This window comes from Streptomyces sp. NPDC043746, assembly GCF_056436485.1.
Genome location: NZ_JBWKCM010000002.1, coordinates 7414 through 105022 on the forward strand (window position 1 = coordinate 7414; position 97609 = coordinate 105022).

Below are 97609 nucleotides of genomic sequence, written 5' to 3' on the forward strand. Positions count from 1 at the left end.
GATATCAAACACGCTGTGGAAGATTTGTTGGGCTGTGGGGGTTCTTTTTTTTAGCCATCCCCCCTCGTGGGGCGCTCCGAGGGGAAAAAGAACGCCCCCCCCCCCCCCCCCCCCCCCCCCCCTCCCGCTGCCCGCTGTTACGGCTTGGGCTTGAGGTTCTCCCCGTCGATGCCCAGGCCGGGGAGGAGGCCGGGGAGGAGCGGGGGCAGGGTGACGTCCGGGGCGGGGCGGGGTGTGGTGCTGGGTCGGCTCTCCGGGGACGGCTGGGTCAGCCCGTCCGTGGGGAGGTTGTCGAGCAGACCGTCCGTACCGCCGCCGACGAGGCCGTCGGCCGGGGCCGAGCCGGAGGGGGCGGAGGGGTCCGCCGGGCCGGAGGGCTTCGGCGCGGTGCTGGAGTCGGCGCTTCCGTCGGACTGGGAGGGGGGCGCGGGGGCGGGGGCGCCGGTCCGGGGGGATCCGGGGGCCGGCGTGGTGGTGTCGGAGCGCTCGGTGCTCTCCTCGCCGCTGCCCGGGGGGCGGGGGAGGAGGGACTGGAGCGGGGCGACGTCGTCCTCTATGGCCTGGAAGACGGAACTCACCTGGTCGCGGATGTCGGTGAGCTGGACCGGGAGCCGGTCGCGGAGGCTGCTCCAGGTGGTGCGGTGCGAGCGGGAGAAGGTGTCCAGGGCCTGGATCGGACCGATGGAGCCGTCGCGCTGGTAGGCGGAGTGGAGGAGGCGGTGGCCTTCGGAGGCGTCGTGGGACATGCCGTTGAGCGCGCGTCTGACGGCGCCGAGGGATTCGTGGTCCAGCTCGCCGGCCCGGCCGCGCTCCATGAGCCTGCGGGCCTCGTTGAGGCGGGTGGAGGCCTGGTCGAGGTAGGCCTCGCCGCGGTCGGCGTCGCCCTTGGTCATGCCGAGGCTGATGTCCTCCATCCCGCGCTTCAGCCCGTACAGCGAGTCACCGGGCAGGGCGTCGGAGCTGGCAGCGGCCACTCCGCCGAAGGCGCCGGCCGCCACACCCACGGTGAGGCCGCCGGCGGTGAGCCCCTTCGCCCAGCGGGAGCGGGGACGCAGTCTGCGCAGTGGGGAGGCCCGGTGGGCCCCCTTGCCCCGTTGCACGGGCACCGTAGGGCCCGTCGATGCGCCGCCCTCGGCGAACATGGCCTCCATGGCGGCGACGAGCTGTGCTCGCTGCACCTCTTTGACTTCGGGGTCCAACTGCGGCTTCGGTAGCTCACCGAGGCCGTTCGCCAGGGCCAACAGCGGTCCGCGGTCGGCCTGGTCGGCCGGCTCCTCGGGCTGTACGGCCGCCGCACCCTGGGGCGTCTGCTCCTCCAGGGCCTGGGCGAAGGCGTTCGCCCGCCGGTGTGCCGAAACGTTTGCGATCACTGGCGGCACCTCCTCTCGTCATGACGGTCGACTCCCCTGGCGGTCCGGAAGTTGCACACCTTGAGCGTTTCCACTCGATGGAGTGAGTGGCTACGGACATGGAGTGACGGCAGGGGGCCTGCAACCGGCACAACGAGTGGCGCGGCACTTGGGTTACGCACGAAAGATGATCGGACCAGTGCGTGAGGGGACGGTCACTCACCGGCGCTGGATGCGCCGGTTCCGGTCAGCGGGCGTCGTCCGGCAGCAGCCGGGCGAGCGTCCGTACGGCGCGGTACTGCAGGGTCTTGATCGCGCCCTCGTTCTTTCCCATCACCCGGGCCGTCTCGGCGACCGAGAGGCCCTGCAGGAAGCGGAGCGTGACGCACTCCTGCTGCTGCGGGTTGAGTCGGCGCACGGCGTCCAGCAGCGCGGCGTTGGAGAGGGACTCCAGGACGGAGTCCTCCGGGGAGCGCGCCACCTCGTTGGCGTCGAGCATTTCGCCGGTGGTCACTTCCAGTCGGAAGCGACTGGATTTGAAGTGGTCCGCGACCAGGTTGCGGGCGATCGTGACCAGCCAGGCGCCGAAGTCGCGGCCCTGCCAGGTGAACGTGGAGATCCGGCGCAGCGCCCGCAGGAAGGTCTCGCTGGTGAGGTCCTCCGCGGTCGCCTTGCTGCCCACGCGGTAGTAGATGTACCGGTACACGGTGTCGCTGTACTGGTCGTAGAGGCGGCCGAAGGCGTCCGCCTCGCCGGCCTGTGCGCGCTCGACGAGGTCCATCATGCGCGCGCTGTCGCTGTCGGCCGTGGGGCGGCGGACGGTCGACGTGGTCGAGGCGGCGCGGGTGCTGCGTCTTCCGACCGCCGCACTGCGCTCGGCCATGGCGTAGCAGGGGCCGACAGGTGCAGGGGTGGCAAAGGCGGGGACGGCGTACGCGGTGGGGACGAAGCCGCGCAAGCGGTCGATGACCGATGCACGCAGCGTAGCCAGGCCCGAGGCGTCAACCCCGACGTGTGGGTACACGGGACTCCCAGAGGCAGAGCTTCCATCACGAGCAGTTCGAAAAACGTCACTCGTCGTAGCGAGCAGCGGTCTCCGTGATGCGTCTGAGGAGAATAACGCTTCGTGCAGGCGGCACTACACCCAGTTGTCTAAATCACCGATTACGTCGTTTCTTGTATCGCCAAGTGACGCATCGAGTAGCACATCGTGATCAGTTATTGATCGGATTGCTTCGTGATCTGGCGCTCTGCCGCCCTTTGCGGCGGTGGTCAGCGGCGGCGGCGGTGCAGGGCGATGGCGGCGGCCGTGCCGCCCGCCAGGGCGCCGACCCCGGCCGCGGCGGGGATGCCGACCTTGGCCGCCTTGCGGCCGGTGCGGTAGTCGCGCAGCCGCCAGTCGCGGGCGCGGGCGTGCCTGCGGAGCTTGGTGTCCGGGTTGATCGCGTAGGGGTGGCCGACCAGCGAGAGCATCGGGATGTCGTTGTGCGAGTCGCTGTAGGCGGCGCACCGCTCCAGGTCGAGGCCCTCGGCCGCCGCCAGGGCGCGTACGGCCTCGGCCTTGGCGGGACCGTGCAGGGGCTCGCCCACCAGGCGGCCGGTGTAGACGCCGTCGACCGATTCCGCGACGGTGCCGAGCGCGCCGGTCAGGCCGAGGCGGCGGGCGATGATGGTGGCCGTCTCGACGGGGGCGGCGGTGACCAGCCAGACGGGCTGGCCGGCGTCCAGGTGGGCCTGGGCCAGGGCGCGGGTGCCGGGCCAGATGCGGTCGGCCATGTACTCGTCGTAGATCTCCTCGCCGATGGACATCAGCTCGGAGACGCGGTGGCCCTTGACGATGGAGAGGGCGCTGTCGCGGGCGTCCTGCATGTGCTCGGGGTCCTCGACGCCGGCCAGCCGGAACCAGGCCTGCTGCCAGGCGAACCGGGTCAGCTCGCGGCGCTCGAAGAACTTCCGCTTGTAGAGGCCGCGGCCGAAGTGGAAGAGCGACGCGCCCTGCATGACGGTGTTGTCGAGGTCGAAGAAGGCGGCGGCGCGGTCGTCCCCGGCGACGGGGAACGCGGGCTCCTCGCGCGCTTCCTCGGGGGCCTCTTCGGGGGTCTTGGCCAGAAGGGCGGACTCGTCCTCGGCCGAGGTCTTGCGTGCGGCCTCGGCCGAGGCCTCGCCTGCCAGGACGCTCCGTGCGGTCGCGGAACGCCTACGGGGGGTGAGCCATCCAAGAGCGGCCATGCGGTGAGCATAGCCAGTCCGCCCGTACTCGCCCGACCTGCCGGGATGCGACGGCGTGAACTCTGCGGGGCGGAACCGTTAATCGGGCGATTCCGGACGGTCCGGTGCGGGGCGGGCGATGTCCGGCCACCGGGCGTCGCGGGCTCGGAAACCCGGCACGGCGGGCGCAGAATGAAGGCATGAGTCCGCTGCTGCGCCGTACGAAGAAGAAGCCCGCCGACCGGGTGGTCACCCTGGTGGGGAAACCCGGCTGCCATCTGTGCGAGGACGCCCGCGCGGTGGTGAGCGCGGTCTGTGCGGAGATCGGCGCTTCGTGGGTGGAGAAGGACATCACCGAGGACGAGGAGCTGCACAAGGAGTACTGGGAGCAGATTCCGGTGGTGCTGATCGATGGCGAACAGCACACGTTCTGGCGGGTGGACCCCGCGAGGCTGCGCAAGGCGCTGGGGGCTTGAGTGAAACTCGGTTAACATCATGGGCGTTTTGAGTGGCCTCGGGGGAGTAGACGTGAGGAGTGTGTACCGCTTTGCCCCCTTCGAGGCTGCAACGGGATGATGCGGTCCCTGGTTCCGGGATCGCGCGGGGAAAGTGCGTGACCCCGGTCACTTTGACCGGACAAAACGGACACCATCTTTGTGCACGCGTTCACAAAGACATAGCCTGCATTCGACGGGGCGGTCTTGGGACATACGGCCGCCTGCAGCCCCGCTCATCCCGCAGGAGCACCGTGGCAACTGGCCGAACACACCGACCGGCGACCCGTAGCCGAGGAATTCCCGAGGCCACCGTCGCCCGGCTTCCGCTGTACCTGCGCGCTCTCACCGCGCTCTCCGAGCGATCCGTACCCACGGTCTCCTCCGAGGAACTGGCCACCGCGGCCGGGGTCAACTCCGCGAAGCTCCGCAAGGACTTCAGCTACCTGGGCTCCTACGGCACCCGCGGCGTCGGCTACGACGTCGAGTACCTCGTCTACCAGATCTCCCGCGAGCTGGGCCTCACCCAGGACTGGCCGGTCGCCATCGTCGGCATCGGCAACCTCGGCGCGGCCCTCGCCAACTACGGCGGTTTCGCCTCCCGCGGCTTCCGGGTCGCGGCGCTGATCGACGCGGACCCCGCCATGGCCGGTACGCCGGTGGCCGGGATCCCCGTCCAGCACACGGACGACCTGGACCGGATCATCAGCGACAACGGTGTGTCCATCGGCGTGATCACCACCCCGCCCGGCGCCGCCCAGCAGGTCTGCGACCGGCTCGTGGCCGCCGGGGTGACCTCCATCCTGAACTTCGCGCCGACCGTTCTCTCGGTGCCCGAGGGCGTCGACGTACGCAAGGTCGACCTCTCCATCGAGCTGCAGATCCTGGCCTTCCACGAGCAGCGCAAGGCCGGCGAGGACACGCCCGTCGAGGGCGAGGACCCCGAGGCCCCGCCCATGCGTGCCACGCCCGCGAGCCGGAAGGGACCCGACGGGGACATGCCCGCCGTGATGCCCGCATGAGCCTCCTCGTCGTCGGGCTGAGCCACCGCAGCGCCCCCGTCTCCGTGCTGGAGAGGGCCTCCCTCGCTGCCGACACCCAGGCCAAGCTGCTCCAGGACACCCTCGCCGCGGAACCCGCGACCGAGGCCGCCGTGCTGGCCACCTGCAACCGCATCGAGCTGTACGCCGACGTGGACAAGTTCCACGCGGGCGTCGCGGAGCTGTCCACCCTGCTCGCCCAGCACAGCGGCGTCGGGCTGGACGAGCTGACTCCGTATCTCTATGTGCACTACGAGGACCGGGCCGTCCACCACCTCTTCTCGGTGGCCTGCGGGCTGGACTCGATGGTCGTCGGCGAGGGCCAGATCCTCGGCCAGATCAAGGACGCGCTCGCCCGCGGCCAGGAGCTGCACACCGCCGGGCGGCTGCTCAACGACCTCTTCCAGCAGGCCCTGCGGGTCGGCAAGCGCGCCCACAGCGAGACCGGCATCGACCGGGCCGGGCAGTCGCTCGTCACCTTCGGCCTCCAGCAGCTCGCCGCCGGGGCCGACCCGGGCCTCTGGGCCCGGGGCAAGCGCGCCCTGGTGATCGGCGCCGGGTCGATGTCCTCGCTGGCCGCCGCCACCCTGGCCCGCACCGGCGTCGCGGAGATCGCCGTCGCCAACCGGACCCGGGCCCGCGCCGACCGGCTGGTGGAGATCCTCCGGCAGGGCGACGACACCACCGTGCGCGCCCGGGCCGTCGAGATGTCAGCGGTCGGTGACGAACTGACACGTGCCGACATCGTGGTCTCCTGCACCGGCTCCACCGGGCTCGTCCTCACCGCCGACGCCCTCGCGGACGCCCTCGGCACCACCCTGGACGCCCCGGCCCAGGCGCCCGCCGTCACCCTCGCCCCGATCCCGGCCCCGGCCGACGTCGACCAGCACGCGGCGTGGGTGGAGAACGGTTCCGCCACCTCCGCCCCGCAGGCCCCGGCGGCCCCGGCCGCCCCGCGCCGCGTCACGCTGCCCGCGCAGTCCACCGGGCCGGTGAAGCTCGCCCTGCTCGACCTCGCCATGCCGCGCGACATCGACGGCGCCGCCCACCGCATCGACGGTGTCCGCCTCGTCGACATCGAGTCGCTCGCGGACGCCTCCGCCGACGCCCCGATGGCCGCCGACGTGGACCAGGTCCGCACGATCGTCGCCGACGAGGTGGCCGCCTTCGGCGCCGCCCAGCGCGCCGCCCATGTCGCCCCGACCGTGGTCGCCCTGCGCACCATGGCCGCCGACGTGGTCGCCGGCGAACTCGCCCGGCTGGACGGCCGCCTCCCCGACCTGGACGAGAAGCAGCGCGCCGAGATCACCCAGACCGTGCGCCGCGTCGTCGACAAACTCCTGCACGCGCCCACCGTGCGGGTCAAGCAGCTGGCCAGCGAGCCCGGCGGTGCCGGGTACGCGGACGCGCTGCGCGAACTCTTCGACCTCGACCCGCAGACGGTGGCCGCCGTCTCCCGGGCCGACCTGAACGACCCGAATAGAGGGCGGTCATGACCGACAACTCAACGCCGGACGCGCGGAGCGCCGCGCCGCTCCGGCTGGGCACCCGGCGCTCCAAGCTGGCCATGGCCCAGTCCGGCCTGGTGGCCGAGGCGGTCCGCGAGGTGACCGGGCGCGCCGTCGAGCTCGTCGAGATCACCACGTACGGGGACGTCTCGCGCGAGCACCTGGCGCAGATCGGCGGCACCGGTGTGTTCGTCGCGGCCCTGCGCGAGGCGCTGGCCCGCGGCGAGGTGGACTTCGCCGTCCACTCGCTCAAGGACCTCCCCACCAGCCAGCCCGACGAGCTGGTGCTGGCGGCCGTGCCGCAGCGCGAGGACCCCCGCGACGCCCTGGTGGCCCGTGACGGGCTGACCTTCGAGCAGCTGCCCGACGGCGCCCGCATCGGCACCGGCTCGCCGCGCCGCATGGCGCAGCTCAACGCGTACGCGCGCTCCCACGGCCTGCGGATCGAGACCGTCCCCATCCGGGGCAACGTCGACACGCGGATCGGGTTCGTGCGTGAGGGGGAGCTCGACGCGGTGGTCCTCGCCGCCGCCGGGCTCAGCCGTCTCGGCCGGACCGGTGAAGTCACCGACTTCCTGCCGGTCGACACCGTCCTGCCCGCTCCCGGCCAGGGAGCACTGGCGATCGAGTGCGCCGCGTCCAGCGCCGACCTCGCCGCCGCGCTCGCGGAGCTCGACGACCCGTACACCCGGGCCGCCGTGACCGCCGAGCGTGCCCTGCTCGCCGCCCTGGAGGCCGGCTGCTCCGCACCTGTGGGTGCGCTGGCCGACCTCCTGGTCGACGGACAGGTTGTCAACGAACTGCGCCTGCGCGGAGTCGTCGGTTCCACCGACGGTTCCTCGCTGGTACAGCTGTCCACCACCGGTCCCGTCCCCACGTCGTACGACGACGCGGCGGCCCTCGGTCGCGAACTCGCGGCCGAGATGCTCGCCAAGGGTGCGGCCGGTCTTATGGGGGAGCGAGCACTTTGAGCCCCACCGGCCCCGCCGCATCCGACTTTCCGCCCCTGTCCCCCCGAGGTCAGGTCACCTTCCTCGGCGCCGGTCCCGGCGACCCGGGACTGCTGACGCTGCGCGCCGTCGAGGCGCTTGCGAGCGCGGACGTCCTTGTCGCCGAGCCCGATGTGCTCGACGTCGTTCGCGGACATGCGCGGGCAGGCGTGAGCACGCCTGAGCTGACGGTCGTTGACGTGGCGTCAACAACCGCCGGAGTACCCGTTCTCAGGGATGCGGCCAATCTTGTCATGGAGGCAGCGAAGGGCGGCAGGCGGGTGGTCCGTGCGGTGGCGGGCGACCCGGGCCTGGACGGGGACGCGGGCGCGGAGATGCTCGCCTGCGCCGCCGCGGGGGTGCCCTTCGAGGTGGTCCCGGGCGTGGCGAACGCCGTCGGCGTGCCCGCGTACGCCGGAGTGCCGCTGCGGGACGCGCAGGGCGCCGACGTCCGCTTCGTCGACGCGCGTACGGCCACCGACCGGTGCTGGAGCGAGGTCGGCGCGAGCGACGCCACCGCCGTCGTCTCCACCACGCTGGACGCGGTCGCGGCCGCCGCCGGTGAGCTGGTCTCGGCCGGGCGCAAGCCCGACACCCCGCTCACGGTGACGATCGCGGGCACCACCACCCGCCAGCGCACCTGGACGGCGACCCTCGGGACGATCGCCCAGGTCTTCAAGCAGGCCAAGGTGCTCCCCTCGCCGGAGGGGCACCGGCCGGCCATAGCCGTGGTCGGTGACCGCAGCGCCGCCGCCCAGCGCGACCAGCTCGCCTGGTTCGAGTCGAAGCCGCTGTTCGGCTGGAAGGTGCTCGTCCCGCGCACCAAGGAGCAGGCCGCCTCGCTCTCCGACCAGCTGCGTTCGTACGGCGCGGTCCCGCACGAGGTCCCGACGATCGCCGTCGAGCCGCCGCGTACGCCCCAGCAGATGGAGCGCGCGGTCAAGGGCCTGGTCACCGGCCGCTACGAGTGGATCGCCTTCACCAGCGTCAACGCCGTCAAGGCGGTCCGGGAGAAGTTCGAGGAGTACGGGCTCGACGCCCGGGCCTTCGCCGGGATCAAGGTCGCCGCCGTCGGTGAGCAGACCGCCGCGGCCCTGGTCGACTTCGGCGTCAAGCCGGACCTGGTGCCCTCCGGTGAGCAGTCCGCCGCCGGGCTGCTGGAGGACTGGCCGCCCTACGACCCGGTCTTCGACCCGATCGACCGGGTGTTCCTGCCGCGCGCCGACATCGCCACCGAGACCCTGGTGGCCGGGCTGATCGAGCTGGGCTGGGAGGTCGACGATGTCACCGCGTACCGCACGGTCCGTGCCTCGCCGCCGCCGGCCGACACCCGCGAGGCGATCAAGGGCGGCGGCTTCGACGCGGTCCTGTTCACCTCGTCCTCGACCGTCCGGAACCTGGTCGGCATCGCGGGCAAGCCGCACAACGTGACCGTCATCGCGTGTATCGGCCCGGCCACCGCGAAGACCGCCGAGGAGCACGGCCTGCGTGTGGACGTGCTGTCCCCCGAGCCGTCCGTGCACAAGCTGGCCGAGGCGCTCGCCGCCTTCGGCGCGCAGCGGCGGGACGCGGCGAAGGAGGCCGGTGACCCCGTGACCCGGCCGAGCGAGCGCCGCCCGGGTGCGCGCAGGCGCCGGACGACGACGTAGAAGAGGTACGGCGGTGGGCGGGCCCGGTCGCTTCGGCGGCCGGGCCCGTTCCGTCGTGCTCCCGGTGGCCGTCTTTTCCGGCACCGGTGTCGGTAAGCGGGTGATGTGGGCGGGTCTATCGTCGAAGGATGACTGCGTACGGAAACTTCCCCGGCTCCCGCCCCCGGCGGCTGCGGACGACCCCGGCGATGCGGCGGATGGTCGCCGAGACCCGTCTCGACCCGGCGAACCTGATCCTCCCCGCGTTCGTACGGGAGGGCATCGACGCCCCGGTCGCCATCTCGGCCATGCCCGGGGTGCACCAGCACACCCTGGACACCCTGCGGAAGGCCGCCGTCGAGGCGGTGGCGGCCGGGGTCTCGGGGATCATGCTCTTCGGGGTGCCGGAGGACGCGAAGAAGGACGCCCGGGGGACGGCGGGCACCGACCCGGACGGCATCCTCCAAGTCGCCCTGCGGGCGGTGCGCGAGGAGGTCGGGGACGACCTGGTCGTCATGTCGGACCTGTGCCTGGACGAGTACACCGACCACGGCCACTGCGGGGTCCTGACGGCGGACGGCCGGGTGGACAACGACGCGACCCTGGAGCGGTACGCGGAGATGGCCCAGGTCCAGGCGGACGCCGGGGCCCATGTGGTCGGCCCCAGCGGGATGATGGACGGTCAGGTCGGCGTCATCCGGGACGCGCTGGACCAGACCGGGTACGAGGACGTGTCGATCCTCGCCTACACCGCGAAGTACTCCTCCGCCTTCTACGGCCCCTTCCGCGAGGCCGTCGGCTCCTCGCTGACCGGCGACCGCAAGACCTACCAGCAGGACCCGGCCAACGCCCGGGAGTCCCTGCGGGAGTTGGCGCTCGACCTGGAGGAGGGCGCCGACATGGTCATGGTCAAGCCCGCCGGGCCGTATCTGGACATCCTCGCCAAGGTGGCGGAGTCGGTGGACGTGCCGGTCGCGGCGTACCAGATCAGCGGCGAGTACGCGATGATCGAGGCCGCCGCCGAGAAGGGCTGGATCGACCGGGACAAGGCGATCCTGGAGAGCCTGACCGGGATCCGGCGGGCCGGGGCGCAGATGATCCTCACCTACTGGGCGACCGAGGTCGCCCGGTGGCTCGGACGTGGCCGGGACTGAGCGTTCTCAGGGCCCACCGGCTCCGGTCACCTGGAGCCGGTGGGCCTCTTCGAGGGAGAAGCGGGCGCTGTCCCGTACCAGGGGGTCCTGGTCCGCGCGGGCGGTGGAGTCCAGGGCCATCGCGACCAGCGGGTCGGAGGTGTAGGGCGCCAGCGACATGGCCGCGTACTGGCGGACGAGGTCCTCCTCCGGTTCGCGCAGGGCGGTGAGCAGGGCGCGCCCGGCGCGGCGGCGGAGGTCGGGGTCGGCCGGGGGCCAGACCCGCAGGACGGTGGCGCTCTCGACGCGGGCGAGGTCGTACTCGCCCGCGTCGGCGACGACCGAGACGAGGAACGGCAGCGCCTGGGCGTTGGCGTCCAGTTCGGTGATGATCTCGCGCTTGCGGTCGCTGCCCGGGGGCAGCGCGCGGTACTCGGCTATGAGACGTTCTGCGGCTTCGGCCGCTTCCGTCGCGGAGGTGGCTTCCGTCGCGGAGGTGGCTTCCGTCGCGGAGGTGGCTTCCGTCGTGGTCGGGAGGTTCGTGTCGTTCATGGGGGTGGACACTTTCTGTCAGGGCCAGTCGACCAGTGCCATGAATGCTACGAAAGTGACCATCGTGGTGGCAGGTGCGGCCAGGGACAGGCCCACGCGCCGGGCCGTGTTGCGGACCCCCCAGGGCATGGCCCAGCTCGCGGCCAGCACCATCAGGGTCAGCAGCAGGCCCACGCAGAGCACGGTCCACGCCGGGGCGAAGCTCGCGTCGAAGCGGTCGGCCTCGGCCCCGCTGCACGCGTCGCACGCCATCGGGGTGAGCCCGCCGATGAAGAGGGCGACGAGCCCCATCGGCAGCGTGACGAGAGTGCAGACCAGCGGGGCGATCCAGGCACGGGGGTCGCGTGTGGTGTCGGGCATGCGTACGAGTGAACCGCGCGGTGCGGGGCCCCGCATGAGTACGGGGACTCAGCCGGGGCTCAGCAGGCCGCCGCCGCTACCCCCTGGCCCGGGCCGGGTCAGGGCGCCCCGTGGCTCCACGGCCCGTGGTCAGTCCCACCAGAACGACCACACCTCCTGGTCGAGCAGCCGCTTCTGCGCGTAGACCTCCAGGTCGTACGGCGGGGACTGGTCGATGTTGTCCGGGCAGAAGGCGTAGTGCTCGGCGGCGAGCGCGCGGGCCTCCTCCGGGGTGCTCGGCGGGCGCCCCACGGAGACGATCATGGTGTCGAAGCCGAGCACCACGACCCGGGCGTCGTACCGGTCCTCCCAGGAGCGGAGCACCGCGCAGAGCCGGGCCACGTCGTTCTCGTGGTTCATCGGGCCCGACCAGCCGATCGCCGCCGGTATGTCCGCGCTGCGGCGGGCCGGGACGAGGGCCATCCGGGCCCCGCCGAACCAGCTGTCCGGGTCGGCCGTGATCACGCCCGCCAGGCCCGCGGCGGCCTCGTCCGGGTCCTCGCCGGACTCCGCCGCCGGGGCTGGGGCGAGACCGGGCCAGGAGCCGCGGCCGTCCTCGTCACCGGAGTCGGCGGTGGACACCCCGGCGCCGGAGCCCGAGCCGGCCTCGGGGCCGGAGCCGTCGGAGCCCGTGCCGGTTTCGGAGCCGGACCCGTCGGAGTCGAGGTCCACCTCCTCGTGCGCGTAGTCCGTCCAGTAGCCCGCCAGCACCTCGTCGGCGTCGTGGTCGCCGGGATACGACGTGCCGCCCGGGTGCAGGTCCCACGCGTCGGGCCACTGGTCGCGCGCGCCGCCGGTGACCAGCACCGGCAGCAGCCCCAGCCGCCGCCCGGCCGTGCGCAGGGCCGTCCAGTCGCGGGGTGCGGCGGGCCCGTCCGCGTACCAGAGCAGCGGTTCGTGCCAGGGGCCGTCCAGCGTCCCGTCCACCAGGGAGCCGGGCGGGAGGGCCAGGCCGGAGGAGGCCAGATCGGGCAGGGGGTTCGGAAGCGTCGCCATGAACCAGACCTTAGGCGGCACCACTGACAGCCAGGAGGAGCGTCAACGCCTTGTGCCGGAGCGCACGGAGACCGCGCCCTGTCCCGGCCCCGGAGCCCGGGGACTACGCCTTGCGCCGCCGAGGTGCGGAGGCCGCCATCGAGCCTAGGCTGGACCCACGTGTGAGCGACGGGAGACCCGATGGCCGGGACAACGGTGGCGGAGGTCATGGCCGAGCTGGCCGGACTCGACGATCCGAGGATGCGCGCGGTCAACGAGCGGCACGGCGACGACCACGGCGTCCACCTCGGCAAGCTGCGCACCCTCGCCAGGCGGCTGAAGACGCAGCCCGACCTCGCCCGCGAACTCTGGGCCACCGGCGACACCGCCGCCCGCCTCCTGGCCGTCCTGGTCTCCCGGCCGAAGGCCTACGGCCGGGACGAGCTGGACACCATGCTCCGCGAGGCCCGCGCCCCCAAGGTGCACGACTGGCTCGTCAACTACGTCGTGAAGAAGAGCCCGTACGCCGAGGAGCTGCGCCTTGCCTGGACCGAGGACCCCGACCCCGTGGTCGCGAGCGCCGGATGGGCGCTGACCGCCGAGCGGGTGGCGAAGAAGCCCGAGGGACTGGATCTCGACGGGCTGCTGGACACCGTCGAGGCGGAGATGAAGGACGCCCCCGACCGCCTCCAGTGGGCGATGAACCACTGCCTGGCCCAGATCGGCATCCACCACCCCGGGCACCGCGCCCGTGCCGTCGCCATCGGGGAGCGGCTGGAGGTGCTCAAGGACTATCCGACCCCGCCGAACTGCACGTCCCCGTACGCACCCGTCTGGATCGCCGAGATGGTCCGGCGGCAGGAAGGAACCCCCTCATGAGCCACTCCACGGACGGTTCCGGGCCCCGCGCCGCCAGGATCATCACGTCCGTCTCGCTCTCCCTCGACGGGTTCTTCGAGGGGCCCGACCACGACATCGACTGGCACACCGTCGACGAGGAGCTGCACCAGCACTTCAACGACTACTTCCGGACCATGGGCGGCTTCGTCGAGGGGCGCGTCACCTACGAGCTGATGGAGGAGTTCTGGCCGACCGCCGATCAGGACCCGGCCAACGAAGGTCCGATGGCCGAATTCGCGGGCATCTGGCGGGACATGCCGAAGTTCGTCTTCTCCCGGACGCTGGAGAGCGTGGGGCCGAACGCGACCCTGTTCCACGAGGTCGACCCCGAGCAGGTGCGCGGTCTGCGGGACGCCGCCCAGGGGGACCTGGCGGTCGGCGGGGCGGATCTGCTGGAGTCGTTCCGGCGGGCCGATCTGATCGACGAGTACCGGGTCTACGTCCACCCCGTCATCCTCGGCCGGGGCCGCCGCTTCTTCCGGGACGGCGAGGAGCGGCAGAGGCTCCGGCTGGTGGAGACCCGGACCTTCGGGAACGGGGTTGCGATGCTCCGTTACGAGACGGTCCGGGGATGAGGCCTACGGTGATGGGCAGGTGCAGGGGCAGGGGTCAGGCGGTGGCCGCGTAGGCGGCGAACGCCGACCAGGCCGAGGGCGCGACGGCGAGGGTCGGGCCCTCGATGTCCTTCGAGTCCCGGACATGGACGGCGGCGGGGTGCGCGGCGATCTCGACGCAGGCCCCGCCTTCGTCGGCGCTGTAGCTCGACTTCCGCCAGTCGTAGGCGACTTCGAGGCACTGGCCGCCCTCGCTGCCGCTGTAGCTCGACTTGAACCAGTTCAGTGCGGTGCTCATGTCTCTCCCAGTGAACGGGCCAGCAGGCGCAGGGTCTGAGAAGGGGTGACGGTCGTCGTCAGGCGGTGGCCGCGTAGGTGGCGAACGCCGACCAGGCCGAGGGCGCGACGGCGAGGGTCGGGCCCTCGATGTCCTTCGAGTCCCGGACATGGACGGCGGCGGGGTGCGCGGCGATCTCGACGCACTGCCCGCCTTCGTCGCTGCTGTGGCTCGACTTCTGCCAGTTGTAGGCGACTTCGAGGCACGCCCCACCTTCGCTGGCGCTGTAGCTCGACTTCCGCCAGTCGTAGGCGACTTCGAGGCACTGGCCGCCTTCGTCGCCGCTGTAGCTCGACTTGAACCAGTTCAGTGCGGTGCTCATGTCTCTCCCAGTGAACGGGCCAGCAGGCGCAGGGTCTTGAAAGGGGTGAGCGCCTGGGCTCGCAGCATCGCATATTTCTGGGCGAGGATGCTGATCTCGTTCCGGTCGGAGATCAGGTGGCTGCCGCGCTGGGTCTCGGTGTAGGCGATGTGCTGGTGGTCCGGGGTCTCCAGGAGGGTGAAGGGGCCGTTGAGGCCCGCGTGGGCCGTGCTGTCGAGCGGGAGCACCTGAAGGCATGCACCCGGGAGTTGGGCCATCTCGTAGAGGTGACGCAACTGTTCCTGGTGGTCCTCGTCCGACGTCAGCTTCATCATCAGCACCGGCTCCCAGATCACCATGCTGATCGTCGGCGGCTTCTTCCGGTCCAGGATCTGCTGGCGTTGCAGCCGCGTCGCCGTGTGCGTCTCGACCTCCTCCGGGCTGTACACCGGGATCCTGTTGCGGAACACCGCGTCCGCGTACGCCTTCGTCTGGAGCAGGCCCGGGATGACCTGGTTGTCGTACCAGGAGAGCGCCAGCGCCTCGTGCTCCATGTTGAGGTAGTGCTCGGCCCACAGCGGGATCAGGTCGAACTCCGGCATGTTGTCGACCGCCGTCGACAACGCCCCCTTGGTGTCCAGCAGATCGTCGACCGTCTCCGCCAGATCCGGCACGAGCGAGCGTCTGCCCTGCTCGATGGAGGCGATCGTGTCCTCCTGTACGCCCGCGGCCTGGGCCAGTTCGGCCTGGGTCATGCCCGCCTCGGTACGGAACCGGGCCAGGAGCTTGCCCACGAGCTTCATCGCCGACGCGTTCTTACGCGGTCGCTTTCTGGGGTGCATACGGTTCCCCCTCCCACTCCGGCACCCACTTCACGCCTGCGCGACCCGTACAACAAATCTGTACGGGTCGCGCAGGGTTACGGCACGTCAGGTGCTGGCCAGCGGTGTTCCAGGGAGCGCGGGACCGCGTCTCCGGTGGGATCAGAACGTGAGGGCCGTCGCCCGGTCCGACTGCCAGTAGGTGACGAATCCGTTCTCGTCCCAGTGCGTCTCGGACGGGAGTTTCAGTGCGGCGGGCTTGTCGTTGGTCGAGCCGTTCCGCTCGGCGAAGTACACCGACAGGGTCTTGCTCTTGTTCAGCGTGCCCTGGCCGGGCTCGCCGCTGAGACTGATGCCCGCGTACGTTTCCTCGCCCGGCGCGAGCGTGACGACGGCCTGCGGCTTGCTGTCCTCCAGGATCGGGAAGACGGACTGGGCTCCGTCGAAGCCGAGATGCGGTGCGTAGTAGGCGTCGCAGAGGCCGGAACCGGTGTTCTTCAGGGTGAGCAGCAGGTGGTTGATCGGGCGGGAGACCTGGGCCACCGTCACCCGGGTGTTCGCCGTCGTGCAGGCGGTACGGGCCGCGGAGGCGGCCGGGGTCGCCTTGCTCGCCTGCGGCGCCTGGGTGGCGGCGCTGTGGGGCGCGGTGTTCTCGCCGGAGGACGCCGGGGCGGCGGGCGACGCGGAGGATTCCGCCGTCTCCGACGCGGCGGGCCCCGGGGCGGCGTCCGTGCCCGTCGCCGCCGGGGTCGAGGCGGCGGGGGCCGGGCCCGCGCTCTTCGTGCCCTCGTTCCCGGCGCAGGCGGTCAGCGAGAGGGCGGCCACGAGTGCGGTGGCGGCGAGCATGGTGGTGCGGAAGCGGTGGGTGCGCATGGCGGTGGTACTCCCCGTGTTCGGTGGTGCGGACGGTGCTGTGGATCGGTCGGTCCGAGCTTGTGGCGTGGCCGGTTCCGGACGCAACGCCCGGCGAACCATTGGGGGTGCCGGAACGTCTACGCATACGGTGACCTGCGGGAATTCCGCGTCCCTGGAACGCCGTTCCGGGACGGACCAGGGAGGGGAACGCCGTCGTGGCGACGCCGGAGGCCGAGCACTTCGCGGCCCTGCTGAAGGAATTGAAGGGCCGTTCGGGGCGTAGCTACGGGGTGCTCGCCGGAAGACTGCACGTCAGCACGTCGACCCTGCACCGCTACTGCAACGGGGACGCGGTGCCCAACGAGTACGCCCCCGTCGAGCGGTTCGCCCGGCTCTGCGGGGCGAGCGGCGACGAGCTGGTGGAGGTGCACCGGCGGTGGATCGTGGCGGACGCGGCCCGGCGGAGGCCTCCGGGGGCGGCGGTGGGCGGGAGGGCCACGGAACCGGTCGCTCCGGCGCCTGCGGCCGAGCCTGCGCCCGTACCGGGGAGCGCGCCCGTAGAGGGGAGTGGGCCCGAGCCCGCGCGCGTACCCGAGACCGCGTCCGAGCCCGCGCTCGTACCGGAGCTCGCGCCCGCGACCACGCCCGTACCGGAGACCGCGCCCGCCTCCGTACCGGAGACCGGACCCGGGTCCGCGCCGACCGCCCTCGTCACCGGTCCGCCGTCGCCCGCCGGTGACCGGAGTGGCCGCCCGGCCCGCTGGTCCCGGCTCTCCCGGCGTACGCGGGTCCTGATCGCCGCCGCCGGGGTCGCCGCCCTCCTCGTGCCGACCGCCGTGGTCGCCGCCGATCTCGCGGGGTCGCGGTCCGGGGACGTGGCCGCCGCTCCCGACCGGGGCGGACCTGAGGGCGACGGGCCCCTCGCGCCCCCGTCCCGCGCCCCGGCCTCCGCCTCGCCGCCCCCGGGCGCCCCGTCCCCGAGAGCTTCCCCGCCGTCGCCGTCCCCGTCCTCCGGTACGCCGTCGGCCGGGCCCGCAGGTTCCGGTTCCGCTTCCGGTTCCGGTGGGGAAGGGGCCGAGGGCGGCGGTACGGGGTTCGGCGCGCCACCCGCCGTCACCATCTCCTCGTACAACTGGGACGAGCCCTGCGGCCAGTTCTATCTGCTGGACCGGGGGCCCGAGGGCGTGTCCCCGCCGCCCCCGCCGCAGGACCGGCGGGCCTGGGCCGAGTCGTACGGCGGGGTCGACGCCGGGAACATGCTGCTCCAGCTGACCGTGCAGGGCACCTCGCGCGAGGCGGTCGTCCTGAAGGGCCTGTACGTGCGGGTGCTCTCCCGCAAGGCGCCGCTGCCCTGGTCGGCGTACCTCATGGGCAACGGCTGCGGCAGCGGCATCGCGCCGCAGACCTTCGCCTCCGACCTCGACACGCGGCACCCGATCATCACCCCCGTACCCGGGACGCAGGGCGACCGCACGATCCCGGCCAGGCCCTTCCCGTTCAAGGTGACCTCCGAGGACGTGGAGGTCTTCAACCTGGACATGAAGGCCGTGGGGTACGACGTGAGCTGGTACCTGGAGCTGAAGTGGAGCAGCGGCGGGCGTGAGGGGATGCTGCGGATCGACGACCACGGGAAGCCGTTCCGGACGAGCGGGATGCGGGGGCGGCCGGCGTACACGTACGGCAACGACGAGGTGAAGTGGGAGCCGTACGAGGGCGGCTGAGCCGGGGGCGGTTCGGGTGCGCGCGGTCCGGTGCCGACGAGCGCGACCGGTTCGTCCCCGGCGACCAGCACGGTGACGCGGTCGTCCGGGTGGTGCGCGGCTCGTCCTCCTTCGGCTGGCAGGACATGCAGACCCTGCTGCGGGTCGTCCTGGAGCCCGCCGAGGAGCGCATCCGCCCTCACCACCGCCTACTTCGCCCCCGACGACTACGGCACCGGTCTGCTCTGCGCCGCCGCCCGGCGCGGGGTGGAGATCTACCAGTACCAGCCCACGATGATGCACACGAGGACGGTGACCGTGGACCGGGTCGCCTCGCTCCCTCGGCGAAGAGCGTCCGTATCGAGCGAGGCCGGTGGAAGCGCCGCGATATCCTCCAGCGGGCCCGGGAAGCGGCCGTCGTACCGATCCGCCGCTTCCTCTGATCCGCCGAGGCCCCGGGCCCTGCCGAGGCGTGGCCGCGCGTTCGGCGGGCAGACGGGGGAGGACGACCGCCGCCCGCCATGTGAGGGGAAGGGCCCATGAGCGCCACCGCCGAGACCCCGTCCGCACCGTCCGCCACGGTGATCACCGAGCCTCTGCCCGACCTCCAGCTCCAGTTGCTCATCCAGCTGCTCGACGAGGACCCCCGCTCCAGCCTGCCTCTCACCCTCACGCACCCCGGTGGCATCCTGCACGGAGACGTCATCGGGCACGAGCAGTGGAAGGCCGAGTGGGCCAGAAGCCTGCGTCAGGTGGAAGGCGAGGGGGCAGACCTGCTCGCCGAGTTCCCCGAGACCGTCGACCAGGGCGTACGGGAGCTGCGTGCGGAGGAGGACGGGCCCGGGGCGGCCCGGCTGCCTCGCTGGATCCATCTGCGCGACGTCACCCTCGTCACCGGGTCCCGGACCCCCGTCTCCCTGACACTGTGGCGCGGGCGCCTCTCCGATGTGTCGGGGTGGGCGCTGGGCCGTCCCCAGTAGCCGGTCGGCAACACCCTAGGGTTGCCGTATGACCACGAACGGCTTAACCACGCAGAACGGCGTGACCACCGACACCGTCGGCCCCACCGATCCCACCGACTCGTCCGTCACCTTCATCAACGTCTTCGAGATAGCCGCCGACGAACTCGACGCGTTCGTCGAGAAGTGGGAACAGCGGGCCCGCCTCATGCGGGACAAGCCCGGCTTCATCGACTCCCGGATGCACCGGGCCCGTTCCTCGGACTCCCGCTTCCAGCTCGTCAACGTCTCCCACTGGGAGAGCCAGGCGGCGTGGGAGGCGGCGACCGCCGACCCCGACTTCGCCTCCCGGACCCGGGCCGCGCGCGAGGAGACGAAACAGCCTGTCACCCCGAACCCGGCGGTCTACGACGTCGTCGTGGAACTCACCGCACCCTGAGGCCTTCCCGTACGCGATCGGCCCCGGCCCTGCGGAACAGGTGCCGGGGCCGACGTACGTACGGCCGCTGGTGTCAGAGGCGGCCGGGGGTCCGGATGCCGAGCAGCTCCATGCCCCGGTGCAGGGTCCGGGCGGTGAGGTCCACCAGGAAGAGCCGGTTCTCGACGACCTCGGGCGCGTTGTCCTCGCTGAGCACCTGGCACTGGTCGTAGAACGTGGTCAGGTGGGACGCCAGCTGGTACAGGTACGCGGCCAGCTTGTGCGGCTCGTAGCCGGACGCGACCTCGGACAGCACCTCGCCGAACTGGTCCAGGTGCAGGCCGAGCGCGCGCTCCGCCGGGGCCAGCGTCAGCTCCGGGTGGGCGGCCGGGACCGCTTCGCCCGCCTTGCGCAGGATCGACTGGATCCGGGCGTACGCGTACTGGAGGTAGACCGACGTGTCGCCGTTGAGCGACACCATCTGGTCCAGGTCGAACTTGTAGTCCCGCACGGCGGAGGTCGACAGGTCGGCGTACTTCACGGCGCCGATGCCGACGTACCGGCCGTTCTCGACGATCTCGTCCTCGCTCAGGCCCACCTTCCCGGCCTTCTCCCGCACGACCGCCGTGGCCCGGGAGACCGCCTCGTCGAGGAGGTCCTCCAGCCGCACGCTCTCGCCCTCACGGGTCTTGAACGGCTTGCCGTCCTTGCCGAGGACGGTGCCGAAGGCGAGCTGTACGGCCTTGACGTCCTCGTTCAGCCAGCCGGCCCGGCGGGCCGTCTCGAAGACCATCTTGAAGTGCAGCGACTGCCGGGCGTCGACCACGTACAGCAGGGTGTCGGCCTTGAGGTCCTGGACCCGGTTGCGGATGGCGGAGAGGTCGGTGGCCGCGTAGCCGTAACCACCGTTGGTCTTCTTCACGATGAGCGGGACCTGGTTGCCGTCCGGGCCCTTCACATCGTCGAAGAACACGCAGAGCGCACCCTCGGAGCGGACGGCGACGCCCGTCTCCTCCAGGATCCGGCAGGTCTCCTCCAGCATGTCGTTGTAGCCGGACTCACCGACGATGTCGGGGTCGCGGACCTCCATGTCGAGCTTGTCGAAGACCGAGTGGAAGTAGATCTTCGACTCGTCGACGAAGCCCTGCCACAGCTCCAGCGTCTGCGGGTCGCCGGCCTGGAGGGCCACCACCCGGTCCCGGGAGCGCGCCTTGAACTCCTCGTCCGAGTCGAACAGCGCGCGCGACGCCTTGTAGACCCGGTTCAGCGTCGACATGGCGGCCTCGCCGTCGCTCGCGCCGCCCTCGTGCTCCAGGGCGCCCGGGTGCTCGATCAGATACTGGATGAGCATGCCGAACTGGGTGCCCCAGTCGCCGATGTGGTGCCGCCTGACGACCTCCTCGCCGGTGAACTCCAGGATCCGGACCATGGCGTCACCGATGACCGCCGACCGCAGGTGGCCGACGTGCATCTCCTTGGCCACGTTGGGCTGGGCGTAGTCGATGACGGTGGTGCCGGCGGCCGGGTCGACCGGAACGCCGAGGCGGCCCTCGGGGTCGGCGGCGCGGGCGGCCAGCGTCTCGACGATCGCCCTGTCCGCGAGGGTGATGTTGAGGAAGCCGGGGCCGGAGACCTCGATGTCCTTGATCAGCTCACCCGCCGGGAGGGCGGCGGTGACCTGGCCGGCCAGCTCGCGGGGGTTGCCCTTGAGCTTCTTGGCGAGCGCGAGGATGCCGTTGGCCTGGAAGTCGGCCCGGTCGCTTCGGCGCAGCAGCGGGTCCGCGGTGCCGGCGTCCGGCAGAGCTGCCGTCAGGGCGTCCGCCAGCTGCTGCTGGAGCGTGGAAGCGAGGGAAGGGACCGAGCCGTGCTCAGGCATGGGACGGGCTGCCGTTTCCGTAGGGGTACAGGGGATTCGGTCCAGTATCCCACGGGGCGTAAAGCCGTTTTCGCGCTACGGGGGGTAGCTGGGAGAATGGTCGGTATCCCACCGGGAACCGACAGACGAGAGAAGGACGTGCCGACCGTGGCCGAGAGTCAGACCAGCACCGAGACCGACTGGGTCTCCCGCTTCGCGGACGATGTCATCGCCGAATCGGAGCGTCGTGCGCCTGGCAAACCGGTCGTCGTCGCCTCCGGCCTCTCCCCGTCCGGCCCGATCCACCTCGGCAACCTCCGCGAGGTCATGACCCCGCACCTGGTCGCGGACGAGATCCGCCGCCGCGGGTACACCGTGCGCCACCTGATCTCCTGGGACGACTACGACCGCTACCGCAAGGTCCCGAACGGGGTCCCGGGCGTGGACGAGTCCTGGGCCGAGCACATCGGCAAGCCGCTGACCTCGGTGCCCGCCCCGGCCGGCTCGGCGTACCCGAACTGGGCCGAGCACTTCAAGGCCGCCATGACGGCGGCCCTGGACGAGCTGGGCGTCGAGTACGACGGGATCAGCCAGACGGAGCAGTACACGACGGGTGCCTACCGCGAGCAGATCCTGCACGCGATGAAGCACCGCGCCGACATCGACGCCGTCCTCGACCGCTACCGGACCAAGAAGGACCCGGCGGCCCAGGCCAAGGGCGGCAGGAAGCCGCAGCAGAAGAAGGTCGACGAGGCCGAGCTGGAGGCCGCCGAGGGCTCCGGCGCCGCCGCCGAGGACGACGGCAGCGGCAACAGCGCGGGCTACTTCCCGTACAAGCCCTACTGCGGCAACTGCGAGAAGGACCTCACCGTCGTCACCTCCTACGACGACGACACCACCGAGCTGAACTACACCTGCTCGGCGTGCGGCTTCGCCGAGACTGTCCGGCTCAGCGAGTTCAACCGCGGCAAGCTGGTCTGGAAGGTCGACTGGCCGATGCGCTGGGCGTACGAGGGCGTGATCTTCGAGCCCAGCGGCGTCGACCACTCCTCGCCCGGCTCCTCCTTCGTCGTCGGCGGCCAGATCGTCCGCGAGGTCTTCGACGGCGTGCAGCCCATCGGGCCGATGTACGCCTTCGTCGGCATCTCCGGCATGGCCAAGATGTCCTCCAGCAAGGGCGGGGTCCCCACCCCGGCCGACGCGCTGAAGATCATGGAAGCGCCGCTGCTGCGCTGGCTCTACGCGCGCCGCAAGCCCAACCAGTCGTTCAAGATCGCATTCGACCAGGAGATCCAGCGGCTGTACGACGAGTGGGACTCGCTGGTCCGCAAGGTCGAGGACGGCACGGTGCTCCCCGCCGACGCCGCCGCGTACTCGCGGGCCGTCCGCACGGCGGCCGGGGACCTTCCGAGCACCCCGCGCCCGCTGCCGTACCGGACGCTCGCCTCGGTCGCGGACATCACGGCCGGTGCCGAGGACCAGACGCTGCGCATCCTGACCGAGCTGGACCCGGAGAACCCGCTGACCTCGCTGGACGAGGCGCGCCCGCGCCTGGACCGCGCGGAGAACTGGATCACCACCCAGGTCCCGGCCGAGGCCCGCACCATCGTCCGCGACGAGCCCGACAAGGAGCTGCTGGGCTCGCTCGACGACCAGGGCCGCGACTCGCTGCGCCTCCTCCTGGAGGGGCTGGACACGCACTGGTCGCTGGACGGGCTCACCACGCTCGTCTACGGCGTGCCGAAGGTGCTGGCGGGGCTGGAGCCGGATGCCAAGCCGACGCCCGAGCTGAAGGCCGCCCAGCGGTCCTTCTTCGTGCTGCTCTACCGCCTCCTCGTCAGCCGCGACACGGGGCCGCGTCTGCCCACGCTGCTGCTCGCGGTGGGGGCGGAGCGGGTACGCAAGCTGCTGGGCGCGTAGGACCGCACACCGCACGGCGAAGGGCCGCCGCCCGGGATTCCCTCCCGGGCGGCGGCCCTTCGCGTCGCGTGCCGCGGTGTCAGCCCGCCGCCGCCTCGTCCTCGTTGACGAAGGTGCGCAGCCAGGAGCGGAACTCCGGTCCGAGGTCCTCGCGCTCGCAGGCGAGGCGGACGATGGCGCGCAGGTAGTCGCCGCGGTCGCCGGTGTCGTAGCGGCGGCCCTTGAAGACGACGCCGTGCACCGGGCCGCCGATCTTCTCGTCCGCGGCGAGCGCCTGGAGGGCGTCGGTGAGCTGGATCTCGCCGCCCCGGCCCGGCTCGGTCTGCCGCAGCACGTCGAAGACGGCGGGGTCCAGGACGTATCGGCCGATGATCGCGTAGTTGGACGGGGCGTCGGCCGGGGCCGGCTTCTCCACCAGGTCGGTGACCTTGACGACGTCACCGTCCTCGGTGTTCTCCACGGCGGCGCAGCCGTAGAGGTGGATCTGGGAGGGCTCGACCTCCATGAGCGCGACGACGCTGCCGCCGTGCCGCTGCTGGACCTCGATCATGCGGGCGAGCAGCGGGTCGCGCGGGTCTATCAGGTCGTCGCCGAGCAGCACGGCGAAGGGCTGGTCGCCCACGTGCGGGGCGGCGCACAGCACGGCGTGGCCGAGGCCCTTGGGGTCGCCCTGGCGGACGTAGTGCGTGGTCGCCAGGGAGCTGGACTCCTGCACCCGCGCGAGCCGGTCGGCGTCGCCCTTCTTCTGTAGCGCCGACTCCAGCTCGTAGTTGCGGTCGAAGTGGTCCTCCAGGGCGCGCTTGTTGCGGCCGGTGATCAGGAGGACGTCACCGAGACCGGCGGAAGCGGCCTCCTCGACCACGTACTGGATCGCCGGCTTGTCGACGACCGGCAGCATCTCCTTCGGGGTCGCTTTCGTGGCGGGCAGGAACCGAGTGCCCAGGCCCGCGGCAGGGATGACGGCCTTGGTGATGCTGGTGTGCATGATGTGGATTCCCCGGGGTGCGGTGGAGATGAGCGTGGGCACCGGCGCCGCCGCCCCGAGCGGCATCCCTGGTGCGTCCGGCGGCCGGATCGCTGCCGTGACCTGATGTCTCATACGAACATATAAATGGTTATGGGCTAATACGAAGATGGACGATACAGGAGAAGCCTGGCCCTCCTGCGCGATTCGACTCCCCCGGGTCAGGCCCGGAACAGCCGTCACCAACAATCGACCCGCGGATCTGCGAGATGGTTGCGCAGAGCTCGCGAACGTGTTGTACGCCACGCCTATTCGAGGTGTCCCCCAGGTGGCACGCGGCCGTACGCCAGGGGTACGTCACGGTGCGCGCCGACCGTAGGCCAGGGGTGCGTCAAGGTGCGCGCCGACCGTACGTCAGGCGCTCTGCTCCGCCGTCGACTGCGCCGGGGTGTACGCCTGCCTGAACTGCGGCATCAGACGCTGGAGAAGCTCGGTCGAGCGGGGGTGCCGTACGTTCCGGGTGTCCGCGAGGTGGATGTCCAGGATCTCCACGCTCGGGTACTGCCCCTCCTGATCGGTGTACGCGGTGAACACCTCGAAGGCCAGCTCGGCGTACTCCGCGTCCTCCTGGGGCCACTCCTCCAGCTGCGGGGCCTCCTCGGGATCGGGCTCGGGGACGCGGGCCGCCTCGGGGGCCTGCGCCCGGACCCGGGGGCGCTCCTCGTGGCGGGGGTGCGGGACCGCGCCGATCGTGCCGACGTCACCGAGCGGGCGGGTGCGGCCCGGCCCCAGGGGCACGGCGGCGGGCGTGGGCTCCAGGCCCTCGGCGTACTCGGGGTCGTACGCGCTGGAGGGCGGGCCCTCCGGAAGCTTCTGGGCGGCGAACCAGGGGCTGTCGTGGGTGGGCGGGACCGGGGAGGGCTCCGGGGTGGCGGGGGCCTGGGGGGCTGCCGAGTTCTCCGGGGCTTCGGGGGCGTGCGAGGCCTGCTCGGACTGGGGCTGCGAGGGGGCCTGGTGCTGCTGGGGGGCCTGCTTCTGGAGTGCCGTGGGCTGCGGCTGCTGCTGGGCTTGGGGCTGTGCCTGTGCCTGCGGCTGTGCCTGGCTCTGCCCCTGCCCCTGCTCCTGCCCCTGCTCCTGCCCCTGCTCCTGCCCCTGCTCCTGCCCCTGCTTCTGCTCCTGTCCCTGTGCCTGCCCGGGCTGCTCTTGCTGGGGGGCGTACGACAGCTCTGGCAGCTCCGCCTTCGGGGCGGGCGGCAGCAGGGCCGGTTCGATGCCGGCGGCGGCGAGCCCGGCCGGGGCGGTCTCGGCGAGGGGGACGCCGTACTTCGCCAGCCGCAGCGGCATCATCGACTCGACCGGCGCCTTGCGGCGCCAGTTGCGGCCGAACCGGGCCTGGAGGCGCGCCTGGTAGATCAGCCGCTCCTGTTCGAGCTTGATGACCTGCTCGTAGCTGCGCAGCTCCCACAGCTTCATGCGCCGCCACAGCTTGAACGTCGGTACGGGGGAGAGCAGCCAGCGGGTGAGGCGCACGCCCTCCATGTGCTTGTCCGCCGTGATGTCCGCGATCCGGCCCACCGCGTGGCGGGCGGCCTCCACGGAGACGACGAACAGGACCGGGATCACCGCGTGCATCGCGGTGCCGAGCGGATCGGGCCAGGAGGCGGCCCCGTTGAACGCGATGGTCGCGGCGGTCAGCAGCCACGCGGTCTGGCGCAGCAGCGGGAAGGGGATCCGCATCCAGGTGAGCAGGAGGTCCAGCGCGAGCAGGACGCAGATGCCCGCGTCGATGCCGATCGTTATATCGCTTGCCTGTTGCGGGTGTTGCTACTCCGTGCTGGCGGCTTCAGCGGAGGTCAGAAGAGGTCTTGCCCTCCGCTGCGATGCAACGATCCTGTTGTGTGCGAAAGTCCTACCCTTGACTCCGCTGTTGCTCAGGTGACTGCTCCAGTTGCAGTTCCCGCTTGCGCTGCTCTTCCTTGATCTTTTCCACGAGGCGCGCGAACCGTCGCAGCCGTTCCTTCTCGCCTTCCTCGGGCGTGAGGGAGGGATCGACGGACTCGTACTCGTCGAGGTGGAACTGGACCGCGGTGTAGTGCTTCTCGAGTTCGTCCGCGGTGGACTGCAAGTTGAAGCCGCGCTCACGGAACTTGAAGTAGCCCGACAGGCCGGCGGACACACCGACCGTGGCGCTAAGGATGGTGGCTGCCAGGCTCAGCGGTGTGACGTCGGTGTTGTCCATGGCGACCAAGGTCGACGCGACGATCGACCCGGCGATGATGAGCGCCTGAAGCGCGTTGTTCACGCGTCGGTTGCGGGTTGCCCTGACCCGGTACGCGTCCATCAGTTCAAGAGTCGACTCCCGATAGATCCGCAGTGCGGCCTCGGAGTCGAGAGGGAGCGCCGCAGCGGCGTTCTGCTTCTCCGCGAGCTTCTTGCGCAGTTCGGATGTGTGGTCGACCTTGGTCTTCCGGTTGTACATCAGCATGACGCCCGCGCCGACCCACAGGGCTGCCACGATGATGAGCCCTGCCCACCGCGTGAAGGTCGGCTTGTCTTCCCAGAGTCCGATGACGACCGTATAGCCGAGGAGGCCGGTCAGTATCATGGAGCCGAAGGCGACCAGGTAGTACATCCGCCGCTGGAAGCGCGTGGCCTTCAAACTTTCCAGGGCGTGGTCGTAGGCCCTGCTCTTCTCCCGGTACGCGCTCTCCAGCGCGGTGATTTCGGCTTCGGTCAGTCGGGCCACAGCGCTTCTCCCCCGTGTACATGCGGACGTAGCCGCCAATCGCGCTGCAGGTGACTTCGGCTTGATCCGTGTCGAGCGTGGCAGTCACCCTAAGTACGTCAGGCAACACCCGCATACCTCGTTGCGAGTACTTGGCCGAAAGTCGCCGAGGTGCGAGGTGATGGCTACTCGGACTCGGTGCAGGGCGCGCGGTGCCTCCCAGTAGCATCGGCTGGTTCGTGCGGCCGGGATGGGTGACCTGTTGGGTCGCTAAAAGCATTTGAAGGGGAGGGCGGATGGGGCTGTTGGGCTAGTTCTCCAGTAAGCAAGAGCCAGAGAGGAGCCGTCGGGGCCTAGCCACGCTGAGAACCTAGGGGTCGCGGTCGGCATCGGAGACGAGTTCACGATCGTCTCGCGGTCCAACCCGAGAACTGAGGCAGGGGTGTCGTGAAGACCAGAAGTGTCCGGTGGCTGCTCGCGCCCGTGACGCAGTGGCGTGTACGTCGCCTGATGGCGGCCCAGGGGCCTTCGATCCCGTACGAAGCGGCTTGGACGCTGGTGCGCCTGGGGCAGAAGCCCGACGAACTGCCGTTCGCCCAGGCGGCGTGGCGGCAGGCGGCTGCGCCGATCGTGGATGGCGTCCCTTGATGTGGTGTAGCTGCTCTTGGCCGGTGTGCGCCCCGGACCGTCGCGCTCAGGTGCGAGGCGTCCTCCGCCGGGAGGGAAGGGGCAGCACGCGTGCTGACTCCGCGTTCTGCTCGGTCAGTGCCTCGTACTCCAGCGCCATCAGGTTGATCACGGTGGCGTACGTCTGGACTTGTTCCTCAAGCTCTGAGCAGTAGCGCTGCAGCTTCGAATGCCGTCGGCGCAGGTCGTCCCGTTCCTCGGCCGTCTTCTGGTGTGTGCCGCGGGAGTCCTCGGCCTGTCGGACGCGGTCCTGGAAGAGGTCGCGCAGGTCGGTGTGCCGGTGGGTCAACTGCCAGCGTCTGACGTCGGCTTCGATGGCGAGTTGGGACACGCTGAGGCGACCGGTGGAGCGCTTGGGGGAGCCGGAGAGCATTCGGTCCATGGCGGCCAGGATGGCTTTGCGGACCGGGTCGGTCTCGGGAGCGGTGGTGGGGGAGTCGTTCATCGGGTCGGTTTCCTGCCCTCGTGATGAGCATCGAGGATTGCTTGAAGGCGGGCGAGTTCGTGCTGGTCGCGCGCGTGACGAATGGGCGGGGCGAGGGGATCGGAGACGGTCTCCTTGAGTTCGACTACCTGCTGTTCGACGTGGGCGATGTCGCGGTCGGTGCGGGTGAGGCAGCGGCAGTTGGGCCGACAGTCGTCGATGTCGGGGGTGATCAGGGGGTCGTCGGCGGTGCCACGCAACTGGCAGGCGGCAGTGGCCGGGTTGAGGACGCAGGTCATGCCGGGGCCGTGGTGGATCTGGAGCAGGGGGTTGCCGAGCAGGTCGCGGGACTGGGCGGTGCTGGTCAGGACGCGTCCGGCGAAGGTGCGATGGGCTCCGCTCACGCGGTGTCGGTAGGTGTCGGCGGCGGGCCCGCTGACGTGCTCACCGGCGGCCAGGGCGCGTTCGTCCTCAGCCAGGGTCTCCATGCGGTACAGCCAGTCCTCGAAGGCGTATTCGTCGGGGAAGCCGGAGTCGTAGGAACCGGCGTAGCCCTGGAGCATCTGGACGTGCACATGGCCGTACTGGATGGCGGCGGCGACCAGGCCGCGTGGGCGGCGCCGGATGAACCAGGCCAGCGTCCTGCGGAAGCGGGAGGGGGAGAGAAGGCCGTGCCGGTCGTCGGGGACCCGGTCGGTGCGCTCGAGGCGGGCGCAGTACGCGTTGATCCATTGGGTGAGGTCGGTGATGTCCTCGGCGGCACTCTGGACGTCGCGTGCCGCGCCCAGGCGGGTGGTGGGGCGGCGGTAGCTCTCGATGTAGGTGGGGAAGAGCAGCTCGCTGGAGTGCAGCTCTTCCAGTACCGCGATGGCCCGGGCGACGGTTGCCACGACGACCCAGGGGTCGGCGCGCTCTGCGCCCTGGGGGATCTTGTTGCCGTCGGCGTCCACGGCGTTCTTGTAGTAGAGCCCGCCCATCAGCAGCATCCCGGTCTCGGGATCCTTGCGCAGGCAGCCGCGGCGCAAGGAGAGGACCTCCCCGGGGCGTGCGCCGGAGAGGTATGCGATGACGATGAAGCAGGCCGTGCTCAGCAGCCGGGCCAGCCGGGGTGCCTCGTGATATCCGATGGCTGAACTGCGCCAAGGGCTCCCTTCAAGCAGCCCGGTTACGGACACGTCCAGGGGGATGTCGGGGTCGATGGGCAGGCCGGACTCGGTGATCAGGCGGCCGGTGCCGTTGCGTCTGATCTCGGCGGAGCAGACGAAGAGGCGCTCGATGTGCCGCCAGTCGATCTGGAGCTTGCCGTCGTTGGAGAGATGCCCAGGCAGGTGGCCCCCGTCGGTGCGCAGCTTGTCGAGGTAGTCGATCACCGCTCGGCGCAGCTGGCCCGGAAGGTAGCCGCCGCGCCTCTGCTGGCCTGCCGGGCGGCGGATGAGTTCGGGGCTCAACGCGTGCAAGCGGGTGTGCTCGGCGTGCGCGGACATGATGTCCGTGGCGAAGTCCTCGACGAACCGCAGCGCCCATACCAGCAGCGTCTGCATCACCCGCTCGTCGATGCGGGGGGTGCGGTTCTCCATTTGCGGGCGGACCTTCTTGAACAGGTCGCGGGGGTCCTCGCCGTTCCACGGAGGGGTGGACGGTAGCCGCATGAACGGCGGCAGGATCTCCCGGTGCGCCCACAGCCGCCGGACCTCGCCCACCCGCCGGTACTTGAGCCCCAGAGAGATCTTCGCGTCCCTGAGGTCGTCGAGGTAGCGGTCCAGATGGGCTGGGGTGACCTGCGCGAACGACGTCGCTTGCTGCTGGTGCAGCCATCGCACGAAGGCCTTGAGCTGCGGGAACACGATGGAGACCGTGAGCGGGGAGATCCGTTCCCCGCGGGAATTGCGCATGCTCCTGGTGCGGGGGAGATTCAGCAGCTGCCACACGTAGTACTTCACCTCCAGCCGCCAAGGCGCCGGAACGGGCCGGAAGTTCAGGCTTACGGCCTTGGTGTGGGCCTCGAAGACGGCCGGGGTCAAAATCCACCGGTCATCGCCGAACCGCGACAGCGCCCGACGGTCCGTACCCCCTCGGCATTCCCGGCGCAGCAAAACCAGCGTGTCCGGCCCGGGCCACTCCGTGCCCTCGGGCAGCCCGTCGGGAGCGTCGTTCCGGAGAAGCGCGATGGCGGATTGGCTCATCATCGAAGATCGAGCTCCCTGCTGAGGAACCGGGTCACCAGGGCCCGGTCGTCATCGGTGGCACCGGCCCGTGCGTCCTCGACCACGGTCTTGGAGTGCTGGCCGAGCAGATCGGCGAGCTGAGCGTGCGGGGCGGCGAACCGCTGCGCCCACTGCAGCGCAGGCATCTGCGCGCGCCGCTCCTCGATCCGGTCGTGCACCAGGACCTGGACGGGGAGATGGCGGGGGAGTGCCCGCGCGCACGGGCAGTCCAGGCACAGCATGAACGACGCCCGGCACGGCTGACCGGCGGGCGCGTACTGGCCGCCGGTGTTGTCCGCGCAGGCATTCATCACGGTGTCGAGCTCACCGTCGATCATCCGTTGCAGCGTGGCCACGTCCACGCCGTACGCGGCGGCGACCTGCTCCGGTTCCTCCTGCGCCTGCCGCAGGTCCTCCTCGGAAAGGGTGGCCATCGCTCCGCGCGCCTTCGCTTTGGCCACCTCCTGCGCGAGCGCGTCTGCCACCACCTTCTGGTACTCGGCGAGATTGCCCCGGTTGCGCGCCAGATAGGTGGTGGCCAGGGTCCGCTCCGATTGCGCCACCGGTCGCTGATGCAGTTCCAGATGGGTCAGCCGGATGATGCCCAAGGTGACCCGAAGCGGCACCGGCCGCTCCTTGGCATCCTTCTTGTCCGCCAGCAACCCGTGGGCGCGGGCCCAGGGTTGGATCATGGTGTCCTCGAAGTTCTCCGACAGGCTCGGCAGATCCGGGCTGGTCAGCGCTTGTCGTACCAACAACCGCCGCGAGCAAAGCAGCTCCCGTGACCTGTCCGTGAGCTCGTGCAGCAGCACGTACAGACCGAACGCGGTGTGCAGCTCGTCCTTCGTCGACAGACTCTGCGGGTCGGACGGAATGCTGATCCAGTCGGGCACCTGCGACAACACCAGACTCATGTGCTGATGACGGTCACGGCGCGACTTGCGGCCCGCCACGATCGCCGTCCCCAGATCACCTGTGTATCCGTCCGCACGATGATGCGCCGCCGGCATCGCCCACAGCACACTCGCGTTCTCGCCCGTGAGCACCCCCATCAGCACCGCGCCCGCCACCGCCTCGCGCCGCGTCAGATGCAGCGACGACACGATCTCCTCCACCGTGCCGAACCGGTGCACCCATGGCAGCGGGGCCTCCCGGCCATGGCACTGGGCCCACGTGCGCGGCACGTCCCCCACCCGGTCCACGCTCTCCAGCAGCTCCATGCGCCGCTGACCGGCAAGATCCCCGTCATCGGGCAGTTCACTGGCCCGCCAGGCCCGCAGCGTCTCCCGGTTACCGCGAATCCGGGCCGCAGCACCCCGCAGGTCCGCCCGCGCCGCCTCGGCGACCCGCTTGAACTCCGCCCGGCTCAGACTCTCCTTCCGCTTCCCTTCCGCCCGGCGCGGTCCCTTCTCACCGAGCTTGGCGCGCAGCGCCTCACTGAGCCCCTCCGCGTGCGCCAGCAGCAGCTTGACGTGCTCCAGGTCCCGCGCCGCCGAGACGAACCCGCTCCGGCTCTCCAACAGGCCGTCCAGATGCTCCGGCAGTAGATGCTCCGGCAGGACAGGACTCCACACCAGGCCGGCCACGTGCTCAGCCAACTGCGTCGCCGCGCGGTACGCCAGATTCATCGCATCCAACGAGGTCAGACCACCGCCGGGCGCCGTCCGCGACGCGAACGCCCTGGCCAGCATCTCGTGCAGTTCCCGCGACACCCCCAGATGCGAGAAGCCGTAATCCTTGGACACACCCGTCGTCTCGTCGAAGCAGCGCACCACCAGAGTGCTGCCGACCCGGTGCAGGCCCCAAGCCCGCTCCGCTCCCGCCTGCGGCAGCGCGGCCTCGCGTCCCCGGCGGCTCACCGCACCGCCAGCGGATCCGTACGCACCCGGGGATGGCCTGTGAAGACATCCGCCATGAACCGCTCCACCGGGAACCCGTCGGCGTGCCGCAGCAGCAGCTCCACCTCCAGGTTCCGAAACGGCTCCAGGTAGACGTTCTTGGTCGTCTCCACCTGCCGGTGCCCCAGCATCGTCTGCACCAGATGCCAGTGATCGCCGAACTGCTCTCTGAAGTCGCGGGTCTCCTCCTGCGACAGATGCCCGAGCTGGCGGGCCTGCACCAGCTTGGCGACCGAGTACCACTTCAGCGCCAGCGAGTGCCGCAACATGTGCGGCGTACAGCTGAAGTCCTTCAGCCCGAGCGCGGCGATCCGCTCGTTCGCGGCCTCGAAGGTGTGATGCCACCCGTGCCCGTCCCGGGGCAGTCCGTCCTCGTTCAGCCAGAGAGCCAGCGGCTCCAGCCCCTGCGGTGTACGCCGAAACAGCATTCTTCGGTCAGCAGGATCCAGCTCGTTCCACGCCGTCGTCTCCCGTTCCCCGCTCTCCGCCTCGAGCGTCACCGCCTGACGCCCCTCGAAACCGACCGCGATCCGCCGCTCAGGCACCCGCTCATAGCGGCCCGCCACCTGCGCCCGCCGCACCGACCGCGCCCGGGCCCCCTCCACGTACGACAACACGTCGGAGAGCACCGCACGCGGCATCCAGTACGTGTGCCCGTAACCGCCCTTCGCGCACGCGTCAGCCAGCGCACACGTGTAGTAGCCCCGCCCTCGCGTCTCCTCCGGGAGCTCCGGCAGCACCACGCTCGCCCACTCCGACAGTCGCAGGCCCGTGCCGTACAAGCCGTCGGCGAATACCGCGTCCCGCTGCTCGTTGCGGCCACCCCACGCGGGGTCCTCGCGGCCGTCCAGATCCAGCCCGCGCAGCCCGAGGTCCCGCCACCGCGCGTAGCCGGCCGGGTCAAGCCACTTCACGTCTTCCTGCTTGCGGCCCCGCGAGGTCTCCAACTCCTCGAAGGGGTTGACCACTTGGAAGCGTCCGCCCATCCACCGGTAGAACGTCTTCAGCCCCGCGGCGTCGCGGTAGAACGAACTGCGCTGCACCCGTCGTGGGTTACGCGGATCGGTCACCCGCCAGAACTGGAACTCCCGCGCATCGTCCTCGGACGCCTCTTACCAGCGCCGCCCCAAGGACTCCACGAAGTTCAACCACAGACACACCGAGTAGGCATAGTCCCGGTTCGTCCGCGCTGCCCGGCCCTTCATCTTCGGCGACCCGAAGAACGAGTTCACCCGCAGGTCGGGACGACCGTCAGGGCCGATCAGGAACCACTGCCCGTGCCTCCCGCCCAGGGCCATGGCCCACGACACGAGATCGGACGCGAACCGGGTGCACGCCTCGGGTAACGGGCCCGGGCTCTGTGTCTTCAGGTTGTACCGGTACGCGCGCCAGCGCCCGCCACCCACATCAACTGTGCTCACTCACGCCATAACGACGAGCCCAGCAACAGGTCACTGGCTACAGAACGACGGGGAAGACCAGGGAGAACTGGCCGAACCCCTTGGCCTCGGCCAGCTCGCGCACGGCCGCGTAGGAGCCCGCGAACCCGATGGCGGCGATGATCACCGCGCCGGCGACGACGATCCCGATGAGTATCCGGTGCGTGCGTGTCAGCGGTATGGCGGCCACCGGCGCTCCCCTCCCCGACTTCTTCTCTCCCGGACCGGCATCCATGTCCGGCGCTGGCACAGCCTGGCACATGTGTGCGAGTTCCGTTGCGCGGGGAGGCGGAAGCCCGGCCCTCGGCGGAGGGCCGGGCTCCGGAAGGACGCCGTACGGCCGGGGAGTTCGGCTTCCCGGCCCCGCTCAGGTCACGACTTGGGCGTGGCCTCCGCGTCGTCCTTCTTCTCGTCCTTCTTGTCGCCCGACTGCTCGCCTGACTTCTCGTCGGACTTGCCGTCGGCCTTCTCCGCCTCGGCGGCCTTGTCGACCGCGGTGACCGCTTCCTTCGCCGCCTTCTGGGCGCCCTTGAGGATGTCCGCGGCGGACGGGGCCTTCGCCCCGGCGAAGCCCGCCCCGTTGTAGGTCAGGGTGACGACGACATTGCCCGTACGGGCGACGACCGTGCTGTTCTCGAACTTCTCGTCCGACTTGTCGAGGCCGTACGTGATCGCCGTCGCCTCGTCGCCGATGCCGGGGGCGTCGGCGGCGGCGACCTTCTGCGCGCCCTCGCTCGCCTTCTCCTTGGCGACCTGCTTCGTGTAGTCCTCGGCGGCACGGTCGGCCCCGCTGCCCAGCGACTGGTCGGAGTCGAAGCGGGTGAAGGAGACGGAGAGCCAGCGGTACTGCGAGCCCTTGACGCCGTTGTCCTTCAGGCCGTTCCACGAGCAGCTGCCGCGCACCGAGAGATCGCTGGAGCGGCCCGCCGTGCCGCCCTTCTTCTTGGCGTCGGGCACCAGGTCCTCGATCGTCCCCTTCCCGATCGAGGAGCACGCGTCGGGCAGGTCGCCGTACTTCGCCGGCTCGACCGCGGGCTTCGTCGGCTCGGTGGAGGCGGCGCCGGACGGCGAGGAGTCCGCACTCTTCTTGGCGTCGGAGCCGGAGCCGGAGTCCGACGAGCAGCCGACGGCTACGAGCATCACCGGAACGGCGGCGCAGGCGAGGATGCGGGACAGGCGCGGAGCTGAACGGTGCATGGTTCCTTCACTCGGATGGCACGGAGGTCTCGGTCGTGGAGGCTCGGTCGGTCGTCTTCGTCGGTACGTCCTCAGGGGAGCCACGTTACGACGGGCGACGGGTTCCCGGCGCCCCGGTCACCGGTGGACCGACGCCCCGGGAAACGGCCCTACCCGCTGATCACCTCGGCCAGCTTCCGAGCCAGCGACCGGGCCTTTTCCTGCAGTTCCCTGCTGTCGGGCACCTTGGTGACCAGGGTCGGCTGCTCGCCGTACCGGACGGTCACGAGCACATTCGATGTGCGGAATACCACGCTCACCGTGCGGTGCTGTGTGGTGGAACCTGCCTGAGTGAGGAGATCATCCAGAAATGCGGCATCTCCGAGCCCGGTGAGCACCCGCGGCCGGAGGTCCTCGTCGCCGTTGCCGGGTGCGGCCGGGGTGCCGGAGGCGGACGTGGAGGCGGACGGGGAGGGCGAGGCGGATACCGAGGGGTCCGCCGGGTCCTGGTCGTCACCGGGCTCCGAGGTCCCCTTGCCCTCTCCTCCCGCGCTCGCCGTCGCGCCCTTGCCCTGGTCCGGGCGGCCGCCGCCCGTCCCCGGCAGCTCGGCCGCGTTCTCCTTCTTCACGTACAGGGCGCGTGCGCGGTCCTCGTCGCTCACGGCGGGGTCGTACGACACCACGCGCTCGAAGTCGATCGTGAGGTTGCGGGAGGAGTCGGGCGCGGAGGACTTCCAGCTGCAGCCGACCTTGCGATCGGTGTCGTACGTGATGATCGCCTTCCCCCGGACCGCCCTCTCCTGCTGCTGCCGCGACAGCTGCGCGATGCCCGGCAGCAGGTCCTTGAGCACGGAGTCCGGCACGGCCCGGCAGGGCGCGGGCAGGGTGCGGTACTTGCCCGGGGGCGCGGTGGTCGCGACGGGGCTGCCCGGCTTGCTGTCGGCGTCGCTCGCGCCGCCGCCGGAGCCGGCGCTGCAGCCGACCGCGAGCGCCGCGAGGAGTGCGACGCCGGGTACGTAGGCCTTGTGTCGCACCGTCCCAGGCTCCCTTCGGTACGGAAAAAGGTGTTGCCGCCGCGAGGCGGCCGATGGACACAATGTGTATCGCACGCGCCGCTGTGAATGCCGGTCGGCCGACTTGTTTGCCGACCTTGGCACCGGTTTTGCGCTTTCAGTCTTTTCGGGGGAATCGCGGGGGAATCGAGGAGCTATGTCGTACGTAGAGGTACCGGGGGCGAAGGTCCCCATCCGGATGTGGACCGATCCGGCGTCCGTCGAGGACGTGGCGATGCAGCAGCTGAGGAACGTGTCCACGCTGCCGTGGATCAAGGGTCTCGCCGTCATGCCGGACGTCCACTTCGGCAAGGGAGCCACGGTCGGTTCGGTGATCGCGATGCAGGGCGCCGTCTGCCCGGCCGCGGTCGGGGTCGACATCGGCTGCGGGATGTCCGCGGTGAAGACGTCCCTGACGGCGAACGATCTTCCCGGCGACCTGTCACGGCTGCGCTCCAAGATCGAGCAGGCCATTCCGGTGGGCCGCGGGATGCACGAGGAGACCGTGGACCCGGGACGGCTGCACGGGTTCCCGACGGCCGGGTGGGACGACTTCTGGGGGCGGTTCGACGGGATCGCGGAGGCGGTCAAGTTCCGTCAGGAACGTGCCACGAAGCAGATGGGAACGCTCGGATCGGGCAACCACATGATCGAATTCTGTCTCGACAGTGACGGGAGCGTGTGGCTGATGCTGCACTCCGGCTCCCGGAACATCGGCAAGGAACTGGCCGAGCACCACATCGGGATCGCGCAGAAGCTGCCGCACAACCAGGGCATCATCGACCGGGACCTGGCGGTGTTCGTCTCGGACACTCCGCAGATGGCCAACTACCGGAACGATCTGTACTGGGCGCAGGAGTACGCCAAGTACAACCGCGCGATCATGATGGCGCTCTTCAAGGACGTGGTCCGCAGGGAGTTCAAGAAGGCGAAGCCGGTTTTCGAGCAGGAGATCTCCTGCCACCACAACTACGTGGCGGAGGAGCGGTACGACGGCGCCGACCTGCTGGTCACCCGTAAGGGAGCGATCCGCGCGGGCTCCGGTGAGTACGGCATCATCCCCGGCTCGATGGGCACCAGTTCGTACATCGTCAAGGGTCTCGGCAACGAGAAGGCGTTCAACTCGGCCTCCCACGGCGCCGGTCGCCGGATGAGCCGGAACGCGGCCAAGCGCCGCTTCACCGTGCGGGACCTGGAGGAGCAGACGCGGGGCGTGGAGTGCCGCAAGGACTCCGGTGTCCTGGACGAGATCCCGGCCGCGTACAAGCCGATCGAGCAGGTCATGGAGCAGCAGCGGGACCTGGTCGAGGTGGTCGCGAAGCTCAAGCAGGTCATCTGCATCAAGGGGTGAGCCGACGGTGTGAAGGGCTGAGGCCCCGTCGCCCCAGCCGTCTCCAGCACCGTCACCCGGTCCACCGCATCCGCTACAGGGTGCGGTGGACCTTCGAGTTGGAGGCCTGGGCCCGGGGGCGGACCACCAGGAGGTCGATGTTGACGTGGCTGGGGCGGGTGACGGCCCAGCCGATCGTGTCGGCCACGTCCTCGGCGGTGAGGGGGGCGTCCACGCCCGCGTAGACCTTGGCGGCCTTCTCGGTGTCGCCGCGGAAGCGGGTGGTGGCGAACTCCTCGGTCCTGACCATGCCGGGGGCCACCTCGATCACGCGGACCGGAGTACCGACGATCTCCAGGCGCAGGGTCTCGGCCAGGACGTGTTCGCCGTGCTTGGCGGCCACGTAGCCGCCGCCGCCCTCGTAGGAGGAGAGCGCGGCGGTGGAGGAGAGGATCACGATCGTGCCGTCGCCGCTCGCGGTCAGGGCGGGGAGCAGGGCCTGGGTGACGTTGAGGGTGCCGATGACGTTCGTCTCGTACATCTGGCGCCAGTCGTCCGGGTCACCGGTCGCCACCGGGTCCGCGCCCAGTGCGCCGCCCGCGTTGTTGACGAGGAGGGCCAGGGAGCGGAAGGCGGTGGCGAACTCGTCGACGGCCGCCCGGTCGGTCACGTCCAGGGTGTAGGCCGTCGCCTCGTGGCCGGCCTCGACGATCTCGGCGGCCAGTGCCTCGATCCGGTCCTTGCGGCGCGCGGTGAGCACGACCCGGAAGCCGGCCGCGGCCAGCGTGCGGGCGGTCGCGGCACCGATGCCGCTGCTCGCGCCGGTGACGACGGCGATGGGGGTGGCGGTCATGGCGATCTCCTCGGGCAGTTGATCGGTAACGGGAGAAGGATAGGCAGCCGTTGCCCGCCCGGTCTGCCCCGCCTCCATGGACCGGGCGGGGCCCGACAGGGGCCGGCCGTGGGCTGTGCGGGTGGGGGAGAGCGCGTCGAGTTCGTCCTTCAATAGGACAATTAGCCGCTCTCGGTATCTTCCGGCCATGGGACTGACGCGTAGAGGACTGCTGATGCCGTTGTCCGTCGCCGCCGCGGCGGCGGCGATGACCGTACTGGTGGCGGCCGCCGTGCCGGAGGCCGCCGCCTCACCCGAGACCCACCGCGAGGCCCTGGCCGACCGTGCGGCCTCGGTCGCCCTGGCCGCCCCGGCCGCGGAAGCCGTGCCGGTCGCGGAGTCCGCTCCCGCCGCCCCCGTGCCTGCGGCGGATCTCGCCCATCACGGGTACGTCTCCGTCTGGGGCGACCACGTCGCGATCCGCATCCGGAGCGAGAACCTGGGCCCCTCCGACGTCGCGGCCTCCACCGTGCGGCTGCGCTTCTCCGGGCCCCTCGCCGTGCGGCAGGAGCTGCCGCACGGCTGCCTCCGGGGCGGCCGTGCCACCGTGCTCTGCGAGACCGGCGGGCTGCGGGCCCGTGGCGGGGCCCGGCAGACCGCGCTCGACCTGAGGCTGGCGAGCCGCCAGGACGAGGTCGTCGTACGGCTCGACACCGTCTGGCACGGCGGGGCGCGGGACGCCGACCGCACGAACGACACGCACGAGGTGCTCGCGCCCGCCACGGGAGATGCGTACGCCTTCTGAACCGGTGATCATGGAGCGGTGATCGTCGAACGCGCGTATGCCCATGTGGATTCCCCCGACCCGGGGGAGTGGCCCTGGTCGGTGCCGTGCGTACGGCAGTTCCTCGATGAGGGGCTGCGGTTCCGGGCGCCGGTGACCTTCCTGGTGGGGGAGAACGGGTCGGGGAAGTCCACGCTCGTGGAGGCGTTGGCGGAGGGGTTCGGGCTGGACAGCTACGGCGGCTCGGCCGACTGGAAGTACGCGACATCGCGGGGCAAGTCCCTCCTCGGTGAACGCGTCCGCTTCGACGCCGCGCCCCGGGGGCGGCGCATGGCCTACAGCCGGTCCGCGCGCAAAGGGTTCTTCCTGCGTGCGGAGACGGCCCTCGACGCGTTGGAGCGGGAGAGCCTGGAGCCGGACACCCGCAGTCACGGGGAGGGGTTCCTCGCAGCCTTCCGGGAGAAGTTCGTGGTGCCGGGGCTGTACGTCATGGACGAGCCGGAGGCCGCGCTGTCCTTCGCCTCCTGCCTCGAACTCCTCGGGCACATCGACCAGTTGGTGAAGGCGGGCGGCCAGGTGGTGTGCGCCACCCACTCGCCCCTGCTCACCGCGCTGCCGGGCGCGGACATCGTGCAGCTGGGGGAGGGAGGCATGGAGCGGGTGCGGTGGGCGGACCTGGAACTCGTCGACCACTGGCGGCGCTACCTGGCCGACCCGCAGGCCTACCTGCGCCACATCGTCGGCTGACGGCGACCGCACGGCTACGCCGCCGCGCCGCCGAACTCCCGTACCGCCTCCGCGACGATCGTCTCCAGATGCCCGTGGTGCGCGCCCCGCCAGTACACCCGGGCGCACTCCGTGCACTGGGCGAACACGTCGTACGCCTGCTGCGTGCCGTGCTCCAGCAGATCGCTCACCGTGTCCTTGTCGGCCTGTGCCAGCGTGCCGTTGCAGGCTGTGCAGCGGGTCCACGGGGCGAGTGCCGGGGCGAAGCGGCCGAGGACGTCGCGCAGCTGCTCCTGGGGGCGATCGCTGTAGACGTACGCTCCCGCCCAGATCTCCCGGCGGCGCAGCAGCCCGCGGTCCCGGGAGAGCAGGACGCGTCGCTCCCGTGCGGAGAGGGCGGCGAGCGCGGGGTCTCCGATGTCCTCGCTCTCGTACGCCGCGTCCACGCCCAGCAGGCGCAGCCGGCGGGCCAGCGTGCCGAGGTGGACGTCCAGGAGGAAGCGCAGGGGTGCGCCGGGGACCCGCTGGGGGCGCTCGACGGCGGTGACGTCGATGTGCTCGCCCGGGCCCGGGATGTGCGAGCGGTCCGCCGGGGCACCGTCCACCAGGAGCGTGCCGGCCTCGGTGAGCGGGATACCGAGGGACTCGACGACATGGCCGAGGGTGGAGGCGCCGTCGGTGGTGAGCGGCGTGCGGCCCGCGCGGCGCTCATGGGGGACGAAGAGCCGCAGCTCAGGGGCCACTTCGAGGGTGATCTCGGGTCCGTTCACCCGGCCAGGATGCCACCGGGGAGGGGCGGGTCGCCACGGAATTGGGGCGGGCTCACGGAGGTGGCCGGGCTCCTGCGGCTGCGGCGGGCCCCCGGGCGAGGGCGCGGCGTCGGAGCGATCCGGCGGGCGCCCGGCGCGGCTCGTCGTCCGGGTCGAGGGCCGCGTGGGGTTCGGGTTGCGTACGCAGTGCCTCGGCAGCGCCGATCCGGCACCCCGTGAGGCCGCTCAGGGCGTGCTCCGGCGCGAACGGGTGGGAGCCGCCTGACCGGAACCGCATTCCGCAGACCGGCCGCGCCCGGTCGTCCGGGCGCGGAGGCCGAGGGTGATGCCCGCCACCTCGGGGTGCCCGCCCGCTGCCCGCCCGCTGCCGGCCCGTGTCCCCGGCCCCGTACCGCCGCGCGGGGAGGCCGACCGGGGGAGGGCATCCCCGCTGTCAGGGCCAGACCAGGCAGTACGCCTGGTGTCCCGCGTCATGCAGCCGGTGGGAGAAGTCCTGCCACTCGTGGAGCAGCCGGTAGACGTTGAACGCGTCGCGCGGGCCGCCGCGGTCGGGGACCGTGGACCAGATGAAGGCCGCGGCGCCGACCGACTCCTCGCCTACGCCGCGCAGCGGGTCGACCACGGTCATGGGGAGCTTGACCACCGCGTAGTCGGGGTGGAGGACGACCAGCTCCAGCGGGGGCACCTTGTGCAGGGGTATGCCCTGGATGCCGGTGAGGACCATGGCGGCCACCGTCTCCGGCTTGATCTTGGTGAACATGCCGCCCATGCCCAGCTCGTCGCCGCCGAGCTCCTCCGGGCGCATCGAAATGGGCACGCGTGCGGCGGTGGCCCCGTCCGGGGCACCGAAGTACTTGTAGGTCACCCCCATCCCGCCCCCGCTCCTGATCCCGGGGGGCGGTGTGCTCTCCGCGCCCCTGCTCTGGGCCCGCTCGGCCCTGCGCCGGTGCCGCCCTCGCCGGGCAGGCTCGGGCCCCAGGTCGTCGGTCCCTTCGCCCACTCCGCCACCGCGATGCATATCTCATCCACCCGACTACTTCTTAGGAGCCACAGCCCCCGGCGCGCAACCCGATCATCGTGTCAGTGACCTCCCCCGCGGGCGTGCGGTGAAACACCTGTCCGCAAGACCGTCCGTGCCTCTGACACCATGGCATGTGTGAGCTCTCCCTGTGTCGCCCCAGTTTCGCAGACGTGAGGGGGCCGACGCTCTTCCGTGATACGAGGGGAGCGCGCTCCGCGCTCACCGGTGGCCGGGACTACCTTGGATCTTCCGGCCCGGCCTCCCGATACCCGAACCGCAGATCAGGACCAAAGTGGCGTATTCATACGAAGCCCCAGTTTCGCAGTCGCTGTTCGACCGGGCGTCCGTCGTGACGCCCGGCGGCGTGAACTCACCCGTGCGTGCCTTCCGGGCCGTGGGCGGTACGCCCCGGTTCATGGTGTCCGGCACCGGTCCGTACCTCACCGACGCCGATGGGCGCGAGTACGTCGACCTCGTCTGCTCATGGGGGCCGATGATTCTCGGCCACTCTCACCCGGAGGTCATCGCCGCCGTCCAGGAGGCGGTCGCCCGTGGCACCTCCTTCGGCACGCCGGGGGAGGGCGAGGTCGCGCTGGCCGAGGAGATCGTGGCGCGGATCGAGCCCGTCGAGCAGGTGCGGCTGGTCTCCTCCGGCACCGAGGCGACGATGTCGGCGATCCGGCTGGCCCGCGGCTTCACCGGCCGGGCCAAGGTCGTGAAGTTCGCCGGCTGCTACCACGGCCATGTGGACGCCCTGCTCGCCGCCGCCGGCTCCGGCCTCGCCACCTTCGGGCTGCCCGACACCCCGGGCGTCACCGGCGCCACGGCCGGGGACACCGTCGTCCTGCCCTACAACGACCTGGACGCCGTGCGTGCCGCCTTCGCCGCGCACCCCGGTGAGATCGCCTGTGTGATCACCGAGGCCTCGCCCGGCAACATGGGCGTCGTCCCGCCCGCCGACGGCTTCAACGCCGGACTCAGGGAACTGTGCGCGGCCCACGGCGCCCTGTACATCTCCGACGAGGTCATGACGGGCTTCCGTACGTCGAAGGCCGGCTGGTACGGCGTCGACGGCGTCCGCCCCGACCTGATGACCTTCGGGAAGGTCATGGGCGGCGGCTTCCCCGCCGCGGCCTTCGGGGGCCGCGCCGATGTGATGGCGCACCTCGCCCCGGCCGGCCCGGTCTACCAGGCGGGCACCCTCTCCGGGAACCCGGTCGCCACCGCCGCCGGCCTCGCCCAGCTGCGGCTGCTGGACGACGCCGCGTACGCGAGGATCGACGCGGTCTCCACCGAGCTGCGCACGCTGGTGGGCGACGCGCTCACCAAGGAGGGCGTCGCGCACACGGTCTCCTCGGCGAGCAACATGTTCTCCGTCTTCTTCACCGACCAGCCGGTGCGGAACTACGAGGACGCCAAGAAGCAGGAGGCCTTCCGCTTCACCGCCTTCTTCCACGCGATGCTGGAGCAGGGTGTCTACCTGCCGCCCTCCGCCTTCGAGTCCTGGTTCGTCTCCACCGCCCACGACGAGCGGGCGATCGAACGCGTCGCCGCCGCCCTGCCCGCCGCGGCCCGTGCCGCATCGGAGGCCACCGCATGAGCAACGGGACCGGAAGCGGCGGCAACGGCAGCCGCGACGAGCAGCTGACCGTGGTGCACCTGATGCGCCACGGCGAGGTGCACAACCCGGACGGTGTGCTGTACGGGCGCCGCCCCGGCTACCACCTCTCCGAACTCGGCCGGCAGATGGCCGACCGGGTCGCGGACCACCTGGGGAAGCGCGACATCACCCATGTCGTCGCCTCCCCGCTGGAGCGTGCCCAGGAGACCGCCGCGCCCGTCGCCGAGGCGCACGGCCTGGACCTGGCCACCGACCCCCGGCTCATCGAGGCCGCCAACGTCTTCGAGGGCAAGACCTTCGGCGTCGGCGACGGGGCGCTGCGCAAGCCGGGCAACTGGAGACACCTCACCAACCCGTTCCGGCCGTCCTGGGGTGAGCCGTACATCGAGCAGGTCGTCCGCATGATGGGCGCGCTGGACGCGGCCAAGGACGCGGCGCGCGGCCATGAGGCGGTCTGCGTCAGCCACCAGCTGCCGATCTGGATCGTCCGCTCCTTCGTGGAGCGCCGTCGGCTCTGGCACGACCCGCGCAAGCGCCAGTGCACGCTGGCGTCGTTGACCAGCTTCACCTACCGGGGCGACAAGCTCGTCTCCGTCGGCTATTCGGAGCCCGCCCGGGACCTGGTGCCCGCGCATCTGCTGGCCGGGGCGAAGCCGGTGAAGGGGAAGTCGAAGGCCTTCGGCGCGTAGGCCGCCGGTCGCCGTACGCGGTGCCGTGAACATACGGGACCGACCGCCACCGCGGTCGGTCCCGTTCTTCGTCAGGAGTGCCGATCCGGTCCCCCTCCTCCAGCGGCCGCTGCCGGCGCTGCGGGCCCGGCCACGGCCCGGAGGCCGCCCGCCAGGCCCCGTACCGCCCCGCGGCACCAGCCGCAAGGTAAAGCGCAATGAAATTCCCCCATGGCGCGGAACCGTCGTGTTGCTCCAGGCCTCTCACCCTTCAGCAGTTTGTATGGCCTTGAGATAAAACGACCGCAGATGGGGACGGCATGCGCGACATCAATCGAAGGGGACTGCTCGGCGCGGGGCTCGGCACGGCGGCCGCGATCGGACTCGCCGGCTGCGGCTTCTCCGGTTCTTCCGGCTCCGCCGACGGCGGCAGTGACAAGGGCGACGGCGGCAAGGGTGACACCGGGGACGGCGGCACCGGCGGAGGAAACGGTTCTTCGAAGGGCAAGGCCCGCCTGATCGGCGACGGCTCCACCGCCGACACCGGAAAGCAGCCCCACCAGCCCGCCGCCCCCGTCCGGCTCGAACCCGGCCAGACGCCCCCGCAGTTCGTGATCTTTTCCTGGGACGGGGCGGGCGAGGTCGGCAACGGCCTCTTCCCGCGCTTTCTGAAACTGGCCAAGGAACACGACGCGGCGATGACCTTCTTCCTCTCCGGGCTGTATCTGCTGCCCGAGTCGAAGAAATCCCTCTACCGTCCCCCGAACAACCCCCGCGGTGCCTCGGACATCGGCTATCTCACCGATGACCATGTCAAGGACACGCTGACGTACGTACGTCAGGCCTGGCTGGACGGCCATGAGATCGGCACCCACTTCAACGGGCACTTCTGCGGCGGTTCCGGTTCCGTCGAACGCTGGACCCCCGCGCAATGGCAGAGCGAGATCGATCAGGCCGTGTCCTTCGTCACGGAATGGCGGACCAACACCGGCTGGCAGAACGAGGACCCGCTCCCCTTCGACTACCGAAAGGAGCTGATCGGCGGACGCACCCCCTGTCTGCTCGGCCAGGACAATCTCCTGCCCACCGCGAGCAAACTCGGGTGGCGTTACGACGCCAGCTCGCCCGGCGGCCGCCAGACCTGGCCCGTGAAGCGCGGGGGCGTCTGGGATCTGCCGCTCCAGGCCATGCCGTTCCCCGGCCACTCCTTCGAGGTCCTCTCGATGGACTACAACATCCTCGCCAACCAGTCGAAGAATTCGACCAAGGGCATGCCCTCGCGCTATCCGGGCTGGCGCAAGCAGGCCACCGAGGCCTATCTCGCCGGATTCGAGCGCGCCTACACGACGAATCGCGCGCCCTTCTTCATCGGCAACCACTTCGAACAGTGGAACGGCGGCATCTATATGGACGCCGTGGAAGAAGTGATCAAGAAGACCGCCGGCAAGAAGGACGTACGGCTCGTCTCCTTCCGGCAGTTCGTCGACTGGCTCGACGTACAGGATCCCGCCGTCCTCGCCAAGCTCCGCACCCTGGAGGTCGGACAGTCGCCCGCGGGTGGCTGGAACTCCTTCTTTAAACAGGCTTGACAAGGGGCTTTACGGGCACCGAGGGGGGTGCGGGAGATCCCCGGAAGTGCCATGCGAAACTTTTCACATGAGCTTTGGCCGCGCATCCCGACGCCGCTCCACCCTGCTCGCCGCCGTCGCCGTGGCGGGTGCCCTGACCCTCTCCGCGTGCGGGGACGGCAACAAGGCCCAGGGCGGCGGGAACACCAACTTCATCACCGGCACCGGGGGCATCGCCACGGTCCCGAAGGGGGAGCGGCCCGACGCTCCGAAGCTCCAGGGCGAGAGCCTGGAGGGCAAGCCGCTCGACCTCGCCGACTACAAGGGCAAGGTCGTCGTGCTCAACGTCTGGGGCTCCTGGTGCGGCCCCTGCCGGCTGGAGGCGAAGTACTTCGCGCAGGTCTCCGAGGAGACCGCCGACCAGGGCGTGCAGTTCCTCGGCATCAACACCCGGGACGCGCAGCGGGACCCCGCCGTGAACTTCGAGAAGGACTACGGGATCACCTACCCGAGCTACTTCGACCCGATCGGCAAGCTCATGCTCCGCTTCCCCAAGGGCACCCTGAACCCGAAGGCCATCCCGTCCACCGTGGTGGTCGACCGGGAGGGGAAGATCGCGGCCCGCACGCTCCAGTCGCTGGACGCGGACCAGCTGCGCAAGATGATCGACCCGATCATCGCGGAGAAGTGACCCGGTGATCCCGCTCGCCACCCACTCCGGGAGCGCCCTGCTCGCCGGACCGGACAGCCCCGTCACGCTGGCCTCGTACAACGAGACCGTCGTGGGCGGGGCCCTGCTGCTGGCGGTTCCCATCGCCCTGCTGGCCGGTCTGGTCTCCTTCTTCTCGCCCTGCGTCCTGCCGCTGGTCCCCGGCTATCTGAGTTACGTCACCGGTGTCAGCGGGACCGACCTGGCCGAGGCCCGACGCGGCAGGGTGGTGGCGGGCGCCGCGCTCTTCGTCCTCGGCTTCACCGTCGTCTTCGCCTCCACCGGGGCGCTCTTCGGCTACTTCGGCAACGAGCTCCAGCTCCACGCCGACGTACTCAACAAGGTGCTCGGCGGCCTGATGATCCTCATGGGGGTCTTCTTCATGGGGCTCCTGCCGGGGGTGACGCAGCGCGAGTTCCGCCTGCACAGGAAACCGGTGGCGGGGCTGGCGGGCGCACCGCTGCTCGGGGCCCTGTTCGGGATCGGCTGGACGCCGTGCATCGGCCCGACGCTCTCCTCGGTGCTGTTCCTCTCCGCCGAGAGCGCCACCGCCGGGCGGGGCGCGATACTGACCGTCGCGTACTGCCTCGGGCTCGGCGTCCCGTTCATCCTGGCCGCCGTCGCCTTCCGCAAGGCGCTCGGCGCGTTCGGCTGGGTCAAGCGCCACTACGCCTGGGTCATGCGGATCGGCGGCGGCATGATGATCGTGACCGGCCTCCTGCTGCTGACCGGCGTGTGGGCCACGCTGATGCAGCACATGCAGGGCTGGTCCAGCGGCTTCGTTGTGGGGATCTGAGTTCATGAGCAAGGCGAACAGCAGCACGGGCACGGGCATCGACGCCGGTACGCGTACCGGCACCGACACCGGCGCTGACGAGCGCGCGCAGCGGCGGGCCGACCGCGCGGCCGGGGAACAGCTCTCCACCGCGCCCCGCGAGGAGGGCCCGGAGAGCGGGTCCGGCACCGGGAGCGGGTCCGGCACAGGCGTCCCCGCCATGGGGGTGATCGGCTGGGTCCGCTGGTTCTGGCGCCAGCTCACCTCGATGCGGGTCGCGCTGATCCTGCTCTTCCTGCTCTCCCTCGGCGCCATCCCCGGCTCGCTGATCCCGCAGACGAGCGTCGACGACTTCAAGGTCCAGGAGTTCAAGGACCAGCACACCACCCTCACGCCGATCTACGAGAAGCTCCAGCTCTTCGACGTCTACAGCTCGGTGTGGTTCTCCGCGATCTACATCCTGCTGTTCGTCTCCCTCATCGGCTGCATCGTCCCGCGCACCGGCCAGTTCGTGGGCCAGCTCCGCTCCCGCCCCCCGGGCGCCCCCCGGCGGCTGACCCGGCTGCCCGCGTACACCACCTGGCGCACCGACGCCGACCCGGAGCGGGTCCGCGAAGCGGCGCTCGGGGTGCTGGGGAAGCGGCGGTTCCGTGCGCACACCGTGGGCGACGCCGTCGCCGCCGAGAAGGGCTACCTCCGCGAGGCCGGGAACCTGGTCTTCCATGTCGCGCTGATCGTGATGCTGGTGGCCTTCGCCACCGGCCAGCTCTTCAAGTCCGAGGGCGGCAAGCTGGTCGTCGAGGGCGACGGCTTCGCCAACACGCTCACCCAGTACGACGACTTCAAGTCGGGCTCGCTCTACGACTCGGACACACTGGCCCCCTTCAGCTTCGTCCTGGACAAGTTCGTCGGTACGTACGAGGAGAGCGGCCCGCAGCGCGGCACGCCCCGCACCTTCGAGGCCCGCGTGACGTACAACGAGGGCGCCGACGGTCCCGACCGCAAGGCCGTCATCCGCGTCAACGAACCGCTCGTCGTGGACGGCACCAAGGTCTATCTCATCGCCCACGGCTACGCCCCGGTCGTCACCGTCCGGGACAGCAAGGGCAAGGTCGTCTCGCGCAACGCCGTACCGCTGCTGCCGATCGACAACAACATCACCTCCACCGGCGCGATCAAGGTGATGGACGGCTACCGCGACCGACACGGCGAGAAGACCCAGCTCGGCTTCAAGGCCTTCTTCGTGCCGACCTTCGCGGGCCACGGCAAGGGCGAGATGTTCTCGCAGTTCCCCGGCGCGGAGTACCCGGTGCTGGCGCTCAGCGCCTACCACGGCTCCCTCGGGGTGGACTCCGGGCTGCCGCAGAACGTGTACCAGCTCGACACCTCCAAGATGGAGGAGTTCAAGGACGAGAACGGCGAGCTGCTCAAGAAGATGCTGCGCCCCGGCGAGAAGCTGGACCTCTCCGACGGGGAGGGCTCGATCACCTTCGAGGGCATCGAGGAGTGGGCCAGTTTCCAGATCTCGCAGCAGCCGGGCAACGGGCTCGCGCTCGGTGGTGCCATCGCCGCCATCGCCGGACTCGCCGCCTCGCTCTTCATCCAGCGCCGCCGGGTGTGGGTGCGGGCGGTCCGGGGCGCGGACGGGGTGACCGTCGTGGAGATGGCGGGCCTGGGCCGCGGCGAGTCCGCGAAGCTCCCCGAGGAGCTGGGCGACCTCGCGACCGCCCTGCTGACCACGGCGCCGGTCGCCCAGGAGAGGCCGGAGAAGCCGGAGAAGCCGGTGGAACCGGCCGCTTCGGACGCCTCTGCCTCGTCCGAAGGGCCCGACGACGCCACTGACGAGGACGACGCCACCAACGAGGCCGGGAGCCGGCCCGTACACCCTGCTGAAGCACCTGCCGAAGGGGCTGAGAAGTGAATCTCGCCGCCGCAACCAACGAGAACCTGGCGGAGATCAGCAATGTGCTGATCTACTCGTCGATGGCCGTCTACACGCTGGCCTTCTTCGCGCACATCGCGGAGTGGGTCCTCGGCAGCCGCAGCAAGGTCGGCCGTACGGCCGCCGCGCTGGCCGGCTCCGCGTCCGGTGGCTCGGCCGCCACGGCCCCGGTGGTCGTCCAGGGCGGCTCCACCGCCGTGCTGGAGCGGCCGAAGGTCGTCACCCGGGCGGCCACCGGCACCCGTGACGTGCCCGACGGGCCGGGAGCCGCGGGCGGCACGTTCAAGGGCGACCTCTGGGGGAGGATCGCGGTCTCGATGACCGTGATCGCCTTCGTCGTGGAGGCGGGCGGTGTCCTCACCCGCGCCCTGTCGGTGCAGCGGGCCCCCTGGGCCAACATGTACGAGTTCTCCATCACCTTCTCCACGGTGGCGATCGGCTCCTACCTGGTGCTGCTGGCGCTGAAGAAGAACGTCCGCTGGATCGGCCTCCCGCTGGTCACCACCGTCCTGCTGGACCTCGGTCTCGCCACCACGGTCCTCTACACCGACAGCGACCAGCTGGTGCCCGCGCTCCACTCGTACTGGCTGTGGATCCACGTCTCGACCGCGATCCTCTGCGGTGCCGTCTTCTACCTCGGCGCGGTCGGCACGATCCTCTACCTCTTCCGCGACAGCTACGAGAACAAGCTCGCCTCCGGCGGTACGCCGGGGAAGTTCGCCACCTCCGTCATGGAGCGGCTGCCCTCCGCCTCCTCGCTGGACAAGTTCGCCTACCGGATCAACGCGGCGGTCTTCCCGCTCTGGACGTTCACGATCATCGCGGGCGCGATCTGGGCGGGCGACGCCTGGGGCCGCTACTGGGGCTGGGACCCCAAGGAGGTCTGGTCCTTCATCACCTGGGTCGCCTACGCCGCCTATCTGCACGCCCGCGCCACCGCCGGCTGGAAGGGCCGCAAGGCCGCCTACCTGGCGCTCGCCGCCTTCGGCTGCTGGCTGTTCAACTACTACGGCGTGAACATCTTCGTCTCCGGCCTGCACTCCTACGCGGGCGTCTGAGGCACCTGTACGCCGCGGCCCGGGCCACCGGCCGCGGCCCATCGGATGAACGAACAGCGCCCCCGGACGGGACATCCCGTCCGGGGGCGCTGTTCGTTCCGTACGTCGGCGGCCTCGCGCCTCAGGAGGCGGGCGGGGTCTTGTCGTCCGGGCCCTTGCCGCCCTCGCGGCGCTCCTGCTCCTCGCGCTCCTGGTCCTTGAGCGAGTTCAGGAAGTCGGGGTTGTCGTCCGGGGCCACCCACTGCTGCCGTCGGCTGCGCTGCCATCCGGCCGGGCCCGTGCCACCGGCCGCGTTCTGGCGCGTCTTGCCCGCGACGAGCCAGACGACCGGGCCGACGATCCAGAACAGCAGGATGATGAAGACCCAGGCGATCTTCGGCAGATGCTTGGTGTCCTCCTCCGAGGTGTTCAGGCAGTCGATGAACGCGTAGATCGTCAGAGCCAGCGGAACGATGAACATCAGGGCTCTCAACATGGTGCGTCCCCCAGTCAGTGGTGGTGGGGCTCGGTGTTTCCCCGGTGTCGCGGCCAGGGTACCGGCTCGCCACCTTCGATCCCCGGCCCGGAGCAGCACTTTCCGGCAACAGCCCGGACTTTCGGGGTGCGGTGGCGGGGGAGCCCCGGCGGGGCGGCGCGGGCGGGGATGACAAACTGGACCGCATGGCTTACGACGATCTCCGCTCCCTGCTCCGGGCTCTTGAACGCGATGGTGATCTCAAGCGCGTCAAGGCCGAGGTCGACCCTCACCTGGAGGTCGGCGAGATCGTCGACCGGGTGAACAAGGCGGGCGGCCCCGCCCTGCTCTTCGAGAACGTCAAGGGGTCCTCGATGCCCCTGGCCATGAACGTCTTCGGCACCGACCGGCGCCTCCTCAAGGCGCTCGGGCTGAAGTCCTACAGCGACATCAGCGACAAGATCGGCGGGCTGCTCAAGCCGGAGCTGCCCCAGGGCTTCGTCGGCGTGCGGGAAGCCTTCGGCAAGCTCGGCTCGATGGTCCACGTACCGCCGAAGAAGGTGAAGTCGGACGACGCTCCGGTCCAGGAAGTCGTGCTGAAGGGCGACGAGGTCGACCTGGAGAAGCTGCCCGCGCTCTTCACCTGGCCCGGTGACGGCGGCTCCTTCTTCAACCTGGGCCTCACCCACACCAAGCACCCCGAGAACGGCGTCCGGAATCTGGGCCTCTACCGCCTCCAGCGCCACGACAAGCGCACGATCGGGATGCACTGGCAGATCCACAAGGACTCCGCCAACCACTACCAGGTCGCCGCCCGGCGCGGTGAGCGGCTGCCCGTCGCCATCGCCTTCGGCGCGCCGCCCGCCGTGACGTACGCCTCCACGGCCCCGCTGCCCGGGGACATCGACGAGTACCTGTTCGCCGGGTTCGTCCAGGGCAAGCGGATCGAGATGGTCGACTGCAAGACCGTCCCGCTCCAGGTCCCCGCGCAGGCGGAAGTGGTCCTGGAAGGCTGGCTGGAGCCGGGCGAGATGCTGCCGGAGGGCCCGTTCGGGGACCACACCGGCTTCTACACCCCGCAGGAACCGTTCCCCGCACTGACCATCGACTGCGTCACCATGCGCAAGCGCCCGCTGCTCCAGTCCATCGTGGTGGGCCGCCCGCCGACCGAGGACGGGCCGCTGGGCCGGGCCACCGAGCGGTTCTTCCTGCCGCTGCTGAAGATCATCGTGCCGGACATCGTGGACTACCACCTCCCCGAGGCGGGCGGCTTCCACAACTGCGCGATCGTCTCGATCGACAAGAAGTACCCGAAGCACGCCCAGAAGGTGATGAGCGCGATCTGGGGCGCGCACATGATGTCGCTGACCAAGCTGATCGTGGTCGTCGACGCCGACTGCGACGTCCACGATCTGCACGAGGTCGCCTGGCGGGCGCTCGGCAACACCGACTACGCCCGCGACCTCACGGTCACCGAGGGCCCGGTCGACCATCTGGACCACGCCTCCTACCAGCAGTTCTGGGGCGGCAAGGCGGGCATCGACGCCACCCGGAAGCTGCCCACCGAGGGATACACCCGGGACGGCGGCTGGCCGGAGATGGTCGAGTCCGACCCGGAGACGGCGGCCAAGGTGGACCGCCGCTGGAAGGAGTACGGGCTGTGAGCAGCGCGGCAGAAGCGACCGGGGCCCTCCCCGGCTCCGCACCCGCCGGCAGCAGGGTCAAGTCCTTCCTGAGGCTCGTGATGATCGAGCACTCGGTCTTCGCGCTGCCCTTCGCCTACATCGCGGCTCTGACCGCGATGTTCCGGCTGGACGGCACGATCCACTGGGGTGTCCTGCTGCTCGTGACGCTCGCGATGGTGGGGCTGCGGACTTTCGCGATGGCCGCCAACCGGATCATCGACCGGGAGATCGACGCCCGTAACCCCCGCACGGCCGGGCGGGAGCTGGTGACCGGCGCGGTGTCGGTGAAGTCGGCGTGGACGGGGGCGCTCGTCGCGCTCGTCGTCTTCCTGGGCGCCGCCGCCCTGCTCAATCCGCTCTGCCTGGTGCTCGCGCCCGTCGCGGTGGTGCCGATGGTGGTCTATCCGTACGGCAAGCGGTTCACGAACTATCCGCACGCCATCCTGGGCATCGCGCAGGCCATGGGGCCGGTCGGCGCCTGGCTCGCGGTGACCGGCAGCTGGTCGTGGGACGCGGTGGTCCTGGGGCTGGCCGTCGGCATCTGGATCGGCGGCTTCGACCTGATCTTCGCCTGCCAGGACGTGGCTGCGGACCGGGCCCACGGGGTGCTCTCCTTCCCGGCGCGCTTCGGTATCCCGGCGGCGCTCTGGGGCGCGCGGGTCTGCCATGTGGTGACGACCGGGATGCTGGTCTGGTTCGGCCTGGCGACGGGTGCCGAGGTCTTCTACTGGATCGGCATGGCGGTCGTCGCGGTGGCGTTCGTCTACGAGCACCGCGTGGTGCGCCCGCATGATCTGTCCCGGTTGAACCGGGCCTTCTTCACCGTCAACGGCTTCATCGGGATGGCGCTCTTCGCCTGCGCGCTCCTGGACCTGCTGGCGCGCGGCCTGACCCCGTAGGCCCGGCGCCCGGCCCGACCCCGTCAGGCTCTGTGTGCGTCAGGCCCTGTGTGCGGCCTCACCCCGGTCAGGCTCTGGCGGTGTCCACGCCGTAGAGATCCGGCGCCTCAGACCGTGACCAGGTTGTCCGGGCCTCGGCGGGCTGGCGGGCGGCGGAAGAAGAAGGCCGCCGCCACCCCGCCCAGCAGCCCGAACAGGTGCCCCTGCCAGCTGACGCCCGAGTCGGTGGGCAGGACGCCCCAGAGCAGCGAGCCGTAGACCACGGCGACGCCGATGCCTATGAGGACGTCCCAGGGCCGCCGGTCCACGAAGCCGCGCACCAGCAGATAGCCCAGCAGCCCGAAGACCACGCCGGAGGCGCCGAGCGTCACCGTGAAGGCCGGGGCGGTCAGCCAGACGCCGAGACCGCTGATCACGATGACCGTCGCGACGACGGCGGCGAACCGGCGCAGCCCGCCGAGGGCGGCTATGAAGCCGAGGACCAGCAGCGGGACGCTGTTGGACGCGACATGCTCCCAGCCGCTGTGGAGGAAGGCGGCGGGCACCACATCGCGCAGCTCCGCCATCTCGCGCGGGCTGATCCCATAGGTGTCCAACGCGTTTCCGGTCAGCACGTCGATGCCTTCGAGCAGCCAGAGCAGGGCCACCCAGCTGACCATCACGATGCCCGCGGTCAGCGCGCGTGTGCTGCCGGACACGGTGGAGTTCGTGTCGCGGCCGGTCGTCCAGTAATCGCCCACGGTCTGCCCCTGCCCCCGGGTTGCCTGTCATCCGTTGAACGTCCGGGGCCGCCGTCGGGTTCCGAGTGCGGGTCGCCGGGGTGTGCCGGATAGGCTCGCAGATGTGGAATCCGGGACTTCAGTGACTCATCAGCAGCGGCGGCCTTGGATTGTCGGGGTTTCCGGTGCCTCGGGGACCCCGTTCGCCGCCGCCGTCCTGCGCGGGCTGCTGGCGGGCGGCGAGAGCGTGGACCTGGTGGTGAGCCGGGCATCGCGGCTCACCCTGCTGGACGAGACCGGCATCGCCTTCCGGGACGGGCACTGGCGCGAGGACCTGCGCTGTTGGCTGGAACGCGGCGCCGACGGGAAGCCGGACGCCTTCGCGGTGGGCGATGCGGAGCTGGAGCGCGTACGCCACTGGCCGGCCGGTGATCTGGCGGCCGGGCCGTCCTCCGGGTCGTACCCGGCGAAGGGGATGCTCATCGTGCCGGCCTCGACGGCCTGTGTGGCCGGGGTGGCGCTCGGCCTGTCGAAGGACCTGCTCCAGCGGACCGCGAGCGTGACGCTGAAGGAGCGCCGTCCGCTCGTCGTCGCGGTGCGCGAGACCCCGCTGAGCGGCCAGACGCTGAAGCAGATGGTGGCCCTGGACGAGGCGGGCGCGGTCGTGCTGCCCGCCTCCCCGGCGTTCTACGCGGGCGCGACGCACATCCAGGACCTGGTGGACTTCGTCGCGGGGCGGGTGCTGGACGCGGCCGGGGTGGAACACCGGCTGTACCGCCGCTGGGAGGGAGAGCTGGGTGGCGGCTCCCGCAGCCCCGAGGGCTGAAGGAGGCACGCGCGGGTCAGCGCTTCTTGGCGGTGCGCGGCGCGCGGGTCTTGTCGACGCGGTGGGCGGCGGCGGGCTGGTGGGCACGCGAGCGGTTGGCCAGGTCCTGCAGCTCGCGCATCCGGGCGTAGGCCATCTCGATCGTGTACACGGTGAAGTTCACTCCTGAAGATTCGAAAGTGTTTCTTGGATGTTCTAGAAGATTTGCAGGGCGTCGGCCCTGCATGCCTTAGATTCTACACGTAGACTCGCGGTACTGCTGAACAATGGAAGGTTTCAGTCACATGGACGCGGTGGACAGGCAGCTCATCCAGGCCCTCAGGGAGAACGGCAGGGCCTCGTACGCCGAGCTGGGGCGGCTCGTGGGGCTCTCCGGGCCCAGCGTCACCGACCGCATCAACCGGCTGGAATCCGCCGGTGTCATCACCGGCTACCGCGCCACCGTCGACTCGGCCTCCCTCGGCCTCGGTGTCACCGCGCTGATCGGGATCTCGCTCTCGGACGCCGCCGACCACGAGGACGTGGCGCGCCGCCTCAAGGACCTCGCGGAGATCGAGGACTGCTGGTTCATCGCGGGCGACGACTCGTACATGCTCAAGGTGCGCGTCGGCGACGTCGACGGCCTGGAGAAGACGATCCGGCGCCTGAGCGGCACGAAGGGCGTCTCCCGGACCCGTACGACGATCGTGCTCTCGACCAAGTGGGAGAACCGGGTCGGGGAACTTCCCGAAGAGGCGTAGGCGCGGAGCGCCGCAAAGGGGGCCCCTCCTGCCCGAAGGGCGGGGGAGTACGGTTGGCGGGGTCTGTTGTACGGAGGAATGGAGGCGGCCAGGTGGACGCGGGACTCAAGCGCGAGCTGGAGCAGAAGGTCCGGGCCGGCGAGCGGCTGACCCGCGAGGACGGGATCGCGCTCTACGCGTCCGACGACCTGGCCTGGCTCGGCGGCCTGGCCCACGAGGTGCGCACCCGTAAGAACGGTGACGTGGTGCACTTCAACGTCAACCGCCACCTCAACATGACCAACGTGTGCACCGCCTCGTGCGCGTACTGCTCGTTCCAGCGCAAGCCGGGCGAGAAGGACGCGTACACGATGCGGATCGAGGAGGCGGTCGGCCTCGCCAAGGCGATGGAGGGCGAGAACCTCACCGAGCTGCACATCGTCAACGGACTCCACCCCAACCTCCCCTGGCGCTACTACCCGCGCTCGCTCAGCGCGCTGAAGGAAGCCCTGCCGGACGTGGCGCTCAAGGCGTTCACGGCGACGGAGATCCACCACTTCGAGACGATCTCGGGGCTGAGCGCCTCCGAGATCCTCGACGAGCTGATCGAGGCCGGTCTCGAATCGCTGACCGGCGGCGGCGCGGAGATCTTCGACTGGGAGGTCCGCCAGCACATCGTCGACCACGACACCCACTGGGAGGACTGGTCGCGCATTCACCGTCTCGCGCACGAGAAGGGGCTCAAGACCCCGGCGACGATGCTGTACGGGCACATCGAGGAGCCCCGCCACCGCGTCGACCACGTGCTGCGGCTGCGCGAGATGCAGGACGAGACCGGCGGCTTCCAGGTCTTCATCCCGCTGCGCTACCAGCACGACTTCGTCGACATGAAGGACGGCAAGGTCCGCAACAGGCTCCAGGCGCGTACGACGATGGCGACCGGCGCCGAGGCGCTGAAGACCTTCGCCGTCTCCCGGCTGCTCTTCGACAACGTGCCGCACGTCAAGGTCTTCTGGGTGATGCACGGCGTGCAGACCGCGCAGCTCGCGCTCCAGCACGGCGCGGACGACATGGACGGCTCGGTCGTCGAGTACAAGATCACGCACGACGCCGACGACTTCGGTACGCCGAACAAGCTCGGCCGTGAGGACCTGCTCGACCTGATCCGCGACGCCGGGTTCCGGCCGGTGGAGCGGAACACGCGGTACGAGATCCTGCGCGAGTACCCGGGCCCGGACGCCGACCTGCGCGAGTCGCCGCAGCCGATGCGGGTCTGACCCCCCCGTTCCCGTACGAAGAAGCCCCGGCCGTCTCCGGCCGGGGCTTCTTCGTACGGGAACGGGGTTGAGCCACGGTGTATGTAATGGCTACTCTCCATCTATGGCACTTACATTTGAGCTGGATCCCGAACTCACCCCCGCCCTCCGCGACGGCGTCACCACCCTGTGGGCCGACGTCACCAACGCGGGCGGGGCCGTCGGATTCGTCCCGCCCGTCACCCCCGAGGAGATCCGCCCCGATCTGCTCAAGCACCTCCTCGCCATCGAGAAGGGGCAGGTCAGGCTGCTGGTCGGGCGGGACAGTGACGGTGCGGTCGCTGCGACCGCCTTCCTCACCCTCAACGACCACCGGCTGATGCGCCACTGGCTCTGGCTCTACACCGTGATGGTCCACCCCCGCCACCAGGGCCAGGGGTACGGTCGCGACCTCATGGCTGCCGCAGCCGATGCGGCCCGCTCCATCGAGGGCATCGAGGCCATCCGCCTCACCTGCCGGGGCGGCACCGGCAACGACACCTTCTACGCGGCCTGCGGCTACAAGGAGGTCGGCCGGATCCCCGGGGCGATCCGGCTCGCCCCCGGCGACGACCGCGACGACATCGTCATGCTGCTCCCGCTCGGCCCGGCAACCCCCTGAACCGAGAGAATTCGGGCCATGCTTCACTGGACGGGCAGGAGTGTGTGAAGAGACCGAGAGTCCACGGGAAGAGAGAGGGCCTGCTGTGTCCGTTGCCAAGCCGAGCGCGATGATCCGGTACACGGCGTTGCGTCTGCTGATCTTCGTCGGCTGCTTCCTCGTCGCCGGTGTCGCCGTGCACTTCGGTCTGGTCCCCGCGGGCCTCGGCGGCTCCAACATGGTCTGGGTGATCCTGCTCGGCCTCGTGCTCTCCGCCCCGCTCAGCTATGTGCTGCTGCGCAAGCAGCGCGACGAGATGTCCGCGCAGATCGTCTCCACCGTCGACCGGACCAAGGCCCGCCTCGACGCCAACCGGACCCGCGAGGACGCCGTTCAGTAAGGTTCCTCACACCCGCCGAGAGCCCCGGACCGGAGCGCACCGCTTCCGTACCGGGGCTTCGGCGTTTCCGGGGGCTCGGCGACGCTCCTGTGGCCCGCGGTGCCGGCGCGCCCCTGCCCCATGGTCAAAGAAGAGCTTTGAGGTTCTCAAAGTTCAAGTGTTAACGTATTCGGCATGAAGACAGCAGTGCGCCTCCACCATGCCCCGGGCACCCCGCTCGTGGCGCGCCTGCACGTCGATCTCTGCCGCTGTATGTCCGCGGTCTGTTGCCGCAACGTCTGATACGGCATCATGCAGCGGCGCCGCCCTCGGCGCGGGCGCCGCGACCCCGTCCCCGTTCCACCGCACGTCCGTACGTCTGTCCTCGTACGTCCCGATGCGTCCCCACTGGAGTGTGTCCGTGTCCGCGAATTCCGCGTCCGCCGCCCCCGAGGCCGAGCAGCCGTCCACCGGCTCCGGCCCCGGTCCGCGTATACCCAGGGTCCCCTTCTGGGCCCAGATCATCGCCGGTCTGGTGCTCGGCGCCCTGCTCGGCTGGCTGGCCCGCAGCCAGGACGTCTCCTGGCTCGTCACCACGCTCGACAAGATCGGCTCGATCTTCGTCCAGCTGCTGAAGCTGGCCGTCGCCCCGCTGGTCTTCTTCGCGATCCTGGTGTCGATCACCAACCTCCGCAAGGTCAACAACGCCGCCCGGCTGGCGACCCGCACCCTGCTCTGGTTCATGATCACGTCGCTGATCGCCGTCGCCATCGGCCTCTTCATCGGCCTGGTGACCAACCCCGGCTCCGGCACCGGCCTGACGCCCAAGGACGGCGAGCTGCCCTCCCGCACCGGCAGCTGGATCGACTTCCTGACCGGTATCGTCCCGACCAACGTGATCACGCCGTTCACCGAGCTGAACGTGCTCCAGATCGTCTTCATGGCGGCCGTCGCCGGTATCGCGGCCCTCAAGCTCGGCGAGAAGGCGCAGCCGATCCTCACGCTCAGCCAGTCCGTCCTGGAGCTGCTGCAGAAGGCCCTGTGGTGGGTTATCCGTCTCGCCCCGATCGGCACCGTCGGCCTCATCGGCTACGCCATCGCCACCTACGGCTGGGACCTGATCGGCAAGTACGCCACGTTCACCGCCGACGTCTACATCGGCTGCCTCCTGGTGATGTTCGGCGTCTACCCGCTGCTCCTGGCCACCCTCGCCAAGGTCAGCCCGCTGCAGTTCTTCAAGGGCGCCTGGCCCGCGATCCAGCTCGCCTTCGTCTCCCGCTCCTCGGTCGGCACCATGCCGGTCACCCAGCGGGTCACCGAGCGCCTCGGCGTCCCGAAGGAGTACGCCTCCTTCGCCGTCCCGTTCGGGGCGACCACGAAGATGGACGGCTGCGCCGCGATCTACCCGGCGCTGGCGGCGATCTTCATCGCGCAGATCTTCGACGTCCAGCTGGGCTTCGGTGACTACATCCTCATCGCCTTCGTCTCGGTCATCGGCTCCGCCGCCACCGCCGGTCTCACCGGCGCGACGGTCATGCTGACCCTGACCCTCTCCACGCTGGGCCTCCCGCTGGAGGGCGTCGGTCTGCTGATGGCCATCGACCCGATCCTGGACATGATCCGCACCGCCACCAACGTGGCCGGCCAGGCGCTGGTCCCGGTCATCGTCGCGGCCCGCGAGAAGATCCTCGACCACGACAAGTACAACTCGGCCTCGGCCTCCCCGATCGACGCATTCGGCCCGTCCGACGACGCCGACCGGAATGCGGCCCGCGACCGTACGCCGGAACCGAAGGACGCGGTGCCGGCCACCGCCTAGCGGCAGCCGCCCCCCTGTACAGCGCTGAGCGCCCCTGGCCCGCCTTGTGTGGCGGACCAGGGGCGCTTGCGTACGCGCGGTGGATGCTCCGTCCGGCGGAGGCCCGTCCGGCGCCGTACCCTTGGCCGGGGAGCAGGACCGTGGGGCGGGGAGGAAGTCGGACGTGGGTGCTGTGAAGAGCAAACGGATGCCACGCGCCGTGCGTGAGCGGCAGATGATGGACGCCGCGGTCCGGACGTTCGGGCAGCGTGGGTACCGGGCCGCCTCGATGGACGAGATCGCGGAGATGGCGGGCGTCTCCAAGCCGCTGGTCTATCTGTACCTGCACTCCAAGGAGGACCTGTTCTCCGCCTGCATCCGGCGTGAGGCCGAGGCCCTGGTGGCGGCGGTGCGGGCCGGGGTGGACCCGGAGCTGCCCGCCGACGGCCAACTCTGGTCGGGGCTCCGTGCGTTCTTCACGCACACCGCCGAACATCCGGACGGCTGGGCGGTGTTGCACCGCCAGGCCCGCTCGCACGGGGAGCCGTTCATCAGCGAGGTCGTGGTGATGCGCGACGAGATCGTCGCGTTCGTGACGGGCCTCATCGGCGCCGCCGCCCGCGAGGCCCACCGCGACCCCGCCCTGGCGGACCGCGATGTGGCGGGCCTGGCGCAGGCCCTGGTGGGAGCCGCCGAGTCGCTGGCGGGCTGGGCCAACGACACCCCGGGCGTCTCGGCGAGGGAGGCCGCGGCGACCTTGATGAACTTCGCCTGGGCGGGCCTGGAGAACCTGATGCACGCCCGCCCGTGGCAGCCCCCGGCGGAGGCGTCGTAGGAAGCGTCCGACCGGGAGACCTGCCCCGGCTCTCCGTGCTCAGGACTCGCAGCCCCGCGTGACCGCCCCGGTGAGGTGTACGCGCCCGCTGCCGCTCCGTAGGGCGAAGGCGTTCCCGCCCGGCTCGGCGGCGTAGGTCACGGTGGCGGGCAGCAGGACGGGGGCCTTGAAGTCGGCCCGTACGGTACGGAGTTGATGCCCGGGCTCGTCGGGTTCTGCCTGTGCCTGCGCCTCGGCCAGGCAGCGGGCCACCGTCCACATGCCGTGGGCGATGGCCCGGGGGAAGCCGAAGAGGCGGGCGGCGAGGGGGTGGAGGTGGATGGGGTTGCGGTCGCCGGAGACGGCCCCGTACCGTCGCCCGAGATCGCCGGGCAGCCGCCACTCCCGGAGAGCGGGAAGCGCCTCGGCACCGGTCTCCTCACGCCGCCCGGCCGCCGCCTTCGTCGAATGCCGGGAGAGATACCCGCTGCGCGACTCCCACACCAGCTCCCCGGCCACGCGCGCCTCGGTCACCATGGTGACCTCGGTGCCGCGCCGGTGCGCGGTCAACTCCTCCGCGTACACCGTCAGTCGGATCATCTCATCGGCCCGCACCGAACGGTGGCCACGCGCGTCGAACCAGGTGTGGACGAGCCCGACGACGGGGAGCGGGAAGCCGCGCCCGGCCATCAGCCGCATGGCGAGCGGAAAGGCCAGGACATGCGGATACGTGAGCGGAAGCGCTGCCGGTCCTCGCTCGGCCGCCGGGAATCCGCAGATGCTCCGGTACGCGGCCAGGGGGCCGGGGGCGGCGGGGACGGCGGGGAGGGTGAGGCGGCCGGTGGGCAGGGTGGCGTCCGGCCGCCCGGCGCGACGGAAGGGCGAGGCGAGGGCTCCCCGGACGAGGGAGGCGCTGAGGGAGGCCATCGCGCTCACGCCCCCAGCAGGCTCTGGCCGCAGACGCGCAGCACCTGGCCGTTGACGGCGGTGGAGTCGGGTTGGGCGAACCAGGCGACGGCCTCGGCGACATCGACCGGAAGGCCGCCCTGGGAAAGGGAGTTCATGCGGCGGCCTGCCTCGCGGATGAAGAAGGGGGCGGCCGCCGTCATCCTCGTCTCGATGAAGCCGGGTGCGACCGCGTTGACCGTGACGCCGTGGTCGGCGGCGGCACGCGGGCCCAGCGAGCGGACGAGACCGATGATCCCGGCCTTGCCGGCGGCGTAGTTGGTCTGGCCGGTGTTGCCCGCGATGCCCGCGATGGAGGAGGTGGCGACGATCCGGCCGCCGCGCGTGAGGGCTCCGGCCTTCAGTAGTTCGTCGGTGGTGCGGAGCACGCTGTCCAGGTTGACGTCGACCACCGAAGTCCAGCGCTCGGCGGGCATGTTGGCGAGGCGGCGGTCCCGGGTGATGCCGGCGTTGTGGACGAGGACGCCGAGCCCGTCCGGCGCTGCGGCGGCGATGCGGTCGGCGGCGTCGGGCGCGGTGACGTCGAGGGGGAGCGGGGTGGCGCCGAGCCGGGCGGCGGTACGTTCCAACTCCTCCCGGGCCCCCGGGACGTCGAGCGCGATGACCCGGGCCCCGTCGCGGGCGAGCACGGAGACGACGGCGGCACCGATGCCCCGGGCGGCCCCGGTGACCAGGGCGGTGCGGCCGGAGAGCGGAGCGGCGGGGTCGGTGACGGGTTCGGGGTCGGCGCCGGTCAGCTCGATGACCTGGCCGCTCACGTAGGCGGAGCGGGGCGAGAGCAGGAAGCGCAGGGTGGACGCGGCACCCCGGGCCGTACCGCCGCCGCCCGGAACCCGTACGAGCTGGACGGTGGAGCCCCGCCCGATCTCCTTGCCCAGCGACCGTACGAAACCCTCCAACGCCTGCTGGGCGGCGGCCTGATGGTGGTCGTCGGGGGAGGGGAGCGTACCGAGGAGGACGACCCGCCCGCCCGGTGCGAGAGAGCGGACGACGGGGTGCAGGGCGGCGTGGACACCCCCGAGCCCGGCGGCGGTGGTGACCCCGGTGGCGTCGAGGACGACGGCGCCGGGCCGGTCGGCACGGCCGACGACGGGGAGCCCGACCCCGGCCAGCACGTCCGCGAGCCCCGCGAGGGCCCCGGCCTCCGATTCCCCCTCCGCCGCTCCTGCCGTGAGGTGCAGCAGCGGTCCCTCCAACTGCGGGGTCTCCAGGGACCAGCGGCGCAGCGGGGCGGGCTGCGGGAGACCGAGGCGGCGGGTGAGGAAGCGGCCGGGTGCTGTGGCGGCGAGGTGCAGATAGCGATCGGCCATTGTCCTGACTCCCTGCGCGGTCGTAGATTTACTCCAGAGTAAGGTTACTCAAGGGTCAGGAGCTGGTCGAGATGAACGACTCGGGCGGGATCGCCCCCGGACGCACCGCGTGAGGGCAACGTCCACGCCCGCCGCCCCCCGGCCCCTCGCCCCTGAACCCCGGGAGCGCCACCCGTGAACCCCAGGAGTGCCCCTCAACCCGTGGGGAACACCCCTCAACCCGTGGGGAACACTCCCCGAAGCCCTTTGGCGACCCGCCGGACGGACGGCCCGGCGACGAGACATGTACGACCCCCCGCCCGCCACCGAGGAGCCGCAAGTGTCAACGCCGAACACCGCCCCCCAGCCCACCCCCACACCCACCCTGGTGGAACCGACGAAGAGGAGAGGCCCGGACGGGAGGGTCCGGGAGGTCTCCGTACCGGCGTTCGCTCCCCCGGTGCTGCGGGGTTCGCTGGCGGAGATCCCGTTCGACAACGCCCGGGAGGCCGCGGCGGAGGCGGTGCTGAGCCGGAAGGACGCCGAGGGCGCCTGGCACGACATGACCGCCGCCGAGTTCGCCGCCGAGGTGCTGGCGGTGGCGAAGGGCCTGCTGGCGGAGGGGCTGCGGCCGGGGGACCGGATCGCGATCATGGCCCGTACGACGTACGAGTGGACGCTGCTGGACTTCGCGTCCTGGGCGGCCGGCCTGGTGACGGTCCCCATCTACCCCACCTCCTCCGCCTTCCAGGCCCGCTGGATCCTCCAGGACTCGGGGGCGGTGGCGTGCGCGGTGGAGACGAAGGAGCAGGGCCGCCTGATCAGCCAGGAGCGCAGGCAACTGGGCGACCTGGCGCACCTGTGGCAGTTCGGCACGGGGGCGGTCGGCCACCTCAAGTCGCTGGGCAAGCACATCCCCGACGAGGCGGTGGCGGCGCGCCGGGCCGCGCTGGAACCGAACACCCCCGCCACCCTGATCTACACCTCGGGAACGACGGGCCGCCCGAAGGGCTGCGTGATCACCCACGGCAACTTCTTCGCGGAGGTGGACAACGCGATCGAGCTGCTGCACCCGGTCTTCAAGTCGGTCTCGAAGGAGCCGGCTTCGACGCTCCTCTTCCTCCCGCTCTCGCACGTCTTCGGCCGGATGGTGGCGATCGGCTGCATGCGGGCCAGGGTCCGTCTGGGCCACGCCCCCTCCATCCGGACGGAAGACCTCCTGGCCGACCTGGCGGGCTTCCGCCCCACCTTCCTGCTGGCCATCCCGTATGTCCTGGAGAAGGTCTACAACACGGGCCGGGCGACGGCGGAGAAGATGGGCCGGGCGTCGTCGTTCGACCGCGCGGCCCGCATCGCCCAGCGCTACGCCGAGGCGGTCGAGGCCGCCGAACACGGCACGGGCCCGGGCCCCGGCCTGGGCCTGCGGGCGGCCCGCGCCCTCTACGACCCCCTGGTCTACCGCCGTATCCGGGCGGCGCTGGGCGGCAGGGTCCGGTACGTGATCTGCGGCGGCTCCCCGCTGGGCCGCCGACTGGCCTCCTTCTACGAGGGCGCGGGCATCGGCATCTTCGAGGGCTACGGCCTGACGGAGACGACGGCGGCCCACACGGTGACACCTCCCCTCAAACCCCGCCTGGGCACCGTGGGTTGGCCCCTCCCCGGCACCTCAGTACGCATCGCGGACGACGGCGAGGTGCTGCTGCGGGGCGGCCAGGTCTTCCGGGGCTACTGGGACACGGAACGCGCGCGGCCCATCCCGTACCTCCTGGACGGCGACTGGTTCCCGACGGGCGACCTGGGCACGCTGGACGAGGACGGCTACCTGACGATCACGGGCCGCAAGAAGGACATCATCATCACCTCGGGCGGCAAGAACGTCACCCCGGCCCCGCTGGAGGACTGGCTCCGCGCCCACCCCCTGGTCAGCCAGTGCATGGTCGTCGGCGACAACCGCTCGTACATCACGGCCCTCCTCACCCTGGACCAGGACGGCCTCCAGCACTGGCGCCGGATGGTCAAGAAGCAGGACGTCCCGCTGAGGGAGCTGGTCCACGACGAGGAACTGCGCACGTCACTCCAGAAGGCGGTGGACGAGGCGAACCGCCTGGTCTCGCGGGCGGAGTCGATCCGCAGGTTCACGGTCCTGCCGGTGGACTTCACGGAGGAGCGGGGCCACTTGACGCCCTCGCTGAAGCTGAAGCGGGCGGCGATCGCGCGGGACTTCGCGACGGAGATCGAGGAGTTGTACCGGCGGAGGTGAGGGAGCGTCCGCCCGGGCCTCGGGTTTCGAGCTTCGGGCCCCCACCTCCGAGCCCGGGCCCGTTCCGCCATGGCATCGATGACGGCGTACTCGTGGTCGGCCCCGTTCAGCCCACCCGCGGGCTGAACGGACAGCGTGTCGCGCGGAGTTCGTCACCGTACCGGCGCTTGCGCGGAACACGTCACGTCCTCCGGCGCGCGGCCCGGTGCGCCCGGTCCCTCCCTGTACGCTCCACGCTCGTCCGAGACGCTCAGCTGGTGAAGTATCCGGCGTCGAGCCCGACCCAGCCGGTGATTCCGCGCGGATCGTAGAGGTGAAGGGAGCCGTCGGTGAGGACCTCCCAGCGGACGGTGAGAGAGCCGGAGACCCCGGCGCCCGTCGTCTGACCGACCATGCCCTGGGTGCGGTTGGGGCGGATGTGCGGCGGGAGGGTGAGGATCTTCTCGCCGTTGGTCCACGGAGCCTTGTCCGTACGGGACAGCCGGAGGTGGAGGTCGATGCGGTTGCCGACCTGGCGGTACTGAGGAACGTAGTTGCCGGAGTTGGGGGTGTAGACGGCGGTGTTGTAGTCCAGGGTGGTCCACGGGACGTGGTCGCCCGTGCCGTCGGTGGTACTGGTGATGCCGTAGAGGGCCATGCGGCGCGGTCCTGGTTCTTGAGTGGCGAAGCCGAAAACGAGCTGTGGCCCGTCGGGCGTCCGGCGGACGGTGATGGATTCGGTCTCACGGTGGGACAGGTGGAGAGCGGTGGCGTTGAAGCGCCGCTCGATCATCTGGCCGGTGGTGATGTCGTAGACGTTCCACCAGGAATTACCGGGTGCGGGGTTGGCGGGGCCGTAGGCGCTGCCCTCGTTCTGATAGAGGAGATCCCCGTACAGACACCATGCTTGGGTGCGGTACAGGGACGGGAAGCTGTACAGCGGGGTGAAGGCGCGGCGCTTGAAGGCCGCAAGGTCGTACACGCGGTACTCCACGGCGCCGGCCGACCCGTGGCGTACGCCTATCCGGCCGTGCTCGATGTCCAGGGACGGGGTGGTGCCGGAGGAGGCCGGGACGGGGTTGAACACCTCGATGTGCGTGCTGCCGGCGTCGACGACGGCGTCGGGTGTGAACGCGATACGGCCGATGCGCTTGCCGTAGGCGAAGCCCTTGGTGACGGGGGTGGCGTCGGTCTCCAGCCAGAGCCAGGGCCGGCCGTCGGTGTGCTCGACGCCGAGTCCGCCGCCGTGGCCGACGCCCCTCAGATACATGGCGGCGCGGACGGTCCCGTCGGGGGAGACCTCGTTGATGCAGAGATCGCCCCGGCGGTCGCGCTCGATACCGGGTACGGGTGCTTGTTCGTCGGCGAGTTGACGTCCGTCGCTGATGATCTGGGTGACGTAGGCCAGGCCCGTCACCGGGTCGAAAGCGACCTGCTGATGCACCCTGCCCTGGGTGAGCCGGAGTTCCCTGCCGAACAGATCGACGGGTTCGGCCCGCAGGTCGAACCGGTTCCGCGCGTGCAGGCTGCTCCCGACCCGCGGTTCGGCCACGGGGGCAGAGGCGGGGGTGAACTGGTGGCCGGTCGCCTGGGCGGTTCCCGTGGAGGCGACGACATGCGTCGCGACCGTGGCGGCCGCGGCGGTCAGGATCGTGCGGCGAGTCAGCGGCATCGCGGTACCGACCCGTTGATCGACTGCGACGGCGTTGCGGAGGCGTCCCCTGCCGTGGGGCCGAGGGCGGTGGCCCCCGTCACCTCCGAGGAGCGGCGGCACGGTCTGCGGGCGGAATGGACAGTCATCAGTGCGCAAGCCCCCTTCCCAGATCACCTGATGTGCAGTTTCGTAATTTTTGCATACGGGTCAGAAGGTGAGGGGGCTGGCTGAGTTCCGCGTACCCAGGAACCCGTGCGGCGGCGGGGATCGGCAGCCCGCCGCCCGAACGAGAAACTGAGCACCGGGCCGGTCCAAGGGGCGGGACTCGTCCTGTGGTCCCCGCGTACGCGGGAACGCCACCTGTACGGGCGGCCGGTTGAGCTGTGGCTTCATCCCCGCGGACAACGGGCGCCAGATCGTGTGCACATGGATCGATTCCGCGACGTGGGGCCGGGTCATCCTGGTGGACGAGGAGGCTCTCTCCGAAGCTGCTGAGGTCGCTCTGCAGTTCCGCAGCGCGTCGGAGAAGCGCGCCGACCCGTGAGGACGGCGCGATGCCGAAGCAAGCGAAGAGGCGGCGCCGGCAGGACGCCGGGAGGCGACGGTCGGCCTCGCGCACTGCGCCCGATGCCGGACAGTGGGAAGTAGTGCTGGAGACCACCGGCCAGGCAGAGGTGCGTGCACACCTGCGACGGCTCCGGGAAGCAGGAGTCGACGAATCGCTCATCAGGCTCGACACGCTGTGTCGACGTCCGCTGGAGCTGAGCACCTGGCGGCTGAGCCGGTTCGTGGAAGACACCGCTCGTGAGTCCGACCGCGAGGTCTCCGGCCACTGACGCGAGGCGGGGCGGGCAGGGCGGGGCGTCGGTCGCGGTAGGGCCGGGTGGGGCCGCCCCGCGCATGACCTCCCCGCCCCGTGTGTCACCGTAAATTCGATACCGCCCCGGCCGCCGAGGACGGAGACTCGCACCATGGCTGACATGGAGGCGTTCCGGGAGGCGGTCACCGCGTGGGCGGCGGGTGGTCCGCCCGGTCCCGCCCGGGAGCTGGCCGAACGGCTCTCCGTACGGACCGTCGTCCTCCTCGAAGGTCCGAGCGACGCCGCCGCCGTCGACGCGCTGGCCGAGCGACACGGCCGGGACCTGGCCGACGAGGGCGTCTGTGTGCTCCCGATGGGCGGGGCGATGAGCGTGGGCCGCTTCGCCTTCCTCCTCGGGCCCACCGGCCTGGGCCTCCGCCTCACCGGCCTGTGCGACGAACAGGAGCGCGGGTTCTACGAACGGGGGTGGGAGCGGGCCGGAGCAGCGGCGCGGCAGGAGTTCTTCGTCTGCGCGGCGGACCTGGAGGAGGAGCTGATCCGCGCACTCGGCGTGCACCGGGTGAAGGAACTCGTCGAGGCCGAGGGGGATGTGCGCGCACTCCAGATCTTCCTGCGCCAGCCCGCCCAGCAGGGCCGCCCCCCGTTGCAGCAGTTGCGCCGCTTTCTCGGTACGAAGAAGGGGCGCAAGATCCATTACGGTCGCGTACTCGTCGAGGCCCTGGGCCCCGACGACGTACCCGCCCCGCTCGACGACCTGCTCGCCTGCCTCTGATCGCTCCCGAACGCCTCCGCGGCACCCCTGAACCTCATGCACCCGCCTCCCGAGGGCTGTCCACGCGGCCCGGCTTGCGGCACTCTGGAGTGCGTTCAACTCGCGTAGATTCCATGGCACTTCGCACACCCCGCACCCACGGCCAGGTTGTCGACCCGGAGGGACTGCCCCACCCATGCGTGCTCCGCGAACCCAGATCCGTACGCACCCGACCCGTACGCACCCCCGTACCCGTACGGCGCTTCTCGCCCTGCTGGCGCTCCTCGGCGGCCTGCTCGCCGTGGCCACCACCGCGTCCCCGGCCGCAGCCGCGCCCAACTTCAAGGCGCCCTACGGCTGCGGCCAGCAGTGGACCTACAGCCACCACTCCGCCGAGGTCAGACGGGCTCTCGACTTCGTCCGCACCGACGGCGGCGCCACCGCCGGCTCCCCGGTCCTCGCCTCGGCGGCAGGGACCGCCTACCGCCACTCGCAGCCCAGCGGGGCGGGCAACTACATCTCCATCGACCACGGCGGCGGCTGGCAGACCTACTACTTCCACCTCAACGCGTTCTCCGTCGCCAACGGGGCCCGCGTCGCGCAAGGCCAGCAGATCGGCACCACCGGCTCGACCGGCAACAGCTCCGGCGCCCACATCCACTACGAGCAGCTGCTCAACGGGGTCGGCCAGAACATCGTCATCAACGGCCAGTCGCTCAGCCCGTACCCCGGGTCGTACTACAGCAAGTACCTGACCAGCGACAACGGTTGCGGTGGCGGAAGCGGCAAGTACTGGGTCGACACCTTCGCCAACGCCACCGGCTACGCCGCGCCCAACACCGCCGACGCGCAGGGCGTCCTCAACGCCGGTACGAACTACGTCTACTGCAAGGTGTGGGGCGCCCGCGTCGGTACGGCGACCCAGTTCAACCACTGGTGGCTCCGCACCGACCTGGACAGCGTCTACCCGGGCAAGAACGGCCGCAACGCCTACGTCTCCGCGTACTACCTCTCCCGCTGGGGCAACGACGAGGCCCGCGACAACAACGGCACCGTGATCCCCAACTGCTGAGCGCAGCCTCCACGACCCCGTGCACGGGAGGGCCGCGGCGGCTGCCTTCCCGTGCACGGCCTGCGCCACCCTCACCCCTCCCGCCTCAGAACCGCAGCGCCCCCATCAACCGCCGGGCGGTACGGGCATCGACGGCACCCAACTCCACGACATCCGGGTCGTCTTCCCGTACGGAGACACGCAGCGCCCCACCGCCCGTCCCGGCCGGGACGGCCTGCGCCAGCAGGTCCCGTACGGCGGTGGCCTCGGGGATGTCCGCCCCCGGCGACGAAGCCCCCAGCAGCCGCGCCAGCCGTACGGCATCGTCGAGCCGACAGGCGCCCAGCGTGATCCGGCCCTGCCGTACGCGCAGTTCGGGCAGGTCGATTCGGTACGCCTCACAGATCTCCCGCAACGCCCGTGCGGCCTTCAGCGTGCGCTTGGTCCCGGTCCGGATGAGCCGCGCCAACTGCCGTGCGTCGTCGGCCTCCAGGCGCTCCAGCTGTACGTGCTCCTCGGTGCCGCTCGTCGCCCCCACCGGCAGCCCGGCTTCCCGGAGGGCGGCACTCAGTTCGGCGGCAGCGGTGTCCCCGGGCGGGGAAGCGGCGGAGGTCATGACGGTCATACGGTATCCGCCCGCTGGACCTGACGACGCTGCTCAATCTGTACGGCCTGGAGGACGAGCGGCAGCGGGAGCCTCCCGTCAGGAGCCACGTGCCAGCCTGAAGCGGCTGGCGAAGGAGATCCACAAGGTCGACTGGTGGAGTGGCCAGGGGCCGTTCCTTCACGACGCTCTGAAGGACTACCTGATGCTGGAGGCGGACTCTCAGTCGGTCCGCACGTTCGAACCGATGGTCATCCCGGGGCTGCTCCAGACCGAGGCGTACATGCGACAGCTGTACGAGGCCGCTTCACCGGCAGACCAGGTCGAGTTCCTGGTCAGCACACGGATGAAGCGCAAGGAACTGCTGGACGACAAGCTCGGGTTCAGGCTTCGCGCAGTGATCGACGCTCCCGCTCTGCACCGTGTCGGTGGCGGCAAGCAAGTGGTTCATGGGCAACTCCAGCACCTCTTGGAGGCGGGTTCTTGCTCGAACGTCAGCATCCAGGTGCTTCCGCTGAACTCCGACCTGCCCATGGAGCAGTACGCACCGTTCACGGTCTTCGGGCTGCAAGCCGATCCGCCGGTGGAAGTCATCTGGTTGGAGCACATCACCGGTGGTACGTTGCTGGAGCAGCGCCCTGATGTGAGGGCATATACGAAAGCCTGGGATGAGCTGACGGCCGCTGCCCTGTCTCCGACGGCGTCCAGCCAGTACATTCGCAAGCTCATCGAGGAAACCAGATCATGATTGAGAAGGCGGCCTCCCGTCTGGTGGGGCCCGAATTCGAGGGCGCGCCCTGGCACAAGAGCACGTACAGCGGCTCGAACAACGGCTGCATCGAACACGCCGCCCTCCCGTCCGGTCTCCACGCGGTCCGCGACACCAAGGACCGCTCCCTGGGCGCCCACGTCTTCGCCCCCACCGCGTGGCAGGCCTTCGTCACCGCCGTACAGGACGGCTCGCTCTGACGGGCCGCGCCCGCCGCCCCCTCACTCGTACCGGTACTTGAGCGAGTCCGCCTCCACCTGCTCGATGTCCGCGATCGTCAGCCCCGGCATCCGCAGCTGGGCCAGGGTGACTTCGGCCGAGGTCGGCTGGGCGTCCTTCGGCAGCCACTGGTCCGGCTTCCAGGCCGCGCTGCGCAGGAGCGACTTGGGGCAGTGCGGGTAGACCTCCTCGATCCCGATCACCAGCGCGCTGGCCGATGGCTTGCCCACAGGGGTCAGTTGGGACAGCAACTCCGGACGGGTGGAGACGCAGGCCCGGCCGTTCACCCTGAGCGTCGTGGTGCGCCCCGGGATGACGAACAGCAGCCCGGCCCGTCCGGTCTCGATGACGTTCTGCAGGGTGTCCAGGCGCTTGTTGCCGGTCGCGTCCGGTATCGCCACCGTACGTTCGTCCAGGACCGCGACGAACCCGGCGGGCCCGCCGCGCGGGGAGACATCGCAGTTGCCCTCGGCGTCCGCGCTGGCGATCAGGACCAGTGAGGAGCATCCGATCAACCGCCGCGTCTGGTCGGTAAGTTCGGTCATCTGCTTGCGGACGGCCGCCGCGCCGGGCAGTTCGTAGGCCTGGCGCAGCGCCTCCTGGTCGGACAGGGCGTCCAGGCGGAGCGAGTCGAAGGCGCTACCGGCAAGAGGTGTCGTCATGCCGTCGACCCTAGTGGGGCGGCCTGCGCCGTGGCGGTCCCGCAGAGGACGAGGGGCCGCCACGCGACTGCACCGGGCAGCTCGAAGGCCAGGCCCGTCGGCTCGCACCTGTGCGTCGTACACGCGCCGCACCCCGCAGGGCGGCACGCATGGCCATCGGCCCAAGCGGGCTGTGTCGCCCGGGAGCGCGACCGGGCCCCGGAAGCCGACTCGCGGGTGAGGCTTCGGTGGCTGCTGCGGGGGCCATGGACGCGTGGCCTCGGCTCGCCCACCCGGCCGCGGCCTACGGTTGGTGCTGGTCCGGTGCGCGGGCAGCCGCTCCCATATGAGGGTGCCGACTCCGTCTGCTGCTCCGGCCGGCAGGGTGGCGCGGGGGGTGCGGGGACGCCTCCTCGGTGTCGCTCCGGTACCCCCCGCCTCCCCCGCAGTGTGCTCGTCCCGCAGTGTGTCCCACGAAGGGTTCGGTCCGAGGTAGGCGGTCAGGCAGTCAGTCCGAAGTGGCCTCCTTCCCCGTCAGCGTGGCCAGATACTCCCTGGCCGTCAGCGCCGGGCGGGTGAGCGGTGCCGCCTGGCCCGCCCAGAGAGCGGCGAGGTCCCGGCGGTCCTGGGTAGCAGCCGCCGTCCGGAGCGGCTGCATCAGGAGGCTTTGGAGCGGGTACGGCGGCACCTCGCCCTCGTACGCCGCCATCTCCCGTACGAAACGGTTCGGGATGCCCCGGGCCGGGCGGCCCGAGTAGAGACGGGTGAGCACCGTCGTCCGGGCCTCCGGGCTGTGCAGGGCCTCCTTGTGGACGGCCGGTGCGCCGGACTCCGCCGTGGCGAGGAAGCCCGTACCGACCTGTACGGCATCCGCCCCCAGCGCCAGCGCGGCGGCCACGCCCCGTGCGTCGGCGATCCCGCCCGCCGCGACCACCGGCACCGACACCGCGTCCACCACCTGCGGCACCAGCGAGAACGTCCCCACCAGCGACTCCGCCACCGGCCGCAGGAACGCGCCCCGGTGTCCTCCCGCGTCGCTGCCCGAAGCCACGACCACGTCGACGCCCGCGGCCTCCAGCGCCACGGCCTCGTCCACCGTCGTCGCCGTACCGAACAGCACGATGCCCCGCCGTCGCGCCTCCTCCACGACCCGTACCGGCGGCACGCCCATCACGAAGCTGATGACCGGGGGTGCCGCGGCCAGCAGGGCGTCGACCTGGTCGTCGAAGGAGGGGTGGCTGAGAGCGCCGGGGGCGTCGGCTCCGTCTGCGGGCGGTGCGGGTTCGCCCACGTCCTGGACCGATGGGCTTGATCTCAGGCCGAGTTCGTACGCGTACGGGATCAGGCGCTCCGCATGGGGTGCTGCCTCCGCCGCAGGGAATGAGGATCGCTCGCTCTCCTGCGGGACCCAGAGGTTCACCGCGAACGGGCGCGCCGTGGCCGCCCGCAGTCGGCCGACCAGTTCCGTGATCGCTTCGGGCGTCATGATGTGCGCCCCGTACGAGCCGAGGCCGCCCGCCTCGCTGACCGCCGCCGCGAGCGCGACGGTCGACAGGCCGCCGCCGAAGGGGCCCTGGACGAGGGGGAGCCGGAGGTGCAGCAGCTCGCCCAGTCGGCCCGTGCTCGTGCGGCTCGGGCCGGTGCCGATCCCGTTGCTTGTGCCCGAGTCCGTGTCGGCACCCGTGCCCGAGTCCGTGTCCATACCCGTGCGCGTGTCTGTGTCCGCACCCGCGCCCGGCTCGCTCACGCCGCCTCCGCTCACGCCGCCTCCGCTCACGCCGCCTCCGCTCACGCCGCCCCCGCTCATGCGGCCGCTGCCAGACGTGCGGCGGCCTCGCGGCCGTGGGCGAGGCGGAGGGCGGTGCGGGCGACCCGGGCGCCGAGGTGGCGGGCCGTACGGAGGTCGGATTCGCCCGGCGCCTGGTCCGGGCCCAGGTCGGCGGGGGACTGGGCCATGGCGCCGAGGAAGCCGCCGAGGCGGTTCAGCTCGTCCGGGGAGCCGTTGGAGGTGTAGAGCCAGCCGGGCAGCAGGCCGAGGGAGACCCAGTGCATACCGTGCTGGCCGGCCAGGACCGCCATGGAGAGCAGCGCGTTGTCCTTGTTCCCGTTGAGGCCCGCCGAGTTGGTGAAGCCCGCCGCGAGCTTGTCCTGCCAGCCGCGCGCCGCCCAGATCGTGCTGCTCGCCTCCGCGAACTGCTGGAAGACGGCCGAGGTGGCGCCCATGTAGGTCGGTGAGCCGAAGACGATCGCGTCGGCCGCCTCCAGGGCCGCCCAGAGGTCGGCGTCGAGAGTGGTCACGTCCCGTAGGTCGGCTACCGCCCCGGGGACGGAGCCGACGCCGGCCGCGACCGCCGCCGCCTGGCGGGCCGTGTGCCCGTAGCCGCTGTGGTGGGCGATGGCGACGGAGACGGGGGTGGGGGGTGTGTCGGGTCGCGTGGCTGTCCGGGCTTCGGGCATGGGGGCTCCAAGGGGGACGGCGGGCTGTTCCCGCCACTCGTCAGGACTCTAGACGACCGGTCAACTAAAAGTCATCCTCGACCTTCGCGGTGATAGTTGACCGGACGTATACTTGCCGCCATGGGACGTACCAGCACTGCGAAGGAACGACTGGTCGGCGCGGCCGAGGAGCTGATGCGGGGCCGTGGTTACGGCAGCCTCGGCGTCGCTGAGATCTGCGCCAGGGCGGATGTCAGGAAGGGCAGCTTCTACCACTTCTTCGTCTCCAAGCAGGCCCTGACGGTCGCCGTGATCGATGCCTACTGGGAGGATCAGCGATCCTGCTGGCAAGGCGAGTTGAGCGGCGATGGTGCCGCCCTGGAGCGGCTGCGGCGGCTGCTGGAATCCATGACCGGGGTCCAGCGGCGGGCCAAGAAGGAGTCCGGGGTCGTCGAGGGCTGCATGCTCGGCAACCTCGCCCTGGAGCTGAGCACCCAGGAGCCGGACGTACGGGCGCGGCTGGAGGAGGTCTTCGACGAGCAGATCCGCCTCGTGGAAGGCGCGCTCACCGACGCGGCGGCCGAGGGGGTCATCCCCGCCGGGCGCGCCGGGCGGGACGCGGCCCGGGCGGTGATCTCCCAGCTGGAGGGGATGGTTCTGCTGGCCAAGCTCAAGAACGACCCCGCTGTGCTGGACGGGCTGTGGCCGAACACCCTGCTGCTGCTCCAGGCCGTCGATCGTTCGTAGCGGCTGTAGCGGCTGTAGCGGCTGTAGCGGCTGTAGCGGCTGTAGCGGCTGTAGCGGCTGTAGACCCCGTAGGCCCCGTAGAGCCCGTGGGGTCCGTAGGCCCCGTAAGCCCCGTGGAGTCCGTAGTGCCGGGGGCGGCGGCCATCGACCCCGTCCGGTCCGCCGATGTGGCCCGCGCGTTCCGCATCGCCCGTTGGCTGCGGGCGGGCGGGGTCGGCGTCAACGCGGTCGGGCGGGGCGTGGAGGCGCCGTTCGGTGGGTGCCGGAGGGGCGGCGCGGGGCGGGGTCCGGGCTCCTGTGCGCTGCGCGCCTACAGTGAGACGCGGGCGATCGTCCGGCGCGGCTGGGACCGCCCGCGCACCCGTGCGGGAAAATTTTGAATCCGTACAAAACGGACAGGGCTGCGATTACCGTACGGCGCCCCTCTCGTGTGACCGTCATGCATTGCAAGGCTTCATGCGTGTGTGACCTTGAATTGGTGAAGTGTTCATGGGGGAAGGGTCGTTGTAACCAAGGGTGAGACGTTGGAGTCTCACGCTCCGGATGTGGATATCGCAGCGCCTAACGTCCTTCCCATGACTCAGCTGGACGCGCGGCCTCGGGCCGGAGACACGGTACGGGGAAGTGCCCCGGCGGGCGGTGGTGACGGGGGCGTACGCCGCAAGGGGCTCGGCGGGAACTCCGTCGGCCTGACGGGCAGTGCCGTCATCGGCATCTCCACCGTCGCCCCCGTCTACTGCCTGACCTCGACCCTCGGCTCCACCGCCGGGGAGGTCGGCGTGCAGATGCCGGCCGTCTTCCTGGCCGGGTTCCTGCCGATGCTGCTCGTCGCCTTCGCCTACCGCGAGCTGAACCGGGCCATGCCGGACTGCGGCACCTCCTTCACCTGGACGGTGAAGGCGTTCGGCCCGCGCCTCGGCTGGATGTGCGGCTGGGGCCTGGTCATCGCGACGATCATCGTCCTCTCCAACCTGGCGGGCGTCGCCACCTCGTTCTTCTGGCTGCTGGCGGGCGAGGCCACGGGCAACCCGTCGATCGCCGCCCTGGACGACAACAAGCTCGTCCACATCGGCACCTGCCTCGCCCTGATCGCCGTCGCCACCGCCATCAGCTACCGGGGGATGACCGCCACCAAGGGCATCCAGTACACCCTGGTCGCCCTCCAGCTCGCCGTCCTCGCGCTGTTCGTGACGATGGCCCTGAACAAGGCGGGCAGCGGCGGCGCGGACTTCGCCACCTCGCTCGACTTCTCCTGGTCCTGGCTCAACCCCTTCGCCGTCCAGTCCTTCGCGGCCTTCACGGCAGGGCTCTCCCTCTCCATCTTCATGTTCTGGGGCTGGGACGCCTGTCTGACCACCAACGAGGAGACCACCGACAGCGACAAGACCCCCGGCCGGGCCGCGCTCATCGCCATGGTCGTCCTGGTCGGCTCCTACCTGGCCACCGCCGTCGCCGCCCAGATGGCCGTCGGCTCCGGCACCACCGGGCTCGGCCTCGCCAACCCGCAGACCGGCGAGAACGTCTTCGCCGCCCTCGCCGGACCGGTCATGGGCTCCGGACTCGGCGTGCTGCTCTTCGTCGCCGTCCTCGCCTCGGCCGCCGCCAGCCTCCAGACCACGTTCATCCCGGTGGCCCGCACGGTCCTCGCGATGTCGACGTACGAGGCGATGCCCGCCTCGTACGCCAAGGTCCACCCCCGCTTCAGGACGCCCGGCCGGGCGACGGTCGTGGCGGGCATGGGGACCGGCGTCTTCTACGCCGTGATGACGCTGGTCAGCGAGCACGTGCTGATCGACACCATCTACGCGCTCGGCCTCATGATCTGCTTCTACTACGCGCTGACCGCCTTCGCCTGCGCCTGGTACTTCCGCGCCGAACTGACCCGCTCCGGGCGCGACCTGGTCTTCAAGGGGCTCTTCCCGGTCCTCGGCGGCATCCTGCTCGCCGCCGTCTTCGCCAAGACCCTCTACGACATGTGGGACCCGGCGTACGGCTCCGGCTCCTCGGTCTTCGGCGTCGGCTCGGTCTTCGTCATCGGGGTGGGGCTGCTGCTCCTCGGCGTGGTGCTGATGATCGCGATGGAGCGCCGCAGCCCGGCGTTCTTCCGGGGCGAGGTACTGACGAAGGAGACCCCGGCCCTCGTGGTGGAGGACTGAGGTCTCCGGTGATGCGCCGCTGACCGCTACGGGCGCCAGTAACCCAGCGCGTTCACCCGGTCCTTGGGCAGGCCCAGCTCCTTGCGGAGGTAGGCCGCCAGGGTCCGGGTGGTCGACGTGTCGCAGGCGACCCAGACGTACGCGTCCGAGCGGTCCTCGCCCAGCAGCCCCGGCAGAGCCGCCTTCACCTCGGCCACCAGGTGCGCCCCGCCCTCGCGGCGCTCGACGTGGTGCAGGGTGTGGTGGGCCTCGTCGAGGCGGAACGGCAGTTTCCGGTCGTCCTCGTGGGAGCTCTCGAACCAGATCGTCGCAGGGGTCTGCGGGATCGCGTCCAGCAGCGAGTTGACGGCCGGGAGCGCGGCCGGGTCACCGATCACGAAGAGCCGCTTCGGCGCCGGGTCGGGCAGGGCGAAGCCGGTGCCCTGGAGCGTCGCGTCGATCGTGTCACCGGCCTTGGCCGCTCTCGCCCAGTCGCAGGCGGGGCCCTCGTGGAGGGCGAACTCCAGGCTGAAGGTCCCGGCCTCGGGATCCGGGTCCACCAGGGTGTAGGCGCGCTGATGCGGCTTGCCGGCCTTCTCGAACCAGAGCCGCACCCACATCGTGGGGTGCGCCCCGCCGGTCGCGGCCAGCAGCCCGCCGTCGGTCAGGTGCACGCGGTGGAAGCGGTCGGTGACCTGCTCCGCGCCGGTCACGGTGAACGTGAAGTCCCGCCCCCGGAACAGTTTGAGAACCACGCCTTCCCAGCCATGCCCCACGGTGCTCCCCGCCCTCTCCTGCTGCCCCTGGCCCGCTGCCCTCAGGGTCGATTTGGTTAGGCTAACCTAAATTTCAAGGGCTGGGGAGTGGCCGAAAACCACCAGGGCAAGGGGATGGGCAGAGCGATGACGACCGCTGGCGTCGACGGCGAGAGACCGGGTCCGGGCACCTCCGACGGGTCTCCGGGCGCCTTTGAAAGGTCCACTGGATCCGAGGGGGGCGAGAGGCCCGAGGCCTTCGAAGTCCTCCGGGACGACCGTGGGATACCTCACCTGCGGGCGGGCAGCGCGCTCGCGCTCGCCCGCGCCCAGGGCCACAACGCCGCACTGGACCGCGCCTGGCAGCTGGAGACCGAGCGCCACCGGCTGCTCGGCACGACCGCCGCGTACCTGGGCGCCGAGGCCGCCGACTGGGACGGGTTCGCCCGGCGGGCCCGGCTCGCCGACACCGCCCGCCGCTGCTACGAGCGGCTGAGGCCCGAGACCGCCGCCTGGGTGCGCGCGTACGTCGACGGGGTCAACGCCGCCCTGCCCGAAGGGGCCGCCCGCGCACCGGAGTTCGCCGCAGCCGGACTCGCCCCCGGCCGCTGGGAGCCCTGGACCCCGCTCGGCGTCTGGCTCTCCACCCACATCCTGTTCGCCGGGTTCCCCACCAAGCTCTGGCGCGAAGAGGTCGCCCGCAGGCTCGGGGACGACCACGCGGTCCTCTTCGCGACCGACGGCCCCGGCACCTCCGGCTCCAACGGCTGGCTCCTCACCGGCGCCCGCACCAGCACCGGCGCCCCGGTCATCGCCGGTGACCCGCACCGCTTCATCGAGGACCCGGGCGTCTACCAGCAGCTCCGGCTCGCCTGCCCCGAGTTCGACGTGGTGGGCCTCGCCGTCCCCGGCGTCCCGGGCATCGCGCACTTCGGGCACGCGGGCGGGGTGGCCTGGGCCATCACCAACGCGATGGCCGACTACCAGGACCTCTACCGGGAGCGGCTGCGCCGCACGGCGGACGGCGGGGTGGAGGCGCTGGGCCCGGACGGCTGGTACCGGGCCCACGCCCATACGGAGACCATCGAGGTGGCGGGCGGCGACCCGCAGTCGGTGGAGGTCGTGGAGACGGACCGGGGACCGGTGATCATCGGGGATGTGCCGGACGCGCCGGATGTACGGGAGGCGCGGGACAGCCGGGACGCCGACGGTGGGCCGGACGTGCCGGACGTTCAGGGCGTGCCAGACGTGCCGGATGTGCCGGACGATCAGGGCATGCAGGGCGTGCAGGGCGTGCAGGGCGTGCAGGGCGTGCCAGACGTGCCGGACGTTCAGGGCGTGCCGGACGTGCCGGGCGTACGGGGCGACGCCCCCGTCATCAGCCTCCGCTACCCGCCCCGCGTCACCGGGGACCTCGGCTTCGACGTGCTGCCCGCGCTGCTCAGGGCCCGTACGGTCGAGGACCTCGACACCGCGCTGGACGGCTGGGTCGAACCCGTCAACGTGGTCCTGGCCGCCGACACCACCGGAGCCACCCTCCACCGGGTCGCCGGACACGTCCCCGTGCGCAGTCACGAGAACCGGCTGCGGGTCGTTCCCGCGCACGACCCCGCGTACGCCTGGCGCGAGGGCGCCGAACCCGCGCCCCGTACCGAGGTCGACGTCACCACCGGCACCGCCGTGATGGCCAACGAGCGCGGCCTCGCCGCCCCCCTCGGCATCGAGTTCGCACCCCCGCACCGGGCCGCCCGCATCCGCGAGCTGCTCGGCGCGCCCCCGGGCGCGGGAGCAGGGCAGGCCACCGGCCCGCTCCGGTCGGCCGCCGACATGGCCGCCGTCCACACCGACACCCGCCTCGCCTCCTCCCGGCAGCTCCTCTCCCTGCTCGCCCGGGCCCCGGGCCTCGGACCCGCCGCCGAACGCCTCCGGGACCGGCTGCTGCGCTGGGACCGCCACATGGACGCGGACAGCACCGACGCCACCCTCTACTCCCGGCTCCGGGCGGACGTCGTGCACCGGCTGGCCGATCACCCGGCCCTGCGGCCCGTCACGGGCGAGGCCGACCCCTGGCGCTCGACCGCCTACCCGCCGCTCTTCCGCCCCTGGCTCGCCGCCGTACCCCGGATCGGCTACGCGCTGGAGACCCTGCTCACCGTCGGGCTCCTGCCGTACGAGGAGCGGCTGGAGCTCGTCGCGGCCTCGGCGGAAGCGGTCGCCGCCGCGCACACCGAGGACGGCCCGGCCCCGTGGGGCGAGGTCCACCGGGTCGCCCCCTGGCAGGCGCTGCCGGACGCGACGCCCGAAGAGGTGTGGCCGGGGATCGCGGGGGACCACGACTGCGTGCTCTCCACCTCCAGCGTTCCCGGGGTCACCGACCTCTTCGCGCGCGGTCCGGCCGCCCGGTACGTCTGGGACCTGGCCCGCCGTGAGGACAGCCTCTGGGTGGTGCCGTTCGGCGCGTCCGGCGTACCGGGATCCGCCCACCACCGCGACCAGACGGCCCTGTGGGCGAGCGGTCGGCTGGCCCCCGTGACCACGGACTGGAACCTGCTGCACCATACCGAGGAGACCACCGCCACCATGACCACCACCTCCGGCCCCGCCGCCACCGGCCCCGCCGCCACCGTCCCCGCCCTCCGCCCCGCCGTGTACGAGCAGAAGGTGGAGGGCTTCGGGGTCGTCAGCCTGGTCCCGGTCCACCCGTCGGCCGACGAGGAGCTGCTGCACGGCTGGGTCACCCAGGAGCGCGCCCGGTTCTGGGGCATGACCGGCCACACCGCCGAACAGGTGCGGGAGATCTACGAGTTCGTCGACTCGCTCCCCACCCACCATGCCTACCTGGCGCTGCGCGACGGCGTCCCGGCCGCGCTCTTCCAGACGTACGAGCCGGACGCCGACCCCGTGGGGGAGTGCTACGAGGTCCAGCCCGGCGACTTCGGCATCCACCTGCTGATCGCGCCCGCCGAGGGCGGGGGCCGGGTCGAGGGCCAGGGCGGGGGAGCGGTGAAGGTGAAGGGGTACACGCACTCCCTCCTGACCGCGCTCATCGGGTACGTCTTCAGCGACCCGGCCCACCGGAGGGTCGTCGTCGAGCCGGACGCCCGTAACGAGAAGGCGCTCGCGCGAATGGTCCGGGTCGGGTTCGAGCTGGGCCCGGAGATCCGGAAGCCGGAGAAGACGGCTCGGCTCGCGTTCCTGACCCGTGAGGCGCTCGGCCTGGCGTGAGGGGGCGCAGGCGTAAGGGTCCGGGCGTGAAGGGGCTCGGGCGCGAAGGACCCCGGGCGTAAGGGGCTCGGGCATGAAGAGGCCCGGGCATGGGGGGCAGTCGTGCGCGGGCCGCTACAGCGGACTCGTCCCGTCCGGGTTGAGTTCGCCGCCCTCCCGGAACAGCCGCCGGGCGACGACGTGTCCGCGCCCGGCGGCCATCCGGAACCACGGCTCGGCCGCCGCCAGCCCCTCGCGCTCCTGGACCAGTCGGCCCAGCTCCCACATCGACTCCACGTCCCCGGCCTTCACCGCCTGCCGCAGCATCCGCTCGGCCGCCTCCGGCCGCCCCTGGCTCCGCGCGTCGAGGGCGAGCATCCGCAGCCCCCGCACGGCACGGGCGTCCCCGGCGGCAGCGGCGGCGGCCAGCGCCTGCGGGTCCGGAGGGCGGCGGTAGCGCTGGGCGATCAGCAGCAGGACCCCGGCGACCCACATCATCCAGCTCAGGTTGATCAGCGTGCTGCTGCCGAGGAACACGCCGGTCAGGCTCAGCGCCCCACCCGCGGGCAGCAGGAAGAACCCCAGTCCCATTCCCGTCCCTCCCATCCGTCCCCCGCTCTCCGTCCGTCCCCCTGGCCCTCTCCACGGCCGACAGGCTCGCCGCGCGGCCTCAGGCTAAGGCCGACACGGTCTCGGATTTCACCGACGTACGGCTTACCTTGGCCCTTCCCCCAGATGACGGAGGTGCTCTCCTGATGCGGATCGCCACAACCATCTTCCTCACCGACGAGACGGTGACGCCCGTGCGCCTGGCGCGCGAGCTGGAGCAGCGCGGGTTCGCCGGGCTCTATCTGCCCGAACACACCCACATCCCGGTGAGCCGTCGCACGCCCTACCCGGCCGGCGGCGAGCTGCCCCGCGCGTACGGGCGCACGCTGGACCCCTTCGTGGCGCTCGGCCAGGCGGCGGCGGTCACCGAGCGGATCGCGCTCGGCACGGGTATCACGCTGGTCGCCCAGCACGACCCGATCGACCTGGCCAAGCAGGCGGCGACCCTGGACCACCTCTCCGGCGGCCGGTTCACGCTCGGCGTCGGCTACGGCTGGAACGTGGAGGAGGCCGCCGACCACAAGGTCGCGTGGTCGAAACGCCGGGAGCTGGTGCGCGACCGGCTGGCCCTGATGCGGGCGCTGTGGTCACCCGAACCGACGGCGTACGAGGGGGAGTTCGGGTCGGTCTCGGCGAGCCTCGCGTTCCCGAAGCCGGTGCGGGCCCCGCGCGGCCCGGTGGTCGGCCCGCGCACGCTGATCGGCGGCGCGGCGGGCCCGAAGCTGTTCGCGGCGATCGCGGAGCACGCGGACGGCTGGCTGCCCATCGGCGGCCGGGGCCTGACGGAGGACCTGCCGAAGCTGCGGGCGGTCTGGGAGGAGGCCGGGCGCGACCCGAAGGACCTCCAGGTGGTGCCGTACGCCGTCCTCCCCGATCCCGGGAAGCTCGCCCACTACGCGGAGCTGGGCATCGAGGAGGTGGTGCTCCAACTTCCCCCGGCCGGAGAGCGGGAGGTGCTGCGGGTGCTGGACGGCTACGCGGCCCACCTCTGAGGTCCCCCGCCCGCCCTGCCCGCCTTGCCTACCCCGCCCGCGCCATCCGCCCCACCCGCCCCATTAGCCCTACCCACCCCGTCCGTCCCACCGGCCCGTGCAACCGGGAGCGCCGACAGGGCATCCTTACTCCCGGGGGATCGCATACACGGGTTCGGCCGCACGTGTTTCCAGGCGTGCGGGCACGGGGCCCGCCTGGGTGGGGAGTGGAATGAACAGGCCGTTGCGGCACATAGCCGTCTTCTGCGGGCTGCTGGTGCTGGCGTTGCTGCTGCGGGTGAACTGGCTCCAGCAGGTCGACCGGGTGGAGCTGTCCCAGCACGAGAACAACCACCGGGTCAGGTTCGAGCGGTTCGCCACCCCGCGCGGCGACATCATCGTCGGCGGCAAGGCGGTCACCGGATCGAAGGAGACGGGCAGCAGGGACTACGCCTTCCAGCGCACCTGGAAGGACGGCCCGATGTACGCGCCCGTCACCGGTTACGCCTCCCAGGCCCAGGGCACCTCGCTGCTGGAGCGCACGTACGACAGCGTCCTCAGCGGCCAGGACGACCGCTTCGCCTTCCGCCACGCCAAGGACGTCCTGATGGGGCAGCCCAGGCGCGGCGGCAGCGTGATCACCACGATCGACCCCAACGCCCAGAAGGCCGGCTACAAGGCGCTGACCGACCTGGGAGCCCGGGGCGCGGTCGTGGCCCTGGACCCGCGCACCGGCAAGGTGCTGGCCCTGGTCTCCACCCCCTCGTACGACCCGGGGGTCTTCGCCGGGATCTCGTTCAAGGAGAGCGACCGCTTCAAGGCCCTCCTCGACGACAAGGCCAAGCCGCTGGCCAACCGCCCGCTGCGCGAGACCTACCCGCCCGGCTCGACCTTCAAGGTCCTCACCGCGGCGGCGGCGCTGGAGCACGGGGTGGTCTCGGACGTGGACGCCCCGACGAAGGCGGTCTCCCCCTACCCGCTGCCGCTCTCCAGGAACAGGATCGGCAGTGAGGCGGGGGACACCGTCTGCGACAAGGCGTCGATGAAGACCGCCATGCAGTACTCCTGCAACAACGTCTTCCTCGACGTGGCCGCCCAGCTGGGCGAGGAGAAGATGCGGGCGACGGCGGAGAAGTTCGGCTTCAACGAGGACGTGTACGCGGCCGAGTTCGGCGACATGCTCGCCACGAAGAGCCTCTACCCGGAGAAGCTCGACAAGCCCGGCACGGCCCTCACCGGCATGGGCCAGGGCAGCCTGACGAGCACCCCGATGCAGATGGCGATGGTGACGGCGGCCCTGGCCAACGACGGCAAGCTGATGCAGCCCTACATCGTGGAGGAGCTGAAGGGCCCGGACCTCTCCACGCTGGAGACGAACGAGCCGATGGAGATGAGCCAGGCGGTCTCTCCCGAGACGGCGAAGAAGGTCCAGGAGATGATGGAGCACACCGCGAGGGAGGGCAGCGCGCAGCGCGCCCTGATCGACGGGGTGACGGTCGGCGGCAAGACGGGCACCGCGCAGCGCGGGGTGAACGTGCGCGACGAGGTGCCATACGGCTGGTTCGTCAGCTACGGCAAGAAGGACGACGGCCGTTCGGTGGCCGTGGCCGTCTTCATCGACCCGACGGACATGGACATCTCCCGCTCGGACATCTCGGGTGGCCGACTGGGGGCGCCGATCGCGAAGAAGGTGATGCAGGCGGTCCTGGGGAAGTAGCCGCACGGAGCGGGCGCCGGGCGCTCCGTGTGCGCCTCGCCCTCGCCTTGTCCCCGCCTTGTCCCTGAGGTAGACCGCCCTGGGACGGCCGTAGCGGGCGGTGCATCGGCCTGGGCCGATCCGCCGGACGGGCCGGGTGGGCCCCGATCACGCCACGGTCGGGCGGCGGGCCGGGGGACGGGCTGGCCAGGGCCCCCCGCCCCGCTCGTATGCTCGGGGCATGACCGATTCCGAGCCCGATCCTCAGCACGGACGCCCCACCGCCAACGCCATGCGGCGCGCGCTCAGACGTGCCCGGGACGGGGTCGCCCTCGACGTCACCGAGGCCGCCGTCCTGCTCCAGGCGCGCGGCGAGGACCTGAAGGATCTGGCCGCGTCCGCCGCCCGCGTCCGTGACGCGGGGCTGGAGGCGGCGGGCCGGCCGGGCGTGATCACGTACTCGCGCAAGGTCTTCATCCCCCTCACCCGCCTCTGCCGTGACAGGTGTCACTACTGCACCTTCGTCACCGTCCCCGGCAAGCTCCGCCGCGCCGGCCACGGCATGTTCCTCTCCCCCGACGAGGTGCTGAAGATCGCCCGCGAGGGCGCGGCCATGGGGTGCAAGGAGGCGCTGTTCACGCTCGGCGACCGCCCGGAGGACCGCTGGCCCGAGGCGCGGGAGTGGCTGGAGGCGGAGGGGTACGACGACACCCTCGCGTACGTACGGGCCATGGCGATCCGGGTACTTGAGGAGACGGGCCTGCTGCCCCACCTCAACCCGGGCGTCATGGCCTGGACCGACCTCCAGCGGCTGAAGCCCGTCGCGCCCTCCATGGGGATGATGCTGGAGACGACGGCCACCCGCCTCTGGTCCGAGCCCGGCGGCCCGCACCACGGCTCCCCGGACAAGGAGCCGGCGGTGCGGCTGCGCGTGCTCGAGGACGCGGGGCGCTCCAACGTCCCCTTCACCACCGGCATCCTCATCGGGATCGGGGAGTCGTACGAGGAGCGCGCCGACTCCCTCTTCGAGCTGCGCAGGACGGCCCGCGCCTATCACGGCATCCAGGAAGTGATCGTGCAGAACTTCCGCGCCAAGCCGGACACGGCGATGCGCGGGATGCCCGACGCGGAGCTGGAGGAGCTGGCGGCCGCCATCGCCGTGGCCCGGCACATCCTCGGCCCGTCCGCCCGTATCCAGGCCCCGCCGAACCTGGTGGACGCCGAGTACGCGCTGCTCATCGGTGCGGGCATCGACGACTGGGGCGGCGTCTCACCCCTCACCCCCGACCACGTCAACCCCGAACGCCCCTGGCCGCACATCGACGAACTGGCCGAGAAGACCGCTGAATCGGGCTTCACTCTCCGTGAACGCCTCACCATCTACCCGGAGTTCATCCAGCGCGGCGAGCCCTGGCTCGACCCCCGCCTCCTCCCGCACGTCCGCGCCCTGGCCGATCCGGAGACGGGTCTCGCCCGCGAGGGCGCGATCCCCACCGGTCTCCCCTGGCAGGAGCCCGACGAGGGGTTCACCTCATTCGGCCGTACCGACCTGCACGCCACCATCGACACAGAGGGCCGCACCGGCGACCGGCGTAACGACTTCGACGAGGTGTACGGGGACTGGGAGGCGCTCCGGGAGGCCGCGGCCCCCGGCATGGTCCCGTCCCGGATCGACGCCGACGTGCGCCAGGCGCTGAGCCAGGCCGCCGACGATCCGACGAAGCTCACCGACGACCAGGCCCTCGCCCTGCTCCACGCGGACGGCCCGGCGCTGGACGAGCTGTGCCGGATCGCGGACGCGCTGCGCCGGGACGTCGTCGGCGACGAGGTCACGTACATCGTCACGCGGAACATCAACTTCACCAACGTCTGCTACACCGGCTGCCGTTTCTGCGCCTTCGCCCAGCGCCGCACCGACGCCGACGCGTACACGCTCTCCCTGGACCAGGTCGCGGACCGGGCGGCGCAGGCGTGGGACGTCGGCGCGGTCGAGGTCTGCATGCAGGGCGGCATCCACCCGGACCTGCCGGGCACGGCGTACTTCGACATCGCGCGGGCGGTGAAGGAGCGCGTCCCCGGTATGCACGTCCACGCCTTCTCGCCCATGGAGGTCGTCAACGGCGCGACCCGCACCGGCATGTCGATCCGCGACTGGCTGACCGCCGCCAGGGAGGCCGGGCTCGACTCGATCCCCGGTACGGCGGCGGAGATCCTGGACGACGAGGTCCGCTGGGTCCTCACCAAGGGCAAACTGCCCACGGCCACCTGGCTGGAGGTCGTCAGAACCGCCCATGAGGCGGGCCTGCGCTCGTCCTCGACGATGATGTACGGGCACGTCGACCAGCCCCGCCACTGGCTCGGCCACTTCCGGACGCTGGCCCGGCTCCAGCAGGAGACGGGAGGCTTCACGGAGTTCGTCACGCTCCCCTTCATCCACACCAACGCCCCGGTCTACCTGGCCGGCATCGCCCGCCCCGGCCCCACCGACCGCGACAACCGTGCGGTGACGGCGATGGCGCGGCTCCTCCTGCACCCGCACATCACCAACATCCAGACGAGCTGGGTGAAGCTCGGCACGGAGGGTGCGGCGGAGATGCTCCGCTCGGGCGCCAACGACCTGGGCGGCACGTTGATGGAGGAGACCATCTCCCGTATGGCGGGCTCCAGTTACGGCTCGTACCGCTCGATCCAGGACCTGAAGGCCATCGCGGAACTGGCGGGCCGCCCGTCCCGCCCGCGTACCACCCTGTACGGAGAGGTCCCGGCGGAACGCGTCGCGGCGGCGACGGCCTCGGACGGCCAACTGCCGGAGCTGCTGCCGGTGGTGCCCAGCTGAGGGGCGGCGAGGGTGCCGGGGGCCCGGGCCCCCGCGCCCACTCCTGGAGGTCACGGGCGGCAGCCCGGTCGTTCCCGTCGTACGCGGCGCCGTTGATCTCGTCGGTGATCGTGTGGCGGGTGTTGGAGTGATGGGGGCGGGCTCGGCCCATTCGTCGGCCAGGGCCCGCAGTTGCCGCTCCCGGCCCTCGAAGACCCTCTGCCGCGGTCAGGATGGTGCTGATCTCCTTGGCCACCGCGTCGATCTGCGCCTGCGTCGGTGCCGGCCTTCCGTTTCTTTCTGTCATGACCCGGGCAACTCTTGCGGGGGTCATCCCTGCCGTCACGTGCTGTTGAGACAGGAGCGAGAAGACATGCGAACCCCGCCGATACCGGTATTCGCCCGCAAGGTCCACCGTCAGGCGCATGCGACCGCAGGCGCCTCCCTTTCCCAGCGCAACCGCCACGCCACCCGCACCGCCACGGTCCTCGCCGCCGCCGGTCTCCTCGTCCTGGCCACCGCGTCCGCCGCCCACGCCGACCCGCCGCAGCACCTCCCGCAGAACGCCGGAGCGTACGAGCAGACCTTCTCGCCCGCCTACGACTACGACGGGGACGGCTGCTATGCCACCCCCGCCATCGGGCCGGACGGCACCCTCGCGCCCGGGCTCAAGACCACCGGGGCGATCAACGGGAGCTGCCGGGACAAGTGGGACCTGGACAACTCGCAGACGTACGCCCGCTCGAAGTGCAACAACGGGTGGTGCGGCATCGTCTACGCGAGCTACTTCGAGAAGGATCAGGCCGTCCACGGCAGCGGCCTCGGCGGGCACCGCCATGACTTCGAGCACGTCATCTCCTGGGTCAACCAGGCGTCGAACCAAGTGGATTACGTCTCGACCACCCAGCACCGCACGGTCAAGACCTACCCCCGCTCCCAGGTCCGCTTCGACGGCTCGCACCCCAAGGCCGTCTACCACAAGGACGGCGCGAGCACGCACTTCTTCCGGCTCGCCAACAACAACGACGAGCCGCCGGAGAACCACTACGGCGACTGGCGCTACCCCCCGCTCGTCGACTGGAACGGCTTCCCCAGCACGGAGTTGCGCGACAGGCTCATGAACGCCGACTTCGGGTCCGCGACCATCAAGGTCACCGACAAGGACGACCGCTTCCGCAACCTGCTCAACAACTCCAAGCCCGCCGGGATCCCCTTCGACCCCTGGGCCTGAAAGCCCCTCGTGGCCCGGGGTCCGTGTCCTGGATCCCGGGGTGGCGAGGCCCTCTTCGCCACGGTGGGAGGTGCTTTTCCGTTCGCGGCGACAGGGTGCTGTCGGCTGGGCCGACCAGGGCCCGTGCGCCGCGCGCCGTGCGGAATGCGGTCCGGGTCCGATGCTCCGCGCGTCGCAGGCGCGATCGACCCCCCGTCCGCCGCCCGCCTCGGCCTGCGGTTCACCGTCGCCCAGGGGTGCCCGCCCACGACAGGGCGCCGGGACAGGCATAGCCTGAAGAGGGGATGCTCCGGCACTCAGGAGATGAGGGTCATGACATTCGTGCAGGTCATCGACTGCAGGACGAGTCACCCCGACGAGATGAACCGTCTGTTGGACAGCTGGGCCGAGGCCACGCAGGGCAAGCGGACCGCCACTCACGCGATCATGGGCCAGGACCGCGCGGACCCGTCGCACGTGGTGGACATCGTGGAGTTCCCCTCGTACGAGGAGGCGATGAAGAACTCGAACCTTCCGGAGACCGACCGGATCTTCCAGGAGATGGTGGCCCTGTGCGACGGGATGCCGTCCTTCACGGACCTGGATGTCGTACGGGACGAGCAGCTCAGCAAGGGCATGGTCGAGCGGTTCTTCGAGGAGGTCGTGAACGGCGGCGACGTGGACGCCGCGGACGCACTGTGCACGGTTGACTACCGCGAGCACGACCCGTCCCTGTCCTCCTACGACATCGGTCTCGACCAGGCCAAGCAGGAGAACGCGGAACTTCTCAGGGCCTTCAGGCCCCGGGTCACCATCGAACACATGATCGCCGAGGGCGACCAGGTCTGTGTGCGGTTCTCCGTCAAGGGGAAGCACGTCGCCGACTACAAGGACATCACGACCACCAACCGGGACATCGCGGGCACCGGGCACGCGACCTTCCGCTGCGTGGGAGGGAAGATCGCCGAAAGCTGGTGGAACGTGGACGATTTGGGCCTGATGCAGCAGCTGGGCGCCCTGGAGGGCTGAAGGCCTCAGGGGGCCACCGCACGGAGGGCTGAAGGCGGCCGGGGGCCACCGCACGGGCTGCTCGTCGCGCGCAGCCCCGAGGCAGTGGCTGCCAGATTCCGGGGACCGCTGACAGACTGGCCCCATGCCGTCGTCCAGCCCCCGCCGCCTCTCCCTCCAGCAGATCGTCGAAGGGCGGCGCCGGGCCGCGTTCGTCGGGCGGGAGGCGGAACTCGACCTCTTCCGGCGCAACTTCACCGTCCCGCCCGAGGATCCCGGGCACCGGTTCGTCTTCCACGTGCGGGGCAACGCGGGGGTCGGAAAGACCTCGCTCGTACGGGAATGGCAGCAGACGGCAAGGGAGTTCGGGGCGCTCACGGCATTCGTCGACGAGGGGGCCGACTCCGTGCCGGAGGTGCTCGCGGCCGTCGCCGCCCAATGCGCCGAGCAGGGGCACCCGTTGAAGGCGCTGGAGCGGAAGCTGGCCGCGTACCGGCGTGCCCTCCACACGGTGGCCGACCGGCTCGCGGCCGACGGGGACGCCCCCTCGCCCGGGGCGCTCGCCGCCGCGCAGGCCGGGCTGATGGCGGCCGGGGCGATACCCGTGGTCGGGGCGCTGGCCGGGAGCATCGACCCGGCGGTCGTGGCGCGGAGCGCGGGCGGGCTGCGGGCGGTGTTCGGCGGGCGGTCGCGGCATCAGGAGGAGGCGCGGCTGCTGGCCGAACCGGTGCGTGAGCTGACACCGGTCTTCGTCGCCGAGCTGGGGCGGGTCGCGGACGCGGTGCCGTGGGTCGTGCTGTTCCTCGACACGTACGAGCGCACCGCGCCCCTCCTGGACCGGTGGCTGGCGGACCTGCTGGTCTTCGGGCGGTACGGCGAGCTGCCCGCCAACCTGGTCCTCACCCTGGCCGGGCAGCGGCGGCTGGACCCCGCGCGCTGGGGCGACCGGAGCCGCCTGGTGGCCGACGTACCGCTGCGGCCGTTCACCGAGGCGGAGTCGCGGCAACTCCTGCACGGACGCGGGGTGGTGGCGGAGCCCGCGGTGAGGGAGGTGCTGCGGCTCTCCGGCGGGCTGCCGGTACTGGTGTCCACCCTCGCTGCCAACCCCGGTGCGGCCGGTGAGGCGAACGCGACCGTCGTCGAACGCTTCCTGGCCGGCGAGAGCGACCCGGACCGCCGGGCGGCGGCCCTCGCCTGCGCGTTGCCCCGGCGGTTCGACGAGGACCTGGTGGCCGTCGCCGCCCCCACCCCCGTGCCCGGGCTCTACGACTGGCTGCACGAGCTTCCGTTCGTCGTCGAGCCGCACTCGGGTCGCTCCCGCTACCACGGTGTCGTACGGGCCCCGATGCTGAGGCTCCAGCGCACCGGCTCCCCGCGGCGGTGGACCCAGACGCACGACCGGCTGGCCGACGCCTTCGCCGCGCGCCGGGACGCGGCGGCCGACGGCGTCGCCCCGGACCGGCTCTGGGCCGACGAACCGTGGCGCCGGGCCGCCCTCGACGTGCTGTACCACCGGCTCTGCGCCCGCCCCCGCACCGCGCTGCCCGACGCCCTGCGTGCCGGGATCGAGGTGTGCGGCCAGCAGCCCTCCGCCGCCCGCCACTGGGCCCGCAGCCTGGTGGAGGCCGGGGAGGACGCCGACAGCGCCGTACTCCGCGACTGGGGCCGGGACCTCCTCGCCGCCGTCATGGACCACGGGCCCCGGCCCACCGCCGCCCTCGGACTCCTCCTCACCCGCGCCGAGCTGACCGACACGGACCGGGCGGCCGCCCTGGTGGCGCGGGCCTGGGACCGCTTCCGCGCCCGGGAGTTCGACGCGGCCCTCTCCGACCACGGGCGGGCCATCGCCCTGCACCCGCGCAGCGAACGCGCCCACCAGGGGCGGGCGGTGGTGCTGCGGGCGCTCGGCCGGTACGAGGAGGCCCTCGCGGACCTGGACCGGGCTGAGGAGATCGCCCCCGCCTGGGCCTGGGCGGTGCGGGAGCGGGGTGAGACATACCGGCGGATGGGGCGGCTCACGGAGGCCCTGAGCGTCCTGGACCGGGCCCACGCGCTGGACCCGGCAGACGCGGTGCCGCTCGGCAGCCGGGGGCTGGTCCGGCATCGGCTGGGGCGCCACGAGGAGGCGCTGGAGGACTTCGACCGGGCGATCGGCCTGTGGCCCGAGTACGCCTGGGCGCTGGTGCGGCGGGCCCGGGTGCGCACGGTTCTCGGGGACCCCGTGGGCGCCCTGGCCGACCTGGACCGGGCCGAGGAGCTGACCCCCGGGCTCGCGGGCACCGAGGGGGAGCGGGGCGAGGTGTACCGGGCGACCGGGCGGTACGAGGAGGCCGTGGCCTGCTACGGGCGGGCCCTGGCCCTGGATCCGGAGTACGCCTGGGCGCACGGCAGCAGGGCCCTGGCGCTGGAGGCCCTGGGCCGGGTGGGGGAGGCGCGGGCGGACCTGGACCGGGCGTTGGAGCTGGACCCGGAGTACGGGTGGGCTCGGGCCCAGCGCGAGCGGCTGGGGGCGGCTGCCGGGGCGTAGGGTCGGGCGCGGCGGCAGCCCCGCCTCCCGTGGGCCGGAGCCCCGCCTCCCGCGGGCCGGAGCCCCGCCTCCCGCGGGCCGGAGCCCTGCCTCCCGCGGGCCGGAGCCCTGCCTCCCGTGGGCCGGAGCCCTGCCTCCCGCGGGCCGGAGCCCTGCCTCCCGCGGGCCGGAGCCCTGCCTCCCGCGGGCCGGAGCCCTGCCTCCCGTGGGCCGGGTCCCCGCCTCAGGTCCGCCCAAAAACGACCTGCGGGACGTCCGCCGCCATACCCGTACGTACACCTGCCGTACCCCGGTTGCCCCCTCTACCCCCCGTTCCCGTTCGATTACAGTGCTTGCGCGGTCGCCCGCAGAGGCCCGCACAGGCGGTGACCATGGCGGCGACCATGCGGTGGCGGGAGGCGGCGGGGTGAGCACAGGGACCACGGCGGTCTGGGGGCGGGCCGAGCAGCAGGACTTCCGCGGCCGGGTCCGCGGCGCGCTGCTCGGCGGGGCCATCGGGGACGCGCTCGGCGCCGGGGTCGACGGCCTCGCGCTGGAGGAGATCCGGGCGGCGCACGGGCCCGAAGGGGTCACCGACTACGTTCCCGCGCACGGCAGACGCGGTGCCGTCACCGCCTGCACGCAGCTCACCCTCTTCACCGTCGACGGGCTGATCCGCGCCCAGGTCCGCCGCGACACCGGCGCCTGGCACCCGCCCACCGACGTCCACCGGGCCCATCTGCGCTGGGCCGCCACCCAGCACGACTGGGGGCCCGACGAGCGGCGCGAGGACAACGGCTGGCTGGCCGCCGAGGAGTGGCTCTACGCCCGCCGCGAGCCCACCCGGGAGTGCCTGGGCGGCTTCGGCGACCCGGTCATGGGCACCCTGGAGCGGCCCAAGAACCCCACCGCCCGGGACGCCGGCGCGCTCACCCGGTCCGCGCCCTTCGGGCTGCTCGTGGGGTGGGAGCCGCAGCTCGTGCTCCAGCTCGCCGTGGAGTGCGCGGCCCACACCCACGGCCACCCCGCCGCCCAGCTCGCCGCCGGGGCCTTCGCCGTACTCGTGCACGGGCTGGCGCGCGGGGAGACCCTGGACGGTTCCGTCCAGCACGCCCTGGCCCTGCTCACCGAGCGCCCCGGCCACGAACCGGTGGCCGAGGCCCTGCGACAGGCCCTCGGCTCCGTGCGCCAGGGCATCCCGGGCCCCGCCCTCATCGAGGGGCTGGGCGCGGGCGACGCCGCCGAGGAGGTGCTTGCGGTCGCCGTGTACTGCGCGCTCGTCAGTGAGGACGTACGGCACGGACTGCGGCTCGCCGTCAACCACGGCGGTCCCTCCCGAGCGACCGGCTCCGCCTGCGGGGCGCTGCTGGGCGCGCTGCACGGCGAGACCGCGCTGCCCCCGGCCTGGCTCGCGGAGCTGGAGGGGCGCCCCACCCTCCTCGAACTGGCCGACGACTTCGCGATGGAGATGACCCAGGGCCCGGCGCTGCACAGCGCGACCGCCGCCGCGCCCGGCTGGCTGGCCCGCTACCCGCGCGGGGCGTGAAGCGGGCGTGTGTGGTGTGCAGGCTCGTCAGCGCATCGGCGTCAGGGCATCGGCTCGCCCGCGGAGAGCAGCGGCGACTGTCGCGGAGAGGGGCTGGGGCGGGACGAGCTGGTCGCGCCGTCCACTCCGACGGTACCGGGGGCGATAGGTACGTGGACCCGCTGTGGTGACGTGCCGGTGGGGGTGACGGGTCGGCGGTGGCGGGTCGTGGGGGTGTGACGGCCGTTGCCCCCTCGGCCAGGACGGCGGACCGGTCGAGAGGGCTCCATCAGGTGGTGCGGCCTGCGGTACGGACAGGCGATTTTCGGTCGTCGGGCGTCCGGTCAGGCGTTGACCGAGCCGGTGGCGACATCGCGTACGAACGCGTTCCACGCACCGGGGACGAAGGTGAGCGAGGGCCCCTCGGGAGCCTTCGAGTCGCGCACGGCGATGGACAGAGCGACCGGGGACTTGACCTCGACGCACGCGCCGTTGCCCCCGGAGTACGACGACTTCGTCCACATGTCCGTAGCACCCTGAAGAATTGCCATGTTCACTCCGGTTCAGAGAGTCGAGCGAGTCGGGTGAGTCGCACCAGCCGGATTCCGAATTCCGATTGGCGTGATCGACGCTACTCGCCAAGCTCGGCCCGCGAAGGGGGCGTTCACTCGACCGGGTGGTATGTAGCCGGGAACCCTTACGCTATGAGGCGGCGGCGGTGTATCGTGCCGCCGCCTCATGCGCGAAGCCGTTCGATGTCCGGAGGAACGGACCGTGCGGTGTCCTGATTCGGTCGGTGTGGGGCCTGTTCGGCCGGCAGTTGCCAGCTGTCAGCTGGTGTACGACTTGGCGATCTTCGTGACGAACTCCCGCGTCTGCTCCACGTTCAGAGCCTGCGCCCGCAGGTGCTCGTACATCACGCTGTAGCGCTGCACGTCGTTCGCCTTCTCCAGATAGAGATCGCTCGTGACGCCCTCGATGTAGACGACGCTGGAGTCCGCGGCGTCAGGGAACTCCAGGATCGCGTACTGCCCGTTGATCCCGGGGTGCGCGCCCATCTCGAACGGCAGCACCTGCACGGTCACATGCGGCAGGTGCGACTGCTCGACGAGGTGCTCCAGCTGGTCGATCATGATCTGGTTGTCCCCGACCCGCCGTCGCAGCGCCGACTCGTCGATCACGGCCCAGAGCCGCAGCGGGTTCTCCGGCGCGTTGACCCGGTCCTGGCGCCGCGACCGTACGTTGACGCGCTTCTCGATGTCCGACGGCGGTGCCTCGGGAAGGGCTCCGCTGATCAAGGCCTCGGCGTACGCCCTGGTCTGGAGCAGGCCCGGAACCATCTGGGGCTCGTAGACGCGCAGGGACTCGGCGTCCGTCTCCAGGCCGATGTAGACGCTGTACGGAATGTCGCCGAAGGCGTGCCACCAGCCCTGCTGGCGCGAGTCCTTGGCCATCTGCATCAGGGAGTCGACGATGCGGTGGTCCTCGACCTCGTACACCCCGCAGAGGTCACGCACATCGCGCTGGCTGATGGAACGGCGGCCGTTCTCCAGGCGGCTGATCTTCGACTGCGAGACCAGCAGACGCTCCGCCACCTCCTCGGCCGTCATGCCTTTGAGTTCGCGCAGGCGGCGCAGTTCCTGGCCCAACCTGCGTCGCCTGACTGTGGGATTGACGTTGGACGGCACGGAAAGTGCACCTCCGCTATGTAGCTGTGCGTATCTACTGCTCAGCAGATTGCCACCCCGTGCCCCGGGCGCGCTGGGAAACGGCCACACGCAGGTGCGTGCGGTATAAGCGTCCGGCCGCGCACCGGAGCACGCACCGGCGCGCGGGAGGGTGCGCGAGAGGGCGTGCGACACGGCGCGCAAGCGCGCGGGGCAGCCGGTCCTGACCGGCTGCCCCGCGCGTGGTGCGGCTCCCGAACCGGGTCCGATGACGTCGGTACGGCGGTGTGCGATTGTCCGCGCGGTCCCCTGCGCGGGTCCTGCCGGGCCCGCACGAGCGTGTCGTACGGGGGGTGCTCGGGCCTGTCGGGTCAGCTCGCGGCGGTGTGCGCCATGCTGCCCCGGCGTGCCTGTGCTTGCGGCTGCAACGGAACGCCCGCTGCCTGCTGCGTACGGCGCGGCTGGATGGCCACACCGTTCTGGACGTCCATCACGGCGTGCGCCACGAGGCCGCCCATGGGGTCGTGCCTGATCAGGTCCCGGAGGCGGGAGCGCGATGAGCGCCCCTCGTTCCCGGGGTACAGATGCTTGCCGAGTCCGACCGCGTGGGCCAGTGCGGCGAGCGCCGCGGTCCGCGGGTCCGGCGGTACGCCGGTGCGGATCGCACTGTCCAGCCGGGCCCTGATGTCCCGGCTGATCGCCGTGTCCGTCGCCTGGTAGCGAGTCGTCGGCAGCACCCCGCACATCTGGCCCGCCACGGCATGAACCATGCCGCACCGCTCCAGATGGGCGAGATAGATCTGGCGCAGCCCCAGCCGGGGCCCGCCGATCCAGTGGACCGCCCGGACCGGGCTGCCACGACGGCGCAGCAGCTCCAGTGCGGAGTCCAGTGTCGGATCTCCTGTCGGCCGTGGCATCACCACGGCGATACGATCCCCGTCAGGGGCTATCCGTCCTGCCAGAGCCAGCTCCACTAGCTGTGCCCCGGCCAGGCCGAGGTCGAGCGACTGCGGCTGCGCTGTGGTACCCGTGGCCGGGTCCAGAGCGAGCAGCAGAAGCTCCTCCGGGATTGTTCTGCGGCTCCTGCCCATCCATGCCTCCCCGCGTGGATGTCTGACAGGGTGACCCCTCTCACATTCATCTGTCGAGAGCGCCTGACTGCTTTGTGTGGGAACCGGTAGGTATGTCGTTCTCGTCTAGCAGCTCGGCCAGGGGTTCACACAGGACACTGGTAGATGGTTCGGACAGCGCGGGGGTCGCCCCCGCAGTGCATCAGGAGGCATCGGTGGCGGGCGAGTCCCCCGACAAAACGGAGCAGCGGAAGTCGTCGGGGACGGCTGCGGAGGAACGCGACCCGCGCGTCGCGGTGTTCCGTGAACCTGATGCGGACGTGGACGCGAGCACGGGTGCGGAGGACGGGGCGAAGGCCGCCGACGCGGTGACGCCGGACACGGCCACCGCAGTCTTCCGTCCCCGGCGCCCGGAGGACGAGGCGGCCTCCGCGGCGGAGCCCGCGGAGGCGTCTGAGGGCGCTGTAACGCCCCGGAAGCCCTCAGAGGGCCCAGGGGGCTCCGAAGCCTCCGGCGTGGCGGCCAAGGCCCCTGAGGCGGACACGGACACGGATGCCGACGCGGACGCGGGCGCGGGCGTCGGTACGGACGCCGAGCAGGCCGACACGGCCGAGGGCTCCGAGGGTGAGCCGGAGCCCGGTGACGTACGGCTGCGCGCGGCTGTCGCCGCCTGGGTCGATGCGGCGGACGGTGACGAGAAGCCTTCGAAGGGCGAGGAATCGGCGAAGGGCGAGGCGAAGGGCGAGTCGGCGGCGGAGGATGACGCGAAGGCGGACGCCGGGCGTGAGCCGACAGCCGATGCCGAGCCCGGACCGGAAGGCGCCGCCGCACCCACGGCCGAAGCCGACAAGGACACCGACTCCGGCACGGACGCCGACTCCGGCACGGACGGCGGCGCCGACGCGGGCACCGACTCCGACACCGGCTCCGACCTGCGAGGAATCGATCAGCCCACGGCGGTCTTCAAGGCCGTCGCTCCCCCCAAGAAGGTCGACCAGCCGACGACCGCGCTGAAGCTCCCGCCGCGTGACAGGCCGGCGGACGGCGACCAGGGCGAGCCCGGCCAGGGCCCGAAGGGCGCGCAGGACGAGCCCGAGAGCGTCGTCGAGCGTACGAGCACCTTCGTACCCCTGCGCTCCGACGACGTACGGCCCCCCGCTTCCGCCACCGCCCCCTCCGGCGCCAGGAGCGACGCGGCCTCGACGGCGTCGTCCACTCCGCCCCCGGCCCCGGCTCGGCCCTCGACCCCGTCGGCACCGGGGGCCACTCCCTCCTGGGCGGTGGCCGAGCGGACCCGCCAGCAGCCGCTGCCGCCCAAGCCGCCGCTCGACCTGCTCGCCGAGCTGACGAACACCCCGCCGCCGCCCGAGACCCCGGTCCGTACGGCGGTCCGACGGATCAAGATCTGGACCCCGCTCGTCCTCCTCCTGCTGATCGTCTTTGCGATCGCGCAGGTGATGCGCCCGCTGCCGGAGCCGACCCTGAAGCTCACGGCGAAGCCGACGTACGCCTTCGAGGGCGGCGAGACGAAGTTGTCCTGGCCGGGCCAGGGGCAGTCGGCCGTGATGGTGGACGGCGTCGGTTCGCTCGGCTCCGAAGGGGCGCAGAAGTCGGCGCCCATCGCCAGTGTCGCGAAGGTCATGACCGCCTACGTGATCCTCAAGGAGCACCCCCTCAAGGGCGACGAGGAGGGCGAGACGATCACCGTCGACCAGCAGGGGGAGGACGAGTCCAAGCGCCCCGACGAGTCGACGGCCCCCCTGTCCAAGGGCCAGAAGCTCAGCCAGCGGCAGATGCTGCAGTTGCTGATGATCCCGTCGGGCAACAACGTGGCGCGGTTGCTCGCCCGCTGGGACGCGGGGAGCGAGGAGGCGTTCATCGACAAGATGAACGACGCGGCCAAGGACCTCGGGATGGCCGACTCGACGTACACGGACCCGAGCGGGCTGGACAAGGCGACCGTCTCCACCGCGACCGACCAGCTCAAACTGGCCCAGGCGGTCATGCGGAACGATGTGTTCCGGACGATCGTGGATATGCCCGAGGTCGTGATCGAGGGCATGAACGGCAAGATCTACAACAACAACACCCTGCTCCTGGAGCCCGGGGTGAGCGGCATCAAGACCGGCTCCTCCACCCCGGCGGGCGGCAACCTGCTCTGGTCCGCGAACACCAAGGTCGACGGCAAGGTGCTGTGGATCTACGGAGCGGTCATGGGCCAGCAGGCCGGTACGGGCCGGGTCTACGACAGCCTGACGCTCTCCCTGACCAACAGCCTCAAGCTGATCAAGGACGCGCAGCAGGCCGTCACCTCCGCCACGGTCGTGAAGAAGGGTGACGTGGTCGGGTACGTGGACAACGGTTTCGGCGCGCAGACCCCGGTGGTGGCGACGAAGGACCTCAAGGCGGTCGGCTGGCCCGGCCTGGAGGTCGAGCTGAAGGTCACTGACAACGGCAAGGGCATCAGCCACGAGGCCAAGGCCGGCAGCGAGATCGGCATGGTGACCGTGGGGACGGGCACCGGAAAGGTCACGGCACCGGTGGTGCTGCAGGGCGATCTGACCGAGCCGGCCTTCGGCGACAAGCTGACCAGGGTCGGCTGACCGGGTTCGGCTGACCAGGGTCGCCCGACCGGGACCGGCGGAGCGCACGGCCGCACGGGGGAAGGCACGGGGCGGGGGGGGGGGGGTCGCTCCCCCCCCCCCCCCCGTTCAGGGGAGGTGTCCGGGGGGAATGTTCGCGTCCCCCCCCAAACGAAAGAAAACAGGAAGGGGTCCTAAAGGCGTCCAGGGAAG

Annotated in this window: 88 protein-coding genes and 3 pseudogenes; 52 read left to right on the forward strand and 39 right to left on the reverse strand. The window is 71.2% G+C overall.

All coding sequences use genetic code 11. The annotated features are described in order from the left end of the window. Positions 1-137 precede the first annotated feature (137 nt). The 3 genes from AC0682_RS02105 to AC0682_RS02115 form a co-directional block, all read right to left on the reverse strand. On the reverse strand, positions 138-1370 hold the full coding sequence (locus AC0682_RS02105) for a DUF5667 domain-containing protein (protein ID WP_478530512.1): 1233 nt from the start codon (positions 1368-1370) through the stop codon (positions 138-140). Between the two features lie 226 nt (positions 1371-1596). Then, positions 1597-2373, reverse strand: coding sequence for an ECF subfamily RNA polymerase sigma factor, BldN family (locus AC0682_RS02110; RefSeq protein WP_254812308.1), 777 nt, complete (start codon positions 2371-2373; stop codon positions 1597-1599). Between the two features lie 248 nt (positions 2374-2621). Further along, positions 2622-3578: an HAD family hydrolase gene (locus AC0682_RS02115; protein ID WP_254812309.1), complete on the reverse strand. Its 957-nt coding sequence runs from the start codon at positions 3576-3578 to the stop codon at positions 2622-2624. Positions 3579-3757: 179 nt separating this feature from the next. Here AC0682_RS02115 and AC0682_RS02120 point away from each other — a divergent pair, with 179 nt between their 5' ends. From AC0682_RS02120 to hemB, 6 genes are all read left to right on the forward strand, one after another. Next, positions 3758-4033: a glutaredoxin family protein gene (locus AC0682_RS02120; RefSeq protein WP_478530513.1), complete on the forward strand. Its 276-nt coding sequence runs from the start codon at positions 3758-3760 to the stop codon at positions 4031-4033. Between the two features lie 272 nt (positions 4034-4305). Continuing rightward, positions 4306-5073: a redox-sensing transcriptional repressor Rex gene (locus AC0682_RS02125; protein WP_254812311.1), complete on the forward strand. Its 768-nt coding sequence runs from the start codon at positions 4306-4308 to the stop codon at positions 5071-5073. After that, positions 5070-6587, forward strand: coding sequence for a glutamyl-tRNA reductase (locus AC0682_RS02130; RefSeq protein ID WP_254812312.1), 1518 nt, complete (start codon positions 5070-5072; stop codon positions 6585-6587). The genes AC0682_RS02125 and AC0682_RS02130 overlap by 4 nt, the downstream gene beginning before the upstream one ends. Next, positions 6584-7570, forward strand: a complete 987-nt coding sequence (gene hemC / locus AC0682_RS02135) for a hydroxymethylbilane synthase (protein WP_478530514.1) — start codon at positions 6584-6586, stop codon at positions 7568-7570. Before AC0682_RS02130 ends, hemC begins: the two co-directional genes overlap by 4 nt. Then, positions 7567-9237, forward strand: a complete 1671-nt coding sequence (locus AC0682_RS02140) for a bifunctional uroporphyrinogen-III C-methyltransferase/uroporphyrinogen-III synthase (protein ID WP_254812314.1) — start codon at positions 7567-7569, stop codon at positions 9235-9237. The genes hemC and AC0682_RS02140 overlap by 4 nt, the downstream gene beginning before the upstream one ends. Before the next feature lie 128 nt (positions 9238-9365). Continuing rightward, on the forward strand, positions 9366-10370 hold the full coding sequence (gene hemB, locus AC0682_RS02145) for a porphobilinogen synthase (RefSeq protein ID WP_254812315.1): 1005 nt from the start codon (positions 9366-9368) through the stop codon (positions 10368-10370). A 6-nt stretch (positions 10371-10376) separates the two neighbouring features. Here the strand turns inward: hemB and AC0682_RS02150 are convergent, their stop codons facing one another. From AC0682_RS02150 to AC0682_RS02160, 3 genes are all read right to left on the reverse strand, one after another. Then, entirely contained in the window at positions 10377-10901 is a 525-nt protein-coding gene (locus AC0682_RS02150) for a hypothetical protein (protein ID WP_478530515.1), read from the reverse strand. Between the two features lie 18 nt (positions 10902-10919). Then, positions 10920-11261 (reverse strand): hypothetical protein, encoded by a 342-nt coding sequence (locus AC0682_RS02155; protein WP_478530516.1) that lies wholly within the window; start codon positions 11259-11261, stop codon positions 10920-10922. A gap of 129 nt (positions 11262-11390) precedes the next feature. Further along, positions 11391-12296, reverse strand: a complete 906-nt coding sequence (locus AC0682_RS02160) for a DUF4253 domain-containing protein (protein ID WP_478530517.1) — start codon at positions 12294-12296, stop codon at positions 11391-11393. Between the two features lie 180 nt (positions 12297-12476). Here AC0682_RS02160 and AC0682_RS02165 point away from each other — a divergent pair, with 180 nt between their 5' ends. Then, complete coding sequence (locus tag AC0682_RS02165) at positions 12477-13154, forward strand: DNA alkylation repair protein (protein ID WP_478530518.1); 678 nt, start codon at positions 12477-12479, stop codon at positions 13152-13154. Continuing rightward, complete coding sequence (locus tag AC0682_RS02170) at positions 13151-13750, forward strand: dihydrofolate reductase family protein (protein ID WP_478530519.1); 600 nt, start codon at positions 13151-13153, stop codon at positions 13748-13750. The genes AC0682_RS02165 and AC0682_RS02170 overlap by 4 nt, the downstream gene beginning before the upstream one ends. Positions 13751-13784: 34 nt before the next feature. On the opposite strand, the gene AC0682_RS02175 is transcribed toward AC0682_RS02170, so the two are convergent. From AC0682_RS02175 to AC0682_RS02190, 4 genes are all read right to left on the reverse strand, one after another. Then, the gene (locus AC0682_RS02175) at positions 13785-14027 is read right to left on the reverse strand and encodes a DUF397 domain-containing protein (protein WP_478530520.1); all 243 of its coding nucleotides are present in this window, start codon (positions 14025-14027) and stop codon (positions 13785-13787) included. A 58-nt stretch (positions 14028-14085) separates the two neighbouring features. Continuing rightward, the gene (locus tag AC0682_RS02180; RefSeq protein ID WP_478530521.1) at positions 14086-14388 is read right to left on the reverse strand and encodes a DUF397 domain-containing protein; all 303 of its coding nucleotides are present in this window, start codon (positions 14386-14388) and stop codon (positions 14086-14088) included. Further along, complete coding sequence (locus AC0682_RS02185; RefSeq protein ID WP_478530776.1) at positions 14385-15170, reverse strand: helix-turn-helix domain-containing protein; 786 nt, start codon at positions 15168-15170, stop codon at positions 14385-14387. The genes AC0682_RS02180 and AC0682_RS02185 overlap by 4 nt, the downstream gene beginning before the upstream one ends. Before the next feature lie 180 nt (positions 15171-15350). Next, on the reverse strand, positions 15351-16061 hold the full coding sequence (locus AC0682_RS02190) for a DUF4232 domain-containing protein (protein ID WP_478530522.1): 711 nt from the start codon (positions 16059-16061) through the stop codon (positions 15351-15353). Positions 16062-16258: 197 nt separating this feature from the next. On the opposite strand from AC0682_RS02190, the gene AC0682_RS02195 reads away from it, so the two are divergent. The 4 genes and pseudogenes from AC0682_RS02195 to AC0682_RS02210 all read left to right on the forward strand — a co-directional run bounded on the left by AC0682_RS02195 (position 16259) and on the right by AC0682_RS02210 (position 19141). Next, a complete protein-coding gene (locus tag AC0682_RS02195; RefSeq protein ID WP_478530523.1) occupies positions 16259-17764 on the forward strand; it encodes a helix-turn-helix domain-containing protein in 1506 nt (501 codons plus the stop codon). After that, positions 17716-18186: pseudogene (locus AC0682_RS02200) on the forward strand (phospholipase D-like domain-containing protein); the annotation flags it as partial. The gene AC0682_RS02195 and the pseudogene AC0682_RS02200, both read left to right, overlap by 49 nt. A 96-nt stretch (positions 18187-18282) precedes the next feature. Beyond that, positions 18283-18723 (forward strand): hypothetical protein, encoded by a 441-nt coding sequence (locus AC0682_RS02205; RefSeq protein ID WP_478530524.1) that lies wholly within the window; start codon positions 18283-18285, stop codon positions 18721-18723. A 28-nt stretch (positions 18724-18751) separates the two neighbouring features. Continuing rightward, positions 18752-19141, forward strand: a complete 390-nt coding sequence (locus AC0682_RS02210; protein WP_478530525.1) for an antibiotic biosynthesis monooxygenase family protein — start codon at positions 18752-18754, stop codon at positions 19139-19141. Between the two features lie 73 nt (positions 19142-19214). Here AC0682_RS02210 and argS read toward each other — a convergent pair whose 3' ends face one another. Next, entirely contained in the window at positions 19215-20996 is a 1782-nt protein-coding gene (gene argS, locus AC0682_RS02215; RefSeq protein WP_478530526.1) for an arginine--tRNA ligase, read from the reverse strand. A gap of 138 nt (positions 20997-21134) precedes the next feature. Here argS and lysS point away from each other — a divergent pair, with 138 nt between their 5' ends. After that, positions 21135-22895, forward strand: a complete 1761-nt coding sequence (lysS, locus tag AC0682_RS02220) for a lysine--tRNA ligase (RefSeq protein ID WP_478530527.1) — start codon at positions 21135-21137, stop codon at positions 22893-22895. A gap of 79 nt (positions 22896-22974) precedes the next feature. Here lysS and galU read toward each other — a convergent pair whose 3' ends face one another. The 3 genes from galU to AC0682_RS02235 all read right to left on the reverse strand — a co-directional run bounded on the left by galU (position 22975) and on the right by AC0682_RS02235 (position 26605). Then, positions 22975-23880: a UTP--glucose-1-phosphate uridylyltransferase GalU gene (gene galU / locus AC0682_RS02225; RefSeq protein WP_478530777.1), complete on the reverse strand. Its 906-nt coding sequence runs from the start codon at positions 23878-23880 to the stop codon at positions 22975-22977. A 393-nt stretch (positions 23881-24273) separates the two neighbouring features. Next, positions 24274-25596, reverse strand: a complete 1323-nt coding sequence (locus tag AC0682_RS02230) for a DUF2637 domain-containing protein (protein WP_478530528.1) — start codon at positions 25594-25596, stop codon at positions 24274-24276. 172 nt (positions 25597-25768) lie between these two features. After that, the gene (locus tag AC0682_RS02235; RefSeq protein WP_478530529.1) at positions 25769-26605 is read right to left on the reverse strand and encodes a DUF4231 domain-containing protein; all 837 of its coding nucleotides are present in this window, start codon (positions 26603-26605) and stop codon (positions 25769-25771) included. A 426-nt stretch (positions 26606-27031) separates the two neighbouring features. On the opposite strand from AC0682_RS02235, the gene AC0682_RS02240 reads away from it, so the two are divergent. Then, the gene (locus AC0682_RS02240; protein ID WP_478530530.1) at positions 27032-27232 is read left to right on the forward strand and encodes a hypothetical protein; all 201 of its coding nucleotides are present in this window, start codon (positions 27032-27034) and stop codon (positions 27230-27232) included. A gap of 46 nt (positions 27233-27278) precedes the next feature. Here the strand turns inward: AC0682_RS02240 and AC0682_RS02245 are convergent, their stop codons facing one another. From AC0682_RS02245 to AC0682_RS02275, 7 genes and pseudogenes are all read right to left on the reverse strand, one after another. Further along, positions 27279-27716 carry a hypothetical protein gene (locus tag AC0682_RS02245; protein WP_478530531.1) on the reverse strand — a complete coding sequence of 146 codons (438 nt, stop codon included), beginning with the start codon at positions 27714-27716 and terminating at the stop codon, positions 27279-27281. Then, positions 27713-29881, reverse strand: coding sequence for a hypothetical protein (locus AC0682_RS02250; RefSeq protein ID WP_478530532.1), 2169 nt, complete (start codon positions 29879-29881; stop codon positions 27713-27715). Before AC0682_RS02250 ends, AC0682_RS02245 begins: the two co-directional genes overlap by 4 nt. Next, positions 29878-31758 (reverse strand): hypothetical protein, encoded by a 1881-nt coding sequence (locus AC0682_RS02255; protein ID WP_478530533.1) that lies wholly within the window; start codon positions 31756-31758, stop codon positions 29878-29880. The genes AC0682_RS02250 and AC0682_RS02255 overlap by 4 nt, the downstream gene beginning before the upstream one ends. After that, positions 31755-32840 carry a hypothetical protein gene (locus AC0682_RS02260; protein ID WP_478530534.1) on the reverse strand — a complete coding sequence of 362 codons (1086 nt, stop codon included), beginning with the start codon at positions 32838-32840 and terminating at the stop codon, positions 31755-31757. Before AC0682_RS02260 ends, AC0682_RS02255 begins: the two co-directional genes overlap by 4 nt. Positions 32841-33264: 424 nt before the next feature. Further along, a pseudogene (locus AC0682_RS02265) lies at positions 33265-33426 on the reverse strand (DUF2637 domain-containing protein); the annotation flags it as partial. A gap of 182 nt (positions 33427-33608) precedes the next feature. After that, complete coding sequence (locus AC0682_RS02270; RefSeq protein WP_478530535.1) at positions 33609-34433, reverse strand: DUF3558 domain-containing protein; 825 nt, start codon at positions 34431-34433, stop codon at positions 33609-33611. Between the two features lie 149 nt (positions 34434-34582). Further along, a complete protein-coding gene (locus AC0682_RS02275; RefSeq protein WP_478530536.1) occupies positions 34583-35446 on the reverse strand; it encodes a DUF3558 domain-containing protein in 864 nt (287 codons plus the stop codon). A 175-nt stretch (positions 35447-35621) separates the two neighbouring features. Between AC0682_RS02275 and AC0682_RS02280 the strand changes: the two genes are divergently transcribed. Continuing rightward, positions 35622-36815, forward strand: coding sequence for an RtcB family protein (locus AC0682_RS02280; RefSeq protein WP_478530537.1), 1194 nt, complete (start codon positions 35622-35624; stop codon positions 36813-36815). Positions 36816-36888: 73 nt separating this feature from the next. On the opposite strand, the gene AC0682_RS02285 is transcribed toward AC0682_RS02280, so the two are convergent. After that, a complete protein-coding gene (locus AC0682_RS02285) occupies positions 36889-37647 on the reverse strand; it encodes an SDR family NAD(P)-dependent oxidoreductase (RefSeq protein WP_478530538.1) in 759 nt (252 codons plus the stop codon). 214 nt (positions 37648-37861) lie between these two features. On the opposite strand from AC0682_RS02285, the gene AC0682_RS02290 reads away from it, so the two are divergent. After that, positions 37862-38431 (forward strand): hypothetical protein, encoded by a 570-nt coding sequence (locus AC0682_RS02290; protein ID WP_478530778.1) that lies wholly within the window; start codon positions 37862-37864, stop codon positions 38429-38431. Positions 38432-38449: 18 nt separating this feature from the next. Continuing rightward, the gene (locus AC0682_RS02295; protein ID WP_478530539.1) at positions 38450-39157 is read left to right on the forward strand and encodes an AAA family ATPase; all 708 of its coding nucleotides are present in this window, start codon (positions 38450-38452) and stop codon (positions 39155-39157) included. A gap of 14 nt (positions 39158-39171) precedes the next feature. Here the strand turns inward: AC0682_RS02295 and AC0682_RS02300 are convergent, their stop codons facing one another. Next, complete coding sequence (locus AC0682_RS02300; protein WP_478530540.1) at positions 39172-39906, reverse strand: Mut7-C RNAse domain-containing protein; 735 nt, start codon at positions 39904-39906, stop codon at positions 39172-39174. A 433-nt stretch (positions 39907-40339) separates the two neighbouring features. Next, on the reverse strand, positions 40340-40924 hold the full coding sequence (locus AC0682_RS02305; protein WP_478530541.1) for a hypothetical protein: 585 nt from the start codon (positions 40922-40924) through the stop codon (positions 40340-40342). A gap of 379 nt (positions 40925-41303) precedes the next feature. Between AC0682_RS02305 and hemL the strand changes: the two genes are divergently transcribed. The 7 genes from hemL to ccsB all read left to right on the forward strand — a co-directional run bounded on the left by hemL (position 41304) and on the right by ccsB (position 49268). Continuing rightward, on the forward strand, positions 41304-42527 hold the full coding sequence (gene hemL, locus AC0682_RS02310; protein WP_478530779.1) for a glutamate-1-semialdehyde 2,1-aminomutase: 1224 nt from the start codon (positions 41304-41306) through the stop codon (positions 42525-42527). After that, the gene (locus AC0682_RS02315) at positions 42524-43237 is read left to right on the forward strand and encodes a histidine phosphatase family protein (RefSeq protein ID WP_478530542.1); all 714 of its coding nucleotides are present in this window, start codon (positions 42524-42526) and stop codon (positions 43235-43237) included. The genes hemL and AC0682_RS02315 overlap by 4 nt, the downstream gene beginning before the upstream one ends. A gap of 299 nt (positions 43238-43536) precedes the next feature. Then, positions 43537-44805, forward strand: coding sequence for a polysaccharide deacetylase family protein (locus AC0682_RS02320; RefSeq protein ID WP_478530543.1), 1269 nt, complete (start codon positions 43537-43539; stop codon positions 44803-44805). Between the two features lie 67 nt (positions 44806-44872). Beyond that, entirely contained in the window at positions 44873-45475 is a 603-nt protein-coding gene (locus AC0682_RS02325; protein WP_478530544.1) for a TlpA family protein disulfide reductase, read from the forward strand. 4 nt (positions 45476-45479) lie between these two features. Then, entirely contained in the window at positions 45480-46289 is an 810-nt protein-coding gene (locus tag AC0682_RS02330) for a cytochrome c biogenesis CcdA family protein (RefSeq protein WP_478530545.1), read from the forward strand. A 4-nt stretch (positions 46290-46293) separates the two neighbouring features. Beyond that, positions 46294-48189 (forward strand): cytochrome c biogenesis protein ResB, encoded by a 1896-nt coding sequence (gene resB / locus AC0682_RS02335; RefSeq protein WP_478530546.1) that lies wholly within the window; start codon positions 46294-46296, stop codon positions 48187-48189. Next, positions 48186-49268, forward strand: coding sequence for a c-type cytochrome biogenesis protein CcsB (ccsB, locus tag AC0682_RS02340; RefSeq protein ID WP_478530547.1), 1083 nt, complete (start codon positions 48186-48188; stop codon positions 49266-49268). Before resB ends, ccsB begins: the two co-directional genes overlap by 4 nt. A 121-nt stretch (positions 49269-49389) precedes the next feature. Here ccsB and AC0682_RS02345 read toward each other — a convergent pair whose 3' ends face one another. Next, positions 49390-49728: a PLD nuclease N-terminal domain-containing protein gene (locus tag AC0682_RS02345; RefSeq protein ID WP_254813246.1), complete on the reverse strand. Its 339-nt coding sequence runs from the start codon at positions 49726-49728 to the stop codon at positions 49390-49392. A 200-nt stretch (positions 49729-49928) separates the two neighbouring features. Here AC0682_RS02345 and AC0682_RS02350 point away from each other — a divergent pair, with 200 nt between their 5' ends. After that, complete coding sequence (locus AC0682_RS02350) at positions 49929-51386, forward strand: menaquinone biosynthesis decarboxylase (protein WP_254812325.1); 1458 nt, start codon at positions 49929-49931, stop codon at positions 51384-51386. Then, positions 51383-52306 (forward strand): menaquinone biosynthesis prenyltransferase MqnP, encoded by a 924-nt coding sequence (gene mqnP / locus AC0682_RS02355; protein WP_254812326.1) that lies wholly within the window; start codon positions 51383-51385, stop codon positions 52304-52306. The genes AC0682_RS02350 and mqnP overlap by 4 nt, the downstream gene beginning before the upstream one ends. Before the next feature lie 107 nt (positions 52307-52413). Here mqnP and AC0682_RS02360 read toward each other — a convergent pair whose 3' ends face one another. Further along, positions 52414-53046 carry a rhomboid family intramembrane serine protease gene (locus tag AC0682_RS02360; protein ID WP_254812327.1) on the reverse strand — a complete coding sequence of 211 codons (633 nt, stop codon included), beginning with the start codon at positions 53044-53046 and terminating at the stop codon, positions 52414-52416. A gap of 121 nt (positions 53047-53167) precedes the next feature. Between AC0682_RS02360 and AC0682_RS02365 the strand changes: the two genes are divergently transcribed. Further along, positions 53168-53851, forward strand: a complete 684-nt coding sequence (locus AC0682_RS02365; RefSeq protein ID WP_254812328.1) for a UbiX family flavin prenyltransferase — start codon at positions 53168-53170, stop codon at positions 53849-53851. Positions 53852-53867: 16 nt separating this feature from the next. Here AC0682_RS02365 and AC0682_RS02370 read toward each other — a convergent pair whose 3' ends face one another. Beyond that, positions 53868-54014 (reverse strand): hypothetical protein, encoded by a 147-nt coding sequence (locus AC0682_RS02370; protein WP_018489274.1) that lies wholly within the window; start codon positions 54012-54014, stop codon positions 53868-53870. Between the two features lie 121 nt (positions 54015-54135). Here AC0682_RS02370 and AC0682_RS02375 point away from each other — a divergent pair, with 121 nt between their 5' ends. The 6 genes from AC0682_RS02375 to AC0682_RS02400 all read left to right on the forward strand — a co-directional run bounded on the left by AC0682_RS02375 (position 54136) and on the right by AC0682_RS02400 (position 59478). Further along, a complete protein-coding gene (locus tag AC0682_RS02375; protein ID WP_019763645.1) occupies positions 54136-54591 on the forward strand; it encodes an Lrp/AsnC family transcriptional regulator in 456 nt (151 codons plus the stop codon). Positions 54592-54683: 92 nt separating this feature from the next. Continuing rightward, on the forward strand, positions 54684-55847 hold the full coding sequence (gene mqnE / locus AC0682_RS02380; RefSeq protein WP_254812329.1) for an aminofutalosine synthase MqnE: 1164 nt from the start codon (positions 54684-54686) through the stop codon (positions 55845-55847). Between the two features lie 103 nt (positions 55848-55950). Continuing rightward, a complete protein-coding gene (locus tag AC0682_RS02385) occupies positions 55951-56487 on the forward strand; it encodes a GNAT family N-acetyltransferase (RefSeq protein ID WP_254812330.1) in 537 nt (178 codons plus the stop codon). A gap of 85 nt (positions 56488-56572) precedes the next feature. Further along, positions 56573-56866 carry a DUF4229 domain-containing protein gene (locus AC0682_RS02390; RefSeq protein WP_254812331.1) on the forward strand — a complete coding sequence of 98 codons (294 nt, stop codon included), beginning with the start codon at positions 56573-56575 and terminating at the stop codon, positions 56864-56866. A gap of 400 nt (positions 56867-57266) precedes the next feature. Then, on the forward strand, positions 57267-58664 hold the full coding sequence (locus AC0682_RS02395; RefSeq protein WP_478530548.1) for a dicarboxylate/amino acid:cation symporter: 1398 nt from the start codon (positions 57267-57269) through the stop codon (positions 58662-58664). Positions 58665-58827: 163 nt separating this feature from the next. Next, on the forward strand, positions 58828-59478 hold the full coding sequence (locus AC0682_RS02400; RefSeq protein WP_478530549.1) for a TetR/AcrR family transcriptional regulator: 651 nt from the start codon (positions 58828-58830) through the stop codon (positions 59476-59478). A 39-nt stretch (positions 59479-59517) separates the two neighbouring features. Here AC0682_RS02400 and AC0682_RS02405 read toward each other — a convergent pair whose 3' ends face one another. Both AC0682_RS02405 and AC0682_RS02410 read right to left on the reverse strand, forming a co-directional pair. Then, positions 59518-60384 (reverse strand): MaoC family dehydratase, encoded by an 867-nt coding sequence (locus AC0682_RS02405; protein WP_478530780.1) that lies wholly within the window; start codon positions 60382-60384, stop codon positions 59518-59520. Positions 60385-60389: 5 nt separating this feature from the next. Continuing rightward, positions 60390-61733 (reverse strand): 3-oxoacyl-ACP reductase, encoded by a 1344-nt coding sequence (locus AC0682_RS02410; RefSeq protein WP_478530550.1) that lies wholly within the window; start codon positions 61731-61733, stop codon positions 60390-60392. Between the two features lie 319 nt (positions 61734-62052). Here AC0682_RS02410 and AC0682_RS02415 point away from each other — a divergent pair, with 319 nt between their 5' ends. Further along, a complete protein-coding gene (locus AC0682_RS02415; protein ID WP_478530551.1) occupies positions 62053-63972 on the forward strand; it encodes an AMP-dependent synthetase/ligase in 1920 nt (639 codons plus the stop codon). Between the two features lie 250 nt (positions 63973-64222). Here AC0682_RS02415 and AC0682_RS02420 read toward each other — a convergent pair whose 3' ends face one another. After that, a complete protein-coding gene (locus AC0682_RS02420) occupies positions 64223-65623 on the reverse strand; it encodes a signaling protein (protein ID WP_478530552.1) in 1401 nt (466 codons plus the stop codon). A 358-nt stretch (positions 65624-65981) separates the two neighbouring features. Between AC0682_RS02420 and AC0682_RS02425 the strand changes: the two genes are divergently transcribed. From AC0682_RS02425 to AC0682_RS02440, 4 genes are all read left to right on the forward strand, one after another. Continuing rightward, positions 65982-66149, forward strand: a complete 168-nt coding sequence (locus tag AC0682_RS02425) for a hypothetical protein (protein ID WP_478530553.1) — start codon at positions 65982-65984, stop codon at positions 66147-66149. Between the two features lie 103 nt (positions 66150-66252). After that, a complete protein-coding gene (locus AC0682_RS02430; protein ID WP_478530554.1) occupies positions 66253-66441 on the forward strand; it encodes a hypothetical protein in 189 nt (62 codons plus the stop codon). Positions 66442-66576: 135 nt separating this feature from the next. Next, positions 66577-67197, forward strand: a complete 621-nt coding sequence (locus AC0682_RS02435) for a TOPRIM nucleotidyl transferase/hydrolase domain-containing protein (RefSeq protein ID WP_478530555.1) — start codon at positions 66577-66579, stop codon at positions 67195-67197. A 175-nt stretch (positions 67198-67372) separates the two neighbouring features. Continuing rightward, positions 67373-68248 (forward strand): M23 family metallopeptidase, encoded by an 876-nt coding sequence (locus AC0682_RS02440; RefSeq protein WP_478530556.1) that lies wholly within the window; start codon positions 67373-67375, stop codon positions 68246-68248. A gap of 85 nt (positions 68249-68333) precedes the next feature. Here AC0682_RS02440 and AC0682_RS02445 read toward each other — a convergent pair whose 3' ends face one another. Then, the gene (locus tag AC0682_RS02445; RefSeq protein ID WP_478530557.1) at positions 68334-68852 is read right to left on the reverse strand and encodes a hypothetical protein; all 519 of its coding nucleotides are present in this window, start codon (positions 68850-68852) and stop codon (positions 68334-68336) included. Between the two features lie 184 nt (positions 68853-69036). On the opposite strand from AC0682_RS02445, the gene AC0682_RS02450 reads away from it, so the two are divergent. Together AC0682_RS02450 and AC0682_RS02455 are read left to right on the forward strand one after the other, a co-directional pair. Then, positions 69037-69579, forward strand: coding sequence for a DUF5753 domain-containing protein (locus tag AC0682_RS02450; protein WP_478530558.1), 543 nt, complete (start codon positions 69037-69039; stop codon positions 69577-69579). Continuing rightward, a complete protein-coding gene (locus tag AC0682_RS02455) occupies positions 69576-69800 on the forward strand; it encodes a DUF397 domain-containing protein (protein ID WP_478530559.1) in 225 nt (74 codons plus the stop codon). The genes AC0682_RS02450 and AC0682_RS02455 overlap by 4 nt, the downstream gene beginning before the upstream one ends. 21 nt (positions 69801-69821) lie before the next feature. Here AC0682_RS02455 and AC0682_RS02460 read toward each other — a convergent pair whose 3' ends face one another. From AC0682_RS02460 to AC0682_RS02470, 3 genes are all read right to left on the reverse strand, one after another. Continuing rightward, the gene (locus AC0682_RS02460) at positions 69822-70481 is read right to left on the reverse strand and encodes a pyridoxamine 5'-phosphate oxidase family protein (RefSeq protein ID WP_478530560.1); all 660 of its coding nucleotides are present in this window, start codon (positions 70479-70481) and stop codon (positions 69822-69824) included. A 487-nt stretch (positions 70482-70968) separates the two neighbouring features. Beyond that, complete coding sequence (locus AC0682_RS02465) at positions 70969-72162, reverse strand: NAD(P)H-dependent flavin oxidoreductase (protein WP_478530561.1); 1194 nt, start codon at positions 72160-72162, stop codon at positions 70969-70971. Between the two features lie 101 nt (positions 72163-72263). Continuing rightward, a complete protein-coding gene (locus tag AC0682_RS02470) occupies positions 72264-72917 on the reverse strand; it encodes a flavodoxin family protein (RefSeq protein ID WP_478530562.1) in 654 nt (217 codons plus the stop codon). Positions 72918-73037: 120 nt separating this feature from the next. Here AC0682_RS02470 and AC0682_RS02475 point away from each other — a divergent pair, with 120 nt between their 5' ends. The 3 genes and pseudogenes from AC0682_RS02475 to AC0682_RS02485 all read left to right on the forward strand — a co-directional run bounded on the left by AC0682_RS02475 (position 73038) and on the right by AC0682_RS02485 (position 75799). Continuing rightward, a complete protein-coding gene (locus AC0682_RS02475; RefSeq protein ID WP_478530563.1) occupies positions 73038-73643 on the forward strand; it encodes a TetR/AcrR family transcriptional regulator in 606 nt (201 codons plus the stop codon). A 143-nt stretch (positions 73644-73786) separates the two neighbouring features. Next, positions 73787-74023: pseudogene (locus AC0682_RS02480) on the forward strand (aldehyde dehydrogenase family protein); the annotation flags it as partial. A gap of 195 nt (positions 74024-74218) precedes the next feature. Continuing rightward, positions 74219-75799 (forward strand): APC family permease, encoded by a 1581-nt coding sequence (locus AC0682_RS02485; protein WP_478530564.1) that lies wholly within the window; start codon positions 74219-74221, stop codon positions 75797-75799. Positions 75800-75825: 26 nt separating this feature from the next. On the opposite strand, the gene AC0682_RS02490 is transcribed toward AC0682_RS02485, so the two are convergent. Next, complete coding sequence (locus AC0682_RS02490) at positions 75826-76554, reverse strand: siderophore-interacting protein (RefSeq protein ID WP_478530565.1); 729 nt, start codon at positions 76552-76554, stop codon at positions 75826-75828. A gap of 126 nt (positions 76555-76680) precedes the next feature. Between AC0682_RS02490 and AC0682_RS02495 the strand changes: the two genes are divergently transcribed. Continuing rightward, positions 76681-79758, forward strand: coding sequence for a GNAT family N-acetyltransferase (locus tag AC0682_RS02495; RefSeq protein ID WP_478530566.1), 3078 nt, complete (start codon positions 76681-76683; stop codon positions 79756-79758). A gap of 114 nt (positions 79759-79872) precedes the next feature. Here AC0682_RS02495 and AC0682_RS02500 read toward each other — a convergent pair whose 3' ends face one another. Continuing rightward, entirely contained in the window at positions 79873-80328 is a 456-nt protein-coding gene (locus AC0682_RS02500) for a sel1 repeat family protein (RefSeq protein WP_478530567.1), read from the reverse strand. Between the two features lie 164 nt (positions 80329-80492). On the opposite strand from AC0682_RS02500, the gene AC0682_RS02505 reads away from it, so the two are divergent. The 7 genes from AC0682_RS02505 (at position 80493) to AC0682_RS02535 (ending at position 92098) form a co-directional block, all read left to right on the forward strand. Beyond that, positions 80493-81338 carry an LLM class F420-dependent oxidoreductase gene (locus AC0682_RS02505; protein WP_478530568.1) on the forward strand — a complete coding sequence of 282 codons (846 nt, stop codon included), beginning with the start codon at positions 80493-80495 and terminating at the stop codon, positions 81336-81338. Between the two features lie 211 nt (positions 81339-81549). Then, positions 81550-83034, forward strand: coding sequence for a peptidoglycan D,D-transpeptidase FtsI family protein (locus tag AC0682_RS02510; protein ID WP_478530569.1), 1485 nt, complete (start codon positions 81550-81552; stop codon positions 83032-83034). Positions 83035-83254: 220 nt separating this feature from the next. Then, positions 83255-85849, forward strand: a complete 2595-nt coding sequence (locus tag AC0682_RS02515; protein ID WP_478530570.1) for a bifunctional FO biosynthesis protein CofGH — start codon at positions 83255-83257, stop codon at positions 85847-85849. Between the two features lie 352 nt (positions 85850-86201). Beyond that, on the forward strand, positions 86202-87059 hold the full coding sequence (locus tag AC0682_RS02520) for an NPP1 family protein (RefSeq protein ID WP_478530571.1): 858 nt from the start codon (positions 86202-86204) through the stop codon (positions 87057-87059). 312 nt (positions 87060-87371) lie between these two features. Beyond that, a complete protein-coding gene (locus tag AC0682_RS02525) occupies positions 87372-88067 on the forward strand; it encodes an ester cyclase (protein WP_478530572.1) in 696 nt (231 codons plus the stop codon). A gap of 124 nt (positions 88068-88191) precedes the next feature. Next, positions 88192-90573: a tetratricopeptide repeat protein gene (locus AC0682_RS02530; RefSeq protein WP_478530573.1), complete on the forward strand. Its 2382-nt coding sequence runs from the start codon at positions 88192-88194 to the stop codon at positions 90571-90573. 406 nt (positions 90574-90979) lie between these two features. Further along, positions 90980-92098, forward strand: a complete 1119-nt coding sequence (locus tag AC0682_RS02535) for an ADP-ribosylglycohydrolase family protein (protein ID WP_478530574.1) — start codon at positions 90980-90982, stop codon at positions 92096-92098. Between the two features lie 323 nt (positions 92099-92421). Here the strand turns inward: AC0682_RS02535 and AC0682_RS02540 are convergent, their stop codons facing one another. The 3 genes from AC0682_RS02540 to AC0682_RS02550 form a co-directional block, all read right to left on the reverse strand. Further along, positions 92422-92628, reverse strand: a complete 207-nt coding sequence (locus AC0682_RS02540) for a DUF397 domain-containing protein (protein ID WP_478530575.1) — start codon at positions 92626-92628, stop codon at positions 92422-92424. A gap of 279 nt (positions 92629-92907) precedes the next feature. Beyond that, positions 92908-93765: a helix-turn-helix domain-containing protein gene (locus AC0682_RS02545; RefSeq protein ID WP_254812335.1), complete on the reverse strand. Its 858-nt coding sequence runs from the start codon at positions 93763-93765 to the stop codon at positions 92908-92910. A gap of 350 nt (positions 93766-94115) precedes the next feature. Next, a complete protein-coding gene (locus AC0682_RS02550) occupies positions 94116-94835 on the reverse strand; it encodes a GOLPH3/VPS74 family protein (protein WP_254812336.1) in 720 nt (239 codons plus the stop codon). 194 nt (positions 94836-95029) lie between these two features. On the opposite strand from AC0682_RS02550, the gene AC0682_RS02555 reads away from it, so the two are divergent. Continuing rightward, the gene (locus tag AC0682_RS02555) at positions 95030-97417 is read left to right on the forward strand and encodes a D-alanyl-D-alanine carboxypeptidase family protein (protein ID WP_478530576.1); all 2388 of its coding nucleotides are present in this window, start codon (positions 95030-95032) and stop codon (positions 97415-97417) included. The last annotated feature ends 192 nt before the right edge of the window (positions 97418-97609 follow it).

Excerpts from the sequence above, each read along its gene's own strand:
- AC0682_RS02445 (WP_478530557.1), bottom strand. The coding sequence starts at position 68,852 with ATGACCGTCATGACCTCCGCCGCTTCCCCGCCCGGGGACACCGCTGCC.
- galU (WP_478530777.1), bottom strand. The coding sequence starts at position 23,880 with ATGCACACCAGCATCACCAAGGCCGTCATCCCTGCCGCGGGCCTGGGC.
- AC0682_RS02320 (WP_478530543.1), top strand. The coding sequence starts at position 43,537 with ATGCGCGACATCAATCGAAGGGGACTGCTCGGCGCGGGGCTCGGCACG.
- AC0682_RS02405 (WP_478530780.1), bottom strand. The coding sequence starts at position 60,384 with ATGGCCTCCCTCAGCGCCTCCCTCGTCCGGGGAGCCCTCGCCTCGCCC.
- AC0682_RS02495 (WP_478530566.1), top strand. The coding sequence starts at position 76,681 with ATGACGACCGCTGGCGTCGACGGCGAGAGACCGGGTCCGGGCACCTCC.
- AC0682_RS02205 (WP_478530524.1), top strand. The coding sequence starts at position 18,283 with ATGAGCGCCACCGCCGAGACCCCGTCCGCACCGTCCGCCACGGTGATC.
- AC0682_RS02450 (WP_478530558.1), top strand. The coding sequence starts at position 69,037 with ATGCTGGAGGCGGACTCTCAGTCGGTCCGCACGTTCGAACCGATGGTC.
- hemB (WP_254812315.1), top strand. The coding sequence starts at position 9,366 with ATGACTGCGTACGGAAACTTCCCCGGCTCCCGCCCCCGGCGGCTGCGG.
- AC0682_RS02420 (WP_478530552.1), bottom strand. The coding sequence starts at position 65,623 with ATGCCGCTGACTCGCCGCACGATCCTGACCGCCGCGGCCGCCACGGTC.
- AC0682_RS02190 (WP_478530522.1), bottom strand. The coding sequence starts at position 16,061 with ATGCGCACCCACCGCTTCCGCACCACCATGCTCGCCGCCACCGCACTC.
- AC0682_RS02500 (WP_478530567.1), bottom strand. The coding sequence starts at position 80,328 with ATGGGACTGGGGTTCTTCCTGCTGCCCGCGGGTGGGGCGCTGAGCCTG.
- argS (WP_478530526.1), bottom strand. The coding sequence starts at position 20,996 with ATGCCTGAGCACGGCTCGGTCCCTTCCCTCGCTTCCACGCTCCAGCAG.
- AC0682_RS02130 (WP_254812312.1), top strand. The coding sequence starts at position 5,070 with ATGAGCCTCCTCGTCGTCGGGCTGAGCCACCGCAGCGCCCCCGTCTCC.
- AC0682_RS02350 (WP_254812325.1), top strand. The coding sequence starts at position 49,929 with ATGGCTTACGACGATCTCCGCTCCCTGCTCCGGGCTCTTGAACGCGAT.
- AC0682_RS02345 (WP_254813246.1), bottom strand. The coding sequence starts at position 49,728 with ATGTTCATCGTTCCGCTGGCTCTGACGATCTACGCGTTCATCGACTGC.
- AC0682_RS02270 (WP_478530535.1), bottom strand. The coding sequence starts at position 34,433 with ATGCACCGTTCAGCTCCGCGCCTGTCCCGCATCCTCGCCTGCGCCGCC.
- AC0682_RS02515 (WP_478530570.1), top strand. The coding sequence starts at position 83,255 with ATGACCGATTCCGAGCCCGATCCTCAGCACGGACGCCCCACCGCCAAC.
- AC0682_RS02180 (WP_478530521.1), bottom strand. The coding sequence starts at position 14,388 with ATGAGCACCGCACTGAACTGGTTCAAGTCGAGCTACAGCGGCGACGAA.
- AC0682_RS02440 (WP_478530556.1), top strand. The coding sequence starts at position 67,373 with ATGCGTGCTCCGCGAACCCAGATCCGTACGCACCCGACCCGTACGCAC.
- AC0682_RS02155 (WP_478530516.1), bottom strand. The coding sequence starts at position 11,261 with ATGCCCGACACCACACGCGACCCCCGTGCCTGGATCGCCCCGCTGGTC.
- AC0682_RS02475 (WP_478530563.1), top strand. The coding sequence starts at position 73,038 with ATGGGACGTACCAGCACTGCGAAGGAACGACTGGTCGGCGCGGCCGAG.
- AC0682_RS02315 (WP_478530542.1), top strand. The coding sequence starts at position 42,524 with ATGAGCAACGGGACCGGAAGCGGCGGCAACGGCAGCCGCGACGAGCAG.
- AC0682_RS02165 (WP_478530518.1), top strand. The coding sequence starts at position 12,477 with ATGGCCGGGACAACGGTGGCGGAGGTCATGGCCGAGCTGGCCGGACTC.
- AC0682_RS02150 (WP_478530515.1), bottom strand. The coding sequence starts at position 10,901 with ATGAACGACACGAACCTCCCGACCACGACGGAAGCCACCTCCGCGACG.
- AC0682_RS02375 (WP_019763645.1), top strand. The coding sequence starts at position 54,136 with ATGGACGCGGTGGACAGGCAGCTCATCCAGGCCCTCAGGGAGAACGGC.
- resB (WP_478530546.1), top strand. The coding sequence starts at position 46,294 with ATGAGCAAGGCGAACAGCAGCACGGGCACGGGCATCGACGCCGGTACG.
- AC0682_RS02520 (WP_478530571.1), top strand. The coding sequence starts at position 86,202 with ATGCGAACCCCGCCGATACCGGTATTCGCCCGCAAGGTCCACCGTCAG.
- AC0682_RS02325 (WP_478530544.1), top strand. The coding sequence starts at position 44,873 with ATGAGCTTTGGCCGCGCATCCCGACGCCGCTCCACCCTGCTCGCCGCC.
- AC0682_RS02290 (WP_478530778.1), top strand. The coding sequence starts at position 37,862 with ATGCCGTTGTCCGTCGCCGCCGCGGCGGCGGCGATGACCGTACTGGTG.
- AC0682_RS02210 (WP_478530525.1), top strand. The coding sequence starts at position 18,752 with ATGACCACGAACGGCTTAACCACGCAGAACGGCGTGACCACCGACACC.
- AC0682_RS02410 (WP_478530550.1), bottom strand. The coding sequence starts at position 61,733 with ATGGCCGATCGCTATCTGCACCTCGCCGCCACAGCACCCGGCCGCTTC.
- AC0682_RS02170 (WP_478530519.1), top strand. The coding sequence starts at position 13,151 with ATGAGCCACTCCACGGACGGTTCCGGGCCCCGCGCCGCCAGGATCATC.
- AC0682_RS02280 (WP_478530537.1), top strand. The coding sequence starts at position 35,622 with ATGTCGTACGTAGAGGTACCGGGGGCGAAGGTCCCCATCCGGATGTGG.
- AC0682_RS02285 (WP_478530538.1), bottom strand. The coding sequence starts at position 37,647 with ATGACCGCCACCCCCATCGCCGTCGTCACCGGCGCGAGCAGCGGCATC.
- AC0682_RS02530 (WP_478530573.1), top strand. The coding sequence starts at position 88,192 with ATGCCGTCGTCCAGCCCCCGCCGCCTCTCCCTCCAGCAGATCGTCGAA.
- AC0682_RS02470 (WP_478530562.1), bottom strand. The coding sequence starts at position 72,917 with ATGCCCGAAGCCCGGACAGCCACGCGACCCGACACACCCCCCACCCCC.
- AC0682_RS02460 (WP_478530560.1), bottom strand. The coding sequence starts at position 70,481 with ATGACGACACCTCTTGCCGGTAGCGCCTTCGACTCGCTCCGCCTGGAC.
- AC0682_RS02385 (WP_254812330.1), top strand. The coding sequence starts at position 55,951 with ATGGCACTTACATTTGAGCTGGATCCCGAACTCACCCCCGCCCTCCGC.
- AC0682_RS02455 (WP_478530559.1), top strand. The coding sequence starts at position 69,576 with ATGATTGAGAAGGCGGCCTCCCGTCTGGTGGGGCCCGAATTCGAGGGC.
- AC0682_RS02230 (WP_478530528.1), bottom strand. The coding sequence starts at position 25,596 with ATGCGGATCCCCTTCCCGCTGCTGCGCCAGACCGCGTGGCTGCTGACC.
- hemC (WP_478530514.1), top strand. The coding sequence starts at position 6,584 with ATGACCGACAACTCAACGCCGGACGCGCGGAGCGCCGCGCCGCTCCGG.
- AC0682_RS02540 (WP_478530575.1), bottom strand. The coding sequence starts at position 92,628 with ATGGCAATTCTTCAGGGTGCTACGGACATGTGGACGAAGTCGTCGTAC.
- AC0682_RS02175 (WP_478530520.1), bottom strand. The coding sequence starts at position 14,027 with ATGAGCACCGCACTGAACTGGTTCAAGTCGAGCTACAGCGGCAGCGAG.
- AC0682_RS02485 (WP_478530564.1), top strand. The coding sequence starts at position 74,219 with ATGACTCAGCTGGACGCGCGGCCTCGGGCCGGAGACACGGTACGGGGA.
- AC0682_RS02185 (WP_478530776.1), bottom strand. The coding sequence starts at position 15,170 with ATGAAGCTCGTGGGCAAGCTCCTGGCCCGGTTCCGTACCGAGGCGGGC.
- AC0682_RS02525 (WP_478530572.1), top strand. The coding sequence starts at position 87,372 with ATGACATTCGTGCAGGTCATCGACTGCAGGACGAGTCACCCCGACGAG.
- AC0682_RS02435 (WP_478530555.1), top strand. The coding sequence starts at position 66,577 with ATGGCTGACATGGAGGCGTTCCGGGAGGCGGTCACCGCGTGGGCGGCG.
- AC0682_RS02505 (WP_478530568.1), top strand. The coding sequence starts at position 80,493 with ATGCGGATCGCCACAACCATCTTCCTCACCGACGAGACGGTGACGCCC.
- AC0682_RS02245 (WP_478530531.1), bottom strand. The coding sequence starts at position 27,716 with ATGAACGACTCCCCCACCACCGCTCCCGAGACCGACCCGGTCCGCAAA.
- AC0682_RS02250 (WP_478530532.1), bottom strand. The coding sequence starts at position 29,881 with ATGATGAGCCAATCCGCCATCGCGCTTCTCCGGAACGACGCTCCCGAC.
- AC0682_RS02120 (WP_478530513.1), top strand. The coding sequence starts at position 3,758 with ATGAGTCCGCTGCTGCGCCGTACGAAGAAGAAGCCCGCCGACCGGGTG.
- AC0682_RS02550 (WP_254812336.1), bottom strand. The coding sequence starts at position 94,835 with ATGGGCAGGAGCCGCAGAACAATCCCGGAGGAGCTTCTGCTGCTCGCT.
- AC0682_RS02305 (WP_478530541.1), bottom strand. The coding sequence starts at position 40,924 with ATGCATCGCGGTGGCGGAGTGGGCGAAGGGACCGACGACCTGGGGCCC.
- AC0682_RS02115 (WP_254812309.1), bottom strand. The coding sequence starts at position 3,578 with ATGGCCGCTCTTGGATGGCTCACCCCCCGTAGGCGTTCCGCGACCGCA.
- AC0682_RS02160 (WP_478530517.1), bottom strand. The coding sequence starts at position 12,296 with ATGGCGACGCTTCCGAACCCCCTGCCCGATCTGGCCTCCTCCGGCCTG.
- AC0682_RS02465 (WP_478530561.1), bottom strand. The coding sequence starts at position 72,162 with ATGGACACGGACTCGGGCACGGGTGCCGACACGGACTCGGGCACAAGC.
- AC0682_RS02510 (WP_478530569.1), top strand. The coding sequence starts at position 81,550 with ATGAACAGGCCGTTGCGGCACATAGCCGTCTTCTGCGGGCTGCTGGTG.